We start from the raw sequence: 110529 nt of genomic DNA on the forward strand, positions 1-110529 counted from the left end.
ACCGAGTCCCAGAAAGTGATCGGCTCCGTGAGCAGCAGGTCGAGCAGGAGCTGGGGGTCACGTTGCTGGGTGGCGTCCGCGATGTAGAGCCCACCGCCGCAGCCCAGGAGGCCGAAGATGTCGAAGACCGACAGGTCGAAACCGAGCGAGGTGACGCACAGAGCCACGTCGTCGGGACCGAAGCCGAAGGTGCGATAGCACCAGTTGAGCAGGTTGTGGACGGGGCGATGGGTGACCACGACGCCCTTGGGCTTTCCGGTGCTGCCGGAGGTGAAGACGACGTACGCGGTGTTGTCCGGCCCGGCGACCGGCTCCGGGTTGCCCGAGGCGACGGGCAACGGCGGCTCCTGCTCACCGGCCACCTCGACGAGTTCGACACCGGCCGGGAGAGCCAGGGGCTCGGTGTCCGCGGTGGACAACACGAGGTGGGCCCCAGTGTCGATGAGCATGCCGGCCACGCGCTCGGCCGGCAACGACGGTTCCAGGGGCAGGTAGGCCCCGCCCGCCTTGAGCACGCCGAACACGGCGGCGACCATGATCGGACCGCGCCGGATGCCGACACCGACCACGGTCTCCGGGCCGACGCCGCGCTCCTTGAGGTCCCAGGCGATCCGGTTCGCCCGCTCGTTCAGCTCTGCGTAGGTCATGGTTCCGCCGGCCCAGCGCAGTGCGATCGCGTCCGGCCGCAGGTCGGCCTGCTCCTCGAACAGCAGATGAAGCGGGCCGGGGCACGGGAAGTCGCGGGCCGTGTCGTTCCACTCGACGAGGATCTTGTGGCGTTCCTCGGCGTCGAGCGGGCGGCCCGCGGCCTCACCCGGTACGGCCTTGGCACCGTGCTCGCGCTCGGCGACGGCCGGCACGTCGACGGCGCCGACGGTGATCCCGGGGTCGGCGACCACCTGCTCCACCACGCGCACGAACCGCGCCGCGATCCGCTCCACCGTCGAGTGGTCGAAGAGGTCGGTGGCGTACTCGATCTCCCCCATCACCGAGCCGTCGGACTCGTCCGGCGCCAGGTTGAAGAACAGGTCGAACTTCGCGGTTCCGGTCGGGATGGGCTCCATCGACACCGTCAGACCGGGCATCTCCAGCTCCGGAGGCTGGTTGTTCTGCCACGCCAGCACCACCTGGAACAGCGGGTGGTGCGCGGCCGACCGTTCCGGCCGCAGCAGCTCCAGCAGTCTCTCGAACGGGACGTCCTGGTTCTCGTACGCCGCGAGCGCCTTCTGCCGTACCTGTTCCAGCACCCGCTCGAACGACGACTCCGCGGACAACCGGACCCGCAGCACCCACGAGTTGACGAAGAACCCCACCAGATCGTTGAGCGCCTCGTCGGTGCGGCCCGCGATCGGCGATCCGACCGTCAGGTCGTCGCCGCTGCCCATCCGGTGCAGCAACACGGTCAGCGCGGCCTGGAACACCATCGACACGGTCGCGCCGTTGGCGCGGGCCATCGCCTCGACCCGCGTCCGCGTCTCGGTCGACAGGCTGATCTCCACCGATCCGCCCCGGTGGCTCGCCACCTCGGGCCGGGGCCGGTCCAGCGGCAGCGGCAGCGGCTTCGACACCCCGGCGAGTTCCTCGCGCCAGTACGCCGCCTGGACCGACAGGAGGCTCGCCGGGTCTGCCGGCTCCCCCAGTTCCTCCCGCTGCCACAACGTGTAGTCCGCGTACTGCACCGGCAGTTCCGTCCATTCCGGCTCACGGCCGGCCACCCGCGCGCGGTACGCCACGGACACGTCCCGCGCCAGCGGTGCCAACGACGCGCCGTCACCGGCAATGTGATGGATCACCAGCACCAGCAGGAACTCGTCGTCGCCGCTCTGGACGAGGCTCCCCCGCAGCGGTACATCGGCCGACAGGTCGAACCAGCCGCTCGTGACCGAGGAGATCACACCGGGCACCCGGTCGGGAGACACCCGCCCCCAGTCCTTCCAGGGCAGCTCGACCTCGGCCGGGTCGAGGATGCGCTGGAACGGCTCGCCGTCCAGTTCGCCGAAGACCGTCCGAAGGACCTCGTGGCGGACCATCACGTCCTGGAACGCGGCGCGTAACGCGGCCGTGTCGAGCGCTCCGTGGAACCGCAGGAGCAGCGGAATGTTGTACGTCGAGGAAGGACCCTCGAAGCGGGTGATGAACCAGATGCGGCGCTGCGCGTACGACAGGGGAATCATTTCCTCGTTCACCTTTCGATCACTCTGCGCAACTGCAAACGCGGTGTTCAGATCAACGGGGCACTCATCGGACCCAATCGTTAGGCCGACTCGAGGGATTGGCCACCGAGGTGAAAGAAGTCGGTCAGAGACTGCACTGCGGAGCCGGGAGGCCTGACCAGAGCTCCACACCCGGTGACGGAGCGGCCGTGGCCCAGGGGAGTGAAATTCTCTGTCCCTCGGACGAAGCGCGCTGGCGCTGCATCACTTACCGCGCCCATTTCGCCGAGTGTGCTGTGCAGGACGATCCCCAGGAACCGGAGGCACAGGTGCGCTCACTACCTTCCCGCAGCCGTTGGGTCACCCGAAGCGCGCTGGCCATAGCGGCGGCGCTCGGCCTGCTGTCCGCGACCGCGGCGCACGGAGCGGAGAACCGGTCGGCCGCCCGGCCCAGGACTCCGGTCCAGGCGTACGGCAAGGTCCGCGTCTGCGGCACGCACCTGTGCTCCGCGTCCGGCAAGCCGGTCCAGCTGCGCGGCATGAGTTCGCACGGTACGCAGTGGTTCGCCCACTGCCTGACCGACCGCGCTCTGGACGTGCTGGCGCACGACTGGAAGGCGAGCGTCCTGCGTGTCGCGACGTACGCGCGCCAGGGCGGTTACGAGGCGGATCCGAAGAGGTTCACCGACCTGGTGAACCGGTTGATCGACCGGGCGAGCGCCCGTGGCATGTACGTCATCGTCGACTGGCACATGCTCAACCCGGGTGATCCGTACGCGGACCTCGAGAATGCGAAGAAGTTCTTCAAGGACATCGCGCAGCGGAACAAGAAGCGGCCCAATGTGATCTACGAGCTTGCCAACGAGCCCCATAGTGTGGGCTGGCCGACCATCAAGAGCTACGCGGAAAAGCTCATTCCCGTGATCCGCTCCCAGGACCCCGCCAGCGTGATCCTCGTTCCGACGCCCGGCTGGGCCACGTTCAGCGCGTCCGAGGGTTCCGACGAGCGATCGGTCGTCAATGACCCCGTGGCCGCGAAGAACATCATGTACACCTTTCACTTCTACGCGCGAGTAGCGGCGGAGGGGTACATGGAAATCCTGCACCGCGCCTCGTCCAAGGTCCCGGTTTTCGTCACCGAGTGGGGTATCGCGTCGTGGACGGGATACGGCAGCGACCACGTCATGGCGCAGAAGTGGGTCGACCAGATGGCGAAGGACAAGATCGGTTGGACGAACTGGAGCCTCTCCGACAACGATCGGGAACACTCGGTCTTCAAGCAGGGCACCTGTAAAGCCGGTACCTTCTCCCGCGCCGGCTCCCTCACGCCGAACGGTGCCTGGATCCGGGAACGGATCAGAGGCTGAGGCCGCCGTACCCGACCGGATGACGACGAGAGGTCCTCGGAGCCCGGATCCGGGCTCCGAGGACCTCTTCGTGCCACCCGCTCCCCCGAGACTCTCGTTTCACACTCCCCTGACACTTTTCGCGGGCTCCATCAGCTTCCTCGGCGCGATGACGGGCACACGCGCCTCGGTGGTGGTCCGCGGCGGGACGAGGACGCGGCCGACGATCAGGGCGTAGAACAGGCCGGAGGCCAGCACCATGCAGAAGTCCAGGGGGTACAGGGTGACGGTTCGCCAGATGGCGGCGCACAGCCACACCACAGCCGTGCCGCCGTTCCAGACCCAGACACCGATCCAGAAACGCCGGTTCGTGGACCGGCCCGCGGCCGCCGAGCCGGTGGGCCGCCAGGACTGGCGCCTGCCGCGCACGATGTCCCAGATGGCGAACAGGTGCGCCCAGCCGTACAACAGGCGCACGGCCCAGGCTTCGAGCCGGTAGCGACACCGGTGCCAGCACGGGAAGAGCAGCACCGTGTAGACGACGCTGGGCAGGACCAGCAGCGCGTTCTCGGCCTTGAGCTTCTCGGGCATGGCCACGAGCAGGACGATCGGGATCAACGGCGCCACGAAGGTGAACAGTGCCGTGTGGAGGTAGTAGAAGAAGCCGGAGACATAGCAGAGCCGGGTGGTGAGTCGGAGCTTCGTGTCCCAGAACTTCCTGCTTCCCAGCAGGCTCATGGAGCCGGCACACCAACGGTACTGCTGGTGGTAGAACGCGCTCACGTTGTCCGGGCAGTTGCCGGTGGCCAGGGGGATCGGCACATAGCGCAGGCCCCAGCCGAGGCGACGCAGGTCGAAGCCCGTGTGCACGTCCTCCGAGTGCTCGATCAGCGTGGTACCGCCGTTGGCCTCGAGGGCCTTGCGCCGGTACACGGCGCAGCTCCCCACGCAGATGGCGCCGCCATGCCGCTGACGGGACACCTGGACCACCCGGTAGAACAGCTCCTGGACGGAACCCGCACCGCGCTCGATCCACGTCTGCCGGCCGAGTACGCGGAAGTACTGCGGTGACTGGACGATGCCGACCTCCGGGTCGTGCTCCATGTAGGGCAGCAGTTCCTCCAGAAGGTCCGCCCGGGGGGCGAAGTCGGCGTCGAGGATGAGGATGTACTCCTCGTGGGAGATGCCCAGCCCGTAGTGCAGGTTGCCGGCCTTCTTGAACCAGCCCCGGTTGGGCCGGCTCCCGTAGACGAAGCCGAACCTCTCGGCCAGGGCGGCGAGTTCCGGGTTCGCGGAGTCGTCGAGTACGTACGCGGTGGCCTTGCCGGGGTAGCGGTCGGCGAGCCGGCGCACGTGTGTCCAGGTGTTCTCCAGGACCTCTGTGGGCTCGCCGCACACGGGCAGGAAGACCGCGACCGTGGGGTGCGTCTTCGGTCGCCAGTCCTGGACAAGTCGGCGGTGGGCCTTCAGATCGAAGTCGGCGGTGAAGGCGTTCACCCGCATCGAGGTGACGTAGTACAGGACGGTGAAGCCCAGGCACGGCAGCAGGACGATCAGCCAGAGCGAGGCGTGGAGCAGTCTGAACTGGCTGTAGACGAGACAGCTCATGCTGATGAGCGAGGCGGTCGTGAGCACCCAGAGGTGACGCCTGACGTAGGAGTACTTCTCCTTGTCGTCCGGGGGCTCCGGGAGTACGTGGTTGCCGGTCTGCCCGGACCGAGGAGCTGTCTGCCGGGCGACCGTCGGTGGGATCTGTGTCGCGATGATCTCAGGTGAATTGAGACTCATGCGATTGTCCTTGAAGTCTTGGTCACGTCCTTGCTGTAGCCAGCCCGGGCACGAGGATCGCGTTCGGATGGGCCGATTGCTGCACGAGTCGCTCGAAGGAAGGATGCGGTGCAGCCGCGCACCCGCCAAAGGGGCGCAGGGGCTGCCCGCCCCTTCGACCCGGACTGCTTCTCAACAGGCCTTTTGCGTTCCCTGGCAGCAGTCGAGGGGTCAGGCTGTGACCTCCGGCGCCGTCTCGACGGCCGCACATCCGCGGGCCGGGACAGCACCGATCGGGCTACCGAAGGGCGGTCGGCCACCGGCTTGCGCTGCGAAGCATGCCGAATGCTGCTACGCGGTGGACGCTCGGTCTCTCCCACCGCACGGCTCAGCGCTCGTGCACCGCATCTGCGTCGAACACGGTGAGGTCCACCTCGACCTGGTGAGGTCGTGCGGGTCGAGGTCCGGCGGCGGGCGGTCCAGGACGCAGAGGCCGACGACCTTGCCCGGCTCGACGGTGTCCTTCCGGTCGTCGGCGAAATCCTGCCAGGCCGCGTCGACCGGGGAGGCGCGTAGCGCTTCGGCCAGGGGCACGCACTGCTCGGGGCCGCTCGGCCGGCCGCCGGCCTTCGGCAACCTGAGCGCGTACGCCGAACTCGCCACGGCCGGCGACCTGCAGGCCCGCGTCAGCGTGCTGCTGCCCGCGCCGATGGGCGGCTGCGCGAGAGCCTGGCCGAGTCGTTGATGCCGGGCAGCACGGTCCGGCCGCGCAGGTCGACGACCTGGGCGCCGGGGCCGGCGAGGGCGCGCATCACCGCGTCGCCGCCGACCACCGTGAAGTCATGGTCGGCGGTGATGACCTGACCACCGGTCAGGATCAGGCCGGGAGCTCCGCCACGTGTCCCAGCGGTCGTGGCCCTCATCGTCTTCAACGCCCTCATCGCCCCATCGTGACGCGGAGCAGCTCGAAGTCCTCGACGGCCAGCGGAACCAGGCCGAAGCGCAGCCCGTACCCCCAGTTCGGCCGCTGGGTCAGGACCAGGTCGGCGGCGACGGTGCGCAGGTCGGCGGCGTGCACGTCCTCGAAGTCCACAGCCCGACGCCATGGCCGCACAGTCCCTCTGGCACCCATGTTCATGACCTCGTCGGCGAGATAGGGCTCGTCGTCGGCGATGACTCCCAGTGCCGTGAAGGCGCGCAGCCCGGCCGTGTCGCCCATGCGCTCGGTGGGCGAGTAGAAGACGAAACCGTCGCCCCGGCGCATCCGGGCGAGATTGCGGCGATCGCCGTGGTTGAGCTGGATCCAGCCGTGCCTGCTCGCACGCCGGGCGTGCTCGGCGGACACCACGCCGAGCCAGGCCCGCTCCGGCGAGCCGGGCGCCTTGCGCGTGGGGTCTTCGATTCCGGTGGGAAAGAGGGTCGGGTGGCTGTTCATGGGCCCTCCTGGAGCCGTGGGACTGCCGTTCGGAGGAGCCCAGTCTCAGGGCAATACCTGACATGTAGCGTCATGTATTAGGGGCGGCGTCGGTGGCGTCATGTATTGCGCGTCCGCCGGCGAGCGCGCGGCCGGCGAGTACGACGGTTTCGTCGGTCACAGCGCTTGCAGCGCTGCTCGGGCGGCGTGGTGGCCGCACATCCCGTGCGCCCCGGGGCCCGGCGGGGTCGCCGCTGAGCAGAGGTAGTGACCGGGGAGCCCGGTGGCGTACGGATCGAGGCCGAGGCGGGGGCCGAAGACGAGTTGGGGGATGTTCTTCGCGCCGGTGAGGATGTCGCCGCCGACGTAGTTCGGGTTGTGGGCGGGGAACGCGGAGGTGGGGCGGGTGCTCATGCCGATCACGCGGTCCCGGAACCCGGGGGCGAACCGCTCGATCTGGCCAATGATCGCCTCGGTGGCGTCGCCGTCGTAGCCGTGCGGCACATGCGCGTAGCTCCAGACCGGGTGCACGTCGCCGACGGAGCGCTGCGGGTCGGCCAGGTACTGCTGGCCCACCAGGACGAACGGCCGCTCGGGCATCCGTCCGGCAGTGATCTCCCGTTCCGTGAAGGCCACTTCGGAGAACGGGCCGCCGACGTGCACCGTGCCCGCCCGGCGCGCCGGCAGCGCGGACCAGGGCACACCGCCCTCGACCGCGAAGTCCACCTTGAAGGCGCCCGGGCCGTGCCGGAACCGCCGGTAGGCGCGGGCGACGCGCGGCGGCAGCCGGTCGCCGAGGATGTCGGCCACCGCCCCGGGGGCGAGATCGAACATGGTCACGTCGGCGGACGGAAGGTCCGTGTCCGACCGGACCCGCACCCCGGTCTCGATCTTGCCGCCGAGATCGGCGAGCAGGGCCGCGAGGGCGTCGGTGATGGCGCGGGAGCCGCCCGCCGCGACCGCCCAGCCGTGCCGGTGTCCGGCGGTCAGGATGCCGAGGCCGATGCTGGAACTCATCGGGTGGTGCAGTGGCTGGAAGGCGTGGGCCGCCACTCCGCCGAACAGTGCCCGGGCCTCCTCCGTGGCGAACGTGCGTGCCAGTGCCGCGGCGGGGAGCAGGGCCGGGAGCCCGAACCGGGCGAGCCGGACCGGGTGGCGCGGCACCCGGAGCAGCGGACCCATGACGTCCTCCGCCAGGATGTCGAACGCGGCGGCGGGTCCGTCGAACAACCGCCGCCACCGCGCCCCGTCCCGGCCCAGCGCGGCCGCGGTGTCGCTGACGGAGCTGTACAGGACGCCGACCGATCCGCCGTCGAGCGGATGCGCGCAGTCGACGTCCGGCAGCCGCCACTGCAGGCCGTACCGGCCCAGGTCCAGCTCGCGCAGGAACGGCGACCCGACCGCCATGGGATGCACCGCGGAGCAGTGGTCGTGCAGCAGTCCGGGCAGGATGGCCTCGCCGCTGCGGGTGCCTCCGCCGATCTCGTCGGCGGCCTCCAGGACGGTGACCCGCAGCCCGTGCCGGGCCAGGGTGACGGCGGCGGCCAGCCCGTTCGGCCCGGCCCCCACCACGATCGCCTCACTCATGAGCCGCCGCCGGTGCGGCAGTCGCCGACGCGCAGTGCCGGCGTACGGGGCCGGCCGGCTCGTCCTCGGCCGGCCGGGGCCGGCGGGCCACCATGTCGGCGCCGGTCGCACAGCCCTCCTCGAGCGGCCCTGTGGCCGCGTCCACACGACGGCAGGGCCGGCACTTCCGCCGCATCGGCTGGGACTCGAGAACGATCACACGCAGCTCGCCCGGTTCGTAGTGGCAGCGCTCCTGGACCGCGCGCAGCAGCTGCTCTCGTGCAGATGGCCGCCGCCGAAGTTCCGTCCGAGGACGGCGCCGGCCACGGTCTCCCCGTCGCGGACATCGTAGGCGTCCGCGCCGTCGAGGACACGGGGCAGCAGACCGTCGAGGGTGCGACACCGCCGAACCCGTGCTGCACAAGGCGTCGGCCCGGAGGCCGCGCGGAGCCGGTGCGCACGCGTCGGTCAGGCGCCGACGTAGGCCGCGAGGTGTTCGCCGGTGAGGGTGGAGCGGGCTGCCACGAGGTCGGCGGGGGTGCCCTCGAAGACGATCCGCCCGCCGTCGTGACCGGCACCGGGGCCGAGGTCGATGATCCAGTCGGCGTGCGCCATGACCGCCTGGTGGTGCTCGATCACGATGACCGACTTACCGGAGTCGACCAGTCGGTCCAGCAGGCCGAGCAACTGCTCGACGTCGGCGAGGTGGAGGCCGGTGGTCGGCTCGTCGAGGACGTAGACACCGCCCTTCTCGGCCATGTGGGTGGCCAGCTTGAGCCGCTGCCGCTCGCCGCCGGAGAGGGTCGTCAGCGGCTGGCCGAGGGTGAGGTAGCCGAGGCCGACGTCGGCGAGCCGGTCGAGGATGCGGTGCGCCGCCGGCGTACGGGCCTCACCGGCCGCGAAGAACTCGCCGGCCTCGGTCACCGACATCGCCAGCACCTCGCTGATGTCCCGGTCGCCGAGGCGGTATTCGAGCACCGATGCGTCGAACCGCCTGCCCTCGCACTCCTCGCAGGTGGTGGCGATGCCGGCCATGATCGCCAGGTCGGTGTAGATGACGCCGGCGCCGTTGCAGGTGGGGCAGGCGCCCTCGGAGTTGGCGCTGAACAGGGCCGGCTTCACGCCGTTGGCCTTGGCGAACGCCTTGCGGATCGGGTCGAGCAGTCCGGTGTACGTCGCCGGGTTGCTGCGCCGTGAGCCGCGGATCGCGCCCTGGTCGACCGACACGACACCCTCGGCGGCGGGGATCGACCCGTGCACGAGCGAGCTCTTGCCGGAGCCGGCGACGCCGGTGATCACCGTCAGCACCCCGAGCGGAACGTCGACGTCTACGTCCTGCAGGTTGTTCGCCCGCGCGCCGCGGATCTGCAGCATGCCGGTGGGCCTGCGCACCGTGTCCTTGACGGCGGCCCGGTCGTCGAAGTGGCGGCCGGTGACGGTGCCGCCGGCCCGCAGCCCCTCGACGGTGCCCTCGAAGCAGACGGTGCCGCCCGCCGTGCCGGCGCCGGGGCCGAGGTCGACGACGTGGTCGGCGATCGCGATCACCTCGGGCTTGTGCTCCACGACGAGCACGGTGTTGCCCTTGTCCCGCAGGCTCAGCAGCAGGTCGTTCATCCGCTGGATGTCATGGGGGTGCAGGCCCGTCGTGGGCTCGTCGAAGACGTAGGTGACATCGGTGAGCGAGGAGCCGAGGTGGCGGATCATCCTGACACGCTGGGCCTCGCCGCCCGACAGCGTCCCCGACGGCCGGTCCAGGGAGAGGTAGCCGAGGCCGATCCCGACGAACGAGTCGAGGGTCTCCCCCAGCGCCGTCAGCAGCGGCTTGACCGACGGTTCGTCGAGACCGCGGACCCATGCGGCCAGGTCGCTGATCTGCATCGTGCAGGCGTCGGCGATGCTGATCCCCTCGATCTTCGAGGACCGGGCCCCCTCGCTGAGCCGGGTGCCGTCGCAGTCGGGGCAGGTGGTGAACGTCATCGCCCGCTCGACGAAGGCGCGGACGTGCGGCTGCAGCGCGTCGATGTCCTTGGCCAGCATCGACTTCTGGATCTTGGGGATCAGACCCTCGTACGTCAGGTTGATGCCCTCGACCTTGATCTTGGTGGGCTCCTTGTGCAGGAGGTCGTGCAGTTCCTTCTTGGTGAACCTGCGGATCGGCTTGTCCGGATCGAAGAAGCCGCAGCCCTTGAAGATGCGGCCGTACCAGCCGTCCATGCTGTAGCCGGGGATCGTCAGCGCACCCTCGCTGAGCGACTTGCTGTCGTCGTACAGCTGGGTCAGGTCGATGTCCGTGACCGTGCCCCGGCCCTCGCAGCGCGGGCACATGCCGCCGGTGATGCTGAAGCTGCGCCGCTCCTTGACGGTCTTGCCGCCGCGCTCGACCGTGACCGCGCCCGCGCCGCTGATCGAGGGGATGTTGAAGGAGAACGCCCGGGACGAACCGATGTGCGGTTGCCCGAGCCGGCTGAAGAGGATGCGCAGCATCGCGTTGGCGTCGGTGGCGGTGCCGACCGTGGAACGGGGGTCGGAGCCCATCCGCCGCTGGTCGACGATGATCGCGGTCGTCAGCCCTTCCAGCACGTCGACGTCGGGACGCGCCAGCGTGGGCATGAAGCCCTGCACGAAGGTGCTGTAGGTCTCGTTGATCAGCCGCTGCGACTCAGCGGCGATCGTGTCGAACACCAGGGAGCTCTTGCCCGAGCCGGAGACACCGGTGAAGACGGTCAGCCGGCGCTTGGGGATCTCGACGGTGACGTCCTTGAGGTTGTTCTCACGTGCGCCGTGCACGCGGATCAGTTCGTGGCTGTCGGCAGCGTGCGGCGCAGGCGACTGCGTGTCCGTCCTCTTGGTCATGCTTCTCGTCACTCCATCCCTCGGGCGGGCCCGCCTTCACGGTCTCCACCGGTGCCGCCTGGCCGGATCCGACCGGCTTCGAGGGTAACGTCCGATTTTCCTACGTCGGACGACACCCGTGGCGGCCACGGTAGCCGCGGCTCCGCGAGGGGCGCTTCTCCATTCCTGACCGGTCCGGTGACGGCCGCGAGGCGGGCCTCGGCGAGGGATCAGGCCGCGAACGCGTCGACGCCCGTCAGCTCCGCCGACAGTGCCCACAGGCGGGCCGCCTGCTCCGGGTCCGTCGCCCAGGCCTTCACGCCCAGGCGCTCGCCCTCGGGGGCGGGCTCGGCGATGTCGCAGTCCTCGAGGTAGACCCCGCCGAGGCCCTCCAGCTGGGGCGAGGTCGCCGCCCACACCTGGGTGGCCGCACCCTGCTGCGGGGACTTGAAGCCCTCGGGGTTGAGTGCGTTGCCCTGCTCGTCGATCCAGCCCCGCTCCACCATCTCCTCCTTGGGCAGGTGCCGCTGGAGCGGGGTGAGGATGCCGCCGGGGTGGAGCGCGAAGGCACGCACCCCTTTCTCCCTGCCGAGCCTGTCGAGGTGGACGGCGAACAGGACGTTCGCGGTCTTGGCCTGGCCGTAGGCCTCCCACTTGTCGTAGCCCTGCTGCCAGTGGACGTCGTCCCAGCGGATGCCGGAGAAGTGGTGGCCGCGGGAGGAGACGGAGACCACGCGGGCGCCGCCGGGTTCGATCGCCGGCCAGAGGCGGTTGACCAGGGCGTAGTGACCGAGGTGGTTGGTGGCGAACTGCGCCTCCCAGCCGGGTCCGACCCGGGTCTCCGGGCAGGCCATGATCCCGGCGTTGTTGATCATGAAGTCGATGGTGCGTCCGGAGGCGAGGAACCGCTCGGCGAAGGCCCGCACGCTCTCCAGGTCACCCAGATCGAGCTGGTCCACCTCGACCCTGTCCAGACCCGCGAGCGCCTCCCGCGCACTGTCCGGACGCCGCGCCGGCACGACGACCTCGGCTCCCGCCCTGGTCAGCGCGCGGGTGGTCTCCAGCCCAAGCCCCGAGTAGCCACCGGTGACGATCGCGAGCTTTCCGCCGAGGTCGATGCCGTCGAGAACGTCGTCGGCCGTACTGTCGGCCCCGAAACCCGAACCGATCTTGTGCTGTGCAGTGATCATGTCTGAAACGCTACGAATTAGAGCACACTCGAAGTCAAGCCGAACCAGACCGATCAGCGGATCGCCACGACCACATAGCTGTCGCCGTACTGCCAGACAGGCCCCGCATGACCGAAGCCCGCCTGCCGCGACGCCCACGCCCACGCCCGTGGCGGCCGGCCGCCTCAGCAGGGCGCTGGACCGGTTGGCCTTGTGGGCGAAGAAGACCTGGCCGGAGAGGTGGTGCCGGCGGTACACCGATCGGAGCTGCTCCAGATTCGCGGCCGTCCGGTCGGGAACGACCGCGTGCGGCGGCGACCCGAGCGCGTCCACGAGGGTGTGCAGCAGCTCGCCGGACTCCGCCGGCGAGCGCAGCCGCGGTTCCAGCCGCGGACGGAGAAACAGGGGGCCTCTTCACCCATCCGATCGGTTTACGCCCCGTACCTCCTCTAGTGGGAGCAAGTCGGCAGGTTTTCGCCGGAGCCCGGTCCTGGGAGCCCCCCACGGGCGGGGGCCGCCCCGGGCCGCCGGTAGACGTACGGCGGTGGCTCCACCCTGCCGCCGTCGGCCAGCTCGCGGACGAGGTGGTGGTCCGGCGACAGGGCGCACGCCGGGTCGGTGCGGGCAGCGTCGCCGGTGAGCGCGAACGCCTGGCAGCGGCAGCCGCCGAAGTCCTCCCCCTGGCGGGGACAGCCGCTGCAGGGGCCCGTCATCCACTCGGTGCCGCGGTAGCGGTTGAAGGCCGGGGACTGCTCCCAGATCCAGGCGAGCGCGTGGTCACGGACGTTGGGCGGCTGCAGGTCGGGCAGGGAGGCGGCCGCCGGGCAGGGCAGGACGGTTCCGTCGGGTGCGACGGTGAGCGAGACCGCTCCCCAGCCGCCCATGCAGGGCTTGGCGACGCCGTCGAAGTAGTCGGGCACGACCCAGACCAGGTCGACGCGGCCGGCGAGCCGCTCCCGCCAGTGTTCGACGGACTCCCGGGCGCGGGCGAGCTGGTCGCGGGTGGGCAGCAGCGCGGTGCGGTTGAGCAGACCCCAGCCGTAGAACTGCGTGTTGGCGAGCTCGATGCGGTCGACGCCCCAGTCCACGCCCAGCTCGACGAGGGCATCGAGGGCGTCGAGGTTGTCGCGGTGCAGGACGAGGTTGAGACCGAGCGGGAGCCCGGCCCGGCGGACGAGGGCCGCGGCCTGTTCCTTCGCGGCGAAGGAGGACCGGCGGCCGGCGATCCGGTCGTTGGCCCGCGGGTCGGCATGCTGGACGGAGAGCTGGACACTGCGCAGCCCGGCCGTGGTGAGCGCGGCCAGCCGGGCCTCGTCCAGGCCGGTGCCGCTCGTCACCAACTGGGTGTAGACACCGGCGGACTCAGCGGCGGCGACGATCTGCTCCAGGTCGGGGCGCAGCAGGGGCTCGCCTCCGGACAGGTGCGTGTGTACGACGCCCAGCCCGGCGGCCTGACGGAGCACGTCCGCCCACTCCCCGCCGCTCAGCTCGCTCGAACGGCGGGCGAGTTCCAGCGGGTTGGAGCAGTACGGGCAGTGCAGCGGGCAGGCGTGGGTGAGTTCGGCGAGCAGAGCCCAGGGGCGTGCGGGGTTCGTGGGACCGGTCACTTGAGCCAGCCCTCCTGTCGCAGACGGTCGAGGAAGGAGGGGACGGTGCCGGCCACCGGGGCGCCGGGGAACCGCTCGGCCAGCTCGTCGACGATCCCGGGCACCGTGCGGGTGCCGTCGCACAGGCCGACGACCATGCCGGCGTGTCCCTCCAGGACGACCACGCGTTCCGGCAGGACCAGCAGGTCCGCGCCGCGCACGGTGTCGTGGCGCAGCATCAGAGAAGGGGCGAGGGCGGGGCACCAGGTGTTCTCGGACTCCGGGATCACTTCGGCTCCCGTCGGTCGTCCTGCCCGTGCCGGTCGATCTGGTCGAGGCCGCCCGCCGGCTCGTCGTGCCCGGCGTTCTCGGGCCGCCCCGCGTGCTGCACGGCGTCGAGCAGGGACCACAGCACGTCGCACTTGAAGGAGAGCGCGGCCAGCGCCTTCTCCTGGTCCGTGCGGGTGCGGGCCCACTGGAGTACGAGGTCGAGCGCCTCGGTACTGTCGCGCCGGCCCTGGTCGACGCGCGTGCGGAAGTAGCCGAGTCCTTCCGACGCGATCCAGGGATAGTGGCGCTCGAACGCCTCGATGCGCCGGCGCATGAGGTCGGGGGCGGTCAGCTCGGTGAGCGAGGCGGCGACGGCCTCCAGGGTCGAGCGGAGGCGGCAGAAGTTGACGTAGCCGTCCACCGCCAGCCGTACGCCGGGCAGCACGGCCTCGCCCGACAGCAGGGTCCGGCGGTCCAGGCCGGCCGCCTCGCCGAGCCGCAGCCAGCGCTCGATACCGCCCTCGCCCTCGCTGCGCCCGTCATGGTCCTCGATCCGCCTCAGCCACATGCGCCGCAGCCGCGACGAGTCCAGCTTGGCGGTGATCAGGGCGTCCTTGACGGGGATGTGGCGCTGGTAGTGGAAGCGGTTGGCAATCCAGGAGCGCACCTCGGCCTGGGTCAGGTCGCCTTGGTGCATGCGGATGTTGAAGGGGTGGCGGTCGTGGTAGCGCGCCTCACCCACCTCGCGGAGGCGGGCCTCGAACTCGGCGGGGCTCCAGGGTTCCGTCAGCGGGGCAAGTGTCGTGGTCACAGCTCGATCACCATTCCGTCGTCGGCCACCTCGATGCCCAGCCGGGCGAGCTGCTTGTGCTGCGGCGCGGCGGGGTCGACGAGGGGGTTCGTGTTGTTGAGGTGCGTGTAGAGACAGCGGGCGGACAGCGTGGCGAGGATGCCGGCGGTGCCGTCCGGTCCGTCGACGGGCAGGTGGCCCATGCCCGTCGCGGTGCGGGCGGAGATGCCGGTACGGCGGGGCTCCTCGTCGTCCCAGAAGGTGCCGTCGACGATGACGCAGTCGGCCTCGGCGGCGGCGCGGTGCAGCGCGTCGGACCAGGTCGCCACGGCGGGGGCGTAGAGGGCGGACCTGCCGGTGGCCGGGTCGTACAGGCGCAGTGCGACGACCCAGGCGTCGTGCCCGGGGGCGTCGGCGGCGTATCTGGGGCGCTTGTCCGAGACGGGTACGGCGCTGATCCGTACGCCGGATGCGGGCGGGCCCGCGGCGTCGGCGCGCAGCGGCTGCGCGCCCCGGGGCTCCAGTTCCCGCCAGGCCAGGGTGGTGTAGGGGGCGAGCACCTCGCCGAGGTGCAGACGGTCCTCGAGTGCCCGGCGGACCGGGGCGGTTGCGAGGAGCTCCAGTCCGTCCGCCTCGCGCAACCGCCAGATGCCCAGCGTGTGATCGAGTTCGGCGTCGGTGAGGACCACTCCGGCGATCGGTGTCTGCCGGGGTCCGGGCCCGGGGTGCAGGACCGGGTGGGCCTCGATCTGGTCTCCGATGTCGGGCGTGGCGTTGACGAGGTACCAGCGGCCCTCGTCGGCCCGGACGGCCAGCGAGGCGTGCCTGCGGCGCCGCACACAGTGGGCGCGTGCCCCGGAGCACCCGGGGCACGCGCAGTTCCACTGGGGGATGCCGCCGCCGGCGGCGGTGCCGAGTACCTGCAGCAGCATGCCGGCGGTTAGCGGACGTTGAGCGAGTAGGCGGTGACCTCGAGCGCGGTGTCGACGATCGTGTACCCGGGGGCCTGCCACTCGGTCCGGCCGGCTTCCTCGGCGGTGGTCCCGGTCGGCTGTTCGATGTGCTCGATGGCTTCGTTCATGGTGCGTGCCTTCCTTTCGGCAGAGGTGAGTTCGCCCCCTTGTTCAGGAGGGGGTCGTCACTTGATGGTCACTTTGAGGAGGAGGTCCTTCGCGGTGCCGCGGTCACTCGTGCCCAGCCAGAGCTGGTCGGCGCCGGGTACCTTGGCCAGGGCCCGCAACCGGCCGTAGGCGCCGTTGTAGTAGGCCGTCGCCGGCTTGACGCCTTCGCCGGTGGGGTCAATCGGGAGCCGCCACAGCCTCTGGCCGCTGAGCGTCGTGACGTAGATGACGTTCTTGACGATCGCGATCTGGGCGGGCACGCCACCCTGGTTCGGCTTCCAGACCATCTTGGGGTTCTTCATCCCCGCGACGGAGCAGTTGCCCTCGCACTTGGGCCAGCCGTAGTTTCCGCCCGGCTTGACGAGGTTGAGTTCGTCCCAGGCGTCCTGGCCGATCTCGGTCTCCCACAAGCGGCCTTTGCCGTCCCAGGCCAGGCCCTGCGGGTTGCGGTGGCCGTAGCTGTAGACGCGGGTTCCGAACGGGTTTCCGGGAGCGGCGGCACCGGTCTTGGTGATCCGCAGGATCTTTCCGTTGAGCGAGTTCCTGTCCTGGGCCAGCTTCGACTGCTGCGCGTCGCCGGTGGTGACGTAGAGGTAGCCGTCCGGACCGAAAGCGATCTTTCCGCCGTTGTGCTGCGTGTCCCTGACGATTCCGCTGAGAACAGGGGTGTAGCCGCTCAGCGAAGTCCCGTTGAAGTTCATCCGGACCACGCGGTTGTCGACGGACGTGGTCTCCATGAAGAACACGGCCTTGTCCGTGGTCCCGTTCCAGGTGGGTGACACGGCGACACCCAGCAGGCCGCCCTTGTCCTGGGTCGCCTGGCTCCACACCGCGTTCGGGACCGTGCCGACCTTCTTCTTGGACCCGTTCAGGGCGACCTTCCAGACCACGCCGGTGTCGCGTTCGGTCACCAGCGCGGCCCCCCCGCCCCGCAGGAACGAGATCCCCCAGGGGGTCGTCAACCTGTCCGAGAGCGTACTGATGCCGGACGGTGCGCCCTCACGGTGCGCGCCGGATCCGCTGTCCTGCGCACGAGGGACGGACGGCGGTCCCGCGGCGGTCGCGGTCGACTGGCCCACGCCGACGGCCACCACGGCGGCGACAGCGGTGATCGCGGCCAGGCCCGGGCGGACCCGATGCAGCGCCGAATGCGCCAAGCGTGACATCCACATGCCTTTCCTGTCGTGGGGCGCGACCAGGTGATTGCCCACGGAAAACGGCGCGCCCGACTGCGATACACGGGGTGGTGCTCATTACTGCGCCGCAGCGTGGTGAACCCGGTGAAATGGGCGGGACCGAAGCGTGGCAATGACTCCTTTCTGGAGTATTAGGCGCCCATGGATTCTCTGGCCACCCGGATCCCCCCATCCTGCTGAAGGGCCGTAAAGTCCCTCCCACGAGTGACCCGCCGTCATGGCAGGTGGCGGGGCGGCGCGGCCGCCGCGGGACGGATCTACCGTTTGGCCGCGCATCCCGTCCGGTCGCTGTCGGACGGGGTCGGCGAGTCCGGGGGCGGAGGAGTGGTCGCGGGGCTCGGCTCGGGCGTCGCGGTGGGCGTCGGTCTCGGGGACGAAGCCGGAGAAGGGGCCGGGGTCGGGCCGATGCACGGAGGCACGGTGGTGGGGGATCCCGGCCGGGGCGAGTCGCCGGCGTCGGGCTTGTCGACGCAGTCGACGAAGCGCACGAAGCGGGGCCGTTCGGTGCCGTCGGCCGGGACCGCGAAGTCACCGGCCGCGTGGCTGCGGAGCAGGCACATGTCGTAGCGGGCGAGCGGCGGGAGAGTGTCCTGCGCGGCGGTGGTCCGATACTCGTGGCGGCCCACCAACTGGCAGGAGTCGTAACGGATCAGTGGTCCCCGCGGACCCACCGCGTAGCGGTGCGGGCGGACTTCGGCGGAGAAGTCCCGGTAGGCGAAGGCGGTGTCGTCGCAGTCGCTGAAGTGGACCGTTCCGCCGTTCCACACGCAGTCGATGACCAGCACGTCGGGATTGCGCACCTCGAAGCGGATGTCCTCGGCGTGGAACCGCTGCACCGAGTCATGGTGCACGTTGACGGGAAAGCGGAAGAACGTGCTGGTGGTGCCGTAGTCCGGGGTACTCTCCGGGCGTTTGCCGGTGATGATGTACGAGCCGCCCCGGCAGGTGATCGAGCCGCCGTAGGGGAACTCCAGGAAGTTGCCCCAGTCGTATTCGACCTTCATGTCGGTGAACCAGTAGTTGAGGAACTGGTCCTGGTCGTTCGGATGGTCTTTCGCGCGCCCCGAGAGCCCCGAATACAGAAAAGCCCGGCGATAGCTGCCGCCGACCCGGCACGCCTCCCACCGCATCTCCGAGTTGGTGTCCGTGCCGTCCAGGGCGAGCCCGTACTCCCATTCCCCCATCCATTCGCACTCGGAGAACCGGTAGTCCTGCGCCTGTCCGGTCGAGTACGACCTGAAGAAGGAGGCGCCGGGCGTGTCCGAGCGGAACTGCATGCGTTCGAAGGAGAGATTCGACCAGACGTCCTCGTTGCGGCAGAGATAGGAGCCCGGGCCGGTGTCCGGGCGGAAGACGAGGGTCGTCATGCGCTTGCCCGCTCCGGCGAAGCGCAGGCCGCTCGCGGGCCGCGGCGGAGCGACGCCGTCCAGCAACGCGTTCGGACGGGTGATGAGGAAGTCACCGGCGGGGATCTCGATCACCACGCGGCCGACACCCTGGGAGACGTGCGCGGCGGCGAAGGAGTAGGCGGCCTCGAACGCCGCGCTGTCGTCGGTCCGCCCGTCGCCCACCGCGCCGAGGTCGGCCACGTTGACCACGGTTTCCGCCCTGGTTCTCCCTCCCGAACCGGCGGCGGACGCACTGTGGGTGGACAGAGCCGTCGCGGCCAGCACCGACGCTCCGCCACGCAGGAGATGCCGACGGCTCACACGGGACACTCCGCCGCCCGATTCTGTCATAATTGCCTCCTTCCAGTGATTTTCTCGACAAGGTGGGAAATGACCGAGTTCGCCGAAGTGCTCAGGCAGTTGTCGTCGGCACAGAAGCCCGCGAAGGGGGCGTCGGTCTACAGCCTGTTCGTCAACCGTCCCGCCGGCCGGTTACTGGCCGCGGTGGCCTACCGAGTCGGGGCGACGCCCAATCAGCTCACCGTGCTCGGCTCCCTGTTCACGTTTCCGGCCCTGGCCACCGTGGCCCTGCTGCCGCCCGGCCGGGTGATGTCGGTCTGCGTCGGAGCGGCCATGACCCTGGGGTTCGCCCTGGACGCGGCGGACGGTCAACTCGCGCGCGGTCAGCGCTCGGGGAGTCCGTCCGGCGAGTGGCTGGACCATGTGCTGGACTGCGTCAAGCTCGTCAGCCTGCACCTCGTGGTGCTGGTGTCGTTCTACCGGTTCTTCGCGCTGCCCAGCCCGGTCCTCCTGCTGGCGCCGATGATCTTCCAGCTCGCTTCCGTGGTGATCTTCTTCGCCGGGGTTCTGACGGAGAAGCTCAAGCGGCGGACGACGGCCGATGCGCCGACGGGGTCGAGCCCGGCGCTGTGGTCCGTTCTGCTTCTGCCGGTCGACTACGGCGTGACCTGTCTCAGCTTCCTATTCCTGGGGAGTCAGCACATCTTCCTTTCGCTGTACTGCACCCTGCTGCTGGCCCATGTCCTGTTCATGGCCGCCTTCCTGGTCAAATGGTTTCGCGAGCTGCGCTGAGGGGATCTCCGGCGACCCCTGCAGGGAGAGCAGTTCCAGGGCACCGCGCAGCAGGGTGCTGGAGATGTGCATGGTGTAGGGGAAGTAGAGGACTTCGACGCCCACCTGCGCGAAGTGCCGCTCGAGCGCCTGCCACTTGGGCGTTCCCCGCCAGTCGTCGCCCTTGAAGACGACGTGGAAGCCGATCTGCTTCCATCGCTCCACCTTGTCGTCCTCCCACTCGACGACGGCCTCGTCGACGTGGCGCAGGCTGCGGACGATGTCCAGGCGTTCGGCGAGCGGGATGACCGGCGGCCTGCCCTTCATGCGCCCGGCCAGGTCGTCTGAGGTGACGCCCACGACGAGGCGGTCGCAGTGGCGACGCGCCTCGCGCAGGATGTTGAGGTGCCCGATGTGGAACAGGTCCCAGACGCCGGGCGCGTATCCGATGCGTGTCACGTCCACGGGTCACCCGCTCCCTTGTCGGTGACCTTCGCGGGCACGGCCACGTTCAGGGAGGGGGACTTCCGCGAGGTGTTCATCCCGTCCGTCACCTCGATCCGGTACCGGTGACGCGTACCGGCTGGCACGGAGTCGGTGTATCTCAGCCACGGGCGGTGCCAGTAGGTCGACGACGACGTCTGCCGGGAGACGAGTCGCCCGTCCCGGTAGAGGCGGTAGGTCAGCGCCGCGGTGGTCCGGTCCCAGGATGTCTGCCAGCGGAGGGTGACCTTTCCAGGGCTCGCGGCGGAGACCGAGAGGGCGGGAACTACCGGCGCGACGGTGCCGGGGCCGGACCCGAAGCGGGTGAGGCTCTGCTGGGGCCGGTCGTTGACCCGGGTGAACTCGCCTCCCACCCATAGGATTCCGCGCGCGACGGCCAGGGCTCGGGGCCCCACCCCCTCCACCCCCTTCCCCACGCCTTCGTCGGTGTCGGGGAACCAGTGCAGGATCCTGCGGTTCTCCGGCGACTGGGCCAGCAGGTGTTGCCGGTCCTGCCGCTCGGGGAAGCCGCCGGGCGTATAGGTGCAGTCGTGCGCGTGCGAGGCGCTGTAGAGCACTCCCTCGTAGGGCAGGACAGCCTGGGTCGCGCCCAGGCATGTGTCCTTCCACACCATGGCGTCGTTGCTGATCCGCCCCGCGATGCGGCCGTCGAAGACGCCTTCGCCGCTGCCTTCGGCGGCCACGTAGAAGCGGGTGCCGTCGTACGCGATCGACTTCACCACCGAGTCGGGCGGCAGCCAGGACGGATAGGTGTGCGTCAGCTCGCCGGTGGTGGGGTTCAGAGCGGCCAACGAGTGGGCCGACCGGCCGTCGACCCGCTCGAACTCGCCTCCGACGTAGAGCTTTTCGTGTGCGGGTACGACCGACAGGGCGCGCACCGGAGCATCGATGTCCGCCTCGAACGGCAGCAGGGTGCCCTTGGGGGTGAAGGCGGCGACGTGGTTCCTGGTCCGGCCGTCGACCCGCTCGAAGTCACCGCCGAGATACACCGTTCGGTTCGTGGTGTCGATCGCCCGTACGGTCGAGGACACCGCCGGCCGGAAGTCCTTGCGCAGGGTGCAGCCCGCCGTGTTCAGGGCCACGGCGCTCGCCACACCGGTGGACCCGACGTGACTGAAGGAGCCGCCCACGTACAGCACCCGGCCGTCGGGCGAGGCCTTGAGAGCACGTACGGTGCCCTCGCCGCCGGTGAACGACGGCGCGCACGGCAGCAGCTCGCCGGTCACGGCGTCGAACGCGGCGAAGTTGCGGCGCGAGACCTCCTTGGTGCCGGGTGCGGCGCCCGGCGGCCGCACCGAGGTGAAGGTTCCCCCGACGTATACGACACCGCGCGCGGAGGCCAGTGACCAGACGATGCCGTCCGTCTGCCAGGTGGCCAGCGGATCGGCGCTGAACGACGGCTTGGGCGCCGTGTCGGCGGCCATGGCGAAGGAGGCGTTGAGCAGGGCGGCGGAGCAGCAGACAGTGGCGGCGACAGCCTTCGTGGCCACCTTCGTCGGGAGCTTTCTCAGGCGCAAGGGACACCCCGGATAGCAGTGCTGTGGGCGGCACGCGGGGAATGAGGCAGGACTTCGCGAGCCCCCGACCGTGCGATCCCGCCTGGGCTCATGCGGCGCGACGGCGCAGCACTCCGACTAGCTCGCTCACTCCCAGCGACCTTCGATACCACCACAAAGTAGTACCGAATACACACAATCCAAAGGTCATCCCGACGGCGAGTCCTGACGGGGTGTCACCACCCAGCATGCGGGCGGCCGCCAGCACAACCGAGACGACCAGGGCGACACCGGCTGCGGCGGTGTAGCCGCGGTCGACGGTCGTGAAGCCGAGACGCAGGCGGATGAGCAGGGCCGCCGAGAGGTTCTCCACGATGATGGCCGCACCCCAGGACACGGCGGCTCCGAGGACACCCCACACCGGCACGGCGAGGACGCCGACCGCCAGTTGCACCGAGAACGCCAGGGCGGTGACGGCCAGATGCCAGGAACTCTTGCCCGCCATGAGGAGCACGGTCTGGGCGTTGCCGACCGCGACGTTGATCAACGAGGCCACGCACAGCACGACCAGGGCAGGCGCCCCGCTGACGAACTCCGGGCCGAAGACCGAGAGGACGGTCCGGGGGAAGCCGGCGACGAGGACGAACAGCGGCCAGGAGAAGAGCACGATCCAGCAGGTCGAGACGTGGTGCAGGTGGCGCGCCTCGCAGACCTGGTCGACGGAGAGCAGTCGGCTGATCTCGGGTGCCACGGCGAGCCGGACGGCGAGTTGGAGAAGGGTGCCCGCGGTGACGACGCGGCCGATGGCGGTGTAGACGCCGGCCTCCGTGCTGGTGGCGAGGGCGGACAGCAGGATGACACCGACCCAGACCGCGCTGATGTCGAAGATCGAGGAGACCGCGCGGGGTGCCGAGAAGCTCCAGAAGGCGTGCCAGGGTGCGGCCCCGCACCCCGCCGGGCGCGCCGTACCGTGTACGGCGCGGCATCGGCGCAGGGCCAGCCAGGCGGCCACGGTGCCGGCCAGTGCGGGCAGCAGCCAGGCCGCGGCCAGGGACAGGATCCCGGGCGCGTAGTACGCCACCGGGACGGCGATCAGCACGCGCAGTACGGGTTTGCCGACCTGCTCCACGCCGACGAACGGCACGACCGTGCCGTGGCCCTGCGTGGCGCCCAGCAGGACCAGTCCGATGGTGGCGGCGGGCAGGAACACCGCGAAGAGCCGGACCAGGGTGACCGCGTCGGCCGGCTGCAGGTGAGGCAGGAACGTGGTGGCCACGGCGGGGAACAGCAGCAGGGGCAGGGCGGCCGCGGTGCTGGCCACGGCCGCCGGCACGACGGCCACACGCAGCAGAGCGCCCACCGAGCGGCCGCCGTTGACGGCGAGGTCGCGCGAGACGAAGCGGACCAGCGCGGTGTCGGCGCCCAACTTGCAGGTGTTGCTGAGGATGGTGAACAGGGCCACGCCCGTGAAGACCGCTCCCGCCCCACGCGCGCCGGCGGCGCGGGTGATCAGGCCGACGAGGAGAAAGGCGAAGACGGCGTTGGCCACGGAACCCGCCACGCCCCACCAGCCGCCCCGAGCGGCGGCGGCCACCCCGCTCGGGGCTGTGGCCCCGGCAGGGGTGGGAGCGGTCGTTCCGGGGGCGGTCACCCGCGGGAAACCGTGAGCGTGTCGTCCTTCGTGGAAAGTTCCACGATCGGGATGGCGGGCTCCACCACGGCACGGCGCCCGGGGCGACGGCGCAGGGCGCCGCGAAGGCGTCCGTGCGGACGGCCGGCGTCGAGCACGGCGCCGAGGAGGTTCCCGCCCGAGCAGCCGATCAGTTCGTACACCCGCTTGAGCTCGTCCCGCCGAGTCGTGTCGAGGCCGGTGACCAGGAGGACGCCGTCGACCCGCTGGGCGACCGCGAGCGCGTCGGCGTGCTCCAGGAGCGGCCGGGTGACGACGACCGCGGTACCGGAATCGGCACCGGGCAGTACCCGGTGGACCGCGACGGACCCGCCCGCCTGGACCTGCGAGCCGGTGGCCCCGCTGGAGCGGCAGACGAACCGCCCGGCGGTTCCGGCGTCGACGACGAGGCTCCCCTCGGGCAGGGCCTCCTCCTCGGTCGTGCGGGCGTCGTCCGGTACGAGCGGCAGTCGGGTCGCGAGGCCGGGCGTGTCGGGGTCGGCGTCCACCAGCAGCACCTCGTCGCCGCACTCGGCGAGGGCCGCGGCCAGGTTCACGGCGACTTCCCCGGTGGCGGCACCGCGTCGGGGTGCCACGACGAGCAGGCGGCCGGCGCCGGACGGGAGCCCGGTCCGGCGCAGTCGGTAGGCCAGGGCGCGGTAGGCCTCCGTGCGGTCACCGCCGGTGCGGCCGACCGTCAGCAGGGCCTCGTCCCTACGGCGCTCGGCGGGCAGCATGCCGAGGACCGGAGCCCGCAGCGCGGCCCGGACGTCGTCGGCCGAGCGGACCCGGGAGTCGAGGGCGGAGCGCAGCCAGGCCAGCAGGACGCCGAGGGCGAGACCGCTCGCCAGTCCGAGCACGAGCAGGATCGACAGGCCGGGCCCCGAGGGCTTGGTGGGGGCCTCGCCGCTGCGGACGATGTCTCCCCCGGTGGTGTCACGGGAGTTGATGTCGGAGACCCGCTTGTGCAGGGTGGCGATCTCGCTCTGTGCGGCGGAGTCCGTGGACTCGCCGTCCTCGGTCTTCTGCTTGGCCGCCTGCTTGGTCACCGCGACGATCTGCTGCTCCACTCCCCGGGTGGCCCGCTGTACGGCGGCGTCGTTACGGCCCTTGCGGTCGGCCAGGTAGGCATCGGCGAAGGCGTTGGCGCCGCGCGCCGCACGCCTGGGGCTGTTGGCCGTGAACTCGAAGCGGAGCACCTGGGACTTGGCCGGGTTGGTGACCCGCAGCCGGTCCTGGAGCGCGCCCGCATGGCTCACGGGCTGTCCCAGGGCGTGCGCCGCGCGGATGGCGACCGCGGCGCTGGCGGCGATCTGCTGCTCGGTGCTCATGCTGACCTGGTTGTCCGCGGCCACGGCGACCGTGCCGAAGGGGTCGGTGGTGGAGCGGACGAGGACTTCGCTGGTGGAGGTGTAGGTGTGGGCGCGGGCCAGCGCCAGGGCCGCTCCGCCGATCAGTCCCAGGACGATCCCCAATGCGATCACGGCGCGGTGGCGCAGGAGTCGGCGCAGTTGGTCGCGTAGCTGGTCCGGCTCGTCGTACCGGTCGTCGAAGGGGAAGGGGCCGGTCACGAGTGCCCTCCTGTTCCGGGGATCGATGCGTGAAGGGTGGGTGCGGTCGACATCGCCGCTGAGCGGAATCGGCATGCCCGGGCCGTGGGGGTGGTGATGAGCAGCGGAATGGTCATCAGCAGCATCAGCGGGCCCACGATGCCGAGCAGGCTGCCGCGCAGGAAGACCATCTGGTAGAAGGCGAAGGCCGGGACCAGCAGTGCCGCGAGGGTCCCCGGCCGGTCGCGGAGGCGGTGCCGTGCGTCGTCCATCCGGCGGCCGGCCGCGCCGAGCACGAAGAACACGATGGCCACCGCGGGCGGGCCGGCCCACAGATAGCTCTCGATCCACAACGGCGCGGAGAGATTGAGGAAGTCGTAGCCCGCGTACCGGGCCAGGGTGATTCCGGTGTCCTCGGGTTTGTCCGGCCACATCGAGCGCGGGACCAGGAACAGCGGGGGGCCCAGCGCGCTCTGGGGCGAGAACCCCTTTTCCCGCGCGTAGTCGATGCCGGTCTGCACCTGCTGGAAGGCGTCGTAGTCGCCGTTGGTGGTGAACTGCTCGGCGAGGGAGACGACGGCGATCTGTTCCCGGTCGCTGTAGCGGAAGTAGTCGCTGTAGGGGAAGACGAGCAGCACGGCCGTCATGAGGGTGGCCGCGACGGCGCGGAAGGCACGGGGCCGGCCCAGGCGGGGCACGGTGAACAGCAGGGTCAGCAGCACCGTACCGGCCCAGAACCTCGGTTTGCTGACAGGGTTGTTGACGACGACGTTCAGGGCCAGGAGCAGCGGCAGCAGCAGCCGGCGGACACCGCGCAGCAGCCGGTCGCCGCCGGGCAGCCGGGGTACGTGCAGCAGACCCAGCAGGGCCCAGAACGCGGGTACCGACAGTGCCCAGTTACGCAGGGCCATCACGAAGGCGTCCTGCGCGTTGTCCATGGCGCCGGCTTCGCGCAGGGCCTGACGGCTCGTGAAGTAGGCCGCAAGGCCGCCTGGTTGCGCAGGGATCAGCAGCACCGCGAGGACGAGGGCGAGGGCACAGAGCGCGATGAGGCGCCAGGGCGCGAGGCGGCGGGAGAGCAGCCGTTCCACCGCTCCGGGTGAGGTGACATCCGGACGGGCCGCGCGCGAGCGCTCCCGGCGGGCGGCGAAGGCCGTTCCCGCGGTGTGGGCGAGGAGCCCGAGTTCGATGACGGCCACGGCCGCGAGGGCGGTGCCTTCACCGGCCCGGTAGGCCCACGGGTACGTGTCGGTGGCGAGCATGGCCAGGGGCGCCAGGCCGAGCCAGATGTAGGCGAAGACCCAGAAGCCGAGGGCGACGAGGCGCACCGTGGTCGCGGTGAGCACGCGGGTGAGCGTCACACCGGTGTGCATCACGACGACGGCCTGCAGGGCGAGAGCCGCCGACAGATGCGAGCCGTACGACTGGAGGATCAGACTCGGCAGCAGGACGATCAGCGCCACGGTCCAGAGCGAGACCGCAGCCACGCCGCGGACGCCGGCGTCCCGCGTCCCGACCTCTGCGCCACTCGGACATTTCAACTGAACCTTCATCAACAGCTTTATAGCTCCCATTTCTTTCGATTCCGCACAGGCGCGCGCGAATCCGCAGTTCCACAAAGCCCTGCGCGAGCCCAGTCATCGAGTGACGAGGGCATTCGGGGCGGCGTGCCATTTACCCCAAATCGTGACAAATGTGTATTGCTTATCGCAGCAGATTCCCGGACAGAGGAGTTGCCGATGAGCAAGCAGGTGGACGTCGTCGTTGCCGGTGGCGGGGGATTCATCGGCGGCCATCTAGTGGGCGCCCTGCTGCACCAGGGGCTGACCGTCCGTTCCATCGACATCAAGCCCCGGCAGGAGTGGTACCAGGTCCACGACGGCGCGGAGAACGTGATCAGCGACCTGTCGCTCCTGGAGAACGCGCACGCGGGCGTCCGGGGCGCGCGGCAGGTGTACATGCTCGCCGCGGACATGGGCGGCATGGGCTTCATCGAGAACAACAAGGCCGCCTGCATGATGTCGGTCCTGACCAGCACGCACATGCTGAAGGCCGCGCACGAGCACGGCGTGGAACGGTACTTCTACTCGTCCTCCGCCTGCGTCTACGCCGCCGGCAAGCAGACCGACCCGAACGTCACCGCGCTGCGGGAGGAGGACGCCTATCCGGCGCAGCCGGAGGACGGCTACGGCTGGGAGAAGCTCTTCTCCGAGCGCATGTGCCGCCACTTCACGGAGGACTACGGGTTCATCTCGCGCGTCGCCCGCTACCACAACGTGTACGGCCCGCACGGCACATGGGACGGCGGCCGCGAGAAGGCCCCGGCCGCGGTCTGCCGGAAGATCGCCGAGGCGGTCCTCTCCGGGGAGCACCACATCGAGATCTGGGGCGACGGTCTGCAGACACGTTCCTTCATGTACATCGACGACTGCCTGCACGGCACCCAGATGATCATGAACGGGGGCAGTGACGTACCGGTCAACCTCGGCTCCTCGGAGCTGGTGACCATCAACCAACTCGTCGACATCGTCGAGGAGATCGCGGGCATCCGCTGCGAGCGCAGCTACCGTCTCGACGCTCCGCAGGGCGTGCGCGGCCGCAATTCCGACAACACCTTGATCCGCGAGATCCACGGCTGGGAACCGTCGATCTCCCTGGCCGACGGTCTGGAGAAGACCTACGCCTGGGTCTACGACCAGGTCAAGCGCTCCCAGCAGTGAGCCCCGACCACGTGCGAGGGCACGAAGAGCCGATGAGGATCCTCGTCCACGACTACAGCGGCCACCCGTTCCAGGCCCAGCTGAGCCGGGAGTTGGCGCGCCGTGGCCATGATGTCGTCCACTCGACGTGTACGGCCTACGTCTCCGGCAAGGGCAACCTGGCCGGCGGCTCCCCCGGCCTCCGCTTCGTCACCATCGGGGACACCACCCGACTGAGGAAGGAGGCCTACTTCCACCGGCTGCACCAGGAGACCCGGCTGGGCCTCGAACTTGCCCGGCAGGTACGGCGCGAGAAGCCCGACGTGGTGCTGCTGTCCAACCTGCCGATCCCGGTGCTGGTCGTGACCGCGGCCGTCCTGGGAAGGCTGCGCATCCCCTGGGTGCTGTGGCATCAGGATGTGACCGCGGTCGCGTTGAAGAGCTTCGCCGCAGCGCAGGTCGCGAAGTCGATGGGCCTCGCCGCCAAGGTCTTCGGAGCGAGCGAGAAGTGGTCGGCTCGCCAGGCCTCTGCCGTCGTCGTGATCGCCGACTCCTTCGTACGGGTCCACGAACGGTGGGGCACCGCCGACAAGGTCACCGTCATCCCCAACTGGGCGCCGTTGGACGAGATCGTCCCGGTGGCACGGACCAACGCCTGGTCGACGGAGCACCGTCTCGACGACGTGCGGACGGTGCTGTACTCCGGCACGCTGGGCCTGAAACACAACCCGGTGCTGCTGGTGCAGCTGGCCGAGCGGCTGCGGGACGGGGGTGATCCGGTACGGCTCGTCGTCGTCAACGACGGCCCTGCCGTACCCCTCCTCAGGAAGGCCGCCGCGGCCCGCGGGGTCGAACTGACCCTGCTGCCCTTCCAGCCCTACGAGCGACTGCCCGAGGTGCTGGGCACGGGCGACGTCCTCGTGGTCCTCCTGGGTCCGGACGCGGGGCAGTTCTCGGTCCCGTCCAAGACCCTGTCGTATCTCTGTGCCGGGCGACCCGTGCTCGGCCTGATGCCCGCCGACAACCTCGCCGCGCAACTGCTCCATCAGGCCGGGTCGGCGGTCCTGCCGCCGGAGGAGTCCGCGCTGGACGGTGCGGCCTCCTGGGTCCGGAGGGTCCTGGCCGACCCGGCCCGCGCCGAACGGCTGGGCAAGGAGAGCCGGGCCCTGGCCGAGCGCGAGTTCGCCCTGGAGGACTGCGCCTCCCGCTTCGAGGACATCCTCCGGAGGGTGAGCGCCGCCTCGGCCCGCTGAGCCGGCCGTGTGAGTACACGTGCCGAATGCCACGGACCGCGCCGCTGTCCATCCGCGGCGCGGTCCGTGGCGGCGATCGGAGGGCCCGCAATCGGACGGCCGACGATCAGACGGACCGTAACCAGACGGCCGGCGATCAGACGGCCGACGGTCAGATGGCCGACGATCAGACGATCCGCGATCACACGGACCGTCACCGGACGGCCGGCGATCACACGGCCGACGGTCAGATGGCCGACGATCACACGGACCGTCACCAGACGGCCGACGATCACACGGTCCGCGATCAGACGGCCGACGATCACACGGCCGACGATCAGACGGCCGACGATCAGACGGACCGCGATCAGACGGCCGACGATCAGACAGCCGGCCTCGAAGCGGCCGGCTCCGCCTCGCGACGAGTGTGGTCGGCCCGATCCGAACCGCCTTCGCTCCCGCGGTAGTTCTCCTCCAGCCGGTCCACCACGGCGCCGATGGAGTACACGTCCTCGACCACGCGCCGGCCGGCCGCCGCCAGTTCGGCACAGAGCTCCGGGTCGCCGAGCAGCCGGCGGACCGCGTCCGCCATGGCCTCGGGGCTGCCGTCGGTGACGACCGCGGCACCCCGGCGGGCCAGCTCGTCGGCGATGCCGCAGGTGTCGGTGAGGACGACGGGCGTGCCGACGGCCATCGCCTCGATGACGGTCATGCCGAACGGCTCGTTCACGCTGGCCAGCACATGGACGGCCGCCGTCCGGTAGGCCTCGCGGGCGTCGGCGGGATCGAGCGCCCCGCCGTAGCGGACCACGTCCGTCAGCCCGTCGGCGATGAGCCGACGGACGGCGGGCAGCGATCCGTCGTCCGGGCCGTACAGCGTGAACCGGGCCTCGGGCAGCTCCTCGTGGACCAGCGCGGCCATCTCCACGAAGGCCTCCGGGCGCTTGCGCGGATGCAGCCGGGCCAGGAACAGCACATGAGGGTCGCGCCGCCGGGGACCCGGTTCGGGCGGGCCCGGCCGGATGCCGTTGGGCAGGATCCGCAGCGGCGGCCCGTCCGGCCCGAGCACCTCCGCCACCAGCCGGCGCTCCTGCTCGGTCAGGACGAAACAGGTGCGCGTCCGACGCAGCAGCGGAAGGTACAGCCGGTCGAACAGCCGGACGGGGAGCGCGGTGCGCGGCTCGACCATGCCGTGGGTCTGCGCCACGCACGGGATGCGGCGCAGGGCGGCGACGGCGAGCGCGGCCAGGGAGACCAGATCGCGCCCCGCGTGTACGTGCACGACGTCGGCGTCGCCCATGGCCCGCCACAGGTCGCGTACGAGCAGGGGATGCAGCAGGCCGATGAAGCCCTGCCCCGGCAGCAGCGTACGGGCCGGACGGGAGCGGAGCCGGACGGGGCCGATGCGGTCCGGTCCCCGGCCGCTGCCCCGCCACAGCGAGATCAGCGTGACGTCGTGTCCGCGTGCGACCAGCTCCTCCGCCTGGGCGAGGGCCACGCTCGGCGGACCGCCGAAGGCACCGTCGTCGCTGACGAGCGTGACCACGTGGAGCAGTCTCATGCGCAGACCCCGTTCGTCGTCAGGACCGCGCCGGCCGCGAGGTCCCGGTGGGCCACGACACCCGCGCCCACCACGCCGCCCCGGCCGACGGTGACACCACGCAGGACCACGGCACGGGCCGCGACCCAGCTGCCCGGCTCCAGCCGGATCGGGCCGTTGTCGAACTCGAAGGTGGCGGAACGGCGGCGATGGCTGCCCGTGCACAGCAGTGCGCTCTGGGAGACGCAGCAGTCGCTGCCGATCGTGACCGGTTCCAGGTTGAGGATCCAGGCGCCCTCGCCGATCCACACGTCGTCGCCGATCTCCAGCTTCCACGGCCAGTGCACCCGCACTCCGTGCCGGATCAGCACCCGCTCTCCGACCCGGGCCCCGAAGGCGCGCAGCAGCACGGGCCGCCAGCGGGCCGGGAACCACCACTTGACGAAGAACAGATGGAGGGCGGCGAACCATGCGGCCTGGACGAGCAGAGGCCGCCCCTTGTCGTATCCGGCACCGGTGAAGCCGCGCAGGGATCGCGCGACGACGGTCTGCGCCATGAGCAGTGTCCCTTCCCGAGGACTCAGGCCATGGTCGCGATCTTTCCTGCCGCGGGAGCCGCGTCATCCGCGATCACGGCGTGTTGGCGGCAGGCCTGCCCGGATGGCGGATCAGTAGGCGCCCTGGCCGTTCAGCACGGCGCGTACGGTGCGGGCCAGCACGTTCATGTCCACGGCAAGGGACCAGTTGTCGACGTAGCGCAGGTCGAGGGCGACCGTCTCGTGCCAGGACAGGTCCGACCGTCCGCTCACCTGCCACAGCCCCGTCAGACCCGGCTTGACGCTGAGCCGGCGCATCTCGACCGGGTTGTACTTGACGACTTCCTCGGGCACCGGAGGGCGCGGGCCGACCAGAGACATGTGGCCGAGGAGGACGTTGAACAGCTGGGGCAGCTCGTCCAGGGAGTAGCGGCGCAGGACGCGTCCCAGGGGCGTGATCCGGGGGTCACGGCGCATCTTGAACATGTGGCCGTCGTTCTCGTTCGCCGCCTCCAGCTCGCTCTTGAGCCGGTCCGCGTCGGCCACCATCGTGCGGAACTTCCACATGGGGAACGGCGTGTTGTTCCGGCCCACCCGCGTCTGGCGGTAGAAGGCCGGTCCGGGTGAGCCGAGCCGGACGGCCAGGACCAGCAGGAGCAGCAGCGGCGCGAGCACGACGATCAGCAGCAGGGCGCCCACGCGGTCCACGACGGACTTGAGCAGCGTCGGAGTGCCCCGGCGCAGCGGCGGCACGATGTGCAGCATGGTGAGTCCGGCCGCGGAGGTGATCCGGACCCGTCGGCGGGTGACGTCGACGATGCCGGGGAGCACGGCGAGCGCACATCCCCGGTCGTGCAGCGCCCAGGACAGCCGGCGCAGCCGCTCGCCCGACATGTGCGGGCCCGGCACCACGAAGACCAGGTCGGCCGAGAGCCTGTCGGCCGCCCCGAGCACCACCTCGGCGTCCTGCTCCGGGGTCTCGGGCGCCGCGCAGGGCAGCCGCAGGTCCACGGGGACGCCGGAGAGCACCTCGTCCTCCCCGACCGGACAGGTCCCGACGATCACGTATTCGTGGTCGGTGCGCTGGGCGAGCTGTTCGACCACCGCGTCGACCGTCGGGCCCTCGCCGATCACCAGGACGTGGCGCAGTGCGCGGCCCCTGCGGCGGGCGGCCCGCAGATGACGGTGAATCACCTTCTGGCAGGCCGCGGTGAGGACGAGTGCGGGGATCAGTGCCGTGAAGGCCCCGGCAGGCACGCTGCCCAGTCCGCACAGCACACGCAGCGTCGCCAGGGCGCCGACCAGCACCAGCCAGTCCCTGACGACGGTCCGCAGGCAGCCCCCGTCACCCCAGGCAGCGAGCGTGTAGCGCTTGCCGGCCACTCTGATCAGCGGCCACAGCACGGCGGCTACGGCCGCCAGCCGCAGCGGGTGGGGCTCGCGGACCTCCACGATCGCGGCCGCGACGGGCAGCGCCGCGCCGGCCAGATCCACGCAGACCGACAAGGGCCCGTACCAGCGCGCCTGGGTGCCCTCCGGTTGGACGGGCCGACGCGGCATGGGAATCGGCACCTGTCGGGATGCCGCGATTCTGAACGGCCGCATGCCTCTCCTTCGAGGGCCCGATCTCGGACAACGGGCGCGGTCGCATGGTCCGATCGGAGGGGATGACCACACCTTGATGTGATCTTTATACCAAGTGATAGGTGCTCATGTCGGAATTAGCGGATTTAGCGCATAAATGATCTCTTAGTGACATAGTGCCGCCATGGACTTCACGACTGTCGGCATCCGGCGCGGCATCCGTACCCGCCGTGCGGCCCTCGCCCTGGCCGGTGCCGTCGGCTTCGCGGGTGCCGCCGTCCTCGTCGTCCTGCCCGACGGGGAGCACCGCGCGCCGTACCGCGCCGGACACCCCGCCCCGGGCGCCTCCCCCGGCTCCCCCGGAGAGGTCCCGTCCCCCGGTGCCCGCGGTCTCGGCGACCCGCTCGCGCCGCTCGACGGCAACGGCGGCTACACGGTCCGCCGCTACACCCTCGACTTCGACTGGCGCGCGCCCCGCACGCCCTTCGCCGCGACCACCACCGTCCGCGCCACCGCCACCCAGGCCCTGTCCCGCTTCGACCTCGACTTCGCGGGCAACACGCTGCACGCGGTCACCGTCGACGGCGCACCGGCGAAGGCCGTGCGCGACGGCGACGAGCTGGTCGTCACCCCGGCGAAGCCGATCGCCCGCGGCGGTGCGTTCACCGTCCGGGTCGCCTACACCGCCGACCCGACGCAGCGGCGCCACCGTGACGACGCGATCCAGGACTACGGCTGGGTCCCCACGGCCGACGGCACCCTGCTGTCGCTCCAGCCCGACGGCGCCAGGATGGTCTTCCCGGCCGACGACCACCCCAGCGTGCGGGCACCGTTCACCTTCCGGATCACCACCCCGCTGGGGCTGACCGCGGTGGCCAACGGCCGGCTCGTCGGGCACGTACGGCAACCCGACGGACGGATCCGGTGGACCTACGACTCCGAGGAACCGGTCGCGGCCCAGCTGGTCCAGATGGCCGTCGGGAGGTTCTCCGTCGTGGACGGCGAGGGGCCGCGCGGGCTGCCCGTCCGGGACGTGGTCCCCGAGGACCTGGTCGCGGACACCGAGGCGTACCGCGCTCTCACCCCCGGACATCTGGCCTGGCTCGAACAGCGGCTCGGCCCCTATCCCTTCCGCCGCTACGGCGTGCTGGTCGGGGACACCGACCTGGCGGTGGCCCTGGAGACCCAGTCGCTGTCCGTCGTGCCGAGCGCCGATCTGTCGGGGGATCAGGTCGGCGCCGAGCGCAACCTCGTGCACGAGCTCGCCCACCACTGGACCGGCGACAGCGTCGCGATCCGGCGGTGGTCCGACCTGTGGCTGAGCGAGGGACACGCCCGTTTCTACGAGCTGCTCTACTCCGACACCCACGGCGGCATCGACCTGGAGGGCATGATGCGCGTCGCCTACGAACAGCACGACCAGTGGCGGCACGACGACGGCGCACCCGCCGAGCCGACCGCGTCCACCCTGTTCCGGCAGATGCGCTACGACGGCTCGGCGCTGGTGCTCTACGCGCTGCGGGAGAAGGTGGGCGAGGACACCTTCGACCGGATCGAACGCTCCTGGGTGACGACGTACCGGGGCCGGGCCGCCGGCACCGCGGACTTCGTCAGGCTCGCGTCCCGCGTGGCCGGCGAGGATCTGACGCTCTTTCTGACGCCTTGGCTGTACGGGCCGCACACCCCGCCCATGCCGGGACACCCCGACTGGCAGGTGGACCCGGTCGAGGACTGAGCCCGCCACCGGGCGGGCAGGGTGCCGCCGACCGGGTGGCCTGTGCCCGACGGCTGGTCCACGCCGGTGACGCTCGGCGCGACGCGGCGCGCGAGGCACGGAAACGTACAAGGGGTGACGCGAAGGGCAACCCCCTTTGCCCTGAAGGGCAGTCCGCTGTGCCCTGGTCGCATCTGTCCCTGGCCACCCCGCTGAACCTCGTCGGAGGCACCTTCATGAAAAAACGCGTCGCCCCCCGCGTCTCCAGTGCCGTACGCGGGCACCGGCGGATCATCTGCGTGACCGCTTCGGCGGCGCTCCTGGTGCCGTTGCTGATCGACCGCTCGGGGGATGTCACTCCGTCCGACCAACGTCTGCAGGACGAGTACAAGGCCGCCGCGAACGAGTACCACGTCCCCCGCAGCGTGCTCATGGGCGTGTCCTACCTGCAGTCGAGGTGGGACTCACACCAGGGCGCGCCGAGCGTCGTCGGCGGTTACGGTCCGATGCACCTGGTGGACGCGCCCCAGCCCCAGCAGACGCCGCAGCCCAAGAAGGGACAGGCGCGCGCGGGGTCGGCGGGGCCGTCCGTCCCGGGCATGCCGAACCGAGCGGCGGACCTGCGACGGGCCGCACGTCTGACCGGGCTTCCGGCCGAAGAGCTGCGGACGGACGACGCGGCCAACGTGCGCGGCGGCGCGGCCCTCCTCGCGGCGACCCAGCGACAGCTCGGCAAGCCGCTCAGCCTCAATCCGGCGGACTGGTGGGAGACCGTGGCCGCCTTCCCGGGCGCCGCCGACCGGGCCTCGGCGGAGACCTATGCCGATGACGTCTTCGACGTGATCCGCCGGGGCGCGCACCGCATCACCGACGAGGGGCAGCGCGTCACCCTCGTGGCGAGCCCCCGTGTCCGCCCGCACCGCCCCGCCACCACGGGCGCGCCGCACCCCAAGGAGGTCGACTGCCCGCCGGAGCTGTCCTGCTCCTGGCTCAGCGCGCCGTACGTCGAGATCGACGACGACGAGTACGGCAACCATCAGCTGGCCGACCGGCCCAAGGACCAGCGGATCGACTACATCGTCATCCACGACACCGAGGCGCCGCTGGCGTCGATGCTGCAGACGATCCAGGATCCGGAGGAGGCGTCGTGGCACTACTCCATCCGCTCCCGGGACGGCCACATCACCCAGCACGTCAAGATCAAGGACGCGGCCTGGCACTCCGGCAGCCAGTTCGTGAACGCCCGCTCGATCGGGGTCGAGCACGAGGGATTCCTGCGGCATCCCGACGCCTGGTACACGGAGACGATGTACCGGTCCTCGGCCCGGCTGGTGAAGTACCTGGCGAAGAAGTACGGAGTTCCGCTCGACCGGCAGCACATCTTCGGCCATGACAACGTGCCGGCCCCGACCGCGGACTCGATCCCGGACATGCATGACGACCCGGGCCCCTTCTGGGACTGGCGGCACTACTTCGACCTGCTGGGCGCGCCGCTGAAGGCGACGGCCGGGTCGGACAGCGATGTCGTGATGATCCTGCCGGACTACCCCACCTACAGTCCGCGGTTCACCGGCTGCACCAAGAGCGGTGTGAAGTGTGCGCCGCACGGCTCGAGCGCGGTCCGCCTGCACACCGATCCGGACGACAACGCTCCGCTGATCCAGGATCCGGGCCGACACCCCGACGGCCAGGACTCCACCGTGGACGTCAACGACCTGGGGTCGCGGGTCTCCACGGGCCAGACCTTCGCGGTGGCCGACCGTAGCGGCGACTGGACGGCGATCTGGTTCCAGGGGCACAAGGCCTGGTTCAGGAACCCGAAGGACCACCCGACGGCGGTCGGTGCGAGCGGCCGGATGGTGACCCCGAAGGAAGGCCTGAAGGAGATCGAGGCGTTCGGCCGCGCCCTGCCGGAGGAGGACGCCTATCCGGAGGGGACGGACGAACAGCCCGAGGAGTCACCGCTCCCGTACACCATCCGCGCGGGCCAGCGGTACGTGACGCAGTCCCGCGTCCTCGGTTCCTACCTGGAGAAACCTTCCTCCGACGACTCCCCGTCCCCGGTGGTGCAGGGCCAGGAGGAGTACTACGAGATCCAGCTCGGCCACCGGCTCGCCTATGTCCGGGCGAGTGACGTCGACGTGATCAAGTCGGCGGCCGTGGCGGCGGGCCCGCCCGGACATGCGGCGCCCGTTCCCCAGCGCTGACCCGAAGGGTGCCCGGGCCGTCGGCTACAGGTCGGCGGCCCGGTGCGTGGGCCGGCCCGCCAGCACCGTCAGGACGACCGGCAGGTCGGCCAGCTCGGTGTCGGGGACCTCCAGCGGGTTCTCGGCCAGCACCGTCAGGTCGGCACGCCGGCCGACCGCGAGCCGGCCGGCGAGATGCTCCTCCCCGGCGGCCCAGGCCGCGTTGACGGTGCTGCCCTGCAGCGCCTGCAGCGCGGTGAGGGCCTGGTCGGGCCCGTGCGGAGGCAGGGAGAGGTCGGCGGGGCGGCGGTGCCGGGCGCCGGCCATGACCTGCAGCGGCGGGTACGGCGCGATGGGCCAGTCGGACCGAGGACGACCCGGGCTCCGGCCGCCCACAGATGGCGGCAGCGGAACGCGCGCCCGGCGCGCTCCTCGCCGAGCCGGCGCGACCAGTTGTCCGTGTGGTCGGCCCGGGTGAACTCGCAGCAGTGGGTGGGCTGCATGGATGCGGCCACGCCGAGCCGTGCAAACGCCGTACGGTGTCGTCGGGCACCGTCTCGATGTGCTCGACCCGGTGCCGCACCGGGGCCGGGCTCTCCGCATGGGCCTTCTCGACCGAGTCGAGCACGTGCCGCACCGCCGCGTCGCCGATCGCGTGGGTGGCGGTGGACACACCGGCCCGGTGGAGGGCCGCGATCACCTGGGTGTAGCGCTGCGGGTCGGGCCAGTGGGCGTGGGCCGACCCGCCGTGGCAGTCGGGGACCTCGAGCCGGGCGGTGCTGTTGTCCACGGTGCCGTCCATGAACAGCTTCACGGCCGGCGACCTGCCACAGCGCGCCCCCTGTGCCCTGCAACCGGACGAGTTCGACGACGGCGTCGTCGTCGGCCTCCGGCCGGCACCAGGGGGCGACCCGCAGCCACAGGGACAGTGCACCCTCGGCCTCCAGAGCGGCGTGGACGGACAGGCTCTCCCCGTTGGCGTCCATGGCGTGGCCACCGGTGAGGCCCGCCGCCGCCATGGCGCCCAGGACCTCCGCGGTGCGGGCCCGTACCTCGGCCTCCGTGGGCCGCGGCGCGACGGCCTTGCGTTCTGGCTGCTCACCGGCCTGCTCGCGGTCTCCGGCCCGGCCGCGGGCGCGCCCAGCGAGGTCGTCACCCGCGCGATGTACGGCATCCGCGGGAACCGTGGCTGTCTACGCCACCGACATCCTGCTGCGCCGCAACCGCTACGACGGCCTCGCCCTCGCCGACGAGACCCCCGGCAGCCCCTTCTGGTACACCGGCGGGGTAAACCGGTCCGGCGCGCCGGCCCTCGCGGCGGGCGTCGCCGCCTCCGCCGCGTGCGTCGACACCGTGCACCGGGCCGGTGGCGGCCGCCCTGGGCGGCATCGATCTCGCCCTGCCCGTGGGCCTGTTCGTGGCTTCCGGGGTGTACGCGGTGTCGATGCGTGCCGTCCGCGGGCAGGCGTGAGCAGTCGGGCGGCGGTGCCTCAGACCTCGCCGAGGAAACCCGGATCGGCCGGGCCCAGCTGCCGGGCGAAGTCCGCCGCCACACCCAGGACTTCGCGCATCGCCACGGCTCGCCGGGTCGTGACCGCGAGGTCGTCGTGGGCCTCCTTGGACCACAGGAACGGGTAGACGGTGATGCCCTGCGAGAGGTCCAGGGCGGCGGCCTCCTCGCGCCAGCCCGGCCGGCGGAGCCCGTCGTAGAACGTCTCCAGGCGGCCGGACAGCAGCCACCACACCCAGGTGGAGTGGCCCATGTCCAGGGCCTCCCACTCCAGGGTGTCGGGAGCGAAGTACGTCATCTGCCCGGGACCGCCGGGGCGGCCCGCTCCGGCCGGGTCGTGGCCGTTGAGTGCGAACACCCCGCCGAGCACGTCGTGCCCGACGACCAGACCCGAGGCGGGGTGCCAGACGGGATCGAACTCCTCCGGGAAGCCGTTGACCCGCCCCAGACTGGGCAGACCGCCGGTCGCCGCCGAGCCGCCGCCGTACACCCGCAGCCACCCGTCGTCCAGGACGAGCCCGCCGCAGTTCAGCGCGAGCGCGCCGAGCGTGGAGCGCGCGGTGACCTGCATCTGCAGCAGGCACCGGCGGCCTTCGCCGGGGTCGCCCGGCAGCACACGGACCGGCACGGCACTGGCCGCGAGCAGCTCCTGGAGTTCCGGCCAGGCCGGATCGTCCACCTGGGCCAGTTCGTCGATCTCGCGCATCCGAGGATCATGGCACGCGCGCCGCGCCGGGCCCCGGCCGCCCCCGGTCAGCCCCGCGCACTGTTTCTCCGGCGCTTCCGGTTCGGCCGGTGCGGGCGCTGGAGAGTGTCCAACTCGCCTACGGCCGCCCGGATGTGCGGCGGGTCCTGCGGATCCTTCGTACCGGCGCACCACCACGACGGCCGGCCGGCCACCTTGCGTACGTGCATCCCCAGGTCGTGCACGGAGCAGACCGGCCACGCCTGCCACAGGAGCTCCGAGACAGTCTCCTGGGCGGCCTCGGCAACGGCCTCCAGGGCGTCGGCGGCGGTGTCCGGGTCGGCCCAGAGGGGGTTCCCGTGCGACTCGCCGTTGGCGAGGGCGACGTAGACCTGGTCCGGTTCGCCCTCCTCCCAGGGCACCACGAAGAGGCACAGGGGCCGTTGCTCCGGCAGGGTCACCGCCAGGTCGCGGTTGACCGCTGCCAGGGCCTCGTCCCAGAGGGGGTGTTCGCCGACCGGCACGGGGCGCGGTTCGGGCCGGTCGAAGGGCGAGTGGTAGCGCATGAGAGCATCCTCTCCCAGGCACCCTCCCACCCGTCATCTCCTTGTCTCTAGGATGCCCTTGCTGCAGGTCGAGGCTCGGGAGTGTGCGTGAACGTCTCCCCCGCGACGGGCGCGGCCGCTGTCGACGCCCTGATCGATGACGTCGTCCGCTCGGTCGGCCGGCTCGCGCAGACGATGGACGGCCTGACCGACGCCGAGTACCGGGCGCCCTCCGGACTCGCCCCGTGGACCCGGGGTCAGGTGCTCGCGCACATCGCGGGCGGCGCGGACGCCTACGTGTGGCTGCTGCGGCTGGCGCGTACGGGCTCTGCGCCGGGGCCCCGGCAGGATGCGGCAGCCCTGGCCGAGACGGCCGAACGGACCGCCGCCCTGCCCGCCGACGCGCTGGCCGACCGGACGCGGCGGGCCCTGGACCTGGTCGTGGCGGAGGCCCGGGAGATGCCCGTGGCCAAGTGGGACACCCTGGTGGCGGCGCTCGCGGGCTGGCGGCACCCCGCCTGGTACACCCTGCTGCGGTGTCAGCGGGAAGTGGAGCACCACCATGTCGACCTCGGCCTGGGGTACGGCACCGCCGACTGACCGACGTCGTACGTGTCCTGGGCGCTCGACGAGACCCTCGCCGCTCTGCAGACCCAGGGACCTCCCCTCTCCCGCGTCGAGGCGGTCGACCTGGGCCGCCGCTGGCCCCTGTCTCCCGAGGGCCCCTCGGTCGCCGGGCCCGGGCACCTCCTGCTCGGGTGGCTCAGCGGGCGGACTCCGGCCACCGGCCTGGTCTGCGACGGTCCGGCCGAGACCCTGCCCCCTCCCCCGAGGTGGCCGCAGCCTCCGACGCCCGGGTGGGGCCGCACCGACGACCTCCTCGGCCACGGCTGACCCACGGTCCCGTCCAAGGACGCCTGCTGGACGCACGGCTGACGAGCCGTGAGACTGGGGCACCTCCGACGCCCCGGCTCTCCAGGACGGTGACCATGGAAGTGGAAGTTCCCCGCGTCGAACTCACCCCGCAGGCCGCCGAGATGGTGCGCAGGCTGCGGGCCGAGCACGGTCCGCTGATGTTCCACCAGTCCGGCGGCTGCTGCGACGGCAGCGCGCCCATGTGCTACCCGGACGGCGAGTTCCGGACCGGCGGCTCCGACGTGCTGCTGGCGGAACTGGCGGTGGAGGGCGTCGAGGAGCCCGTGACCTTCTGGATGTCGAGGAGCCAGTACGAGGTGTGGAGCCACACCCGGCTGATCGTCGACGTGGTACCCGGACGGGGGAGCGGATTCTCGCTGGAGGCACCCGAGGGGGTGCGTTTTCTCACCCGTTCTCGCGTAGTCGACGCCTAGCTCCCCCGCGCGCCATCGCCTTCTGCTGCACTTCCCTTGAGTTCTGGGACAGTTGACGAGACATCAGGGGGCGCGGTGGCGCACGATCGGCGGCAGACGACGGCAGGCAGATCGGTTCTCACGGTTCTCACGGCGTTCGGCGTACTGGCCGGCGCGGCCCTGGCGGGGGCGGCACCGGCCGGTGCCGTACCGCTGGGCAGGCGGGTCGCACCGGGTGTCACCTACCGGCAGTTCGACATCGAGGAGACGGCGGGCAAGGCACACGCCCACCTGCTCACCATCGATCTGAACAATCCTCATGTCCGACTGGACCTGTTGCACCCCGGGTCGGTGGCGGCCCGCGCGACCGTCTCGAAGCTGGCCGACTCGGCCGGCGCGGTCGCCGGGGTCAACGGCGACTTCTTCAACATCAGCGAGACCCAGCACCCGGGCGTGGAGGCGACGGGCGCGACCGTGGGACCGGCGATCGCGGGCGGGCAGGTGCTCAAGGCGGCGGTCCCGAAGGGCCAGCGGTTCGGGCCCGCGCTGCCGCCCGGGACGACCACGACGGACGTCCTCGGCGTGGGCACCGACGGACGGGCCCGGCTGGATCGCCTCACCCTCAGCGGCTCTGTCGGCACGCCGGACGGGCAGTTCCCGCTCAAGGGCCTCAACCAGTACGCGCTGCCGCAGAACTCCGTCGGCGCCTTCACCTCACGGTGGGGCAGCGTCTCCCGGGAGCGTGCCACCTGTGGCACGGACACCGACCGGGCCGGGGCGTGCAGCGAGGACACCTACGAGGTGAAGGTGCGCGACGGTGAGGTGGTCTCCGCCTCCGACGCCCCGGGCAGCGGCTCGATCCCCGCGGACACCACGGTCCTGGTGGGCCGCGAGGAGGGCGCGCAGCAGCTGCGCAAGCTGTCGGTGGGCGACGAGGTGACCGTCACGCACGACCTGGTGGCGGCCACGGCCAAGGTCCCGTACAGGTTCGCGATCGGCGGCTACCCGGTTCTGCGTGACGGCAGGCCGCTGTCCGGTCTGGACGACGGCACCTCCGCCGTGCGCACCGTCGTGGGCTTGGCGGACGACGGGCACAGGATGCTGCTGCTCGCGCTGGACGGGGCCGCGGCCTACCGGACGGGCATGACCATCGCCGAAGAGGCCGACCTCATGCACGAGCTGGGCGCGTCCGACGCGTTCAACCTCGACGGCGGCGGCTCGACCGAGATGGTCACCCGGGACACGGGCGCGAGCAGCGTGACGGTCCGCAGCCACCCGAGCGGCGGCGCCGAGCGCCCGGTCCCGAACGGCATCGGGGTCTTCTCGTCCTGACCGCGACGGCGCCCAGGGCCTGTCGTCACATCCCCGTCGCCGCGGGGCGGGCAGGTATGTGACGACAGACCCTAGGGCCGCAGGCTGCTCACCAGGTCGGCGGTCGCGGTGAGCCCACTGTGGATCGTGGGCGCCATGCTGGTGCTGGCCAGGTAGAAGCCGAGCAGCATGCAGACCAGGCCGTGCGAGATCTTCAGGGCGCCGTTGCGCATGAAGATCACGACGATGATCAGGAGCAGCAGCACCACAGAGATGGAAACGGCCATCGGGAACCTCCTCCGCCACGCCCCATGAGCGGCGTTCGGCCGCAAGTGTGGCGTAGCGGGGGGTTCGTCCGGGCGGCTGACATGTCCTCCGATCGTGTGGTCTTACCCGGACGGGTGTGCGTCCAGGAAGGCCTCCAGGCCGGCGAGGTCGTCGGTGTTCAGCAAGTCGACGCCGCCGGCGAGCAGTTCCGTCCACAGGGCGTCCCGGGCCGCACCCGCCGTGTCCGGGGTCGCCCAGAACCTGATCTGCTGCCCGCGCGCATGGGCGGCACCGGTGATGCCGCGCAGCTTCTGCCGCTCGGCGTCCGAAAACGGGCCGTCGCCCAACCAGGTGAAGTTCAGCGTCCAGTTGTCGCTGATCAGCGGGATGAAGGAGGCGGGGACCGCGCTGCCGAGGTCGGTGAGCCGGCCGTCGTAGAAGGCGCGGCGCTCGGTCTGTGCCTCCATGGGGATACGGGCCGCGCGGTCGCCGGAGATGACGGCGGTGACCGGACCGGGCTGGACGCGGCCGTGCACGTAGCGGGTGAACAGCTGCGGATAGCGCCGAAGATGGCGGTCGAGTTCGGCGTACGTCGAGGAGCCCTCGGTCTTGATGTCGATGAGCAGCTGCAGCGGCTGCCGCCAACCCCGGTACACGGAGCCGTGGCCGGCCTTGGCGCGAGCGGCGAGCGGGTCGAGGTAGAGGGACTCGAGGGTGCGGGTCGGGTCCAGCTCGGAGCTGTCGTGACCGATGAGCAGCTGGTCGCCGACGAGGAAGATGTCGGCCTCGACACTGCCGAAGCGGTGGTCGAGGGCGTCGAACAGGGGCCGCGGGTGCTCGTAGTCGTTGTGGGCGTGCGCGTGCCACAGCGGGCGCGGGCCGCGGTGGCCGCCGCCCGCCCGGGCCTGGCCGGCGGGCAGGGCGACCGCGCCCGCGAGGGCTGCGCCGAGGGTGGTGAGGGCTCTGCGGCGGGTGGTGAGGGCCATGCGCTGCCTCCCTTGAGGGGCCGGACGGGACCGGAGAGAGTATGCGTGCGCTCTCCACCCGAATAGCCCTGTCCTGCCGGGAGTTGGCCGGACTGCTGCCCTCTGTTCACTTGGTGACGGGTGCGCGCACGAAGAAGCCCGCCCCAGGTGGGGCGGGCTTCACACGCCGTGCGTCAGGGCGCCCGCAGGTCGACCAGTTCGGCCAGGGCCTCCCGGTGGGCACCCGCGGTGCCGTAGGCGATCGAGTCGGCCTTGGCTCGCTTCAGGTACAGGTGGATCGGGTGCTCCCAGGTCATGCCGATGCCGGCGTGGAGCTGCAGCGCCTCCTCGGCGGCGTGGACGGCGACGGGCGCCGCGTACGCCTGGGCGACGGCGACCGTGAGGTCGGTGTCCTCGCCGGAGGCGAGCGCGTCGGCGGCGGCGCGGGCGGCGGCCCGGAGGTTGACGACCTCCAGCCACAGCTGGGCGAGCCGGTGCTTGATCGCCTGGAAGCCGCCGAGCGGCCGGTTGAACTGCTTGCGCTCCTTCAGGTACTGGACCGTCTCGGTCAACGCCCAGTCGGCGACGCCGAGTTGCTCGGAGGCGAGCAGTCCGGCGGCGCTGCGCAGGGCCCGTCGTACGGCGGGTTCCGCGTCGCCGATCCGGCGGGCGGGCGCGCCGTCGAGGGTGACGGTGGCGAGCGGGCGGGTCAGGTCCAGGGAGGGCTGCGGGGTGACGGTCACCGCGTCGGCGGCGACCGCGTACAGCCCGCCGTCGTCGGCCGGGACGAGCAGGACGTCCGCGGCGGCCGCGTCCGCGATGCCCGTCAGCTCCCCGTGCAGAGTGCCGTTCTCCAGCCGTACGGCCTTGAAGGCGGCGCCCGGGGCCGAGTGCAGCCCGACCGCGAGGGCGCCGATGGTGCGCCCGGAGGCCAGGCGGCCCAGCAGCTCCTCGTCCCCGCAGGCCAGCAGGGCCTCGGTGGCCACGACCGCGCTGGTGAGGTACGGGACGGGCGCCACCGCCCGGCCCAGCTCCTCCAGGACGACGGCGACTTCACGGTGGGTGGCGCCCTGACCGCCCTGCGCCTCGGGCACGAGCAGCCCGGCGAGCCCCATGCCGTCGGCGAGGGACTTCCACAGGGCGAGGTCGTGCGGGGTGTCCGACTCGGTGCGGGCGATCACTCCGGCCGCGTCGCAGTGGTCCGTGAGCAGGTCGCGGACCGCGGCCCGCAGCGCCTCTTCCTCCTCGGAGTAGAGCAGATCGGGCTGTGCGCTCATCGGGCCAGGTCCTTCCATGCGACGTCCTTGTCGGTGCGCGGCTCGGCGGGCAGGCCCAGGACGCGCTCGGCGACGATGTTCAGCAGGACCTCGCTGGTCCCGCCCTCGATGCTGTTGCCCTTGGAGCGCAGGTAGCGGTAGCCGGCGTCGCGGCCGACGAAGTCCACCAGTTCGGGGCGCCTCATCGTCCAGTCGTCGTAGAGGAGCCCCTCCTCACCCCGGAGTTCGACCTCCAGGCCGCTGATCTCCTGGTTGAGGCGGGCGAAGGCGAGCTTCATGCCGGCGCCCTCGGGGCCGGGCTGGCCCGCGACGAGCTGCTGGCGCAGCCGCTCGGCGGTGAACCGGGCGACCTCTGAGTCGACCCAGAGCTTCAGCAGCCTCTGGTGGAGGTCGTGGGTGCGCAGTTCGGGGCGTTCCCGCCAGGTCCGGGAGACCGGGCCGATCATGCCGCCCTCACGGGGCAGTCGCATGCCGCCGATGGCGACGCGTTCGTTGTTGAGCGTGGTCTGGGCGACCCGCCAGCCGTCGCCGACCTCGCCGAGGCGGCGGGAGTCGGGGATACGGACGTCGGTGAGGAAGACCTCGTTGAACTCCGCCTCACCCGTGATCTGCCGCAGCGGACGGACGTCGACGCCGGGGTCGGTCATGTCGCAGATGAAGTACGTGATGCCGGCGTGCTTGGGCACGTTCGGGTCGGTGCGGGCGATGAGGATGGCCCAGCGGGAGTTGTGCGCGCCGGACGTCCACACCTTCTGCCCGTTGACCACCCACTCGTCGCCCTCCCGCACGGCCCGGGTGCCGAGCGCGGCGAGGTCGGAGCCGGCGCCGGGCTCGCTGAACAGCTGGCACCACACCTCCTCGCCGATCCACAGCGGTCGCAGATAGCGCTGCTTCTGCTCCTCGGTGCCGTACTTGAGGATCGTCGGGGCGGCCATGCCGAGCCCGATGCCGTTGCGGCGCGAGTCGTTGTCGGGAGCGCCGGCCGCCTCCAGCTCGGCGTCCACGACGACCTGCAGGGAGCGAGGGACACCGAGTCCGCCGAGGCCCGCGGGGTAGTGCACCCAGGCCAGCCCCGCGTCGAAGCGGGCCTTGAGGAAGTCGAGGCGGTCGGTGGCGGCGGGCGGATGCGCGGCCAGCAACTCCCGTGTGCGGCGGCGCAGTTCTTCGGCGTCGGTCATGCGGCGGCTCCCTTGTCCAGGACCACGGCCACCCGGCCGGTGGTCACCCCGTCGGCGACCCGCTGCACGGCCGCGGCGGCGTCGGCGAGCGGTACCCGCTCGCTCACCAGCGGCTTGATCGCGCCCCGTGCGGCCAGCTCGGTGAGCTGCTCGTGGCAGTGCAGGACCAGCTTCGGGTTCTTGGTGTTGTACAGGCCCCAGTGGAGGCCGAGGATCGAGTAGTTCTTCACCAGGGCGTGGTTGAGCGCGGGGCTCGGGATGGTGCCGCTGGCGAAGCCGACCACGACGATCCGGCCCTCGAAGGCGACGACCTTGGCCGACTGGGCGTAGGCCGCTCCGCCGACGGGGTCGTAGATCACGTCGGCGCCCCGGCCACCGGTGGCCTCCTTCACGGCGGCGACCACGTCCTCGGTGCGGCGGTCGACGACCACGTCACAGCCCAGCTCACGGGCGACGGCGGCCTTGTCGGCGCCGCCGACCACGCCGATCACGGTGGCCCCGGCCGCCTTGCCGAGCTGCACGGCCGCGCTGCCGACCCCGCCGGCGGCGGCGTGCACTAGGAGGGTCTCCCCCGCTTCCAGGTGGGCGCGGCGGTGCAGGCCGAACCAGCCCGTCTGGTATCCGATGTGCAGCGCGGCGGCCTCGGCGTCGTCCAGGGACTCGGGCGCGGGCAGCAGGGCACGGGCGTCGGCGAGCGCGTACTCGGCGAAGCCGCCGTACGGCAGCGCGGGGTTGGCGATCACCCGGCGGCCGTCCTCGGTCTCGGCGCAGATCTCCACACCGGGCGTGAAGGGCATCGGCGGCCGTACCTGGTACTGCCCCCGGCACATCAGGGCGTCCGGGAAGTTGATGTTGGCGGCGCGCACGCGCAGCAGCACCTGCCCGTCGCCGGGCGTGGGCCGCTCCACCTCCGCCAGGCGCATCACCTCGCTCGGCTCGCCGTTCTCGTGCACTTGCCATGCCTGCATGCGGGGCCTCCACGGGACTGCTTCGTCTGACCGGGTCCGACCGCATACTAAGCGGTCGCTTGCCGTTCGGGAAACAGTCGGGTCCGTCACTTACGAGTCGGCCGCGCCCGTACGTGCATCCGCTCCCCCTGCGGCCCGAACAGGCTGAGGAATTCCACCGGCCCTTCCCCCGTCGACCCGAACCAGTGCGGCACCCGCGTGTCGAACTCCGCCGCCTCCCCCGCCGACAGCACCACGTCGTGTTCGCCGAGCACCAGCCGGAGCCTGCCCGAGAGCACGTACAGCCACTCGTAGCCCTCGTGGGTGCGCGGCTCCGGCTCCTGCCTGCGCCGGGGTTCGCGGACCTTGAAGGCCTGGAGGCCGCCGGGCTGGCGGGTCAGCGGCCAGAAGGTGCGGCCGTGGCGTTCGAGGGGCTTCGCCCGCACCCGGGGGTCGCCGACCGGCGGGGCGCCGACCAGCTCGTCCAGCGGTACCTGGTGGGCCTGGGCGATGGGCAGCAGCAGCTCCAGGCTGGGTTTGCGCAGGCCGGACTCCAGCCGGGACAGGGTGCTGACGGAGATGCCGGTCGCCTCGGACAGCGCCGCCAGGGTCACCTCCCGCTCCTTGCGGATCCGCCGCAGCCTCGGTCCCACGCCCGCCAGCACGCCGTCGGTGCTCTCGGTGTTCTCGGTGCTCATGCCCGTATTGCAGATTCGGCAAAGAAGTTTGTCAACGCGGCAGCATGTGGACGACCGTCGGGCGCGGAGGTGGTCACCATGACCGAGACATATGAAGTGGTGGTGGTCGGGGGCGGCGCGGCCGGCCTGTCCGCCGCGCTGGTGCTGGGCCGGGCCCGGCGGCGCACCCTGGTGGTCGACGCGGGCGAGCCGCGCAACGCGCCGTCCGCGCACCTGCAGGGCTATCTGTCCCGGGACGGCATGTCGCCCGCCGAGTTCCTGGCCGTAGGGCGCGAGGAGATCGCGCGGTACGGCGTGGAACTGGTCCGGGACCGGGTCGTGGACGCGACCAGGGACGAGGACTTCACCGTGGTGCTCGCGAGCGGCCGGACCGTACTGGCGCGGCAGCTGGTCGTCGCCACCGGCCTGAAGGACGAGCTGCCGCCGGTCCCGGGGATCGCCGAGCGGTTCGGCCGGGACGTGATCCACTGCCCCTACTGCCACGGCTGGGAGGCCCGCGACCGGGCGACCGGCGTGCTCGCGAGCAGCCCGATGAGCGTGCACCAGGCGCTGATGGTGACGCAGTGGTCGAAGGACGTGCGGTTCTTCCTGCACGAGGTGCGGGAGACGGAGCTGACGGACGAGGACCGGCGCAGGCTGGCCGCCGCCGGGGTCACCGTCGTAGCCGGTGCGGTCGCGGAGGTGCTCGCCGGGGAGGACCGGCTCACCGGCGTCCGGCTCACGGACGGCACGGTCCACGACCGCGAGGTGCTGTACGTGGCGCCACGTGCCGTTCCGCAGAACGACCTGCTCGTACGGCTGGGCGCGGAGCTGCGCGAGACGCCGTTCGGCAGCTTCCCGGTGATCGACGAGCGCGGCCTGACGACCGTGCCGGGCCTGTGGGCGGCGGGCAACGTCGGCGGCTTCGCCGAGCAGGTGGTGAACGCGGCGAGCCGTGGCTACCGGGCCGGGGCGGCGATCAACGGCGAGCTGCTCTTCGCCGACCTCGACGCGGCCGTACGGGTGTAGACCCGGCACCCGCGGTGCAACCATGACTGCATGCTGCTGTCCCGGATAGCCGAGGTGTCCCGGGAGGTCGCCGCGACGGCCGCCCGGTCCCGTAAGACCGCGCTGCTCGCGGAGCTGTTCCGGGATGCGGAGGCGGACGACGTGCCGATCGTCATCCCCTACCTGGCCGGACGGCTCCCCCAGGGGCGGCTCGGTGTCGGCTGGAAGGTGTTGAGCCGCCCGGTCCCGCCGGCCGCCGAGCCCTCGCTGACCGTGCGGGAGGCCGACGCCCGGCTCAGCGAGCTGGGCAAGGTGTCCGGGGCCGGATCCCAGACGGAGCGGGCCCGGATCGTCGGCGAGCTGATGGGCGCGGCCACCGAGGCGGAGCAGCACTTCCTGCGCGGCCTGCTCACCGGCGAGGTCCGGCAGGGCGCGCTGGACGCGGTCGCCGTGGAGGGTCTGGCCCGGGCGACCGGCGCGGATCCGGCGGACGTCCGGCGGGCGGTGATGCTCGCCGGATCCCTGCAGACGGTGGCGCAGGCCCTGCTCGCACAGGGGCCCGGGGCGCTGGACCGGTTCCGGCTCACGGTCGGCCGCCCGGTGCTGCCGATGCTGGCGCAGAGCGCCTCCTCGGTGGCCGAGGCGGTCCAGAAGCTGGGCTCGTGCGCGGTGGAGGAGAAGCTGGACGGCATCCGGGTCCAGGTCCACCGGGAGGGCAGCGCGGTACGGATCCACACCCGGACGCTCGACGACATCACCGACCGGCTGCCCGAAGTGACCCGAGCGGCCCTGGGGTTGGCGAGCGACCGGTTCATCCTCGACGGCGAGGTGATCTCCTTCGGCGCGGACGGCCGGCCCCGCTCCTTCCAGGAGACCGCCGGCCGGGTGGGCTCCCGGACCGACGTGGCGAAGGCCGCCGCTCAGGTGCCCGTCTGCCCCGTCTTCTTCGACGTGCTGCTGGTCGGCGGGCAGGACGTGCTCGACCTCCCGTTCTCGGAACGGCACGCACTTCTGGCCGAGCTGGTGCCCGCGCCGCTGCGGGTCCGCCGGACCGTGGCGTCGGGACCGCAGCACGTTCCCGAGGCGGAACGCTTCCTCGCCGACTCCCTCGCCCGCGGCCACGAGGGTGTCGTGGTCAAGGCGCTGGACGCCCCCTACAGCGCGGGCCGGCGCGGTGCGTCCTGGCTGAAGGTCAAGCCCGTGCACACGCTCGACCTGGTCGTCCTGGCCGCCGAGTGGGGCCACGGCCGCCGCACCGGCAAGCTCTCCAACCTCCACCTCGGCGCCCGCAACCCGGACGGCACCTTCGCGATGCTCGGCAAGACCTTCAAGGGCATGACCGACGCGATGCTCGCCTGGCAGACCGAGCGGCTGCGGGAGCTGGCCGTCGGGGACGACGGCTGGGTGGTCACCGTACGCCCGGAACTCGTCGTGGAGATCGCCTACGACGGCCTGCAGCGCTCCTCCCGCTACCCGGCCGGCGTCACCCTGCGCTTCGCCCGCGTGGTCCGCTACCGCGAGGACAAGAGGGCCGAGCAGGCCGATACGGTGGAGGCCCTGCTGGCGGCTCACCCGGAGGTCAAGCCGTGACGGTGCGGACGACGAAGCGCAGCGCGGGCCTGCTGCTGTTCCGGCACACCGACGACGGGCTGGAGGTGTTGCTCGGCCATATGGGCGGTCCCTTCTTCGCGAAGAACGACGCGGGAGCGTGGACCGTGCCCAAGGGCGAGTACGAACCCGACGAGCCCGCCTGGGAGGCGGCCCGGCGCGAGTTCCGGGAGGAGCTGGGGCTGGCGCCGCCCGACGGGCAGGCCGTACCGCTGGGCGAGGTCGCGCAGGCCAACGGCAAGATCGTGACCGTGTGGGCGATCGAGGCCGACCTGGACCCGGGGGCGATCGACCCCGGCACCTTCACCATGGAGTGGCCGCCGAGGTCCGGGCGGACGCAGGAGTTCCCGGAGCTGGACCGGGTGGCGTGGTTCGGTCTGGACCGGGCCCGGGCGCTGATCATCACGGCTCAGGCCGCGTTTCTCGACCGCCTGGCGGAGCACTCGGACCGACCGTGAGCCGTAGGGGCTGGAGCGCCCCGGAGGGCGGACAATCAATACAGCTCCCTACGCGTTGCGGTCGGCACCGCCGCGCGCGAAGGTCGAAGCAAGCCCGCTCCCAGGGAGGTCAGCCATGCCCATCGCGACGGTGAACCCGGCGAACGGCGAGACGCTCAAGACGTACGAGCCCATGGGTGAGGAGGAGCTGGAACGCCGGCTCCAGCTCGCCGAGGCGACGTTCCGCACGTACCGGACGACCACGTTCGCCGAACGCGCCCGACTGCTGAACAAGGCCGCCGACCTGCTGGACGAGGACCAGCAGGAGATCGGCCGGGTCATGACCACCGAGATGGGCAAGCCGGTCAAGCAGGCCCGCGCGGAGGCCGCGAAGTGCGCCAAGGCGATGCGCTGGTACGCCGAACGCGCCGAGGGACTGCTCACCGACGAGGAACCGGCCGAGGCGGACGTGCGGGACTCCGGCGCCTCGCGGGTCCGGGTCCGCTACCGGCCGCTCGGGCCCGTCCTCGCGGTGATGCCGTGGAACTTCCCCCTGTGGCAGGTGATCCGCTTCGCCGCGCCCGCGCTGATGGCGGGCAACGTGGGCCTGCTCAAGCACGCCTCGAACGTCCCTCAGACGGCCTTGTACCTGGAGGACCTGTTCCACCGGGCGGGCTTCAAGGAGGGCTGCTTCCAGACGCTGCTGGTCGGCGCGGGAGCGGTCGACGGCATCCTGCGCGACGAGCGGGTGAAGGCCGCGACGCTCACCGGCAGCGAGCCGGCCGGGCGGGCCGTCGCGGCCACCTCCGGCGAGATGATCAAGAAGACGGTGCTGGAGCTGGGCGGCAGCGACCCGTTCGTCGTCATGCCCTCCGCCGACCTCGACCGGGCGGCCCAGGTCGCCGTGACCGCGCGGGTGCAGAACAACGGTCAGTCCTGCATCGCGGCCAAGCGGTTCATCGTGCACACCGACGCGTACGACGCCTTCGCCGAGAAGTTCGTCGCGGGCATGAAGGCACTCAAGATCGGTGACCCGCTGGAGGAGGACACCGAGGTCGGGCCGCTCTCCAGCGAGCAGGGGCGGGCCGACCTGGAGGAGCTGGTCGACGACGCGAAGCGCAGCGGCGCCCAGGTGCTGTGCGGCGGGGAACGCCCCAACTGGCCGGGCTGGTACTACCCGCCGACCGTCCTGGCGGGCATCACCCGGGAGATGCGCATCCACCGTGAGGAGGCGTTCGGGCCGGTCGCCACGCTGTACCGGGCCGGCGACCTGGACGAGGCGATCCTGATCGCGAACGACTCCTTCTTCGGGCTGAGTTCGAACGTGTGGACGCGTGACGAGAACGAGGTGGAGCGGTTCGCGCGGGATCTGGAGGCGGGTGGCGTGTACGTCAACGGGATGACCGCCTCCCATCCGGCGTTCCCGTTCGGCGGTGTGAAGCGGTCCGGGTACGGGCGTGAGCTGTCCGGGCACGGAATCCGGGAGTTCTGCAACATCACCACGGTTTGGCAGGGTGCGTGAGGACTGCGCGGCTACCATCCCGTTTGTGAACCGCGAAGTGACTCTGCCTCTGATCGTCGACGACCGCGGTGCCCTGCAGGTGGCTGCGGCCGACGTGAGTAAGTTGTTGCGGACCGTGGGCGGGCGGTGGCTGCATCTTGTCGAGGCCGGGGATCAGGGGCTCGACGAGGATACGGTCGCCGCCTTGACCATTGAGCTGGCGAAGCTTGCGGATCGTATCGACGTGGCTTGTATCGCGCACAGCAGCGGGGCGCCGTAGCTAGGGCGTTTGCCTCAGCGAGTTCCAGAACATCGCCTCGTAGGACTGGAGCAGGCTTCCGTAGGTGTGGGCCAGGCCGGTGTTCAGGTGGCCGGAGTCCAGTGCCGCCTCCACCGCCGCCGTCGCCTGTGCGTCCAGGCCGGGGGACGGTTCCGCGAAGAGGTCGAAGAAGGCGCAGGCCTCGTCGGAGAAGCCGTAGTGGTGGCGCAGGCCTTCGGCGATGCGGGCGCAATAGCCGCCCCACGCCGAGAAGTTGGCGGTGAGCGCCAGGATCGCGTCGGCCGGTGAGGCATTGAGGGCGAGCCAGGAGACGTAGGCGGGGTAGGCCTGGCAGCCGGGGCGGGGAGCGTACGTGTGCCTTTGCTCCTCGGTCACGCCGGATGCCGCCGCGAACGCGGTCAGATGCTCCCCCGCCAACGCCTCGCCCTCGGCGAGCGAGGTGAAGAAGGCGGCCGCGGTGCGGGTGTCGGCCGCGCGCTCGGCCAGGTGTACGAAGGCGCGGTGGTCCGCGGCGATCACCCACCGCTGTTCCAGGGCCAGAGCTGCGAGGGTCTCGCGGCTCGCCTCACCCACGGCGATCAGCGGGACGAGGGGGTTGGTCCGCGGGTCCGGGGCGAGTTGGGCGGTCGTGGTGGCCAGTAGTTCTGGGGCTTTGGGCGCCATCGGGTCCTCCGAGGGGTCGTACGGGCTTCAGGTCCGATCCCTACCCCTTGTCCCCGATTCGGAGTAGTCCGACGAGAGATCGTCGCCCCCTCGGGTGAACCTGGGTGGACCACCTTCTGACCGGCGGGCGCGGGTCCGCCGGACGGCGAAAGCAGGGACGGCTCATGGCGACTTTGTGCAGACCCTCGGTGTCCGTACCCGAACACGTGATCACGATGGAGGAGACGCTGGAGCTGGCACGTACGCACCACGCGGACCACCCCCAGCTCCCGCTGGCCCTCCGGCTGATCGAGAACACGGGCGTCCGCACCCGGCACATCGTGCAGCCCATCGAGGAGACCCTGAAACACCCCGGGTTCGAGGAACGCAACAAGCTCTACGAGGCCGAGGCGAAGGCCCGTGTCCCCGCGGTGATCCAGCGCGCGCTCGACGAAGCGGAGGTCCTGACCTCCGACATCGATGTCATCATCTACGTGTCGTGCACGGGCTTCATGATGCCCTCGCTGACCGCGTGGCTGATCAACGAGATGGACTTCCCGTCCAACACCCGCCAGCTCCCCATAGCCCAGTTGGGCTGTGCAGCCGGTGGCGCGGCCATCAACCGGGCCCACGACTTCTGCTCGGCCTACCCGGAGGGCAACGCGCTCATCGTGGCCTGCGAGTTCTGCTCGCTGTGCTACCAGCCCACCGACCTCGGCGTCGGCTCGCTGCTGTCCAACGGCCTGTTCGGCGACGGCATCGCCGCGGCCGTGGTGCGCGGTCGGGGCGGCACGGGCGTCCATCTGGAGCGCAACGGCTCGTACCTGATCCCCAAGACCGAGGACTGGATCGCGTACGACGTCCGCGCCACCGGCTTCCACTTCCTGCTGGACAAGCGGGTGCCGACCACCATGGAGCCGCTCGCCCCGGCGCTCCAGGACCTCGCGGGCACGCACGGCTGGGACGCCGCCGACCTGGACTTCTACATCATCCACGCGGGCGGTCCCCGAATACTCGACGACCTCAGCAAGTTCCTGCAGGTCGAGCCGCACGCGTTCCGGTTCAGCCGAGCCACGCTCACCGAGTACGGCAACATCGCCAGCGCCGTCGTCCTGGACGCGCTGCGCCGGCTGTTCGACGAGGGAGGTGCCGAGCACCGGGCGCGTGGGCTGCTCGCCGGGTTCGGTCCCGGCATCACCGCTGAGATGACCGTGGGCCGCTGGGTCCAGGACAGCGGGATGACACGATGAGCGAAGAGACCCTCACCGAGACCCTGCCCCCGATCCGGCACTGGCCGGCGGTCGATCTGACCGGGACGGACTTCGACCCGGTGCTGACCGACCTGATGCGCGAGGGCCCGGTCACTCGCATCCAGCTGGCCAACGGCGAGGGCTGGGCGTGGCTGGTCACCCGGTACGACGACGTGCGCATGGTGACCAACGACCCCCGCTTCAGCCGCGCGGCGGTCATGGGCAGGCAGGTGACCCGGCTCGCCCCGCACTACATCCCGGACCAGGGCGCGGTCGGCGTCCTGGACCCGCCGGAGCACACGCTGCTGCGCCGCTCGGTCGCCGCCGCGTTCACCGCGAAGGGTGTGGAGCGGATCCGCGAGCAGGCGCGCGGCATGCTGGACGAGTTGGTCGACGAACTCCTCCAGGACGGCCCGCCCGCCGACCTGACGGCGACGATCCTCGTCCCCTTCCCGATCGCGGTGATCTGCGAGCTGATGGGCGTCCCGGCGGGCGACCGGCGCGACATGCACATCTGGACCCAGATGATCCTGTCCTCCTCGCACGGGAAGGAGGCCAGCGAGAAGGCCAAGCGCGAGATGAGCGCCTACTTCTCCGACCTCATCGGGCTGCGCGAGGGCAGCACGGCCGAGGACGTCACCTCGCTGCTCGGTGCCGCCGTGGGCCGGGGCGAGATCACCCTGGAGGAGGCCGTCGGCCTCACCGTCCTCCTCCAGATCGGAGGCGAGGCGGTCACCAACAACAGCGGGCAGATGTTCTACCTGCTGCTGACCCGCCCCGAGCTGTTCGAACGGCTGCGCTCCGATCCGGGGATCCGCCCGAGGGCGATCGACGAACTGCTGCGCTTCATCCCTCACCGCAACGCCGTCGGCCTCTCCCGGATCGCCCTGGAGGACGTGGCGATCAGGGGCGTACGCATCCGCGCGGGCGACGCGGTCTACGTCTCCTACCTGGCCGCCAACCGCGACCCGGACGTCTTCACCGATCCGGAGGCCATCGACTTCTCCCGCAGCCCCAACCCGCACCTGGCGTTCGGCTTCGGCCCGCACTACTGCCCCGGCGGCATGCTGGCGCGGCTGGAGTCGGAGCTCCTGGTGGACGCGCTGCTGGACCGGGTGCCGGGCCTGAGGCTCGCCGTACCGCCCGGACAGGTGCCTTTCAGGAAGGGCGCGTTGATCCGCGGGCCCGAGGCCCTGCCCGTGACGTGGTGAGCGGCCGATGACGACGACCGAAGGGCTGGCGGTACCCGATGGTCCCGCGGCCCGAGGAGTGCAGGCCCAGGCGGACGTGCCGGTCCAGGAGGCGACGCAGGTCGAGGGCCTGCTCGTGCCTCCGGGCCACGGCCGCGTCGTCGCGACGTCCGCCCAGCGCGTGACGTTCAAGGTCACCGGCACTCATTCGCGGACGGCCTCCACCTTCGAGGTGGAGGTCCCGCCGGGCTTCGACGTCGGTGCCCATGTGCACACGCGCAGCGAGGAGTTGTTCTACGTCCTCGACGGCGAACTGGACGTGCTCGCCTTCGAGCCGCGTGTCCGCACCCCCGACAACTGGCAGAAGTGGGAGTCGAGTTCGGGCAGCCGCGTGGTACGCGCAACCCCGGGCACGGTGATCGTCGTACCCCCCGGCTGCCCACACGCCTTCGCCAACCCGACGGACACGCCGGCGAAGATGTTCTTCCAGGCGTCCCCGCCCCCCGATCACGAGCGCTACTTCGAGGAGCTGCTGGAGATCCTGGGGAACGGAGGGCCGCCGGACCACGAGGCGATCGAGGAACTCCGGAGGCGGTACGACATCGAGCAACTCACGCCCCTGAGACACAGGTGAGCGTCCCCACCCGAAGGGGCGCGGGGAACTGCGCGACCCGTCACGGACGGACCTGCGGACCGGGTCGCGCAGAACCCCCGCGACGCTACCGGATCGGCATCCCCGACAAGGTCCGCGCGATCACCAGCCGCTGAATCTCGCTCGTGCCCTCGAAGATCGTGTAGATCGCGCTGTCCCGGTGCATCCGCTCCACCGGGTACTCCCTGGTGTACCCGTTGCCGCCCAGAATCTGGATCGCCTGCGCGGTCACCTTCTTCGCGGTCTCACTGGCGAACAGTTTCGACATCGACCCCTCGGCCGCGGTGAACGGCTTGCCGTTGACCGCCATCCAGGAGGCACGCCACACGAGCAGCCGCGCGGCGTCGATCTGCGTGCGCATGTCCGCGAGCTGGAAGGCGACACCCTGGTTGTCGATGATCGGCCGCCCGAACTGCTCACGGGTCGTCGCGTAGTCGAGAGCCACCTCGTACGCGGCCCGCGCGGTGCCCACCGCCATCGCCCCGACGGCCGGGCGGGACGCCTCGAACGTGGCCATCGCCGCGTTCTTCAACCGCTCACCGCCGGAGGCCTTCGCCCGCTCCCGGGCCCGGGCGAGCCGCTCGTCCAGCTTCTCCTTGCCGCCGAGCAGGCAGGAGCCGGGAACACGGACGTTCTCCAGGACGACCTCGGCGGTGTGCGAGGCGCGGATGCCGTGCTTCTTGAACTTCTGCCCCTGGGACAGCCCCGGCGTACCCGGCGGGACGATGAAGGAGGCGTGGCCCTTGGAGCCCAGCTCCGGGTCGACGACCGCGACGACGACGTGGACGTTGGCGATGCCGCCGTTGGTCGCCCAGGTCTTCGTGCCGTTGATCACCCACTCGTCCTTGGCCTCGTCGTACACGGCACGCGTGCGCATGGAGGCGACGTCGGAGCCGGCGTCGGGCTCGGAGGAGCAGAAGGCGGCGACCTTGACGTCGTTCGCGTCGCCGTACATCTGGGGGATCCAGGTACCGATCTGCTCCTCGGTTCCGTTGGCGAGAACGCCCACGGCGGCAAGGCCGGTGCCCACAATGGAGAGGGCGATGCCCGCGTCGCCCCAGAACAGCTCCTCCATGGCCATCGGAATACCGAGGCCGGTGGGGTCGAAGTACTGCTGCGCGTAGAAGTCGAGGGAGTAGATGCCGACCTTCGCGGCCTCCTGGATGACCGGCCAGGGAGTCTCCTCACGCTCGTCCCATTCGGCGGCCGCGGGGCGGATGACGTCGGCGGCGAAACCGTGCAGCCAGTCCCGGACCTCCTTCTGTTCGTCGTTGAGCTCCATGGTGAACTCGGCCATGTCCCCTCCAGCGGCGGCGCATACGGTGTTACTAGCGGTAACCCGAGTGTGTTACCGGCGGGTAGGAAAAGTCAACTCCCGATGACGCGTCGGCATCCCGTTCGATGTCAGGGGCGTGGACAGTGCTAGTTTGCGCAGGCGTCACCGAATCAGCACGGGTGGGGAGAGCACATGGACACCACGCAGCGGACCGATCAGCAACGGTCCGCCGACCGCCGACGGCGCGAGCTGCTGGAGGCGGCGGACCGAGTCGTTCTGCGTGACGGTCCGCAGGCCTCGATGAACGCCATCGCCGCGGAGGCCGGAATCACCAAGCCGATCCTCTACCGCCACTTCGGCGACAAGGGCGGACTCTACGCGGCCTTGGCCAAGCGGCACACGGACGCCCTGCTCGACTCGCTGCGGGCGGCACTCGACGCCCCGGCCGAGCGGCGGGAACGCGTCGAGTCCACGCTGGACACCTACCTCGCGGCGATCGAGGCACGACCTCAGGTGTATCGGTTCCTCATGCATCCGGCGGAGGGAAGCCAGGGGGGCGAACCGGGCTTCGACGTCGGCAAGCATTCGGCTCCACTGCTTCGACGGATGGGTGAGGAGCTGGCTCAGGTCATCGAGGAGCGGCTGGATCTCGGACCCGGGAGTCAGCAGCTCGCCCGGGTCTGGGGGCATGGGATCGTCGGGATGATGCATGCGGCCGGGGACTGGTGGCTCGGGGAGCGGCCGTGCTCCCGGGCCGAGTTGGTGAGGTCTCTCGCCGATCTGCTGTGGGGGCGCCTCGCGGCGGCCGGTGACAAGATGGGCGGCCCGGGGTTCTGACCACCGCCTCGCGCCTGCGGGTGCGTCGGGGCCTGTCGCGCAGTTCCCCGCGCCCCTTCAGGCGGGAGCACCGTCCCGGTGCCACGAAGATCGCGAGATTTGTCTCATCAGTCTGCGGCGGCGCCAACCCTTGAGGTGGTCGGCGTACACCGTGCCCTCCAAGTGGTCCGACTCGTGCTGCAGGCACCTGGCGAAGAAACCCGTGCCGTGCACGGTGATCGGCTCACCCGTCATCGTGAAGCCCTCGACGACCGCGTGGTCGTAGCGTTCCGTGCCCGCTTCCAGGCCCGGCAGGGACAGACAGCCCTCCGGGCCGCGGATCACCACGCCGTCCGCCTCCACCAGGCGCGGGTTCACGACATATCCGAGATGTCGGACGTCATCGTCGTCGGGGCAGTCGTAGACGAACACCCGCAGCGGCACGCCGATCTGGTTCGCGGCCAGGCCCACCCCCTGGGCCGCGTACATGGTCGCGAACAAGTCCTCCACGAGCTCGGCCAGTTCGGGGCCGAAGTCCGTGACGTCCCGGCAGGGCGCGTGCAGAACGGGGTCGTGGAGCAGGGAAAGAGGCCGGACGCGCCCGTGGGCGCCCGGGATCGAGCCGTGTCGCATGGCGGCAAGGGTACGGTTCGTTCAGTTCATGCCCGCAGCCAGGCATGGGCCGGGATTCGGGTGTGCGAATGGATCTCGATAGGCTGAGGCCCACACCACGTAGCCGGATGGCCCCAGGCGCGGCGCGTACGCAAGGAGGATCGAGAACTGATGGCAGGCAACTCGGACCCGCTCACGCCGCGGGCCAAGCTGGCCGTGACCGCGGGCAAGGCGGTCGCGGCGGCGTCCCGCGCCGCGGGACGCGGCAGCGGATCGGTGATCGGTGGCCGGGTCGCACTCAAACTCGACCCCGACCTCCTCGCCCGGCTCGCCCAGAACCTGGACGTCGTCCTGGTCTCGGCGACCAACGGCAAGACCACGACGACGCGGCTGATCGCGGAGGCCCTGCGGGCCGCGGGCGAGGTCGTCTCGAACGCGCTCGGCGCGAACATGCCGGCCGGCATCACCTCGGCGCTGGCCGGGGGCTCGGACGCCAAGTTCGCCGTCATCGAGGTCGACGAGAAGTACCTGGCCGGCGTCGCCCGGGACACCGACCCGAAGTGCATCGCGCTGCTCAACCTCTCGCGCGACCAGCTGGACCGCGCGGCCGAGACCCGGATGCTCGCCGAGAACTGGCGCGAGGGCCTCGCCGGGACCAAGGCCGTCGTCGTCGCCAACTGCGACGACCCGCTGGTGGTCTGGGCCGCCTCCTCGTCCCCGAATGTGATCTGGGTCGCAGCCGGGCAGATGTGGAAGGACGACGCCTGGTCCTGCCCGTCCTGCGGTGGCGTGATGCAGCGCCCCGGCGACGACTGGTACTGCGGCGAGTGCGGCTTCCGCCGGCCGACGCCCACCTGGGCGCTTTCCGGGGACCATGTGCTGGATCCGCACGGGTCCGCCTGGCCGATCCACCTGCAGCTGCCGGGTCGCGCCAACAAGGCGAACGCGGCCAGCTCCGCGGCCGTCGCCGCCGTCTTCGGGGTGCCGCCGCAGGTCGCCCTGGAGCGCATGTACCAGGTGCAGGCCGTCGCGGGACGCTACGACGTCGTCCAGTTCGAGGGCCGCGACCTGCGGCTGCTGCTGGCGAAGAACCCGGCCGGCTGGCTGGAGACGTTCTCCCTGATCGACCCGCCGCCGACCCCGGTGATCCTGTCCGTGAACGCCCGCGGCGCCGACGGCACCGACACCTCCTGGCTGTGGGACGTCGACTACACGCGGCTGACCGGCCACCCGATCTTCGTCATCGGCGACCGGAAGCTGGACCTCGCCGTCCGCCTGGAGGTCGCCAACCAGCACTTCCAGGTCTGCGAGAACCTCGACCAGGCCGTGCAGATGTGCCCGCCGGGCCGGATCGAGGTCATCGCGAACTACACCGCGTTCCAGGACCTGCGCCGCCGCGTCGGCAACTGATCTTCGAAGGGCGATCACCTCATGAGCGACAACCAACTGCGGCTGGTGTGGATCTACCCCGACCTGCTGAGCACCTACGGCGACCAGGGCAACGCCCTCGTCGTGGAGCGGCGGGCCCGGCAGCGCGGCCTGGACGTGGCCCGGCTGGACGTACGCAGCGACCAGCCGATCCCGACCTCCGGTGACATCTACCTGATCGGCGGCGGCGAGGACCGGCCGCAGCGGCTTGCGGCCGAGCGGCTGCGCCGCGACGGTCATCTGCACCGCGCGGTGGAGAACGGCGCGATCGTCTTCTCCGTGTGCGCCGGCTACCAGATCCTCGGCCACGAGTTCATCAACGACCTCGGCCAGCGCGAGCCGGGCCTCGGCCTGCTGGACGTGGTCTCGGTGCGCGGCGAGGGCGAGCGGTGCGTCGGCGACGTCCTCGGGGACATCGACCCGCAGCTCGGCCTCCCCGAGCTGACCGGATTCGAGAACCACCAGGGCGTCACCCACCTCGGGGCCACGGCCCGCCCCTTCGCCCGGGTGAAGATCGGCAAGGGCAACGGCACCGGGGACGGCACCGAGGGCGCGTACAACGGGACGGTCTTCGGTACGTACATGCACGGCCCCGTGCTGGCCCGTAACCCGCTGATCGCCGACCTGCTGCTGAAGCTGGCGCTCGACGTCAACGCGCTGCCGCCGATCGACGACCGGTGGTACGACGCGCTCCGCAACGAGCGCATCGCGGCTGCGCAGCAGCCTGCGTGAACACAGCTGCGCAGCAGCCTGCGTAAGCGTCGTTTCAGCGCCGTCTCAGCGGTTTCCGGCAGGCTCTCAGCGGGCCCGCTTGACAGGCCGTCCGCTCACATGTGCGGGCGCGTCCAGCAGGCGGACGCCCGCTACGGAGCCACCCCCTCCCGCCGGTAGGGTGGCCGGGAATCCGCCGGACGACGTGGTCCGGTTTTCCGGCCCACGTTGAGAAGGTATTTCGGGCTATGCGCATTGGTGTCCTCACGTCCGGCGGCGACTGCCCCGGCCTGAACGCCGTCATTCGGTCCGTCGTGCACCGTGCCGTCGCCGACCACGGCGACGAGGTCATCGGTTTCCGGGACGGCTGGAAAGGCCTCCTGGAATGCGACTACATGAAGCTCGACCTCGACGCCGTGGGCGGCATCCTGGCCCGCGGCGGCACCATCCTCGGCTCGTCCCGGGTCCAGCCCTCGCATCTGCGGGACGGCGTGGAGCGGGCCAAGGGCCATGTCGAGGAACTGGGCCTCGACGCGATCATCCCGATCGGCGGCGAGGGCACGCTGAAGGCGGCCCGGCTGATGTCGGACAACGGCCTGCCCGTCGTCGGCGTCCCGAAGACCATCGACAACGACATCGCCGTCACGGACGTCACCTTCGGCTTCGACACGGCGGTCGGTGTCGCCACCGAGGCCCTGGACCGGCTGAAGACCACCGCCGAGTCCCACCAGCGCGTGCTGGTGGTTGAGGTCATGGGCCGGCACACCGGCTGGATCGCGCTGCACTCCGGTATGGCGGCCGGCGCCCACGCCATCGTCGTGCCGGAACGCCCCTTCGACATCGAGGAGTTGGCCGCGCGCGTCGGCGAGCGGTTCGAGGCGGGCAAGCGGTTCGCGATCGTGGTCGCCGCGGAGGGCGCCAAGCCGCTGCCCGGCTCCATGGAGTTCGACGAGGGCGGCAAGGACATCTACGGCCACGAGCGCTTCGCGGGGATCGCCCGGCAGCTCTCGATCGAGCTGGAGCAGCGGCTCGGCAAGGAGGCGCGGCCGGTGATCCTGGGGCATGTGCAGCGGGGCGGAACGCCCACCGCGTACGACCGGGTGCTGGCCACGCGGTTCGGCTGGCACGCGGTGGAGGCCGTGCACCGCGGGGAGTTCGGCATGATGACCGCGCTGCGCGGCACCGACATCGTCATGGTGTCGCTCGCCGAGGCCGTGGAGACGCTGAAGACGGTTCCCACCGAGCGGTACGACGAGGCGGAGTGCGTCCTGTAGTTCAGCCGAGGACAACCCGCCCCCGGTCACAGCCGTGACCGGGGGCGGTTCTACTCTTGGGGGCGGACAGACGCGTACAACCCCCACGAATCAGGAGCCGCCGGATGGATCACAGCGGGCACGGCATGATGATGGACCTGCCGCCGTTCACGCTGGGGCGGGGTCTCCAGTGGTCGGCGGATCCCTTCTTCCTCGTCGCCTGTCTGGCCGGGCTGGCCCTGTACGGCTGGGGCGTCGTGCGGCTGCGGCGGCGTGGGGACGCGTGGCCCGTGGCCCGGACCGTGTCGTACGTGGTCGGTGTGCTGACCATCGCGCTGGTGATGTGCACCGAGCTGAACGACTACGGCATGGTCATGTTTAGCGTGCACATGGTGCAGCACATGGTGATCAGCATGCTGTCGCCGATCCTGATCCTGCTGGGCGCGCCGGTCACGCTGGCGCTGCGCGCGCTGCCGGTGGCCGGCAAGGGCCGCAAGGGGCCGCGTGAGCTCCTGCTGGCGCTGCTGCACAGCCGGTACATGCGGATCATCACCCACCCGGCCTTCACGATCCCGATGTTCATCGCGAGCCTGTACGCGCTGTACTTCACCCCGCTGTTCGACTTCCTGATGGGGTCGAGGGCCGGGCACATCGGGATGATGGTGCACTTCCTCGCCGTGGGTGTGGTCTTCTTCTGGCCGATCATCGGCGTGGACCCGGGGCCCCGCCGGCCGGGTCACCTGATGCGGATGCTGGAGCTGTTCGCGGGCATGCCGTTCCACGCCTTCTTCGGCATCGCGCTGATGATGGCGTCGGAGCCGATGGTCGAGACGTTCAAGCACCCGTCCGCCTCGCTCGGCATCGACGCGCTCTCCGACCAGAACGCGGCCGGCGGCATCGCCTGGGCGTTCAGTGAGATCCCGTCCGTGCTGGTGCTGATCGCGCTGCTGTTCCAGTGGTACGGCTCCGAGCAGCGGCAGGCCAGGCGCAAGGACCGGGCCGCCGACCGGGACGGCGACAAGGAGCTGGAGGCGTACAACGCCTATCTGGCCTCGCTCAACGCGCGCGAGAGCTGAGTCCGCGGTAGCGAGAGCCGACGCCGCGGTATGCCGTTCGGGCGGTGTTCGGGGCACCATGGTCGAGGACGGACCATGAGGAGGGTGTCGCGATGCCCGGTTCCACGAACGGTTCCACCAAGGCGATGGGGGCGATGACCGTCGGCGGGCTCGTCGTCGTGACGGCCTACACGGTCGCGCTCGGCGGCAACGGCTGGCTGTGGTTCGGATGGGTGGTGCTCATGCTGCTGACGCTCGCCATGGCCGTCACCCAGTCGTAGGACGCTCGACGCGGGCGTGGCTGATTACAGTGCCCGCATGAACAGCAGGACTGCCTCCTTCGACGACCTCGACCGGAAGATCATCACCGCACTGATGGCGAACGCCAGGACCAGCTTCGCCGAGATCGGCGCGGCGATCGGGCTGTCGTCCACCGCGGTCAAACGGCGCGTGGACCGACTGCGGGAGACCGGTGTGGTCACCGGGTTCACGGCGACCGTGAAGCCCTCCGCGCTCGGCTGGCGCACGGAGGCGTACGTCGAGGTGTACTGCGAGGGCGCGGCCCCGCCACGGCGCCTGGCGGAGGTGGTGCGCAACCACCCGGAGATCACGGCGGCCATGACGGTGACCGGCGGCGCGGACGCGCTGCTGCACGTGCGGGCGCGGGACGTGGAGCACTTCGAGGAGGTGCTGGAACGGATCCGTGCCGAACCGTTCATCCGGAAGACGATCAGTGTGATGGTGCTGTCCCACCTCCTCCCGGAAAGCCCGGAAGCGGGCGCGACCCACGCCGCACCCGAGTGATCGCGACGTAAACCCCGAAGCGCGCAGTTCTCGTGCGTTCTCCCTGGTGAGAACGCAGCGATGCTGCGCATGCACGCAGCTTTCGTTTCTTGTCGTCCGCCTCCGTCCCTTCCTACCGTTGTGTCAACCCTCAGTGACGCACAGGAAAGCGGAGGAAACCCTCTGTGCCCGAAAGCCGTGTGCCGCGCCCTCGGCGCTTCCTTGTCTGCGAACCCAGACATTTCGCCGTGCAGTACGCGATCAATCCCTGGATGCATCCCGACACGCCCGTCGACGTGGATCTGGCCCAGGAGCAGTGGCAGGCGCTGATCCGCACCTACCGCTCCCACGGCCACACCGTCGAGGCGGTCGACCCGGTCCCGGGCCTGCCCGACATGGTGTTCGCCGCCAACGCGGCGTTCGTGGTCGGCGGCCGGGTCTTCGGCTCCCTGTTCCACGCGCAGGAGCGGCGCCCCGAGTCGGTCCACTACGACACATGGTTCAAGTCGGCCGGCTACGACGTCTACCGGCCCGAGGCGGTGACCGAGGGCGAGGGTGACCTGGTGTGGACGGGCCGGTACGTGCTGGCCGGCACCGGGTTCCGCACCACCCGTGAGGCCCACCGCGAGGCGCAGGAGTTCCTGGGCCACCCGGTGATCGGCCTGACCCTGGTGGACCCGTACTTCTACCACCTGGACACGGCGCTGTTCGTCCTCGACGGCGGCCACGATGAAAACATCGTCTACTACCCGGAGGCCTTCTCGCCGGGTAGTCGGGAGGTGCTCAAGCGTCTGTACCCGGACGCGGTGCTCGCCACCCGCGACGACGCGATGGCGTTCGGCCTGAACTCCGTGTCCGACGGCCGGCACGTCTTCATCGCCCCCAAGGCCGAGGCGCTGGCCGAGCGCCTCACCGATCACGGTTACGTCCCCGTCCCCGTCGACCTGTCGGAGTTCCACAAGGCCGGCGGCGGCATCAAGTGCTGCACCCAGGAGATCCGCTGATGACCGCACCCGCGCACGAGCGCACGTCCGACGACCTGATCAAGGCGGAGGAGCCGGTCCTCGCGCACAACTACCACCCCCTGCCCGTGGTCGTCGCCCGGGCCGAGGGCACCTGGGTGGAGGACGTCGAGGGCCGCCGCTACCTCGACATGCTGGCCGGCTACTCGGCCCTCAACTTCGGCCACCGGCACCCGGCACTGATCGAGGCCGCGCACCGCCAGCTCGACCGGCTGACCCTCACCTCCCGCGCCTTCCACAACGACCGGCTCGCCGAGTTCGCCGAGCGGCTCGCGGAGCTGACCGGTCTGGACATGGTGCTGCCGATGAACACCGGCGCGGAGGCGGTGGAGAGCGGCATCAAGGTGGCCCGCAAGTGGGCGTACGACGTGAAGGGCGTCCCCGCCGACCAGGCCACGATCGTCGTCGCGGCGGAGAACTTCCACGGCCGTACGACGACGATCGTCAGCTTCTCCACGGACGAGACGGCCCGCGCCGGCTTCGGCCCCTTCACGCCCGGCTTCCGGATCGTGCCGTACAACGACCTGGCCGCGCTGGAGGAGGCGGTCGACGAGACGACGGCGGCGGTGCTGCTCGAGCCCATCCAGGGCGAGGCGGGGGTCGTCATCCCGGACGACGGCTACCTGGCCGGCGTGCGTGAGCTGACGCGCCGCAAGGGCTGCCTGTTCATCGCGGACGAGATCCAGTCCGGCCTCGGCCGCACCGGCCGTACCCTCGCCGTCGAGCACGAGGACGTCGTTCCGGACGTGCTGCTCCTCGGCAAGGCGCTGGGCGGCGGCATCGTGCCGGTGTCGGCGGTGGTGGCCCGGCGCGAGGTACTGGGTGTGCTGCACCCGGGCGAGCACGGCTCCACGTTCGGCGGCAACCCGCTGGCGGCGGCCGTCGGCACGGCGGTGGTCGAGCTGCTGGAGTCCGGCGAGTTCCAGCGCCGGGCGGCCGACCTGGGGCAGATCCTGCACAGCGGCCTCGCCGAGCTGGTCGGCCGGGGCGTGACCGGCTTCCGCGCGCGCGGGCTGTGGGCGGGCGTGGACGTGGACCCGGCCATCGGCACCGGCCGTGAGATCAGCGAGCGCCTCATGCGGGAGGGTGTCCTGGTCAAGGACACGCACGGCTCCACGATCCGGCTGGCGCCTCCGCTGACCATCACGGCCGAGGAGCTGCGCTCGGCGCTGGGCTCGCTGGAGAAGGTGCTCGGCGCGGCCGGCCGATGACGGGGGCGGGGGGCCGGCCGCGTACCGCCGGCCCCCCGCCCACTCGGTCAGCCCCGGTTCCTGCTCCCGCCCTTGCCGAGGAGCTGCTTCATCTCCTCGATCTCCGCGTTCTGGGCGCCGACGATGTCGTCGGCCATGCCCTTGGCGGGGCTGTACCGGCCCTTGCCCTTCTCCGTGGTGGCCATCTCGACGGCGCCCTTGTGGTGCTCGACCATCAGGGACAGGAACTTCGTGTCGAAGTCCTTGCCGGTGGCCTTCTCGAGGGCGGCCATGTCGTCGTCGCTCATCATCCCGGACATGCCGGCGTGACCGGAGTGGTCCATGCCGGCCATCGGCACCTGCTCGCCCCAGGCCTTCAGCCAGCCGGTCATGGTGCGGATCTCCGGATCCTGCGCCTTCTCGATGCGGGCGGCGAGGTCCTTCACCCGGGCCGAGGAGGCCCGGCCGTCGGCGAGCCGTGCCATCTCCAGGGCCTGCTGGTGGTGCGGGATCATGCCCTGCGCGAAGGCGACGTCCTGGGCGTTGTGGGCCGTGGCGGTGGCGGAAGCGCTCGTGCTCGCCGAGGCGCCGTGGCCCGCGTGGTCGCCGCCGTCACCGCCACAGGCGGCGAGGACGACGGAGGCGACGCCGGTCACCGCGACGAGGGCGGCACGGCGCGTCAGGGTACGGGTGGTCATACGGGAACTCCTGCTGTTCGAAAGATGTCTTCGGGCGAGCGTGGGAGGACGACCGCGGCACATGCGGTCGTCGCGGCCTCTAGATCCGCAGGAGTTGGAGTTCCGCCAGGGAGAGTGGTGCACGGGCCCCGTCCGGCGCCGTGACCGCGCACGAGCGCAGGTCGGTCGTCGGTGCGGGGGCGGTCACGGGGTCGGGTGCGAGCGCGGGCAGCTGCGGACCGCCGTTCACGGCACCGGACGCGCAGGTGGGATCGGCGTGGTGCATCCGATGGCCGCCGCAGTGCCCGTCGTCCTCGGGACAGCCGCCCTGGGTGACGACCGCGGCATTCGTGTGCGCGGCTCGGGCATGCTCCCCGTGCCCCGTGCCGCCGCCGGGAGCGAGGGCGTGCATGCCCAGCAGCCCGGCCAGCACCGCCAGCACGAACAGCGCACGCAGCCGCCGCAGGGGCGGTTGTCGGGTGTGCTGTCCGGTGCTGTGCATCGGGGACATCGTACGGGTCGCGGTCGGTGAACGAGCCGGGGGTCCCGCCCTGCGAGCGCGCGGGCATGGTCCGTCAGGTCCCGGACGGCGCAGAGCCCTTGACGCGGGTTCAGCCAATCGATATGTACATGCCATCCCCTTGGTATGGACCAATTCTGTGCAGCCTCGAGCGTCGACCCGGCGCCCAACCCCCACCAGTGGAGGCAGCGATGCGAAGACCATCGGCACTCGTCGCCCTGTTCCTCGGCGCACTGCTCCTGCTCCTCACCCCACCACCCGCACTCGCCGCGGGCTCGGCCACGGCGTCCTTCGCCAAGACCTCGACCTGGGACGGCGGTTACCAGGGCGCCTACACCATCACCAACGGCGGCAGTACGACCGTGTCCGCCTGGACCGTCGAGTTCGACCTGCCCTCCGGCACCACGGTCGGCTCGTACTGGGACGCGCTGCTCACCCAGAGCGGCAGTCACTACACCTTCAAGAACCGTGAGTACAACGGTTCGTTGGCGCCGGGGGCGAGCACCACCTTCGGGTGGGTGTCGAGCGGCACCGGCACACCGGCCGGCTGCCGGCTCAACGGCGCGCCCTGCACGGGTGGTTCGGGCAGCGGCGACACGACCCCGCCCGGCGTGCCCGGCGGGGTGACCGTGGGCTCCCCGTCCAGCTCGTCGCTGACCGTGGGATGGACGGCCGCCACGGACGACTCCGGATCCGTCGCGGGCTACGACATCTCACGCGACGGCGGCACACCCGTCACGGTGACCGGAACCTCGTACACCGCCACCGGGCTGCAGGCGAACACGAGTTACTCGTTCCGCGTGCGGGCCCGGGACGCCGCGGGCAACGTCTCCGCCTACAGCGCGGCGGTCAGCGCTACGACCACCTCCGGGGGCACCCAGCCGGGTGGCGGCGTGCACACCGCTCCGTACATCGACATGGGTGCGTGGCCCACCCCGAGCATGCCCGACATGGCCTCCGCGAGCGGGCTCAAGAGCTACACGATGGCGTTCGTCACCGCCTCCGGTTGCAAGGCCATGTGGTTCAACGCCTATGACCCGCGCAACGGCTGGGCCAAGGACCAGATCGACGCGATCCGGGCGAACGGCGGTGACGTGAAGGTCTCCTTCGGCGGCGCGTCCGGCATCGAACTGGCCCAGGCCTGCGACTCGGTGGACTCCCTCTACACCGAGTACAACGCGGTCGTGAACGCGTACGACCTGACCTATGTCGACTTCGACATCGAGGGTGCGGCCGTCGCCGACCCGGCCTCGATCAGCCGCCGTTCCCAGGCCCTGGCCCGTCTCCAGCAGGCCCACCCCGGGCTGCGGATCTCCCTCACGCTCCCCGTGCTCCCGGAGGGCCTGACCTCGGACGGCCTGAACGTGGTCAAGGCGGCGCGGGACGCCGGGGTGGACCTCGACCTCGTGAACATCATGGCCATGGACTACTACCGGAGCGTCGACTACGGCGACGCCGCCCTCCAGGCCGCGCAGGCCACCTTCACCCAGCTGCGGTCGCTCTACCCGAGCAGGTCCGACGCCCAGCTCTGGGCGATGATCGGCGTGACTCCGATGCTCGGCCAGAACGACGACGGCCACATCTACGACCAGAGCGACGCCCGCCAGCTGGTCTCCTTCGCGCAGGGCAAGCACCTCGGGGAGCTGGCCTTCTGGGAGGCGACCCGGGACCGCAACGCCTGCACCGGGGCCCTGTACCAGTGCACGAACGTCCCGCAGTCCCCCTACGAGTTCGCGAAGATCTTCGCGGCGTACACGGGCTGACGTGCCCTCGGTACCGCCTACGGCCGCTCGCCCGCGCCATGACCCGGTGGACCGGGCGAGCCGGCCGGACCGGGGTGGGGCCGCGCGTGGCCGTACCAGTCGTGCACCACGGCACTGCCGACCAGCAGGTCCTGGACGGAGGCCCGGCGGCTGCTGGCCGGGATCCACAGCACTCCGAGTGGGAAGAGGAGGTACAGGACGGCCCGCAGCGCGGCGGGCACGAGGGTGAGGCGGGCGCCGGACCGGCCGGTCACCCGCAGGCCCATTATCTGGTCACCGACGGTGCGTCCGACCGTGCACCAGCTGCCCGCGAGATAGACGGCCGCGAGCGCGGAGCCGAATCCCGTGGCGCCCCAAAGGCCGAGCTGCGGCGCCGAGAACGGGGGCCCCACCAGCAGATACCGCAGCGCCGCGGAACCGAACTGAAGGACCGCGACCGCGCCGAGCACGACGAGGACGTCCACGACGGCGGCCACGGTACGCGTGACGATCCCGGCCGGCAGTCCCTGGACGGCCGCCGGACCGGGCGCACGGGCCATCGAGGTCACGGCGCCTCCGGTCCCTCGCCTCCCCCTCCGGGCCGCGGCTCACCGGCCGATGGCCTCGGAGGGGATCCGGCGCGATGCAGCAGCCGGTCGGTGATCCGGTCCACGAACCGGTCGGCACGGGCGTTCTGCTCACGGAACGCGTCCAGCGTCTCCGCCGTCATGCTGCCCCCGGTGTCCCGGACGATCCGCCCGACGTCCAGCTCCTCCAGCACCTGCTCGGTGTACGTCGCCAAATCCACCCGGGCGAGCACCGCGTCGAGGTCGATGCGCCGGGCCACCCGGTCGACGTCCAGCCGCTCCGCCACCGCGTCCACGTCGATCCGGTCGACGGCGGCGTCGAGATCGATCCGGGACAGCAGGGCGTCGACGTCGACACGGGCCAGCACGGCGTCCAGGTCCACGCGGGCGAGGACCGCGTCGAGGTCGACCCGGGCCAGCAGGGCGTCGAGGTCGACGCGCCGGGCCACGCGGTCCACGTCGAGGCGGTCGGCCACGGCGTCGAGGTCCAGCTCGTCCACGACGGCCGCTGTCACCGCCCGGACGAGCGCCCGCGCCAGGTCCCCCGCCTGGTTCCGCGACCGCTCCCGTTCCGCCGCTCCCCGCGCGCTCCAGTAGGCGATGCGGCCCTCAGCCGCACCCCGCACGGCCGACGGCACGAGCAGCCGGGTCGCGGCGCGGGCCCAGCGCCCGGCCCGGTCGGCCGTGCCCACGACCCTGGACAGCGAGCGCCGCTCCACCTCCAGCGCGAATCCGAGCAGGGCGTCGCCCAGGGGCGCCGGCGCACCCACCGGACGCGGAGCTCCGGGACCAGCCGCGGACACGGCCTGCGACGCCAGATCGGCCAGCCCCAGGACCAGCCGCGTCACCCCGTGGGGCACGGGCCCCACGAGGCCGTCGTCGCCGCTCCGACCCGTCGGCGCGGAGGCGGGCGAGTCGCCCGCGGACCTGCTCATGCCGGTATCGGACCATCCCGGGCCGCGGCCCGCCCTCACCCACCAGGGGTGACCTGCCCCGACCGGCCGGACGGCACGTTCACGCCACCCGGATCACGGTCACCGACGTCCGGACAGCCTCACCCGCGTCGGGTGAGCAAGAGGCGCCGGGCGGCCGCCTACGGTGATAGAGCCCAGACGGCAGACCCCGGAAGGCGGACCCCCATGCCCACCACATCAGACGCCCCCGTCCTCGACACGCTGGCCGCCATGACGATCGACTCGATAGAACGCTGCGGCATGGACGAGCGCACCCTCATCCTGACCCGCATCGCCGCGCTCGTGGCCATGGACGCACCGGCGCTCTCCTACCTCGCCCACGTCGACCCGGCGGTCAAGGCCCAACTGACCGTGGAGCAGCTGCAGGACGTCCTCGTGGCGATCGCCCCCGTCGTCGGCACGGCGCGCGTGATGTCGGCCGCGACCCACATCGCCCAGGCCTTCGGGGTGGCCATCGGCCTGGCCGAGGCAGAGGCCCAGTCCATCGCCGAGGCCGGGGCCCGAAGCCGGGAGAGCTCCTGAACCAGGCGACAACGGCTCGTCCCTGACGAGCCGTTGTCTCCAGCATGCCGGATCCACTCGTGCGGCATGCTCCTGGTCCCTCACGCACTCCGGCAAGAGTCTCACGCGATGTCGGGCATCCCGGATGCCCAGTCGTCCAGAACCCTGGAGGGGTCCAGCGCGACGGGCAGCTCGGTCAGGCCGCGGAACGCGGGGAAGGGCACGGTCAGCCACTTGGCCTCGTCGGCCGGAATGGCCAGGGAGAGCATGGGGAAGCGGCGGAAGAGCGAGGCCAGGGCGATCTGCATCTCCATCCTGGCCAGCGGTGCGCCGAGGCAGTAGTGCGGGCCCGTACCGAATCCCAGGTGGTTGCTCTGCACGCCCGACCGGGCGATGTCGAAGGCGTCGGGGCTCTCGAACGCGGCGGCGTCCCGGTTGGCCGAGGTGACCGCGATCTGCACCAGCGAGCCCTTGGGAATGAGCGTCCCCGCGATGGTGATGTCCTCGAGCGCGTGGCGGAAGGTCGCGTTCTCGACCGAGCCCTCGAAGCGGATGATCTCCTCGATGGCGTTCGGCAGGAGTTCGGGCGAGTCGATCACCTGCTTGAGCTGCTCGGGATGCGTGAGCAGGGTGTAGACGGCATTGCCGATGAGGTAGGCGGTCGTCTTGTGGCCGGCGAACAGCAGCACCCACAGCGTGGACAGCAACTCGCCGTCCGTCAGCGACTCCTGCTCGTCGCTCGTCTGGATGAGCACGCTCAGCAGGTCGTCCTCGGGGGCCTTCCGCTTACGGGCGATCAGGACCTCGAAGTACTCCCGGAGCGCGGTCTCCGCCTCGGCCAGCCGGTCCTTGTCCTTCTTGCTGAAACCGGTCCGCGCCACGACGCTGCACCACTGCTGGACCTCCTGCCTCTCCTCCTCGGGGACGCCGATCAGCTCGCAGATCACCTGAAGGGGCAGCGGGAAGGCGAAGGCCGACAGCAGATCGACGGACTGCAGGGTGGAGCACTTGTCGAGCAGCGCGTCGGTGATCTCCTGGATCCGCGGGCGCAGGGCCTCGATACGGCGAGGGACGAAGGCACGGCTGACGATCCGGCGCAGCCGCGTGTGCTTCGGCGGGTCGGCGAACAGCATGTTGTCGTCCAGGGCGATGGAGGAGTCGCCGAAGATGGAACGGTAGGCATCGATGGCCGCGTACATGTCCTTGCTGATCCGCGGGTCGGCCAGGGCTGCCTTCGCGTCCTCGAACCGCGTGATGAGGTACGAGTCCACACCGTGCGGCGGGGTGAGACGGCACACGGGCGCGTTCTCACGCAGATGCTGATAGAGAGGGTGCGGGTTGGACCGGTATTCGGGGCAGCCGCGGGATGCCGCGTCCACTGCCCGGGCTGTCTCGTCCGCGGTCTCCTGCTCTTGCATCTGAGTCATCGACGGCCCTTCTTCTCTTCCCGCAGTGGCACGAGTCGGCTGAATGCTGGAACGCAGGAATGCATTGACGCCACCCGTAACGGGAAAACGCGATTCACCCTGACGCTGACCGACCTCTTCGGCACGGTGCGGTCGCGGAGACGACGAATGCGCCGTCCGAGGGAAGGACCGATTGCCGACCCTGGGGCCGTATGACAGGTTCGAACCCAGGGCCGCCATGAGTTCGAATTGCTGCCCGAACTACCGCTGGGTCACTGGAGGAGGACGGGCCGTGGACAGGCGCGACGAAGAATTGGTGCCGGTATTGATCGTGGGCGGTTCGCTTGTCGGACTGTCCGCGTCGGTGTTTCTGGGAAGACTGGGCGTCAGCCATATGGTCGCCGAACGCCGGGCCGCCACTTCCGAACACCCCCGGGGCCGGGGGAACAACATGCGGACCATGGAGTTGTTCCGCACCGCCGGCGTGGAACCGGACATCAGAAAGGCCGCGGCCAACCTGTCCGGCAATCACGGCATCATGCAGACGGACAAACTGTCGGGTGGTCAGAGCAGATGGCTCTCGGCCCGGCTCACCGGCGGGAAGCCCCCCGAGAAGGACGTGTGCTCCACCCTGCGGTGCGCGTGCAGCCAGAACGACCTGGAGCCGGTCCTGCTGGACCACGCCCGTCGACTGGGCGGGGACGTGCGCTTCGGTACGGAGCTGGTCTCCTTCACCGAGGACCGGGACGGCGTGACGTGCGAACTGCGCGAACGGGAGAGCGGTCGGACGTACACGATGCGCACGGCCTACCTCCTGGCGGCCGACGGGCCGCGCAGCCCCGTGCGCGAGCGCCTGGGCATCGGACAGAGCGGAGGGGGCGACCTGTTCCACAACGTCAGCGTCACCTTCCGCAGCAAGCTCCTGCGCGAAGTGGTGGGCGATCAGCGGTTCCTCGTCTGCTACCTGAACGGGACCGAGGGCGACGGGGTCCTGCTGCCCGTCGACAACGAGGAGAAGTGGGTCTTCCACATCCCGTGGTTCCCCGAGCGCGGCCAGACGCTCGAGCACTTCACCGACACGCGCATCGCGGACCACGTCAGGGCCGCTGCCGGCGTACGGGACCTGGACGTCGAGGTCACCGGGCGCGCCCCGTGGCACGCGGCGGACCGGGTCGCCGACCGCTACCGGCAGGGACGCGTCTTCCTCATCGGTGACTCGGCCCACGAGATGCCCCCCACCGGCGCGTTCGGATCCAACACAGGCATCCAGGACGCTCACAACCTGGCCTGGAAGATCACCGCGGTGCTGCACGGCTGGGCGGGAGAGGGCCTGCTGGACACCTACGAGAACGAACGGCGCCCGGTCGCCCTGGCCACGATCGCCCGGGCCATCGAGCAAGCGGCACGCGAGGAGCACCCCGGCTACGCCGCCGCACAGGGACCGGGCCAGAGCACGGACCTGATGACCGTGTCCCTCGGCTACCGCTACCTCTCCACGGCCGTGTCCGGCGCGGACACCGAAGCGCCGACCATCCCGGAGACACTCCGCCTGCAGGCGGACCCCGGTACCCGGGCCCCGCACATGACCGTCGTGCACAACGGGGACACCAAGTCGACCGTCGATCTGTACGAGCGGAGTTTCGTCCTGCTCTCCGGTCTTTCGGACGGGCCGTGGCCGTCGGCCGCCCAGGCCGCAGCGGCCAAGCTCGGCGTCCCCCTGGTGTCCTACCGCATCGGCGCCGGGCCGGACTTCGACCTCGACACCACGGCCGCCCACGGCACCGATGGCGGTGGCGCGGACTGGGCCGCCGTCCACGGCGTCACCCCTCAGGGCGCGGTGCTCGTCCGCCCCGACGGAATCGTCGCCTGGCGCTCCGCAGGCCTGCCCGCGGACCCCGCACCCGAGCTGACGCACGTCCTCGAAGGCCTCCTCAGCCGCTGATCCCGCTCTTCGACGCCCCCGGACCCTTCCACCGTAGGGAGCCCCTTCCATGCCGACCGACCTGCAAGCTCCGGGCGACATAGGCCACCGCACCGCACTGAGCGACGACGACGCCCGACACGAACGAATAGACGTCCACCACCACTACACCGCCCCCGAATGGGTGCGGTGGGCCGAGAAGAACGGGATTGCGGACCGTGACAGCCTGCCGCCGTGGACCCGGTGGGACGAAACCGCCGCCCTGGACCTGATGGATCGGACCGGCACGCACACCAGTGTCCTCACCGTCGCCATGCTGGGACGCTTCAAGGAGGCTGCGGCACGCAAGGAGAGCACGCGTGTCGCCCTCGACGCCGCCGGCGCCCTGGCCACCAGGCACTCCGGCCGCTTCGCCTTCTTCACGCCCGTCTTCCTCGACGACGCCGAACTCTCCCGCTGGTCCGTCTCCCACGGAATGGACCAGCTCGGGGCCGTAGGCGTCAGCGCGCGCACCAGCACGGGCAACACGTACCTGGGCGACCCCGCACTCGACCCGATCATGGCGGAACTGGACGAACGCGCCGCCGTGATCAGCACGCACCCCATGCAGGTGAACACCTCCGGCGCCCCCCAGGGCGTACCGCCGTTCGTGTGCGACTTCCTCATGGACACCACCCGCGCCGCCCTGAGTCTGATCATGAACGGCACTCTGGACCGCTTCCCGCGGCTCACCTTCATCCTCCCGCACGGCGGCGGGTACCTCCCCTACATCGCGAGCCGGGTCGAGGTCTTCGGCCGCCAGCTCGTCCCCGCCGTCGACCCCGGCCGCGTCCGCGACTACCTGCACCGCTTCTACTACGACACGGCCGCGCCCATGTCCCCGTCGGCCACGCCCACTCTGCTGGCCGCCGCGGGTTCCTCCCGGATCCTCTACGGAAGCGACTGGCCACCCACCCCCACACGGGTGGTCACCGAAGTGACCACCCCCGCTCTGGACGGGGATCCCGCCCTCGGCGAGCGGGAACGCGGCCGCATCAACCGCGGGAACGCCCTGCGTCTGCTGCCCGCACTCGCTCCTGCCTGAGCCCGCCCGGGACCGTCACGCGGGCCACCTTCACCAGCCGGTGCAACGGCAGTGTCCCTTCGCAGCGCTCGCGGGGAGCGACGCGAAGGGACACTGCTCGGTTCAAGGAGCCCGCACGGCCGACGGGCCGGCTCAGCTCAGCACAGTCCGGCCGGGACCGAGACCCGGCAGAAGTTGCCGCGGAAGAGGTTGCTGCCCTTCGAGGCGTTCTGATTGACCAGGTCGGCCGGGGCGTTGCCGATGAACCAGTTCTCGTCGACGCGGTTCTTGTCGTTGCCCACGCCGACCATGCTCTTGAACAGCACGACCCCGCCCGACAGCGGCGACCGGCCGCTGTTGCCCGCGACCATGTTGTGCGTCAGCAGAACGCTCTCCGCACCGGACAGTACGATCCCGGAGCCCTGCACGAACGGCAGCCGGGCCGTCTTGGCGCAGTACTTGTTGTTGCGCAGCACATAGTTCTCGCTGACGGTGAGCGCGCCGGCCCGGGGCTTGTTCTCGTCTCCGATCACGATCATCCCGGTGCAGTTCCCGGTCAGGTAGTTCCGCTGGACCTTGAGGTTTCGCAGGCGCAGGACCGTCAGGCCGTTCCGGTTGCCCTCCAGGGTGTTGCCCTGCACGACCAGGCCCCGGCTGTCCGTGGCCCCCTTCTCCGACATCGTCGTGTTGGCGAGGTACAGGCCGGCGTCACCGTTGTTGCGGGCGACGTTGTTCTTGAACACACCGCGCGTGGAGTGCTCCTGCGAGATGCCCCACTTGCCGTTCTTCTCGGCTCTCACCCGCTGCACGGTCAGGCGGTCGGTGGCCAAGGACCACAGACCCACGCTGGAGAAGCCCGTCACCTTCAGGTCGGAGACGGTCACGTCCGTGACGGGCTTGTTCCTGAGCCCGACCACACAGATGCCCTTGCCGCCCTCAACACAGCCGACCGCTGCCTTGGGGCTGGGGACGGCCTTCTTCACGGGAGGCACGATCACCGTGCGCGGACCGACGCCGCGGAGGGTCAGTCCGGAGGTTTTGACCGTGACACTCTCGTGGTAGGTGCCGGCCTGCACCAAGACCGTGTCACCGGCGTGGGCGGCGTCCACCGCCTTCTGGATCGACTCACCCGGGCGCACCGTCATGGTCCGCGCGGCCGGGAGGGAGACCGCCGAGGCCGGGAAAGCAGCCGGGCCCGCACCGAGAAGTACGGCGACGAACGCGGCGTACCGAACATGGTTCCGTTTCATGTCCGGAACGTAGGACCGAATCGGCGGATGCCCGCGCGACACTCGCTCGCATACCTCCCAACGGGCGTAAAGGTTCACATCACCGGACGCGTACGGACGACGTCGGAGTAGCTGCGGTGGCAACCCCATCGGGCCATACCTAGGCTCGCTAGCGGAAACGAGCCCGCGGGAAGGAAAGAGAATGCCGCAAGTCGACGAAGAAGAGATCCGCGTTGGTGCGATCGATACGGTGACTCAGCCTCGAACACTCACGAGTGTTCTGCGTTCCGCGGTGAAGCAGACCAACCTGCTCCCGGTTTTCCTGGTCCTCACGGCCATGATGGTGGCACTGTGGCTCATGGGAATGCCCTTCCTGCAGGCCTTGACCATTTCGACCGCGCTGAAGATTTCGATGGTTCTTTTCGCAGCGCGTCGGCTGCCTTGCGCCTCGAAGGGCTGACGCACGGCGTTCATCTCTGTTCTGGTGGCTGAGGACCGCCCGGCCTCAGGCCCCGCGGCCCGCCTTCTCGCCGGCCCCGCTCTCCCCCACGCCCCGCCGTAGCGTCGCCGCGAGGTCGTCGCGGCCCGGATGCGCCCGGCGCTCCCGCAGATCGGCCACGGCCAGGACCAGGGCGACGAGGATGATGGCCATGGCGGTGAGCAGCCCGAGCTGAAGGGCCGTCGTGGCACGGCCGTGGTTGGAGAGGTGCGCGAAATACACGGCGCCGACCACGGCGATACCCACGGCCGAGCCGATGCGCTGGCCGGTCTGCATCACCCCGCCGGCCGCACCGGCCCGTCGTACCGGCACGAGCACAAGGGTGAGGGTCGTGTTGGGCGAGACCGTGAGACCGGACCCGATCCCGCCGATGACCAGCGGCAGCGCCATGGCCCAGCCCACGCCTTCGCCGGGCACCAGCTGAACGGCCGACACGACGCCGAGCAGCCCGAGAGCCACCGCACTCAGGCCGATGACGACCAGGCTGCGGCCGTAACGCGTCACCAGCCGTCCCCCGAAGGCCGCGCCGACCGCCGAGGCGACCGCGAACGGCAGGATCGTCACACCGGCGGCAAGGGCGCTGTATCCGACGGAGTTCTGCAGGAACAGGGACAGGACGAAGAAGATGGTGGTGAGCCCCCCGAAGAACGTGAGGCTGATCAGGGTGCCGAGCGTGAAGGAGCGCAGGGAGAAGAGCCCGAGGTCGACCAGCGGCGCCTTGCCCCGACTGCCCTGGATCCTTTCCCACATCCAGAAAGCCCCCAGCAGCAGTGCGCCCACCGGGAGCAGTACCCACTTCGCCCGCCCCTGCCACTGCTGTTCCTGGACCAGGGGAAGCAGCACCGCGAGCACGCCCGTGCCGAGCAGCAGTACGCCCATCGGATCGAACTTCTCCCGTTTGTCGCTCGGCACCGGGAGGCGGGGCAGCAGCCGGTGCCCCGCGATGAGGGCGGCCACCCCGATGGGCACATTGACGAAGAACACCCAGCGCCAGCCGTCGTCCGTGCCGAACGCCTGGATCAGCAGTCCGCCCGCGAGCGGGCCCACCGCGGTGGACACGGCGACGACGCTGCCGTGGAAACCGAAAGCCCGAGCCCGCTCGGCGCCCTGGAACATCTGCTGGATCAACCCCGAGGTCTGCGGTGCCACCACACCGGCGGCCGCACCCTGGACCAGCCGGAACACCACCAACCAGGTGGGGCCGGCAGCGAGACCGCATCCCACCGACGCGGCCGTGAACACGCCGAGGCCGAACAACAGCGCCTGGCGGCGCCCACGCAGGTCACCCAGTCGTCCCGCCGGCGCCAGCGCGAGCCCGAACGCGAGGGCGTACCCGGACACCACCCAGGACTGGGTGGCTTCGGAGGCACCGAGCCCGCGCTCCATGGAAGGCAGAGCCACGTTCACGATCGAGACGTCGAGCAGCGAGATGAAGCCCGCGGTCAGACAGACCCCGAGCGCTTTCCACCGCCGGTCGTCGAGAGCGGGCCGGGCCGTTTCTGTGGTCATGTGATCACGCTATGCAGGCGGGGCCGGTCGCACCAGCGGAGAGTGGGAGTCGCGATACCGCTCCCAGACCCTGGACCACACCTGACTATCTGTCAGTGGGCTCGGTAAAGTGTCAGCATGAGACCGGCTGAACGCAGCTGCAGATAACCACGGACGCGCATGAGCAAAGTGAGGGACGAACCGTGTTCTACTACCTGCTCAAGTACGTCCTGCTGGGCCCCCTGCTGAGACTGGTCTTCCGCCCCCGGATCGAGGGGCTGGAGAACGTGCCGGCGTCGGGGCCGGCGATCGTCGCGGGAAACCATCTGTCCTTCTCCGACCACTTCCTGATGCCGGCGATACTGAAGCGGCGCATCACCTTCCTCGCCAAGGCGGAGTACTTCACCGGGCCCGGCATCAAGGGCCGCCTCACCGCGTTCTTCTTCCGCAGCGCCGGTCAGATCCCGGTGGACCGCTCCGGCAAGGACGCGGGACAGGCCGCGATCCGCGAGGGACTCGGAGTGCTGAGCAAGGGCGAGCTGCTGGGCATCTACCCGGAGGGCACCCGCTCGCACGACGGCCGGCTGTACAAGGGCAAGGTCGGGGTCGCGGTCATGGCGCTGAAGGCGGGGGTGCCGGTGGTGCCCTGTGCGATGATCGGCACCTTCGAGGCGCAGCCGCCCGGCAAGGTCATTCCGAACATCCACCCCGTGGTCATCCGTTTCGGCAAGCCGCTCGACTTCTCCCGCTACGCCGGTATGGAGCACGAGAAGGCCATCCTGCGGGCCGTGACCGACGAGATCATGTACGCCATCCTCTCGTTGTCCGAGCAGGAGTACGTCGACCAGTACGCGGCCGTCGTCAAGGCGGAGCAGACGGCCGAGAAGAAGGAGCGCAAGTTCCCGCGGGCGCCGCTCGGCTGATCTGCCGTCGGCAGAACGACTCCGCCACCAGCGTGCCGCGTGCCTAGGCTCGCCCCATGAAACGGGCTGTGGTGATCGGGGCGAGCGGACAGATCGGCCGTCCGGCGGTGGCGGCACTGGAACGGGACGGCTGGGACGTGACGGCCGCCTCGCGGGGCGGTGGCCGGGACGAGTCGTGGGGCACGGGGGTGCGGGCGGTCCGGCTGGACCGTTCCGACGACGGGGCGCTCGCGGCGGTAGTGGGCGACGGCTGCGATCTGGTGGTCGACATGGTCGCGTACGACGCCGGGCACGCACGGCAGCTGACCGACCTCGCGGGCCGGATCGGCTCAGCGGTCGTGATCTCCAGCGTGTCCGTGTACGAGGACGGCAAGGGGCGGGGCTTCGACACCCTGGACGAGCCCGACGGCTTCCCGGCGTACCCGGTGCCGATCGCGGAGACGCAGCCGACCGTGGCGCCGGGCGAGGCGACCTACAGCACCCGCAAGGCGGCCCTGGAGCGTGAACTGCTCGCGAAGAGCGCGGAGTTGCCGACGACCGTGCTGCGGGCGGGCGCGGTGCACGGGCCGTTCAGTCCGCTCCCCCGTGAGCTGTACTTCGTGAAGCGGCACCTGGACGGGCGGGGCAGGCGGGTGCTCGCGTACGGCGGGGAGAGCCGGTTCCATCCGGCGAGCGCCCGGAACATCGCCGAACTGGTCCGGCTGGCCGCGGCCCGCCCCGGGTCCCGGGTGCTCAACGCCGTTGATCCGCAGGCGCCGACGGTGGCCGGGATCGGGGCGGCGATCGACGCGGTCATGGGCGCGGAGCCGGAGACCACGCTCGTGGCCGGTCCGCCGCCCGCCGGATCCGTGGGCGGCACTCCCTGGTCGGTGCCGTTGCCGGTCGTCCTCGACATGTCCGCCGCCGAGCGGGAGTTGGGCTACCGTCCGGTGGTGTCGTACGAGGAGAGCCTGCCGGAGACGGTGGAGTGGCTGCGCAAACGGCTCGCCGAGGGAGACTGGCGGGAGTGTTTTCCGCTGCTGGCCCGGGCCTATCCCGACCTCTTCGACTACGCGACCGAGGACGCCTGGCCGGCGGGGACATGACGAAGGGGCGGCCGGAGAGCCCGGCCGCCCCTCGTCGCCGTACCGGAGGGGTTACGGCTTGGGCGTCGCGTGCGGCGCGCAGGTCACGTCGGCGGTGTCCAGCTTGCCGTCGATCAGGTAGCTGTCGACCCGCTCGTTGATGCAGGGGTTGACCAGGCTGGTCACACCGTGGGAGCCCGCGCCCTCCTCGGTGATCAGGCGGGAGCCCTTGAAGCGCTTGTGCAGTTCGACGGCGCCCGGGTACGGGGTCGCCGCGTCACGCGTGGACTGCACGATCATCACCGGCGGCAGGCCACGGTGCGTCTTGACGTCCACCGGGGTCAGCTGCTTGGTCGGCCAGGTGGCGCAGGGCAGGTTCATCCAGGCGTTGGCCCAGGTCATGAACGGGTAGTCCTTGTTGAGCCGGGTGTTGTCCCGGTCCCACTTGCGCCAGCTGGTGGGCCACTTGGCGTCGGCGCACTCGACGGCGGTGTAGACGGCGTTGCCGTTCTCGGCGCTGATGTTGCCGGCCGTGTCCGACAGGTCGGGGGCGGCCGCGTCGACGAGCGCCTGGGTGTCACCGGCGACGTACTTGCTGAACACCGAGGCGACCGGCACCCACGAGGAGTCGTAGTACGGGGCGCTCTGGAAGAAGGAGATCAGCTCGGCCGGGCCGACGACTCCGCCGATGGGGTTCTTCTTGGCGGTGGCGCGCAGCTCGAGCCACTTGGCCTGGACGGCGGCGCGGGTGGTGCCGAGGTGGAAGGCGGCGTCGTTCGCGGCGACCCAGTCCTCCCAGTCCTTCCAGCGGCCCTCGAAGGCGATGTCCTGGTTCAGGTTGGCCTCGTACCAGATGTTCTCGCGCGACGGGTCGACCACGCTGTCCACGACCATGCGGCGCAGGTGGCCCGGGAAGAGGGTGCCGTACACGGCGCCGAGGTAGGTGCCGTAGGAGACGCCGAGGTAGTTGAGCTTCTTCTCGCCCAGCGCGGCGCGGATGACGTCCAGGTCGCGGGCGGTGTTCGGCGTGGTCATGTGGGGCAGCATGGCGCCGCTGCGCTCGGCGCAGCCCTGCGCGTACTCGCGGGCCAGCTTGCGCTGCGCAGTCTTGTCGGCCTCGGTGTCCGGGACCGGGTCGGCCTTGGGCGCCTTGACGAACTCCTGCGGGTCGACGCAGGAGATGGGCGCCGAGTGGCCGACGCCGCGCGGGTCGAAGCCCACGAAGTCATAGGCCTTCGCGACGTTCGCCCAGATGGCGTTCTTGGTGACGACCCGGCGCGGGAAGCGCAGACCGGAGCCGCCGGGACCGCCCGGGTTGTAGACGAGGGCACCCTGGCGCTCCTCGGCGGTCCCCGTGTTGCCGATGCGGTCGACGGCGAGCTTGATCTGCTTGCCGTACGGCTTGGCGTAGTCGAGCGGCACGGAGACCCAGCCGCACTGGATGGGCTTCTCCAGGCCCCAGTCGGCAGGGCAGTCCTGCCAGTCGATGCCGGCCTTGGCGGCGCGGGCGGCGGCGATCTGGGCGCCCCTGGCCTCGCGGTCCTGTCCGTGGCGGCTGTCGGCGCTGGCCGCGGGAGCCGACACCGCGCCGGCCATCAGGGTCGCGGTGACGAGTGCTCCGGCCGAACCGAACGCCAGCAGGCGGCTCTTCGGTCTGTTCTCCCTCAAGTGGGCCCCTCCCCCAACAGAGTTATAAGAGTGGTCAGGCGGGGATCCTCTCCGCTGTGAGCCGTCTGAGAACAGGGGTCGCAGACGTTTCTTTACCAATCCGATAAACGGACGATCACGTCCCGCTGAGCGGAACGTGCGCCATTTCAGGCCAGCAGGGCCAGCGCCTCGTCCAGCAGCCGCCGCAGCCCGAGAGCGTCGGGGGCCACGGCGCTGACGAGTACGGCGGGTCCCGCCAGCGGTACCAGCGCGGCGGACTCCCCCAGCATCCGCGCCGCAACCGGCTGTGCGGCGAACTCGGGTCTTACGACGACCAGTTGACCCACCGAGCGGTGTCCGGCAAGCACGGCGGGCCCGTCCCAGCCGCCCGGCGCGCCGGGCCCGCAGGACAGCTCCTGGTCCAGCACGGTCCGGCCCGCGACACGCACCGTGAGCCGGCTGTTGAGCCGCCCCGGTGCCTCTGCGACCCGGCCGAGCACCTGCTCCTCGCGCAGCACGAGCCGTGCCCCGGCGGCGAGTTCGGCCCGCGTGGTGACGTACAGGTCGCTGCCGCCGGCCGAGATCAGCTGCTCGGGCAGCCAGCGCAGTTCGCCGTCGTCGGCCACGTCCAGCCGCACGTCGTAGCGGGCCTCGCCCTTGCCCTGACCCGGGAGCGCGATGGTGGCGGCGGCCGAGCCGACGTACAGCCGGGCGCCCTCCTCCACTCGCGCCTCCAGCGAGAAGCGGTCCCCGCCGAGCGGGCCGCTCATCGCGCCGACGACCATCACCCGCGCCTCGCCGCCGCTCGCCCGGGTGCGGCGCAGCGCCAGCGGGCCCTCGCCGTCCAGCACGGGCAGCGCCGTACCGCCGCGTCCGTCGGCGCGGGCGACGATCCGGGCGTTCGCCCGGACGCCGCTCGCCGTCATGCCGCCCACGCGGCGAGCCGCTCCCGGACCCACGCGGCCACGTCCGCGACGCCGGCCTGCTCGCGCAACGACTGGAAGACGACCGGAAGTTCGGCCCGCTGCGCCTTGGCGTCGGCGGCCATCCGGGCCAGGTCGGAGCCGACGTACGGCGCAAGGTCGGTCTTGTTGACGACGAGCAGGTCGGCGGTGGTGACGCCGGGCCCGCCCTTGCGCGGGATGTCGTCACCGCCCGCCACGTCGATCACGAAGATCTGCGCGTCCACGAGCCCCTTGGAGAAGGTGGCGGTGAGGTTGTCCCCGCCGGACTCGACGAGGATCAGGTCCAGCGGCCCGACCTCGTCCTCCAGATCCTCCACGGCCTCGAGGTTGGCGGAGATGTCGTCGCGGATCGCGGTGTGCGGGCAGGCCCCGGTCTCCACGGCCGTGATCCGCTCGGGCGGCAGCACGGCCTCCCGGAGCAGGAACTCGGCGTCCTCGCGGGTGTAGATGTCATTGGTGACGACGGCCAGGGACAGCTGGTCGCGCAGCGCCCGGCACAGCGCGGCGACGGTCGCGGTCTTCCCGGAGCCGACGGGTCCGCCGAGCCCGATGCGCAGCGCGCGGCGGGAGCCGTCGGGGCGACGCGCGTCCGCGCTGATGGCGGCGGGGCCGTGGTGGGTGTGGTCGAGGTGCATAAGGCGGCTCCATTTCAGCCAAGTCCGGCAACAATCAGCCCGTCCGGCGTTCGAGGACGAGGCCGTTCAGGCCGATGAGGGGTCCAGGGGGCGGGGCCCCTGGCGGGGTCGAAGGGACGGAGCCCCTGGGGGATGGGACGGGTAGGGGCGGCGGGGCGCTGCATCCATCAGTGGCTCCGCCGCGGGCTCTACGACGCGAACAGCCGTACCGGCCAGGCCGCGTGCCACTCTGCGCCGATCTCCAGCAAGGGCCCCGACGCCGCGGGCAAGGCATCGACACCCTCGTCGACCACCCTGCGCGCCGCCTCCACCGCCGAATCCGCGACGCGATCCAGCTCCGGAGCCAACCGGGCCAGAACTCCCGTCGCGTCGAACGGGTCGAGGCTCAGCAGACGGACCGTGGCCGTCGCCGGCCCGCTCACAGCCTCGTACGCCGCGCAGTACGCGGCGTCCATGGGGCCGAGGCCGGCCGCTCTCGCCGCGACTCCGAGCACGACCGGCTGATGGGCCCCCTTGGGGAACTCACCTGCCAGCGCGTCGAGTTCGGCCGACGGCCAGCTCGCGCGCGCGGCTCGCATCAGCTGCCTGCCGAGCCTGCGCGCGGCGGCCCGCAGCGCCGGCGAGGGGGTGCGGGCGTCCGCGGCCGCGTCCAGCTCCCGGGGCTCGACACCCAGGACGGCGGCGGCCGCCAGGGCGCCTGCGACCAGGCCTGCGGTGTGCAGCCGCCCTCGGCAGAAGTCCTCCAGGCTCGCCGCGGAGGTGATCCGTCCCGCCTTGACGGCGGCCTCCGCCCCACCGGAGTGCGCGTGCCCTCCGGCGGGGAAGCGGCCGTCGGCCAGGACGAGCAGTGCTGCCCTGGACATCAGAAGAGGAAGTAGCGCTGGGCCATGGGCAGTTCGACGGCCGGAGCCGCCTCGACCAGCTCGCCGTCGATGTGCACGGCGAAGCTGTCGGGGTCGATCCGCACCTTGGGACGTGCGTCGTTCTCCCGCATGTCCGCCTTGGTCACCCCGCGCGTCGAGTCGATGGCGACGAAGCGCTTGCCCAGCTGCAGCCGCCCCGGCAGGCCGTCCTCGATGGCCGCCGGGGCCACGAAGTTGAACGAGTTGGCGGCCGGCGCCCGTCCGATCGCCCCGTACATCGGCCGGGGCAGGATCGGCTGCGGCGTCGGGATGGAGGCGTTGGCGTCACCCATCTGTGCGTACGCGATCTGGCCGCCCTTGATGACGAGGTGCGGCTTGACCCCGAAGAACGCGGGCTCCCACAGCACCAGGTCGGCGAGCTTGCCGGTCTCGACGGAGCCGATCTCGCGGGCCAGGCCCTGGGCGAGCGCCGGGTTGATCGTGTACTTGGCGACGTAGCGGCGTACCCGCCGGTTGTCCGCCCGCCCGTCGCCGGGCAGCGCGCCCCGCCGCCGCTTCATGACGTGCGCGGTCTGCCAGGTGCGCAGGACGACCTCGCCGACCCGGCCCATGGCCTGGGAGTCGGAGGAGATGATCGAAATCGCGCCGAGGTCGTGGAGTATGTCCTCCGCGCCGATGGTGGACGGCCGGATCCGGGACTCGGCGAAGGCCAGGTCCTCCGGGACCGCCGGGTTCAGGTGGTGGCACACCATCAGCATGTCGAGGTGTTCCTCGGCGGTGTTGACGGTGAACGGCCGGGTCGGGTTGGTCGAGCTGGGCAGCACGTGCGGCTCGGAGACCACGGTCATGATGTCCGGCGCGTGCCCGCCGCCGGCGCCCTCGGTGTGGTAGGCGTGGATGCCCCGGCCGGCGATCGCGGCGAGGGTGTCGCCGACGAAACCGGCCTCGTTGAGGGTGTCGGTGTGGATGGCGACCTGGATGCCGGTGCGCTCGGCGACGGTCAGGGCCGCGTCGATGACGGCCGGGGTGGACCCCCAGTCCTCGTGCAGCTTGAGGCCCAGGGCGCCGCCGCGGATCTGGGAGAGCATCGCCTCGTGCGAGACGGTGTTGCCCTTGCCGAGGAAGCCGATGTTGAGCGGGTACTGCTCCATCGCCTCCAGCATCCGGGCCAGGTGCCAGGGGCCGGGCGTCACGGTGGTCGCCTTGGAACCCTCGGCCGGTCCGGTGCCGCCGCCGACCAGGGTGGTGATGCCGGAGGCGAGGGCCTCGTCGACGATCTGCGGGCAGATGAAGTGGACGTGCGCGTCGATGGCGCCGGCCGTGAGGATCCGTCCGTTGCCGGCGATGACCTCGGTCTCGGGACCGATCACCAGGTCGGGGTGCACACCGTCCATGGTGTCGGGGTTGCCCGCCTTGCCGATGCCGGTGATCCGGCCGTCGCGGATGCCGACGTCGGCCTTGACGATCCCCCAGTGGTCGACGATGACGACACCGGTGATGACGGTGTCGGGGGTGCCTTCCGCGCGCGTGGCACGCGACTGGCCCATGGACTCGCGGATGACCTTGCCACCGCCGAAGACCGCCTCGTCGCCGGCGAGCCCGGGACCGCCGCAACGGTCCTCCTCGATCTCGATCAGCAGGTCGGTGTCGGCGAGCCGGATGCGGTCGCCGGTGGTGGGGCCGAACAGGTCGGCGTAGGCGGCGCGGGAGATCTCAGGCATCGAGGGCGCCTCCGGTCTCGCCGCGCAGTCCGGGCACGATCCGGGCGCCGGTGAGGGGCACGAGTTCGACGGCGACGGGGATGCCGGGCTCGAAGCGTACGGCGGTGCCGGCGGCGACGTTCAGCCGCTTGCCGTGGGCGGCGGTCCGGTCGAACTCCAGGCCGGGGTTGGCCTCGGCGAAGTGGTAGTGGGAGCCGACCTGGACGGGCCGGTCGGCGGCGTTGAGCACGGTCAGCCGGGTGACCTCGCGGCCCTCGTTGCAAACGACGGGGCCGTCCGCGAAAAGCACCTCTCCGGGAATCATCGCGGCCCCCTCAGACGATCGGCTCGTGGACGGTGACGAGCTTGGTGCCGTCCGGGAAGGTGGCCTCGACCTGCACGTCGTGGATCATCTCGGGGACGCCGTCCATGACGTCTTCCCTGGTGAGGAGCTTGCGGCCGGAGGACATCAGCTCGGCGACGGTACGGCCGTCACGCGCGCCCTCGAGGATGTGCGACGTGATGAGGGCGACCGTTTCCGGGTGGTTGAGCCTGAGCCCACGGGCCCTGCGCTTCTCGGCCACGTCGGCCGCCACATGGATCAGCAGCCTCTCTTGCTCGTGCGGGGTCAGTTGCACGTCCCACCTCACAGTCCTTGCTCCGGACCGTGCGGGGTCCGGTTGCCGCAGCCACCATGACGGGATAGGTGTAACACACAGACAAATTCGCCCGAACATGATCAACGCGGGCAGAAAAACCCCTGGTGGCGTGGATCGGCAGGCTAGTTCGCCGGAGTTTCAGCGACGTTAACCAGACCTTGATCAACACATGACTGCACGATGAGCCCGCACATACCCGGCTACGAGATGCCGGGCCCCCGATGCTCGGCCGCGATCCCGAAGCGCTGCCGCTCCCGGGCCGCGGACTCGACCTCACGGACGCGGGACACCGAGGTGACCACCGACTGGTCCTCGGCCGGCGCGTCGAGGGCGTCGAGCCGCTCCAGGTCCGCGGCCGAGACCAGCGCGACCAACGGCTTGCCGTGCCGCGTCACGACGACGCGCTCACCGCCGTACACCACCCGGTTGATCAGGTCGGCGAGCTCAGCCCTGGCTTGCGTCACCGGAATCTCGTAGGCCATGCCCCCATTCTAACGTCACGTACGTCCTGTACATTTTTTACAGAAGCGAGGCCACCGCAGGCCCTGTCGCGAGGAAGGGGTATGCCCATGACCCGACCGTCCGCCCGTCACGTCCTGCCCGAGTTCACCGAGCGCACGAGCACGGGCCACCGCACGCTCGATCCGTACTCGAAGCTGTTCGAGAACCGCGTCGTCCTCCTCGGGACGCCGCTCGACGACACGGCGGCGACCGATGTGATCACGCAGTTCATGCACCTCGAACACGCGGCCCCGGACCGGGACATCACGCTGTACCTCAACTGCCCGGGCGGCTCGTTCAGCGCGATGACGGCGGTCTACGACACGATGCGCTACGTCACCTGCGACGTGGAGACGTACTGCCTGGGCCAGGCCGCCTCGGCCGCAGCGATACTGCTCGCGGCCGGGACTACGGGAAAGCGGTTCGCACTGCCGAACGCGCGCATGGTGCTCGAACAGCCCGCGCTGCCCGAACCGGCCCAGGGACAGCCGAGCGACCTCGTCATCCAGGCCGAGGAGTTGGTCCGGACGCGCACGCTCATGGAGGAGATGCTGGTCCTGCACACCGGACGCACCCCGGAACAGGTCCACCAGGACCTGGAGCGGGAGCTGGTGCTGGACGCGCCGGGCGCACTGGCGTACGGCCTGGTGGACGGCGTCGTCCCGAGCCGCAGGGACACCCCCGGCGCACAGCACGCGCGGTGAGCCGGCCGATGCTGCCACCGGAGCTTCCACCGCTGCCCGCCCTGACCCGCGCCGAGGGCGAGTTGATCGACCGTTACCTGGAGGCGGTCGACCTGCTGGGCCGGATCAACCCGGCGCAGTCCGGGGACACCTACCGCGGGCTGCGCGCGGCGCAGGCCCTGGTGCGCAAGGCGTCCGAGCTGCGCGACGCGCTCGCCCTCATGCATCAGCGCGGCGAGACGGAGCTGCATGGGGACACGCTGGCACGGGCCTTGAGGGTGCTCGACGGCGAGCGCCGCACCGCTCGCGTCGTGCTCCCGCCGGACTGCGTGGGCTGATCCGGACGCCCGTCCGGCCCGACGGGACCCTCGTGTCGACGGACCCGTCGGAGCCGGACTCGAAACGGCCCGAACGATGTACCCCCGGCCGGCGTATCTTCGGAACTTTTTCCGGGTCTCCCGGCTTGCGCAGTACGCCGGTTCAAGGTCGGCGAGAAAGCGCTTCGTCCCAGGTCCGGGGCTACGCGCGGGATTTGACGATGCCTCGAACGTAGCAGCGTCCACCCGAACGGGTGAGTGGTGAGTAACGCCACAAATCCCCGATTCCATTGGGATTTTCCGACTCCTGTGAGTGAAGATCCCTGTCTGACGACAAGCCCCCGCCACCGCGGCGGGGCGATCCGGGCGGACGCCGAGTCCTGCCGCCGCCCTGGATGACCGGTCGACAGGAGTGGATCGGCAGGAGTGGAGGACCCAGGCAAGACGGGTCGCCGGAACGGACGTTCGTCGCACAGACGGGCGCCCGCACCGAGCAGCCCTTGGGGTGAAGCCGCGACAACGCGGCCGGGCAACTTCGCCAGCCCGAATCCGACAGGTCATCCTTCACAGGCGGCTGACGAAGGGTTGCGCATGACTGCGCTCAATCGTGTCCCGTCGCTCATGGCCCGGGCCGGTACGGCCTCGGCTCTCACGCTCGCCGCCGTGGGCGGCTCGATCGTGGTCCCGGGCCTCGCCACCGACGCCTCGGCCGCCAGCACGGCGGCGAAGGCACTCCAGGTCGCGGCCTCCAAGAAGGGTGCCCCGTACGCATGGGGGGCCACCGGGCCGCGTCGCTTCGACTGCTCGGGGCTGACCCTCTACTCGTTCAAGAAGGCGGGCAAGAAGCTGCCGCGCACGGCCGCCCAGCAGTACAACAAGACGCACCACATCTCGGCCAGTAACCGCAAGGCCGGCGACCTGGTGTTCTTCCACTCGGGTTCCAGCGTCTACCACGTCGGCATCTACGCCGGGAAGGGCAAGATCTGGCACGCGCCGAAGACCGGGGCCGTGGTGCGGCTGGAGAAGATCTGGAGCAGGAGCGTCTGGTACGGCCGGGTCAGCTGACCCGGGCTCAGGGCAGGAGCGGCTCCAGGAGCAGGGCCGCTCCGAGCACCGTGAGCGCCGCCCCGGTGCCCGTCTGCAGTATGCGGGCGGCCCGGGGCCGGCGCAGCCACCTGCCGAGGCGGTCCACCAGCAGGGCCACCGCCTGGAACCAGGCCAGCGCCAGCGTGCAGACGATCAGCGCGAGCAGCAGCGTCCTGGGCAGCGCGGAGTCGCCGGACGGCACGAACTGGGGCAGCAGGCTGAGGAAGGTCAGCGAGGCCTTCGGGTTGAGGACGTTGGTGACGAAGCCCTGCCGCAGCGGGTGCGCGGCCGACGGTGCCGCCTCGACGGAGGCGACGGCGGGCCGCCGCAGCGACCACAGCGTCCGCACGCCGAGCTGCATCACATAGGCGCCGCCCAGCAGCTGCAGCGCGCGGAAGAGCGCGGGTACGGCGACCAGCACGGCCGCGACTCCGGCCACCGCCAGCGTGGTGTGCACCAGGAGGCCGCCCGCGATGCCGAGCCCGCAGACCGCGCCGGCGCGGCGGGAGACCAGGGCGTTGCGTACGACCACCGTGAAGTCGGCGCCCGGCATGGCGACGAGGCCGGCGGCGATTCCGGTGAAGGCGATGAGCTGTGCGTCCATACGGCCAGCGTGCACGGATGGAGCCTTCAGCAGGTATTTCGAATGAGCAGGGTCAGCCTTAAGCACTGCTTTAGGCTGGTCCCATGTACGACCCCACGCGGCTGGCCGCGCTGGTTGCCGTGGCGGAGGCGGGCTCCATCACACGGGCCGCCGACCGGCTCGGCTACACGCCGCCCGCGCTCTCCCAGCAGCTGGCCAAGCTGGAGCGGGAGGCGGGCACGGCGCTGCTCGTGCGGCATCACCGCGGGGCCCGGCTGACCGAGGCGGGCGAGGTGCTGGTGGCGCGGGCCCGGAGGGTGCTGGACGAGCTGGAGAAGGCCCGGCACGAACTGGCCCGGCTGACCGGCCTGTCGGGCGGGGTGCTGCGGCTCGGCACCTTCCCGACCGCGGGCGTCCATCTGCTGCCGCCGGCACTGAGCGCGTTCCGCCGGGCACACCCGGACGTCGAGCTGTCGGTCGCCGACTACGACCCGCCGGCCGGGGTCGCTGCGGTGGCGGCCGGTGAGGTGGATCTGGCGCTGACCCACGCCTACCACCCGGGCGACGCCCCTCCGGCGCCTGCCTCGGTCGGCCTGGAGCCGGTCCTGGTGGAGGAGCTGGTGCTGGTGACAGCGCCGGGTCATGCGCTGAGCAGCGCCTCGTCGCGGCTGCCGCTGGAGCAGCTGGCCGGACAGCCGCTGATCAGCATGGCCCCGCACCATCCGGCCCGGCGGGAGGTGGAGGCCCTGCTCGCCGAGGCGGGCGCCACTCCTGCGCTGCTGGTGCCGACCCCCGGGTACGCCGTGGTGTGCGCGCTGGTCAGCGCGGGGCTCGGGGTGGCCGTCGTACCGGAGATGGTGGCGCGGACCGCGGTGACTCCGGTCGGGGTGCGGCCGCTGGAGGCGGGACGGCTGCGCCGTACGATCTCGGTCGCCTTCCGGCCCGACGAGGTCGCTCCGGCGGCGGAGGCGTTCCGGGCCCTGCTGCACGGGGCGTTCGGCCGCGCACGGCAGACGCCGGTGCGTGAGTGGCCGTCCGGGTGAACCGTCGCCCGGCCGAGTGGGGTTGGCCGCCTGCTCGTCGAAGCGGTTCAGCAGGGGCGGACGGGGACCGGCTAGAGCTCCGGCTGTCCTGCCGTGACCGGCTCGGCCGGGATGGTCCAGGGGAGTTCGATGCAGACCGTCTTGCCGCCCTCGCGGGTGGGGCGGACTCGGACCTTGCCGCCGCACTCGGCGGTGAGCCAGCGGATGATGACCATGCCGCGCCCGTTGTCCTGCTGGACGGCGGCGGGCAGTCTCTTCGGAAAGCGCGGATGACTGTCCGTGACGCCGATGCGCAGATGTTCGTCACGGTCCAGCGCGATGTCGACCGTGAAGGTGGGTGACTGTCCGAAGGTGTGCTGTACGGCATTGGTGGCCAGCTCGGAGACGATGAGCCGCACGGTGTCGGCCGCTTCGGTGTCCGACGGCAGGCCCCACTCCTCGAGGGTTCCCACCACGTAGGAGCGGGCCGCGGAGACCGAGGCGGGATCGCTCGGCAGAGTGACGGATGCTTCCAGATGGTCTGCCATGGCGACGTCGTCCCTTTCCCACGGGACCGCAGTCCGACGAGGAGCGGATGGTTCGAGTACGGTCCCGGAATGGTGCTTGTTCGCCAGACTGCCATCACCGGGCCGGTCAGGGGAGCGATCCACCAGGATATGCATATATCTGTCGCTCAAAGCGGTGAACTCTGCGACGCGAGACCGTATTTGGGCGGCTCGGAAGGAGTAAGGAGTGACCCATGCAGAACGGTCCCGCGGTGCGGCGTCGCAAACTGGGCGCCGAACTGCGTGCACTGCGCACCGGGGCGGGACTCACCAGCGGTGAGGCGGCCCGTCTCGTGGGTTGGCACCAGTCGAAGGTGAGCCGCATCGAAACCGGCGCCAGCGGGGTGAAACCGGCCGACGTGCGGTTACTCCTCGACGCCTACGGGGAACGGGACGGCCAACTGCGTGAGCTGCTGCTGATGTTGGCGGGGTCGGAGGAGGCGGGCGGCCGCAGCCGCTGGTGGCACGCCTACCGCGGCATCCTACCGCCCACCTACCGCGATTTCATCAGCCTGGAGTCACAGGCGACCGGGATGCGCACCCTGGAGACCACGGTGGTTCCCGGCCTTCTGCAGACGCCCGAATACGCTCACGCGGTCACCCGGGCGGCCCTGGACGGGGTGGACGAGGAGCGGCTGGACGCACTGGTGGAGGTGCGGCTGGCCAGGCAGGACGTGCTGCGCTCCGATCCACCGCTGGAGCTGAGCGCCGTACTGGACGAGGCGGTACTCAGGCGCGAGATCGGCGGGCCGGAGGTCATGGCGCGGCAGCTGGCCCGGCTGGTCGAGTGCGCCCGCCTGCCCCAAGTGCGCCTCCAGGTGCTCCCGTTCGCCGCCGGTGCGCATGTCGGCCTCACGGGTCCTTTCGTTATTTTCTCATTTCAGAGCACTTCTGATCTGGATGTGGTTGTTCTCGACCAGTTGACGAGTAGCCTCTACCTGGAACGGAAAGAAGACCTCAGGGCTTACCTGGAGGCCTTCAACAACCTCCAGATCCACGCCCTTTCACCCGAGGACTCGTTGGATTACATCGCCGGGATAGGCGACGGCGCGTAAGGAGGCACCATGTCAGCACTGCCTCAGAACGTCCCTGCCAGTACCGATCTGCACGACGTGCGCTGGCTGCGCAGCAGCTACAGCACGGGAGCCAACAACTGCGTGGAGACGGCCCGGCCGCGCTCCGGCCACTGGGCCGGGCTGCTCGCCGTGCGCGACTCCAAGAAGCCGGCCGGACCCGCGCTGCTCTTCTCCCCCGGGAGCTGGGCGGGCTTCGTGACCGCGCTCCGATGATCCCGTTCCCACTCGACCCGACCGACTCCTACTGATCAGATCCGATCACTTTCGTGCGATGCCCGGCCGTGTCACGCCGACTCATGGTCGCGTCTCGCCGATCACACGTACAGCGCGTTCGATCTCGGCCCCGGAGAGGTCCGCGCGGGCGGTCAGCCTCAGCCGTGAGATGCCGTCGGGCACGGAAGGAGGACGGAAGCAGCCCACGGCCAGGCCTGCCGTACGGCAGTCGGCCGCCCAGCGCACGGCCTGCTCCGGGGACGGAGCCCGCACCGAGACCACCGCGGCGTCCGGACGCACCGCTTCCAGACCCGCGGCGGTCAGGCGTGCGTGCAGTTCGGCGGCGACCGCACGGGCCCGGTCCGCCCGCGCCGGTTCGCGCCGCAGCAGCCGCAGCGCCGCCAACGCCGCCCCCGCGGCCGCGGGGGCCAGACCCGTGTCGAAGATGAACGTCCGGGCCGCGTTGACCAGATGGTCGATCACCCGGGCCGGACCCAGCACCACCCCGCCCTGGCTGCCCAGCGACTTGGACAGCGTGGCCGTGACGACCACGTCCGCCGCGCCCGCGAGACCGGCCGCGTGCGGGGCGCCCCGGCCACCGTCGCCCAGCACACCGAGACCGTGGGCGTCGTCCACGACCAGCCCCGCGCCGTGCTCCCGGCACGCCTCGGCCAGCGCCGCCAGCGGGGCCGCGTCCCCGTCGACGGAGAACACGGTGTCGGAGACGACGATCGCCTCTCCCCCGTGCGTGCCCAGCGCCTTGTCCACGGCCTCCGGGTCGGCGTGCCCGACCACCTGCGTGGTGCCCCGGGCGAGCCGGCAGCCGTCGATGAGCGAGGCGTGGTTGCCCGCGTCGGACAGGATCAGGGAGCCGTGCGGGCCGAGCGCGGTGACCGCGGCCAGGTTCGCGGCATAACCGGATGAAAACACGAGAGCCGCCTCGAACCCGCAGAAGTCGGCCAGTTCGCGCTCCAGCTCGGTGTGCAGCTCGGTGGTGCCGGTGACCAGCCGGGAGCCGGTGGAGCCGCCGCCCCAGGTCCGGGCGGCCCGGGCCGCCCCTTCGACGACCTCGGGGTGGTGGGCGAGGCCCAGATAGTCGTTGCTCGCCAGGTCCAGCAGCGGCGAGTCGGCGGGGCGCGGGCGCAGGGTCCGTACGAGTCCGGCGCGGCGGCGCGCCTCGGCCTGCTCGTCGATCCAGCCGAACGCCATGGGTCCTCCGGGGCTTTTGTAGGTAGCGGACAGACCCTAGCGGCACGGCCGACCACCCAGGGTGTGGCAATACCCACACGGTGATCCGCCTTCGTTGTGCAAACTCTCCTTGGCCCGAAGCGGTCCCGTAGGACAGGATCGGGCCTCATGGACCTGCTGAACACGCTGGTGGACAAGGGGCTGCGGCGCGAGCTGCCGACCCGTGAGGAAGCACTCGCCGTGCTCGCCACCTCCGACGACGACCTGCTCGATGTGGTGGCCGCGGCCGGCAAGGTGCGCCGGCACTGGTTCGGCCGGCGCGTGAAACTCAACTACCTGGTCAACCTGAAGTCCGGGCTGTGCCCGGAGGACTGCTCCTACTGCTCCCAGCGACTCGGCTCCAAGGCCGACATCCTCAAGTACACCTGGCTCAAGCCCGACCAGGCCACCCAGGCCGCCGCGGCGGGCCTGGCCGGAGGCGCCAAGCGCGTCTGCCTGGTGGCCAGCGGCCGCGGCCCGACGGACCGGGACGTGGACCGGGTCTCCGAGACCATCAAGGCCATCAAGGGCCAGAACGAGGACGTCGAGGTGTGCGCCTGCCTCGGCCTGCTCTCCGACGGCCAGGCCGAACGACTGCGCGAGGCGGGCGCGGACGCCTACAACCACAACCTGAACACCTCCGAGGCCACGTACGGGGACATCACCACCACCCACACGTACGCCGACCGGGTGGACACGGTGCAGAAGGCGCACGCCGCCGGACTGTCCGCCTGCTCGGGTCTCATCGCCGGTATGGGCGAGACCGACGAGGACCTGGTGGACGTGGTCCTGTCGCTGCGCGAGCTGGACCCCGACTCCGTTCCGGTGAACTTCCTCATCCCGATGGAGGGCACCCCGCTCTCCGCGGAGTGGAACCTCACCCCGCAGCGCTGCCTGCGCATCCTCGCGATGGTCCGCTTCGTCTGCCCCGACGTCGAGGTGCGCATCGCGGGCGGCCGCGAGGTCCACCTGCGCACGATGCAGCCGCTCGCGCTGAACCTGGCCAACTCCATCTTCCTCGGCGACTACCTGACCAGCGAGGGTCAGGCCGGCAGGGCCGACCTGGAGATGATCGCGGACGCCGGGTTCGAGGTGGAGGGCGCCGGCGAGGTGACGCTGCCGGAGCACCGGGCGACGGTCGCCGGGGGCGGCTGCGGGTCGCACGCCGACGCGGGCTGCGGGTCGCACGGCGAGGCCGGGTGCGGATCCGTCTGCGGTTCGCACGAAGGAGCGGACGTGTGCGGTACGGCGTCCGTGCCGGCCACGAACGAGCCGCGCACCGACCTGGTCGCCGTCCGCCGCCGGGGTGCCGGAACGGACCTCGCGCCCAATGCCTGACCCGTCCGGCCTGAGCGTGGCCGAGCTGCTGGAGCTGGACCGCCGGCACGTATGGCATCCGTACGGTCCGATGCCCGGGCGTGTCGATCCGCTCGTCGTGGAGTCGGCGAGCGGGGTCCGGCTGCGGCGGGCGGACGGCACGGGCGAGCTCGTCGACGGCATGTCCTCGTGGTGGTCGGCGATCCACGGCTACAACCACCCGGTCCTCAACGAGGCGGTGCGCGAGCAGCTGGGGCGGATGAGCCATGTGATGTTCGGCGGGCTCACGCACGAGCCCGCGGTACGGCTGGCGAAGCTCCTTGTCGACATGTCACCGGACGGCCTGGAGCATGTGTTCCTGGCCGACTCCGGGTCGGTGTCGGTCGAGGTCGCCGTGAAGATGTGCCTGCAGTACTGGCGCTCGCTCGGCCGCCCCGGCAAGCAGCGGCTGCTGACCTGGCGGGGCGGCTACCACGGCGACACCTGGCAGCCGATGTCGGTGTGCGACCCCGAGGGCGGGATGCACGAGCTGTGGACCGGCGTGCTCCAGCGCCAGGTGTTCGTGGGCCCGCCTCCGGCCGAGTACGAGGAGTCGTACGCGCAGGAGTTGCGCACGGCGATCGAGCGGCACGCCGACGAGCTGGCCGCGGTGATCGTGGAGCCGGTGGTGCAGGGTGCGGGTGGGATGCGGTTCCACTCCCCCGCGTATCTGCGGGTGCTGCGCGAGGCGTGCGACGCGCACGACGTGCTGCTGGTGTTCGACGAGATCGCCACCGGGTTCGGCCGCACGGGTGCGCTGTTCGCGGCGGAGCACGCGGGTGTCACCCCGGATGTGATGTGCGTGGGCAAGGCGCTGACCGGCGGCTATCTGACGATGGCGGCGACGCTGTGCACCGCCCGGGTCGCGGACGGCATCTCGCAGGGTGAGGTGCCGGTGCTCGCCCACGGGCCGACCTTCATGGGCAATCCGCTGGCGGCGGCCGTGGCCTGTGCCTCCATCGAGCTGCTGCTCGGGCAGGACTGGCGGTCTGCGGTCGGGCGGATCGAGGCGGGCCTGCGCGCGGGTCTCGCTCCGGCCGCCGACCTGCCCGGCGTCAAGGACGTCCGCGTCCTCGGCGCCATCGGGGTGGTCCAGCTGGACCACGAGGTGGACATGGCCGCGGCCACCCGGGCCGCGGTGCGGGAGGGCGTGTGGCTGCGCCCGTTCCGCGACCTGATCTACACGATGCCGCCGTACGTCACGGACGACGCGGACGTGGCACGGATCGCGCGCGGTGTGTGCGCCGCGGCGCGGGAGGGATGAGATGCCGGTACTGGTGATCACGGGCACGGGTACGGAGGTCGGCAAGACGGTCACGACCGCGGCCGTCGCCGCCGCGGCGCTCGCGACCGGGCAGTCGGTGGCCGTGCTGAAGGCCGCGCAGACGGGAGTACGGCCGGACGAGCGCGGCGACGCGGACGAGGTCACCCGGCTCGCCGGGCCCGTCACGGCCGCCGAACTCGCGCGGTACCCCGAGCCGTTGGCTCCGGGTACCGCGGCCCGGCGCGCCGGGATGGCCCCGGTGCATCCGTACGAGGTGGCCGAGGCCGCGGCCAAGCTCGCCACCGAGCACGATCTGGTGCTGGTCGAGGGGGCGGGCGGGCTGCTCGTACGGTTCGACGCGGCGGGCGGGACGCTGGCGGACGCCGCCCGGCTGCTGAACGCGCCGGTGCTGGTCGTGGCCTCCGCCGGGCTCGGCACACTGAACACCACGGAACTGACGGCCCGTGAACTGAGCTCGCGCGAGCTGGAGCTGGCCGGCGTGGTGATCGGCAGCTGGCCCGACGCCCCCGACCTCGCCTGCCGTTGCAACGTCATGGACCTGCCCGAGGTGGCCGCCGCCCCGCTGCTCGGCGCACTGCCCGCAGGGGCTGGGGCACTCCCGCCCGCCGACTTCCGCACGGCGGCACCGCGGTGGCTGGCCCCGCGCCTGTACGGGACGTGGGACGCGGAGGCGTTCCGGATCCGGGAGGCGCCCTAGGCGTGTCCGGTGGATCGGGCCGGAGTCGCGAGGCCCGGGACGCTCGAAACCGCTCGAGCGGGGCGCCCCGACGGCCACGCCCAGTCGTACGGATGAGACGCCGTCGGCTGGAGCAGGCCCGATCCGCCGGACAGCTCCTAGTCGATACCCGTGGAGCCGTCGAGGAGGCGTACCAGTTCGATCCGTGAGCGGATGCCCAGGCGGGCGAAGACTCCGCGCAGGTGGTGGTCGATGGTGCGGGGACTGAGGGCGAGCCGGTCGGCGATCTCGCGGTTGGTGGCGCCCTCCGCGGCCATGCGGGCCACGGTCAGCTGCTGGGCGGTGAGCAGGGCGGCCGGGTCGGTCGCAGCGGGTGCGGACGCCGGGGTGCCGAGGGCGCGGAGTTCGGCCCGGGCCTGGGCCGCGCAGTGCGGTGCGCCGAAGGAGTCGAAGGCCTCCAGGGCGCTGTGCAGCCGGTCGCGGGCCTCGGCGCGGCGGCGCAGTCTGCGCAGGGCGCTCGCGCACAGCAGCTCGGTGCGGGCGCGTTCGAGGTCGCGGGTGCCCCGGGCGTGCAGGTCGAGGGCGGTCCGGTAGTGCTCCACCGCCTCGGTGCCGGGTACGAGCAGGGCCCGGCAGCGGGCGCTGAGGGCGAGGTCGTCGGGGCTGCCCACGGCCCTGGCCCAGCGGTCGTAGTCGGCATGGGCGGCACGGGCCACCCGGGTGTCGCCGGTGCGGACGGCGGCCTCCACGTAGTGCGGGGTGGCCAGGTGCCGGATGGCGCGGTGGCCGTGCCCTGGGCCGGATCCGGCGAGGGCGCGCAGCCTGGCCGCCGCTGCGGGGAAACGGCCGGTGGTGAGGTCGAGGAAGGCCAGCGCCCATTGGGCGAGCGCGGCGGGCAGGCCGAGACCACGGGCGAGGGCGTGCGAACGTGCGGCCGCCGCATGCGCACGGCAGCCTTCCTCCTCCCCGGTGACCGCCGCGAACATGGCGAGGGCGGCTCGCAGATGACAGGCCCCGTTGTCCTGCCCGGTGGCGTACGCCTGCCGCAGGCCCTCCCGCGCGGCCGCCTCGGCGGCACGGGTACGTCCGGTCCAGAAGTCGGCGTACACACGGAACTCCAGGGCCTGGGCCTCGATCACGGGTGTGCCTCCGGCCCGGGCCGCGGCGGCGGCACGCAAAGTGGCGGTCGCGGCACGGGGGTGATCACCGAGCATGAGGGCGGCGATTCCGGCGTGGAGGAGGAGGGCGGGGGTGCTTCCGACGGCAGGCTCGGCGTCGAGCCCACTGCGCCCCGCCGTTTCCCGGAGCAGGGCGCCGGCGGTCTCGTAGTCGCCCTCGGCCGCTGCCGTGAGGCCGGGCAGGATGCCGGGAGCTGGGAGGGCCAGGCGGTGGGCGAGGGTGCTGGCTTCGTTGAGCCGTCTCAAGTCGCCCGTGTAGACGGCGGCTTCGGCTGCCAGGGTCAGTGACTCGGCGGATTCGGCGGGGCGTTTGCCGGCGGCTGCCGCCGCGAGCAGGGTGTCGAAGGCTTCCGCCGCGTTGCCCGCCCGCAGGGCGAGGACGCCGTCGAGGGCGGGGGTGTCGGTGCGGGAGGCGAGGTGGTGGGCCCGGTCGGGCCGGCCCGCGTGCCAGGCGTCGGTGGCCGCGCCGGCCAGGAGGCGGGCCTGTTCGCGCGGGTCGGGGCAGAGAGCGGCGGCGCGTTCGGCGAGGGCCCCGGCCAGGGCCGGCTGACCGGTCACGCGGGCGCGGTCCGCGGAGGTCCGCAGTTCGGCCGCGAGCCGTCTGCTGGGGCCCAGCGCGCCCGCCGCCCGGTGCCAGGACCGCCGGACGCTCTCGCTGCCGCCGCCGAGCACCCGGGCGAGCAGCCGGTGGGCCTCGCGCCGATCGGCCGGGGAGGCGGCCTCGTAGGCGGCGATCCTCGTCCAGGCGTCGCGGAACACGACGCCTCCGGCCGTGCCCTGGGCAACCCCCGCCGCCTCGGCGGCTTCCGTCGGGCGGGTGTCCAGGCGGGCCGCCGCCACCGCGCGCAGATAGGCGTGGGCGGCCACCGGATGCTGGTCGGCGGCGGCGAGGAGGAGCAGGCGCCTGGTGTCGTCCGGCAGGGCGCGGATCTCCCGGCGCAGCGTGCGCAGCAACTGTGGTGCCAGGAGGGCGGGTTCGACGGGCAGTGGGTCCAGGCCGGCCCGCTGACGTGGGGTCAGGCGCGGTACGGCCTCGGCGGCGGCGCGCGGATCGTCGTACACGAGGCGCAGGAGCCGGGCGTGGACGGCCTCGGAGAGCGGCGGTGGCGAAGTGCGGTGCTGGGGCGGGGGGTTGACCGGAGTCGCCACACGATCGACGTTACTGGCGGGTTAGTTGATTAGTAAAGACTGGCGACTTCACCGATGCGGCGCGCGTAGACCCGTCCCGACACTCCTGGCATCCCCACCCGTTTCAGGAGGCATCATGCAGCGCCACAAGCGTCGCATCGCCACAGCACTGTCGGCGACGACCGCATCGCTCCTTCTGGCACTCCCCCTCACCGCCGCCCCCGCGCACGCGGCGAGCCACGATCCGATCGTGTTCGTGCACGGCATCAGCAGCTCGGCGAGCAGCTGGGACGACTGGGTCGCGGACTTCGAGGCCGACGGCTACAGCTCCTCGGAGCTGTTCGCCTGGTCGTACGACTGGGCGCAGTCCAACGCCACCACCGCCCAGCAGTTGGCCACCGAGGTCAAGAGCGTGCTGGCGCAGACCGGCGCCTCGAAGGTCGACATCGTCGTCCACTCCATGGGCGCGCTGGGCGGCCGCTACTACCTGAAGAACCTCGGCGGGACGTCGTACGTCGACCACTTCGTGTCGGTGGCCGGGGTGAACCACGGCACCTCCGTCGCCTCCCTGTGCGGGTGGCTTTACACCTCGTGCAAGGAGATGCAGACCGGCAGCGCGTTCCTGACCGCGCTGAACTCCGGTGACGAGACGCCGGGCAGCGTGGCGTACGCCGCCTACTGGTCGGACTGCGACGAGGCGATCAACCCCGACACCTCGGCGGAGCTGAGCGGGGCGACCAACGTCGACGTCGGCTGTGTCTCGCACACCGACATGAACAACGACCACGGCGTCTACGAACAGGTGCACGACTTCCTCTCGTGAGCCGTGACGCGTTCGGCGGGGGTGCGACGGGGGCGTACGGGGGACAATCTCCGTAGGCCCGTCGTCCGGGAGGTTGCCATGCGGCTGTCGTCGGCCGGTTCCGGCAAGGTGGCGCAGAGTCCCGTCCACCACCCGCTGTTCGCCCGTTACTACGCCCGGTTCAGTGTGGCCGCGGAGTCCCGGCTCGGGATGGCCGGGGTGCGCGAGCGGCTGCTCGCGGGGCTGTCCGGGCGGGTGATCGAGATCGGCGCGGGCAACGGGCTGAACTTCGCGCACTACCCGGCGGCGGTCGCGGAGGTCGTGGCCATCGAACCGGAGCCGCTGCTGAGACAGTTGGCGCTGCAGTCCGCGCGGCACGCCCAGGTGCCGGTCGACGTGGTGCCCGGGGCGGCGGAGGCGCTGCCCGTCAAGAGCGAGGCCTTCGACGCGGTCGTGCTGTCGCTGGTGCTGTGCAGCGTGCGGGACGTGCCCCGGGCGCTGGCCGAGGCACGGCGGGTGCTCAGGCCCGGCGGCGAGGTGCGGTTCTTCGAGCACGGCCGGGGCGGCGGCCGGATGATGACGCTGACCCAGCGCACCCTGGACCGCGGGCTGTGGCCGGCGCTGAACGGCGGCTGCCACCTGTCCCGGGAGCCGGTGGCCGCGCTGCGCGAGGCCGGGTTCGAACTCGGACCGCTGCGGCGGATGCTGGTGCCGGAGAAGGGTCCGAAGCTGCCCGCCTCGTACTGCGTGCTGGGGACCGCCTGGCGGCCCGACGAGCCGGACCGGCGCCGGTGAGCCGGACCGGCTCCGATCACAGGCTCCAGCGGCGCAGTTCCCGGGCGATGTCGTCGATGCTCGCCTCGCCGTTCTTGACCAGGCGTGCGAGGTCACGGACCTGCTCGGGTGTGGTGACGACCTTCAGGCCGCCGGCCACCAGATAGGCGTAGGCGACGGCCGAGGCGAACAGCGCGTTGGAGCGCTCCAGCGCGGGCACGTGGATGAGCAGCTGGAGCAGGGCCGCGGCGCGGGCGTACGGGGTGTCGTAGACGGGCACGCCGAATATCTCGGCCCGGTGCCGGGCGACGGCGGCGACCAGCGCGCCCCAGTCGGTGACCTGCGGATCCCCGGGCGTCCTCTGTTCGGCGAGCATGAGCAGCCAGGCGAGGTCGATGCTGAGATCGTCCAAGGGATCAGCTGCGACCCGCGCCGGAGCCGGTACCGCGCGTCTCGGTGAACTCCTCGGCGAACACGGACTCGTACTGCTTCATGAAGTCGGCCGCGGCGTCCACGAAGGCGCGGCCGGCCTCTCCGGCATCCTGCCTGACCAGCTCTTCGATGTAGCGGTTGACGCTCATGCCGCGGGCCAGGGCGCGCTCGCGGGCCGCGCGGGCGGTGACCTCGTCCACGCGCACGTTCAGCTGGGTCTTCGCCATGCTTCGACGCTAGCGCCGAGGTGCTAGCAACGGCAAGAGGCGCCGGACGGAAGGTGCCCCTTACACGGGCTCCGAGTCCTCGGCCCCAGGGGGGATTCCGGCTGTGCGACGGGTCACACTAGGCTCGGCCCCGACCAGGAGTCGGGACGTCCAGGCGACCGGGAGGCGGTCTTGTCCACACCTGCTGCGGAGTACGCGCCGGGCCGGGCACCGGACGGCGGGATCGCCGCCCGCGCCCGCGGGCTGACCAAGGCGTACGGCTCGGGCGAGACGGCCGTGCTCGCCCTGGACTCGGTCGACGTGGACATCGCACGCGGCCGGTTCACCGCCGTGATGGGCCCCTCGGGTTCGGGGAAGTCCACGCTGATGCACTGCCTGGCCGGACTGGACGACGCGTCGGCCGGTCAGGTCTGGATCGGCGACACGGAGATCACCGGCCTGAAGGACCGCGAGCTGACCCGGCTGCGCCGGGACCGGATCGGGTTCATGTTCCAGTCGTTCAACCTCATCCCGACACTGAACGCGGCCGAGAACATCACGCTGCCCATGAACATCGCGGGCCGGAAACCGGACGAGAAGTGGCTGGACCAGGTCATCGACGCCCTCGGGCTGCGCGGACGGCTGACCCATCGCCCGGCGCAGCTCTCGGGCGGTCAGCAGCAACGGGTCGCCTGCGCACGGGCGCTGGCCTCCCGGCCCGAGCTGATCTTCGCCGACGAGCCGACCGGCAACCTGGACTCGCGGGCGGGGCTGGAGGTGCTCGGCTTCCTGCGCAGCGCCGTGGACGACCTGGGGCAGACCGTCGTGATGGTCACCCACGACCCGGGCGCCGCCGCCCACTCCGACCTCGTGCTCTTCCTCGCCGACGGACGGATCGTGGACCGGATGGAGCGGCCGACCGCGGATGCCGTACTGGAGCGGATGAAGGCGTTCGACGTGGTGCGCGGACGGCTCGGCGACGACAGCACCGCCCTGGAGGACTGACCCGGTGCTCAAGGCGACGTTGAGGAGCTTCCTCGCACACAAGGGCCGGCTGGCGCTGTCCGCGCTGGCGGTCGTCCTGTCCGTGGCGTTCGTCGCGGGCAGCCTGATCTTCTCCGACACCGTCACCCGGACCTTCGACCGGCTGTTCGCCTCGACCTCCGCCGATGTGACGGTCGAGCCGAAGCAGGACCTGAAGTCCCCGGTGCCCAGCGGCGCGGTGCAGACCGTGCCCGCGGCCCTGAAGGAGCAGGTGGCGAAGGTCGACGGGGTGGCGGCGGCGCACGCGGACGTGTCGGTGCAGAACGTGGTGGTGGTCGACAGCGACAACAAGTCGGTCGGCCCGACCACCGGTGCCCCGACGATCGCCACCTCCTGGTACGTCACCCACCGCAGCCCGGTGAAGCTGACCTCCGGTCATGCGCCGAACGGTGCGGGCGAGGCGCTGCTGGACGCGGACACCGCCGACAAGAAGCACGTACGGATCGGCGACACGCTGACCGTCCAGGCGCAGCCGGGCACCTTCCGGGTCCGGGTCGTCGGCATCGCCACGTTCACCACCACCAACCCGGGCGCGGCCCTGGTCTTCCTGGACCCCGCGGTGGCCGCCCGCGAACTGCTCGGCTCCGCCGACCGGGCCACCAGCATCTCGGTGGACGCGGCCAAGGGCGTGAGCGACCCGGAGCTCAAGCGCCGTGTCGGCGAGGCCGTCGGCACCGGCACCTACGACCTGAAGACCGCCGACGAGCAGGCCAAGTCGGCCGCGGCCGACCTCGGCGGATTCCTGGACGTCATCAAGTACGTGATGCTGGGATTCGCCGGCATCGCCGTGCTCGTGGGCATCTTCCTGATCGTCAACACCTTCTCCATGCTGATCGCCCAGCGCACCCGTGAACTGGGCCTGCTGCGGGCCCTGGGCGCCGACCGGCGGCAAGTGCGGCGATCGGTGCTCACCGAGGCGGTGCTGCTCGGTGTGGTCGGCTCCACGCTGGGGCTCGCGGCCGGGATCGGCCTGGCGTTCGGGCTGATCCGGCTGATGAGCGCGTTCGGGATGAACCTGAAGGCCACGGAGATGGTGATCGGCTGGGCAACGCCTGTCGCGGCGTACGTCGTCGGCGTCGGCGTCACCTTCGTCGCCGCGTATCTGCCCGCGCGGCGCGCCGCGGCCGTCTCGCCGATGGCGGCCCTCGCGGACGCAGAAGTCGCCGGCGTGGGCAAACCGCTGAAGGTGCGGGCGATCGTCGGATCCGTGGTCGGGGCGGCCGGCGCGGCCGCGCTGGCCGGGTGCGCGACGGCCACGAAGACCGCCTCGGCGGCCTCCCTGCTGGGCCTCGGCGTGGTGCTGACGCTGATCGCGACCGTCATCGCGGGACCGCTGCTGGTACGCCCGGTGATCCGGGTCCTGGGCGGGGCCTTCCCCGCGCTGTTCGGCTCGGTCGGCCGGATGAGCCAGCGCAACGCCCTGCGCAATCCGCGCCGTACCGGCGCCACCGCGGCCGCGCTGATGGTGGGCCTCGCGCTGGTCGGCGGGATGTCGGTGGCGAGCGCCTCCATGTCCGCGTCGTTCGACCGGCAGATCGACAAGACGCTGGGCGCCGACTTCACCGTCCAGAACACCAACTTCCTGCCGTTCACCAAGGAGATCACCGACAAGGTCCGCGGCACCGAGGGCGTACGGCTCGTCGTACGGCAGCGGTTCGCACCGGTGGCCGTACGCCTGCCCGACGGCAAACGGGTGGAGACGACCGCCGCCGGTTACGACGCCCAGGTGGACGAGGTCGCGCATGTCACCTACGCGGCCGGGAACAGCGCGGCGGCCCTCGCGGACGGCGGCCTCGGCATGGACGTCACCTTCGCCAGGAACCACCACGTGCGGCTGGGCAGCACGCTTCCCGTCGAGTTCCCCGGCGGCCGCACCACCGAGATGACGGTGGGCGCCCTCACCGACCAGGGCGGCAGCGGTGGATTCGGCATGCAGGGCGGGCTGTTCTTCGGCATCGCCACCGTGCAGAAGTACGTGCCCGGCGGCCAGGACGCCGCGCTCTACGTCGCCAAGGCCGCCGGCACCGGCGCGGACCAGCTGCGCTCCCGGCTGGAGCGGACGCTGAAGCCCTACCCGCAGGTCCAGGTGCGCGACCAGGCCGACTACAAGAAACTCGTCCACGACCAGATCGCCGTGCTGCTCTACCTCGTGTACGCGCTGCTCGGACTGGCGATCGTCATCGCCGTGCTCGGCGTGGTCAACACCCTCGCCCTGTCGGTGGTGGAGCGCACCCGGGAGATCGGGCTGCTGCGCGCGATCGGTCTCGGCCGGCGGCAGCTCAGGCGGATGATCCGGCTGGAGTCGGTGGTGATCGCCGTGTTCGGCGCGGTCCTCGGGCTGGGGCTCGGGCTGGTGTGGGGCGTGTGCACGCAGCAGGTGCTGGCCCTGCAGGGCATGAGCGCGCTCGCGATCCCCTGGGGCACGATCGTCGGGGTGGTGATCGGCTCGGCCGTGGTGGGCATCGTGGCGGCCCTGCTGCCCGCGCTGCGGGCGTCCCGGATGAACGTGCTGGCGGCGATCGCACACGAGTGACGGCATCTTCGTTCCGCGAGGCGCCTGCTCCTGCGTGACAGGGCCTGCTGCTGAGCGACGGAGCCTGCCCCCGAGCGTGTCGCGGGACGTGGTGGAATCACCGGGAAAGACTCAAGTCACCTGCCGTTGAGGAGAGTTCATGCCGCGTGCGTTCCGTTTCGGGGTCAGCCTGCTCACGCCGTCGCCCGCCGCCGAGTGGCGGTCCAGGTGCCGCCGCGCCGAGGAGCTGGGGTACGACGTGATCCTGGTCCCCGACCACCTCGGGATGGTCGCGCCGTTCCCCGCGCTGGTCGCGGCCGCCGAGGCGACCGTGCGACCCCGGCTCGGCACGTTCGTGCTGAACGCGGGTCTCTGGAATCCCACCCTGCTGGCCCGCGAGGTCGCGACCACGGACGCGCTGACCGGCGGCCGGCTCGAACTCGGCCTGGGGACCGGCTACGTCCAGTCCGAGCACGAGGCGGCCGGGCTGCCGTACGGCTCCCCGCGCGAGCGGGTGGACCACCTGCGGCGCACGGTCGAGGAGCTGGACCGGCTGCTCGGTGCCGCGGATCTCGGAGGGACCCCCGTGCCCCGCCCGGCCGGGAGCCGGGTGCCGCTGCTGCTCGGCGGCAACGGCGAGCGGGTGCTGCGGCTGGCCGCGGAGCACGCGGACGTCGTCGGCTTCACCGGGGCACGGCTGGTGCCGGGCACCACGACGGGGAAGCTGCAGCCCGTCGACGCGGAGGCGGTGGACGAGCGGGTGGCTCGCTACCGGGAACTGGCGGCGGGCCGGGCGGAACCAGCCGAGCTGAACCTGTTGCTCCAGCTGGTGGCCGTCACCGACGACCCGGAGCCCGTGCTCAAGCCGCTGCTGGAGCGGCAGCCCGGGCTGACCCTGGACCGCGCGCTGGCGCTGCCCGTCGTGCTGGCCGGCCCGCTGGAGGAGGTCGTGGCGCGGGTGCGGGCGCAGCGGGAGCGGTTCGGGTTCTCGTACCTGACCGTCCTGGAGCCGTACATGGAGGCGTTCGCTCCGGTGATCGCCCGGCTGCGGGAGGAGTCCGCATGATGGAATTCCCCGGGCGGGCGCAGCCCGGTGTGCTGGGCTGCGCCCATGATCGAATTGCGCACACGTTCCGCCCGGCCCGCCGACCTGGACGCAGTCCTCACCTTCTGGAAGGCGGCCGCCGAGGGCACCAGCATCAGCGACGACCGCGAGGGGGTGGAGCGGCTGCTCGCCCGCGATCCCGAGTCGCTGATCCTCGCGGTGGAGGTCCCCCCGCTCGGGCGAAGCCGAGAGCGGGGGAGGGAGGGCGAGCTGGTCGGCACGGTGATCGCGGGCTTCGACGGCTGGCGCTGCCATCTGTACCGGCTCGCGGTGCATCCGGAGCGGCGGCGCCAGGGCATCGGCTCGGCGCTGCTGGCCGCCGCGGAGGAGCGTTTCGTACAGCTCGGCGGGCGGCGCGGGGACGCGATGGTGCTGGTCCGCAACGAGACCGCGCACCACGCCTGGCGGGCGGCCGGGTACGCGCCGCAGGAGCAGTGGCGGCGCTGGACGAAGCCGCTCGCCGACTAGATGACTTTGCCCATCCTTTACTATTGGGGGAGTACTCGGCCCTCGATGAAAGGTTGTGAGCGTCCGCCGATGGGCGATCCTCCCGGTCCGCGACACCGCGCGTTCCGCCCCGCCCTGCCCGATCATGGGACTGGGGTGACCCGATGACCGAAGTGCTGCTCCTTCTGGTGGCGATCCTGCTCTCGCTCGCCTGCGGCGCCTTCGTGGCCGCCGAGTTCTCGCTGACCACGGTCGAGCGAGGCGAGCTGGAGCGGGCCGTCGAGCGCGGCGAGCGCGGCGCGGCCGGCGCCCTGAAAGCCGTACGGAACCTGACCTTCCAACTCTCCGGCGCGCAGCTCGGCATCACGGTCACCAACCTGGTGGTCGGCATGCTCGCCGAACCGTCGATCGCCAAGCTGCTCGCCGGGCCGTTCGAGGCGATGGGGGTCTCGTCCACGACGGCGAGTACGGCCGCACTGCTGCTGGGCACGGCCCTGTCGACGGTGTTCCTGATGGTCGTCGGCGAGCTGGTGCCGAAGAACTGGGCGATCTCCTCGCCGCTGGCCGTGGCCAAGCGGGTGGGCAACCCGCAGCGCTGGTTCAGCGCCGCCTTCCGCCCCTTCATCACGCACCTCAACAACACGGCCAACCGTGCGGTGCGCCGGATCGGTATCGAGCCCGCCGAGGAGCTGGCCTCCGCGCGCGGACCCCAGGAGCTGGCGGCCCTCGCCCGGCACTCCGCCAAGGCGGGCGCGCTGGAGGCGGACACCGCCGAACTGTTCGTCCGGACGCTGAACCTGGCCGACCTCACCGCGGAGAACGTGATGACCCCGCGCGTCCAGGTCGTCGCCCTCGACACCCTTGCGACCTGCGAGGACGTCGCGAACGCGACCCGGGCGACGGGCCTGTCCCGGTTCCCGGTCTACCGCGGCAGTCTCGACTCGGTCGTCGGTGTCGCCCACATCAAGGACGTCCTGGCCCTGCCCGCCGAGGAGCGGCACCGCCGCTCGGTCACCCAGGTGGTGCGCGAGCCCCTGCTGGTGCCCGAGTCCCTCACCGTCGACCGGCTGCTGGACCGGCTCTCCGGCAAGCGCACCATGGCCGTCGTCATCGACGAGTACGGCGGCACGGCCGGCGTGGCGACGCTGGAGGACATCGTCGAGGAGGTCGTCGGCGAGGTACGGGACGAACACGACCCGCACGAGACGCCCGACCTCGCTCCCGCCGGCGCCGACGAGAAGGGCCGGGCCCTGTACTCCGCGGACGGCGCCGCCCGCACCGACCAGCTCGCACGCGTGGGCCTGCGCGTCCCCGAGGGGCCGTACGAGACCCTGGCCGGTCTGGTCGCCACCGAGCTGGGCCGCATACCCGAGGTCGGGGACAGCGTCGAGGTGGCCGGCTGGCGGCTGGACGTGGTGGACGCCTCGGGGCGCCGGTCGGCCCGCGTGCTGCTGCACGCGCCGCTGGACGACGCCAAGGACACCGAGCGGAGCGACGGGAAGACGGAGGGGGCGCGATGACCGCCGTACAGCTGCTGATCGGTCTGACGACGCTGGTCGTCAACGCCTTCTTCGTGGGTGCCGAGTTCGCGCTGATCTCCGTGCGCCGCTCCCAGATCGAACCGCTCGCCCAGGAGGGCGACCGGCGCGCGAAGAGCGTGCTGTGGGGTCTGGAGCACGTCTCCGCGCTGCTGGCCGCCGCCCAGCTGGGCATCACGCTGTGCACGCTGGTCCTGGGCGTGGTCGCCGAGCCGGCCATCGCGCATTTGCTGGAGCCGGTGTTCCACGCGGTCGGTGTGTCCAAGAGCGCGGGCCACGCCGTGTCCTTCGTGATCGCGCTGACCCTGGCCACGTATCTGCACATGCTGCTGGGCGAGATGGTGCCCAAGAACATCGCGCTGGCCGAGCCCGTGCGCAGCGCGCTGCTGCTCGGCCCGCCCCTGGTCGCACTGTCCCGGGCGCTGCGCCCGGTGATCTTCGCGATCAACGCCTTCGCCAACGGACTGCTGAAGCTGCTCAGGGTGGAGGCCAAGGGCGAGGTCGCGGCGACCTTCACGGACACCCAACTCGCCGAGATCGTCAAGGACGCCAGCGCGGCGGGGCTGATCGACGACCGGGCGCAGGAGCGGCTGCACGACGCCCTGGAGCTGGGCAGACGCCCGGTGCGGGACGTGGTCGTGCCCCTGGAGCGGGTGGTGTACGCGCGCGTGGGTGTCACGGCGGAGCAGCTGGAGCGACTGTCGGCCGATTCGGGCTTCTCCCGGTTCCCCGTGGTCGACGAGGGCCGCCGGATCGTCGGGTATCTGCACGTCAAGGACGCGCTGGACGCCCTGCCTCGGGACACCCCGTTCCGGCTGCGCGACATGCGGCCCATCGCACGGGTGCGCGAGAGCACCCCGCTGGACGACGTCCTCACCGCGATGCGGGGAAGCCGTACGCACGTCGCCGGCGTGCTCGGCGACGACGGGCGGCTGGCCGGCCTGGTGACCATGGAGGACGTGCTGCGGGAGCTGTTCGCGCAGCCCGCGTGAGGGGCGGCGTACCGGATCGCCCGGGGTGACCGACCGCTGGGTATGGAGCCGGGATACCATCGCTGTCGCCATGCAGACGAATCCCATACCTCCCACGTACTCCAGCCTGGTCGCGGTCGGCGACTCCTTCACGGAGGGCATGTCGGACCTGCTGCCCGACGGCTCCTACCGGGGCTGGGCCGACCTGCTCGCCACGCGGATGGCCGCCCGGACCCCCGGGTTCCGGTACGCCAACCTCGCGGTGCGCGGCAAGCTCATCGGGCAGATCGTGGACGAGCAGGTCGAGGTGGCGGCCGCGATGAACCCCGACGTGATCACGCTCGTCGGCGGGCTCAACGACACGCTGCGGCCCAAGTGCGACATGGGCCGGGTACGGGGCCTGCTGACGGAGGCCGTCGAGCGGCTGGCCCCGAGCTGCCGGCAGCTCGTGCTGATGCGCAGCCCCGGCCGGCAGGGCCCGGTGCTGGAGCGTTTCCGGCCGCGCATGGAGGAGCTGTTCGTCTGCGTCGACGAGCTGGCCGAGCGGCACGGCGCCCTGGTGGTCGACCTGTACGGGGCGCCGTCGCTGGCCGACCCGCGGCTGTGGGACGTGGACCGGCTGCATCTGACGGCCGAGGGGCACCGCCGGGTCGCGGAGGCGGTGTGGCAGACGCTCGGCTACGCGCCCGAGGACACCGAGTGGCGCACGCCGATGCCGACCACCGAGCCGCCCGGGTGGGTCACGCGGCGGGCCGCGGACGCCCGGTTCGCCAAGCAGCACCTGCTGCCGTGGATCGGCCGCCGACTGACCGGCCGCTCCTCCGGCGACGGCCGCCCGGCGAAGCGGCCGGAGCTGCTGCCGTACGAGGGGCCGGCGTAGCGTCCCTGCCATGACCACCCGGGTGATCAACCTCAGGGGCCGGCTCCACGCGTTCGGCCCCCGGCTGGAGCGCGC

Annotated in this window: 108 protein-coding genes, 4 pseudogenes and 1 riboswitch (1 of these 113 only partly in view); of the genes and pseudogenes, 55 read left to right on the forward strand and 57 right to left on the reverse strand. The window is 71.3% G+C overall.

Features of this window, described 5'->3' with window-relative positions:
• A partial coding sequence (locus tag ACIF83_RS30550) for a condensation domain-containing protein (RefSeq protein ID WP_399731705.1) occupies positions 1-2174 on the reverse strand: 2174 nt, incomplete at its 3' end.
• Positions 2175-2272: 98 nt separating this feature from the next.
• Between ACIF83_RS30550 and ACIF83_RS30555 the strand changes: the two genes are divergently transcribed.
• A complete protein-coding gene (locus ACIF83_RS30555; protein WP_399731708.1) occupies positions 2273-3520 on the forward strand; it encodes a glycoside hydrolase family 5 protein in 1248 nt (415 codons plus the stop codon).
• Between the two features lie 99 nt (positions 3521-3619).
• Here ACIF83_RS30555 and ACIF83_RS30560 read toward each other — a convergent pair whose 3' ends face one another.
• The 15 genes and pseudogenes from ACIF83_RS30560 to ACIF83_RS30630 form a co-directional block, all read right to left on the reverse strand.
• On the reverse strand, positions 3620-5287 hold the full coding sequence (locus ACIF83_RS30560; RefSeq protein ID WP_399731711.1) for a glycosyltransferase family 2 protein: 1668 nt from the start codon (positions 5285-5287) through the stop codon (positions 3620-3622).
• A 330-nt stretch (positions 5288-5617) separates the two neighbouring features.
• The gene (locus ACIF83_RS30565) at positions 5618-5929 is read right to left on the reverse strand and encodes a hypothetical protein (RefSeq protein ID WP_399731713.1); all 312 of its coding nucleotides are present in this window, start codon (positions 5927-5929) and stop codon (positions 5618-5620) included.
• A gap of 23 nt (positions 5930-5952) precedes the next feature.
• Positions 5953-6207, reverse strand: coding sequence for a hypothetical protein (locus ACIF83_RS30570; RefSeq protein WP_399731716.1), 255 nt, complete (start codon positions 6205-6207; stop codon positions 5953-5955).
• The gene (locus ACIF83_RS30575; protein ID WP_399731719.1) at positions 6204-6701 is read right to left on the reverse strand and encodes an EVE domain-containing protein; all 498 of its coding nucleotides are present in this window, start codon (positions 6699-6701) and stop codon (positions 6204-6206) included. Before ACIF83_RS30575 ends, ACIF83_RS30570 begins: the two co-directional genes overlap by 4 nt.
• A 156-nt stretch (positions 6702-6857) precedes the next feature.
• The gene (locus ACIF83_RS30580; RefSeq protein ID WP_399731722.1) at positions 6858-8267 is read right to left on the reverse strand and encodes a phytoene desaturase family protein; all 1410 of its coding nucleotides are present in this window, start codon (positions 8265-8267) and stop codon (positions 6858-6860) included.
• A pseudogene (locus ACIF83_RS30585) lies at positions 8260-8639 on the reverse strand (DUF3556 domain-containing protein); the annotation flags it as partial. The pseudogene ACIF83_RS30585 and the gene ACIF83_RS30580, both read right to left, overlap by 8 nt.
• 75 nt (positions 8640-8714) lie before the next feature.
• Positions 8715-11099 carry an ATP-binding cassette domain-containing protein gene (locus ACIF83_RS30590; protein ID WP_399731725.1) on the reverse strand — a complete coding sequence of 795 codons (2385 nt, stop codon included), beginning with the start codon at positions 11097-11099 and terminating at the stop codon, positions 8715-8717.
• 209 nt (positions 11100-11308) lie between these two features.
• Positions 11309-12268 (reverse strand): SDR family NAD(P)-dependent oxidoreductase, encoded by a 960-nt coding sequence (locus ACIF83_RS30595; protein ID WP_393484272.1) that lies wholly within the window; start codon positions 12266-12268, stop codon positions 11309-11311.
• Between the two features lie 428 nt (positions 12269-12696).
• Complete coding sequence (gene pqqE, locus ACIF83_RS30600; RefSeq protein WP_399731728.1) at positions 12697-13854, reverse strand: pyrroloquinoline quinone biosynthesis protein PqqE; 1158 nt, start codon at positions 13852-13854, stop codon at positions 12697-12699.
• Positions 13851-14123, reverse strand: coding sequence for a pyrroloquinoline quinone biosynthesis peptide chaperone PqqD (gene pqqD, locus ACIF83_RS30605; RefSeq protein WP_393484278.1), 273 nt, complete (start codon positions 14121-14123; stop codon positions 13851-13853). The genes pqqE and pqqD overlap by 4 nt, the downstream gene beginning before the upstream one ends.
• The gene (gene pqqC / locus ACIF83_RS30610) at positions 14120-14914 is read right to left on the reverse strand and encodes a pyrroloquinoline-quinone synthase PqqC (protein ID WP_398139592.1); all 795 of its coding nucleotides are present in this window, start codon (positions 14912-14914) and stop codon (positions 14120-14122) included. The genes pqqD and pqqC overlap by 4 nt, the downstream gene beginning before the upstream one ends.
• Complete coding sequence (pqqB, locus tag ACIF83_RS30615) at positions 14911-15825, reverse strand: pyrroloquinoline quinone biosynthesis protein PqqB (RefSeq protein ID WP_393484284.1); 915 nt, start codon at positions 15823-15825, stop codon at positions 14911-14913. The genes pqqC and pqqB overlap by 4 nt, the downstream gene beginning before the upstream one ends.
• 8 nt (positions 15826-15833) lie before the next feature.
• On the reverse strand, positions 15834-15974 hold the full coding sequence (pqqA, locus tag ACIF83_RS30620) for a pyrroloquinoline quinone precursor peptide PqqA (protein WP_393484287.1): 141 nt from the start codon (positions 15972-15974) through the stop codon (positions 15834-15836).
• Positions 15975-16031: 57 nt separating this feature from the next.
• Positions 16032-17180 carry a PQQ-dependent sugar dehydrogenase gene (locus tag ACIF83_RS30625; RefSeq protein ID WP_399731733.1) on the reverse strand — a complete coding sequence of 383 codons (1149 nt, stop codon included), beginning with the start codon at positions 17178-17180 and terminating at the stop codon, positions 16032-16034.
• Positions 17181-17467: 287 nt separating this feature from the next.
• Complete coding sequence (locus ACIF83_RS30630; protein ID WP_399731736.1) at positions 17468-18949, reverse strand: glycosyl hydrolase family 28-related protein; 1482 nt, start codon at positions 18947-18949, stop codon at positions 17468-17470.
• Positions 18950-18988: 39 nt separating this feature from the next.
• Between ACIF83_RS30630 and ACIF83_RS30635 the strand changes: the two genes are divergently transcribed.
• Positions 18989-19690, forward strand: coding sequence for a CDP-alcohol phosphatidyltransferase family protein (locus ACIF83_RS30635; RefSeq protein ID WP_393484296.1), 702 nt, complete (start codon positions 18989-18991; stop codon positions 19688-19690).
• Between the two features lie 27 nt (positions 19691-19717).
• Here ACIF83_RS30635 and ACIF83_RS30640 read toward each other — a convergent pair.
• From ACIF83_RS30640 to ACIF83_RS30660, 5 genes and pseudogenes are all read right to left on the reverse strand, one after another.
• Positions 19718-20134, reverse strand: a pseudogene (locus ACIF83_RS30640) (adenylyltransferase/cytidyltransferase family protein); the annotation flags it as partial.
• Complete coding sequence (locus ACIF83_RS30645) at positions 20125-21663, reverse strand: fibronectin type III domain-containing protein (RefSeq protein ID WP_393484298.1); 1539 nt, start codon at positions 21661-21663, stop codon at positions 20125-20127. The pseudogene ACIF83_RS30640 and the gene ACIF83_RS30645, both read right to left, overlap by 10 nt.
• A 115-nt stretch (positions 21664-21778) precedes the next feature.
• On the reverse strand, positions 21779-23320 hold the full coding sequence (locus ACIF83_RS30650; RefSeq protein WP_399731739.1) for a lipopolysaccharide biosynthesis protein: 1542 nt from the start codon (positions 23318-23320) through the stop codon (positions 21779-21781).
• Positions 23317-24909: a hypothetical protein gene (locus ACIF83_RS30655; protein ID WP_393484304.1), complete on the reverse strand. Its 1593-nt coding sequence runs from the start codon at positions 24907-24909 to the stop codon at positions 23317-23319. The genes ACIF83_RS30650 and ACIF83_RS30655 overlap by 4 nt, the downstream gene beginning before the upstream one ends.
• Entirely contained in the window at positions 24906-26375 is a 1470-nt protein-coding gene (locus ACIF83_RS30660; RefSeq protein WP_399731742.1) for a hypothetical protein, read from the reverse strand. The genes ACIF83_RS30655 and ACIF83_RS30660 overlap by 4 nt, the downstream gene beginning before the upstream one ends.
• 252 nt (positions 26376-26627) lie before the next feature.
• On the opposite strand from ACIF83_RS30660, the gene ACIF83_RS30665 reads away from it, so the two are divergent.
• Genes ACIF83_RS30665 through ACIF83_RS30675 form a run of 3 tightly spaced genes read left to right on the forward strand, consistent with a single transcriptional unit; the run spans position 26628 to position 29286 of the window.
• Entirely contained in the window at positions 26628-27608 is a 981-nt protein-coding gene (locus tag ACIF83_RS30665) for an NAD-dependent epimerase/dehydratase family protein (protein ID WP_393484310.1), read from the forward strand.
• 32 nt (positions 27609-27640) lie between these two features.
• Positions 27641-28840: a glycosyltransferase family 4 protein gene (locus tag ACIF83_RS30670; protein WP_399731745.1), complete on the forward strand. Its 1200-nt coding sequence runs from the start codon at positions 27641-27643 to the stop codon at positions 28838-28840.
• 26 nt (positions 28841-28866) lie between these two features.
• Positions 28867-29286 carry a hypothetical protein gene (locus ACIF83_RS30675; protein WP_399731748.1) on the forward strand — a complete coding sequence of 140 codons (420 nt, stop codon included), beginning with the start codon at positions 28867-28869 and terminating at the stop codon, positions 29284-29286.
• On the opposite strand, the gene ACIF83_RS30680 is transcribed toward ACIF83_RS30675, so the two are convergent.
• The 3 genes from ACIF83_RS30680 to ACIF83_RS30690 all read right to left on the reverse strand — a co-directional run bounded on the left by ACIF83_RS30680 (position 29202) and on the right by ACIF83_RS30690 (position 32455).
• Positions 29202-30380 (reverse strand): glycosyltransferase, encoded by a 1179-nt coding sequence (locus tag ACIF83_RS30680; RefSeq protein WP_398139600.1) that lies wholly within the window; start codon positions 30378-30380, stop codon positions 29202-29204. The two genes, ACIF83_RS30675 and ACIF83_RS30680, sit on opposite strands and share 85 nt — an antisense overlap.
• Positions 30377-30916, reverse strand: a complete 540-nt coding sequence (locus tag ACIF83_RS30685) for a putative colanic acid biosynthesis acetyltransferase (RefSeq protein WP_393484319.1) — start codon at positions 30914-30916, stop codon at positions 30377-30379. Before ACIF83_RS30685 ends, ACIF83_RS30680 begins: the two co-directional genes overlap by 4 nt.
• Positions 30917-31027: 111 nt before the next feature.
• Entirely contained in the window at positions 31028-32455 is a 1428-nt protein-coding gene (locus tag ACIF83_RS30690; RefSeq protein WP_393484322.1) for a sugar transferase, read from the reverse strand.
• Positions 32456-32663: 208 nt separating this feature from the next.
• On the opposite strand from ACIF83_RS30690, the gene ACIF83_RS30695 reads away from it, so the two are divergent.
• Positions 32664-34214: a M1 family metallopeptidase gene (locus tag ACIF83_RS30695; protein ID WP_399731752.1), complete on the forward strand. Its 1551-nt coding sequence runs from the start codon at positions 32664-32666 to the stop codon at positions 34212-34214.
• Positions 34215-34429: 215 nt separating this feature from the next.
• Positions 34430-36400: an N-acetylmuramoyl-L-alanine amidase gene (locus tag ACIF83_RS30700; RefSeq protein WP_399731755.1), complete on the forward strand. Its 1971-nt coding sequence runs from the start codon at positions 34430-34432 to the stop codon at positions 36398-36400.
• A 24-nt stretch (positions 36401-36424) separates the two neighbouring features.
• Here ACIF83_RS30700 and ACIF83_RS30705 read toward each other — a convergent pair.
• Positions 36425-37458, reverse strand: a pseudogene (locus ACIF83_RS30705) (amidohydrolase); the annotation flags it as partial.
• Positions 37459-37561: 103 nt separating this feature from the next.
• Here ACIF83_RS30705 and ACIF83_RS30710 point away from each other — a divergent pair.
• Positions 37562-37850, forward strand: a pseudogene (locus tag ACIF83_RS30710) (nitrate reductase); the annotation flags it as partial.
• Between the two features lie 19 nt (positions 37851-37869).
• Here ACIF83_RS30710 and ACIF83_RS30715 read toward each other — a convergent pair.
• Both ACIF83_RS30715 and ACIF83_RS30720 read right to left on the reverse strand, forming a co-directional pair.
• Positions 37870-38595, reverse strand: a complete 726-nt coding sequence (locus tag ACIF83_RS30715) for a DUF2625 family protein (RefSeq protein ID WP_399731758.1) — start codon at positions 38593-38595, stop codon at positions 37870-37872.
• A gap of 47 nt (positions 38596-38642) precedes the next feature.
• Complete coding sequence (locus ACIF83_RS30720; RefSeq protein ID WP_399731761.1) at positions 38643-39140, reverse strand: hypothetical protein; 498 nt, start codon at positions 39138-39140, stop codon at positions 38643-38645.
• Between the two features lie 87 nt (positions 39141-39227).
• Here ACIF83_RS30720 and ACIF83_RS30725 point away from each other — a divergent pair, with 87 nt between their 5' ends.
• From ACIF83_RS30725 to ACIF83_RS30740, 4 genes are all read left to right on the forward strand, one after another.
• Complete coding sequence (locus tag ACIF83_RS30725; protein ID WP_399731763.1) at positions 39228-39719, forward strand: maleylpyruvate isomerase N-terminal domain-containing protein; 492 nt, start codon at positions 39228-39230, stop codon at positions 39717-39719.
• 12 nt (positions 39720-39731) lie between these two features.
• On the forward strand, positions 39732-40013 hold the full coding sequence (locus ACIF83_RS30730) for a hypothetical protein (protein WP_399731766.1): 282 nt from the start codon (positions 39732-39734) through the stop codon (positions 40011-40013).
• 95 nt (positions 40014-40108) lie between these two features.
• Positions 40109-40468: a DUF779 domain-containing protein gene (locus ACIF83_RS30735; RefSeq protein ID WP_393484334.1), complete on the forward strand. Its 360-nt coding sequence runs from the start codon at positions 40109-40111 to the stop codon at positions 40466-40468.
• A 75-nt stretch (positions 40469-40543) separates the two neighbouring features.
• Positions 40544-41779, forward strand: a complete 1236-nt coding sequence (locus ACIF83_RS30740) for a phosphodiester glycosidase family protein (protein WP_393484335.1) — start codon at positions 40544-40546, stop codon at positions 41777-41779.
• Positions 41780-41850: 71 nt separating this feature from the next.
• Here ACIF83_RS30740 and ACIF83_RS30745 read toward each other — a convergent pair whose 3' ends face one another.
• The 6 genes from ACIF83_RS30745 to ACIF83_RS30770 form a co-directional block, all read right to left on the reverse strand.
• On the reverse strand, positions 41851-42045 hold the full coding sequence (locus ACIF83_RS30745) for a hypothetical protein (RefSeq protein WP_386580637.1): 195 nt from the start codon (positions 42043-42045) through the stop codon (positions 41851-41853).
• A gap of 102 nt (positions 42046-42147) precedes the next feature.
• On the reverse strand, positions 42148-43011 hold the full coding sequence (locus tag ACIF83_RS30750; protein ID WP_399731771.1) for a phosphatidylinositol-specific phospholipase C/glycerophosphodiester phosphodiesterase family protein: 864 nt from the start codon (positions 43009-43011) through the stop codon (positions 42148-42150).
• A gap of 173 nt (positions 43012-43184) precedes the next feature.
• The gene (locus ACIF83_RS30755) at positions 43185-44267 is read right to left on the reverse strand and encodes an acyl-CoA dehydrogenase family protein (RefSeq protein WP_399731774.1); all 1083 of its coding nucleotides are present in this window, start codon (positions 44265-44267) and stop codon (positions 43185-43187) included.
• Positions 44264-45445, reverse strand: a complete 1182-nt coding sequence (locus tag ACIF83_RS30760; RefSeq protein WP_393484341.1) for an acyl-CoA dehydrogenase family protein — start codon at positions 45443-45445, stop codon at positions 44264-44266. The genes ACIF83_RS30755 and ACIF83_RS30760 overlap by 4 nt, the downstream gene beginning before the upstream one ends.
• The gene (locus tag ACIF83_RS30765) at positions 45442-46413 is read right to left on the reverse strand and encodes an NADPH:quinone oxidoreductase family protein (RefSeq protein ID WP_398139606.1); all 972 of its coding nucleotides are present in this window, start codon (positions 46411-46413) and stop codon (positions 45442-45444) included. The genes ACIF83_RS30760 and ACIF83_RS30765 overlap by 4 nt, the downstream gene beginning before the upstream one ends.
• A gap of 86 nt (positions 46414-46499) precedes the next feature.
• Positions 46500-47090, reverse strand: coding sequence for a helix-turn-helix domain-containing protein (locus tag ACIF83_RS30770; protein ID WP_393484344.1), 591 nt, complete (start codon positions 47088-47090; stop codon positions 46500-46502).
• A 78-nt stretch (positions 47091-47168) separates the two neighbouring features.
• Between ACIF83_RS30770 and ACIF83_RS30775 the strand changes: the two genes are divergently transcribed.
• From ACIF83_RS30775 to ACIF83_RS30795, 5 genes are all read left to right on the forward strand, one after another.
• Entirely contained in the window at positions 47169-48098 is a 930-nt protein-coding gene (locus tag ACIF83_RS30775; RefSeq protein ID WP_399731779.1) for an NAD(P)/FAD-dependent oxidoreductase, read from the forward strand.
• A gap of 30 nt (positions 48099-48128) precedes the next feature.
• Positions 48129-49667, forward strand: a complete 1539-nt coding sequence (locus ACIF83_RS30780; RefSeq protein ID WP_398139608.1) for an ATP-dependent DNA ligase — start codon at positions 48129-48131, stop codon at positions 49665-49667.
• Positions 49664-50143, forward strand: a complete 480-nt coding sequence (locus ACIF83_RS30785) for an NUDIX domain-containing protein (RefSeq protein ID WP_399731782.1) — start codon at positions 49664-49666, stop codon at positions 50141-50143. The genes ACIF83_RS30780 and ACIF83_RS30785 overlap by 4 nt, the downstream gene beginning before the upstream one ends.
• 115 nt (positions 50144-50258) lie before the next feature.
• Entirely contained in the window at positions 50259-51644 is a 1386-nt protein-coding gene (locus ACIF83_RS30790; RefSeq protein WP_393484352.1) for an NADP-dependent succinic semialdehyde dehydrogenase, read from the forward strand.
• A gap of 25 nt (positions 51645-51669) precedes the next feature.
• Positions 51670-51903, forward strand: a complete 234-nt coding sequence (locus ACIF83_RS30795) for a DUF6213 family protein (protein WP_393484354.1) — start codon at positions 51670-51672, stop codon at positions 51901-51903.
• Here the strand turns inward: ACIF83_RS30795 and ACIF83_RS30800 are convergent, their stop codons facing one another.
• Positions 51904-52566, reverse strand: coding sequence for a transcriptional regulator (locus ACIF83_RS30800; RefSeq protein WP_399731785.1), 663 nt, complete (start codon positions 52564-52566; stop codon positions 51904-51906).
• A 164-nt stretch (positions 52567-52730) separates the two neighbouring features.
• Here ACIF83_RS30800 and ACIF83_RS30805 point away from each other — a divergent pair, with 164 nt between their 5' ends.
• The 3 genes from ACIF83_RS30805 to ACIF83_RS30815 all read left to right on the forward strand — a co-directional run bounded on the left by ACIF83_RS30805 (position 52731) and on the right by ACIF83_RS30815 (position 55619).
• Entirely contained in the window at positions 52731-53795 is a 1065-nt protein-coding gene (locus ACIF83_RS30805) for a type III polyketide synthase (RefSeq protein WP_393484358.1), read from the forward strand.
• The gene (locus tag ACIF83_RS30810) at positions 53792-55006 is read left to right on the forward strand and encodes a cytochrome P450 (RefSeq protein ID WP_399731789.1); all 1215 of its coding nucleotides are present in this window, start codon (positions 53792-53794) and stop codon (positions 55004-55006) included. Before ACIF83_RS30805 ends, ACIF83_RS30810 begins: the two co-directional genes overlap by 4 nt.
• 115 nt (positions 55007-55121) lie before the next feature.
• Positions 55122-55619: a cupin domain-containing protein gene (locus ACIF83_RS30815; RefSeq protein WP_261386771.1), complete on the forward strand. Its 498-nt coding sequence runs from the start codon at positions 55122-55124 to the stop codon at positions 55617-55619.
• Positions 55620-55704: 85 nt separating this feature from the next.
• Here ACIF83_RS30815 and ACIF83_RS30820 read toward each other — a convergent pair whose 3' ends face one another.
• Complete coding sequence (locus tag ACIF83_RS30820) at positions 55705-56934, reverse strand: acyl-CoA dehydrogenase family protein (RefSeq protein WP_393484362.1); 1230 nt, start codon at positions 56932-56934, stop codon at positions 55705-55707.
• Between the two features lie 171 nt (positions 56935-57105).
• On the opposite strand from ACIF83_RS30820, the gene ACIF83_RS30825 reads away from it, so the two are divergent.
• Positions 57106-57750, forward strand: coding sequence for a TetR family transcriptional regulator (locus tag ACIF83_RS30825; RefSeq protein WP_389185982.1), 645 nt, complete (start codon positions 57106-57108; stop codon positions 57748-57750).
• 57 nt (positions 57751-57807) lie between these two features.
• Here the strand turns inward: ACIF83_RS30825 and def are convergent, their stop codons facing one another.
• Positions 57808-58362: a peptide deformylase gene (gene def / locus ACIF83_RS30830; protein WP_399731794.1), complete on the reverse strand. Its 555-nt coding sequence runs from the start codon at positions 58360-58362 to the stop codon at positions 57808-57810.
• Between the two features lie 150 nt (positions 58363-58512).
• Here def and ACIF83_RS30835 point away from each other — a divergent pair, with 150 nt between their 5' ends.
• From ACIF83_RS30835 to rocD, 8 genes are all read left to right on the forward strand, one after another.
• The gene (locus tag ACIF83_RS30835; RefSeq protein WP_399731797.1) at positions 58513-59751 is read left to right on the forward strand and encodes a MurT ligase domain-containing protein; all 1239 of its coding nucleotides are present in this window, start codon (positions 58513-58515) and stop codon (positions 59749-59751) included.
• Positions 59752-59772: 21 nt separating this feature from the next.
• Positions 59773-60501: a type 1 glutamine amidotransferase gene (locus ACIF83_RS30840; protein WP_393484368.1), complete on the forward strand. Its 729-nt coding sequence runs from the start codon at positions 59773-59775 to the stop codon at positions 60499-60501.
• 227 nt (positions 60502-60728) lie between these two features.
• Positions 60729-61754: a 6-phosphofructokinase gene (locus ACIF83_RS30845; RefSeq protein WP_393484370.1), complete on the forward strand. Its 1026-nt coding sequence runs from the start codon at positions 60729-60731 to the stop codon at positions 61752-61754.
• Positions 61755-61858: 104 nt separating this feature from the next.
• Complete coding sequence (locus ACIF83_RS30850) at positions 61859-62809, forward strand: cytochrome c oxidase assembly protein (protein ID WP_393484372.1); 951 nt, start codon at positions 61859-61861, stop codon at positions 62807-62809.
• A 92-nt stretch (positions 62810-62901) separates the two neighbouring features.
• On the forward strand, positions 62902-63069 hold the full coding sequence (locus ACIF83_RS30855; RefSeq protein ID WP_399731802.1) for a hypothetical protein: 168 nt from the start codon (positions 62902-62904) through the stop codon (positions 63067-63069).
• Between the two features lie 37 nt (positions 63070-63106).
• On the forward strand, positions 63107-63592 hold the full coding sequence (locus ACIF83_RS30860) for an Lrp/AsnC family transcriptional regulator (protein ID WP_393484376.1): 486 nt from the start codon (positions 63107-63109) through the stop codon (positions 63590-63592).
• Between the two features lie 164 nt (positions 63593-63756).
• A complete protein-coding gene (gene ddaH / locus ACIF83_RS30865; protein WP_393484378.1) occupies positions 63757-64575 on the forward strand; it encodes a dimethylargininase in 819 nt (272 codons plus the stop codon).
• Positions 64575-65804, forward strand: coding sequence for an ornithine--oxo-acid transaminase (rocD, locus tag ACIF83_RS30870; RefSeq protein ID WP_393484380.1), 1230 nt, complete (start codon positions 64575-64577; stop codon positions 65802-65804). Before ddaH ends, rocD begins: the two co-directional genes overlap by 1 nt.
• A gap of 47 nt (positions 65805-65851) precedes the next feature.
• Here the strand turns inward: rocD and ACIF83_RS30875 are convergent, their stop codons facing one another.
• Positions 65852-66481: a DUF305 domain-containing protein gene (locus tag ACIF83_RS30875; RefSeq protein ID WP_399731811.1), complete on the reverse strand. Its 630-nt coding sequence runs from the start codon at positions 66479-66481 to the stop codon at positions 65852-65854.
• A 79-nt stretch (positions 66482-66560) separates the two neighbouring features.
• Positions 66561-66962: a DUF6153 family protein gene (locus ACIF83_RS30880; protein ID WP_399731814.1), complete on the reverse strand. Its 402-nt coding sequence runs from the start codon at positions 66960-66962 to the stop codon at positions 66561-66563.
• Positions 66963-67171: 209 nt separating this feature from the next.
• On the opposite strand from ACIF83_RS30880, the gene ACIF83_RS30885 reads away from it, so the two are divergent.
• Positions 67172-68743 (forward strand): cellulose binding domain-containing protein, encoded by a 1572-nt coding sequence (locus tag ACIF83_RS30885; RefSeq protein WP_399731816.1) that lies wholly within the window; start codon positions 67172-67174, stop codon positions 68741-68743.
• 17 nt (positions 68744-68760) lie between these two features.
• Here the strand turns inward: ACIF83_RS30885 and ACIF83_RS30890 are convergent, their stop codons facing one another.
• Both ACIF83_RS30890 and ACIF83_RS30895 read right to left on the reverse strand, forming a co-directional pair.
• The gene (locus ACIF83_RS30890) at positions 68761-69282 is read right to left on the reverse strand and encodes an RDD family protein (RefSeq protein ID WP_399732095.1); all 522 of its coding nucleotides are present in this window, start codon (positions 69280-69282) and stop codon (positions 68761-68763) included.
• Positions 69283-69287: 5 nt separating this feature from the next.
• The gene (locus ACIF83_RS30895) at positions 69288-70244 is read right to left on the reverse strand and encodes a hypothetical protein (protein WP_399731818.1); all 957 of its coding nucleotides are present in this window, start codon (positions 70242-70244) and stop codon (positions 69288-69290) included.
• A gap of 204 nt (positions 70245-70448) precedes the next feature.
• On the opposite strand from ACIF83_RS30895, the gene ACIF83_RS30900 reads away from it, so the two are divergent.
• A complete protein-coding gene (locus tag ACIF83_RS30900) occupies positions 70449-70805 on the forward strand; it encodes a carboxymuconolactone decarboxylase (RefSeq protein ID WP_393484388.1) in 357 nt (118 codons plus the stop codon).
• 101 nt (positions 70806-70906) lie between these two features.
• Here ACIF83_RS30900 and ACIF83_RS30905 read toward each other — a convergent pair whose 3' ends face one another.
• The gene (locus ACIF83_RS30905) at positions 70907-72211 is read right to left on the reverse strand and encodes a cytochrome P450 (RefSeq protein ID WP_399731821.1); all 1305 of its coding nucleotides are present in this window, start codon (positions 72209-72211) and stop codon (positions 70907-70909) included.
• Between the two features lie 217 nt (positions 72212-72428).
• On the opposite strand from ACIF83_RS30905, the gene ACIF83_RS30910 reads away from it, so the two are divergent.
• On the forward strand, positions 72429-74132 hold the full coding sequence (locus ACIF83_RS30910; protein WP_399731824.1) for an FAD-dependent oxidoreductase: 1704 nt from the start codon (positions 72429-72431) through the stop codon (positions 74130-74132).
• Positions 74133-74181: 49 nt separating this feature from the next.
• Positions 74182-75195 carry an amidohydrolase family protein gene (locus ACIF83_RS30915; protein ID WP_399731827.1) on the forward strand — a complete coding sequence of 338 codons (1014 nt, stop codon included), beginning with the start codon at positions 74182-74184 and terminating at the stop codon, positions 75193-75195.
• Positions 75196-75332: 137 nt separating this feature from the next.
• On the opposite strand, the gene ACIF83_RS30920 is transcribed toward ACIF83_RS30915, so the two are convergent.
• Positions 75333-76424: a nitrous oxide reductase family maturation protein NosD gene (locus ACIF83_RS30920; protein ID WP_393484392.1), complete on the reverse strand. Its 1092-nt coding sequence runs from the start codon at positions 76422-76424 to the stop codon at positions 75333-75335.
• 181 nt (positions 76425-76605) lie between these two features.
• On the opposite strand from ACIF83_RS30920, the gene ACIF83_RS30925 reads away from it, so the two are divergent.
• Complete coding sequence (locus ACIF83_RS30925; RefSeq protein WP_393484394.1) at positions 76606-76863, forward strand: hypothetical protein; 258 nt, start codon at positions 76606-76608, stop codon at positions 76861-76863.
• Between the two features lie 45 nt (positions 76864-76908).
• Here ACIF83_RS30925 and ACIF83_RS30930 read toward each other — a convergent pair whose 3' ends face one another.
• Positions 76909-78411, reverse strand: a complete 1503-nt coding sequence (locus ACIF83_RS30930) for an MFS transporter (protein ID WP_399731831.1) — start codon at positions 78409-78411, stop codon at positions 76909-76911.
• Positions 78412-78593: 182 nt separating this feature from the next.
• Here ACIF83_RS30930 and ACIF83_RS30935 point away from each other — a divergent pair, with 182 nt between their 5' ends.
• Positions 78594-79313 (forward strand): lysophospholipid acyltransferase family protein, encoded by a 720-nt coding sequence (locus ACIF83_RS30935; RefSeq protein ID WP_393484398.1) that lies wholly within the window; start codon positions 78594-78596, stop codon positions 79311-79313.
• 68 nt (positions 79314-79381) lie between these two features.
• Positions 79382-80398 (forward strand): NAD-dependent epimerase/dehydratase family protein, encoded by a 1017-nt coding sequence (locus ACIF83_RS30940; protein WP_398139717.1) that lies wholly within the window; start codon positions 79382-79384, stop codon positions 80396-80398.
• 51 nt (positions 80399-80449) lie between these two features.
• Here the strand turns inward: ACIF83_RS30940 and ACIF83_RS30945 are convergent, their stop codons facing one another.
• The 8 genes from ACIF83_RS30945 to ACIF83_RS30980 form a co-directional block, all read right to left on the reverse strand.
• On the reverse strand, positions 80450-82045 hold the full coding sequence (locus ACIF83_RS30945; RefSeq protein WP_393484400.1) for an alpha/beta hydrolase: 1596 nt from the start codon (positions 82043-82045) through the stop codon (positions 80450-80452).
• 146 nt (positions 82046-82191) lie between these two features.
• Positions 82192-82950: an urease accessory protein UreD gene (locus ACIF83_RS30950; protein WP_399732098.1), complete on the reverse strand. Its 759-nt coding sequence runs from the start codon at positions 82948-82950 to the stop codon at positions 82192-82194.
• Entirely contained in the window at positions 82947-83624 is a 678-nt protein-coding gene (gene ureG / locus ACIF83_RS30955; RefSeq protein ID WP_398139620.1) for an urease accessory protein UreG, read from the reverse strand. The genes ACIF83_RS30950 and ureG overlap by 4 nt, the downstream gene beginning before the upstream one ends.
• A gap of 188 nt (positions 83625-83812) precedes the next feature.
• Positions 83813-84487: an urease accessory protein UreF gene (locus ACIF83_RS30960; protein ID WP_398139621.1), complete on the reverse strand. Its 675-nt coding sequence runs from the start codon at positions 84485-84487 to the stop codon at positions 83813-83815.
• Positions 84487-86208, reverse strand: a complete 1722-nt coding sequence (locus ACIF83_RS30965; RefSeq protein WP_399731836.1) for an urease subunit alpha — start codon at positions 86206-86208, stop codon at positions 84487-84489. The genes ACIF83_RS30960 and ACIF83_RS30965 overlap by 1 nt, the downstream gene beginning before the upstream one ends.
• On the reverse strand, positions 86201-86512 hold the full coding sequence (locus tag ACIF83_RS30970; protein WP_386580558.1) for an urease subunit beta: 312 nt from the start codon (positions 86510-86512) through the stop codon (positions 86201-86203). Before ACIF83_RS30970 ends, ACIF83_RS30965 begins: the two co-directional genes overlap by 8 nt.
• A 10-nt stretch (positions 86513-86522) precedes the next feature.
• Positions 86523-86825 (reverse strand): urease subunit gamma, encoded by a 303-nt coding sequence (locus ACIF83_RS30975; protein ID WP_393484408.1) that lies wholly within the window; start codon positions 86823-86825, stop codon positions 86523-86525.
• Between the two features lie 221 nt (positions 86826-87046).
• Complete coding sequence (locus ACIF83_RS30980; protein WP_399731840.1) at positions 87047-87328, reverse strand: type II toxin-antitoxin system Phd/YefM family antitoxin; 282 nt, start codon at positions 87326-87328, stop codon at positions 87047-87049.
• Between the two features lie 87 nt (positions 87329-87415).
• Here ACIF83_RS30980 and ACIF83_RS30985 point away from each other — a divergent pair, with 87 nt between their 5' ends.
• The 3 genes from ACIF83_RS30985 (at position 87416) to ACIF83_RS30995 (ending at position 89412) form a co-directional block, all read left to right on the forward strand.
• A complete protein-coding gene (locus ACIF83_RS30985) occupies positions 87416-88051 on the forward strand; it encodes an ATP-dependent Clp protease proteolytic subunit (protein ID WP_399731843.1) in 636 nt (211 codons plus the stop codon).
• A gap of 8 nt (positions 88052-88059) precedes the next feature.
• Complete coding sequence (locus tag ACIF83_RS30990) at positions 88060-88368, forward strand: hypothetical protein (protein WP_399732101.1); 309 nt, start codon at positions 88060-88062, stop codon at positions 88366-88368.
• A gap of 350 nt (positions 88369-88718) precedes the next feature.
• A riboswitch (cyclic di-AMP (ydaO/yuaA leader) is annotated at positions 88719-88935 on the forward strand.
• A gap of 3 nt (positions 88936-88938) precedes the next feature.
• The gene (locus tag ACIF83_RS30995; RefSeq protein ID WP_393484415.1) at positions 88939-89412 is read left to right on the forward strand and encodes a C40 family peptidase; all 474 of its coding nucleotides are present in this window, start codon (positions 88939-88941) and stop codon (positions 89410-89412) included.
• Between the two features lie 7 nt (positions 89413-89419).
• Here the strand turns inward: ACIF83_RS30995 and ACIF83_RS31000 are convergent, their stop codons facing one another.
• On the reverse strand, positions 89420-90037 hold the full coding sequence (locus ACIF83_RS31000; protein ID WP_393484417.1) for a LysE family translocator: 618 nt from the start codon (positions 90035-90037) through the stop codon (positions 89420-89422).
• Between the two features lie 83 nt (positions 90038-90120).
• Here ACIF83_RS31000 and ACIF83_RS31005 point away from each other — a divergent pair, with 83 nt between their 5' ends.
• Positions 90121-91059: a LysR family transcriptional regulator gene (locus ACIF83_RS31005; RefSeq protein WP_399731848.1), complete on the forward strand. Its 939-nt coding sequence runs from the start codon at positions 90121-90123 to the stop codon at positions 91057-91059.
• Positions 91060-91130: 71 nt separating this feature from the next.
• On the opposite strand, the gene ACIF83_RS31010 is transcribed toward ACIF83_RS31005, so the two are convergent.
• Positions 91131-91586 carry an ATP-binding protein gene (locus ACIF83_RS31010; protein ID WP_393484420.1) on the reverse strand — a complete coding sequence of 152 codons (456 nt, stop codon included), beginning with the start codon at positions 91584-91586 and terminating at the stop codon, positions 91131-91133.
• A 212-nt stretch (positions 91587-91798) separates the two neighbouring features.
• On the opposite strand from ACIF83_RS31010, the gene ACIF83_RS31015 reads away from it, so the two are divergent.
• On the forward strand, positions 91799-92659 hold the full coding sequence (locus tag ACIF83_RS31015) for a helix-turn-helix domain-containing protein (protein ID WP_393484422.1): 861 nt from the start codon (positions 91799-91801) through the stop codon (positions 92657-92659).
• A 9-nt stretch (positions 92660-92668) separates the two neighbouring features.
• The gene (locus ACIF83_RS31020) at positions 92669-92893 is read left to right on the forward strand and encodes a DUF397 domain-containing protein (protein ID WP_393484424.1); all 225 of its coding nucleotides are present in this window, start codon (positions 92669-92671) and stop codon (positions 92891-92893) included.
• A gap of 81 nt (positions 92894-92974) precedes the next feature.
• On the opposite strand, the gene ACIF83_RS31025 is transcribed toward ACIF83_RS31020, so the two are convergent.
• Positions 92975-94102: an 8-amino-7-oxononanoate synthase gene (locus ACIF83_RS31025; RefSeq protein ID WP_399731851.1), complete on the reverse strand. Its 1128-nt coding sequence runs from the start codon at positions 94100-94102 to the stop codon at positions 92975-92977.
• Between the two features lie 147 nt (positions 94103-94249).
• On the opposite strand from ACIF83_RS31025, the gene bioB reads away from it, so the two are divergent.
• From bioB to bioD, 3 genes are read left to right on the forward strand one after another with little or no spacing between them, the layout of a single operon-like run.
• Positions 94250-95458: a biotin synthase BioB gene (gene bioB / locus ACIF83_RS31030; RefSeq protein WP_393484427.1), complete on the forward strand. Its 1209-nt coding sequence runs from the start codon at positions 94250-94252 to the stop codon at positions 95456-95458.
• On the forward strand, positions 95451-96740 hold the full coding sequence (locus ACIF83_RS31035; RefSeq protein WP_398139629.1) for an adenosylmethionine--8-amino-7-oxononanoate transaminase: 1290 nt from the start codon (positions 95451-95453) through the stop codon (positions 96738-96740). The genes bioB and ACIF83_RS31035 overlap by 8 nt, the downstream gene beginning before the upstream one ends.
• Before the next feature lies 1 nt (position 96741).
• Positions 96742-97458 carry a dethiobiotin synthase gene (gene bioD, locus ACIF83_RS31040; RefSeq protein ID WP_393484431.1) on the forward strand — a complete coding sequence of 239 codons (717 nt, stop codon included), beginning with the start codon at positions 96742-96744 and terminating at the stop codon, positions 97456-97458.
• Positions 97459-97595: 137 nt separating this feature from the next.
• On the opposite strand, the gene ACIF83_RS31045 is transcribed toward bioD, so the two are convergent.
• A complete protein-coding gene (locus tag ACIF83_RS31045) occupies positions 97596-99764 on the reverse strand; it encodes a LuxR C-terminal-related transcriptional regulator (RefSeq protein ID WP_399731856.1) in 2169 nt (722 codons plus the stop codon).
• 115 nt (positions 99765-99879) lie between these two features.
• On the opposite strand from ACIF83_RS31045, the gene ACIF83_RS31050 reads away from it, so the two are divergent.
• Positions 99880-100566 carry an esterase/lipase family protein gene (locus ACIF83_RS31050; RefSeq protein ID WP_398139631.1) on the forward strand — a complete coding sequence of 229 codons (687 nt, stop codon included), beginning with the start codon at positions 99880-99882 and terminating at the stop codon, positions 100564-100566.
• 78 nt (positions 100567-100644) lie between these two features.
• Positions 100645-101340, forward strand: coding sequence for a class I SAM-dependent methyltransferase (locus ACIF83_RS31055; protein ID WP_399731859.1), 696 nt, complete (start codon positions 100645-100647; stop codon positions 101338-101340).
• Positions 101341-101356: 16 nt separating this feature from the next.
• Here the strand turns inward: ACIF83_RS31055 and ACIF83_RS31060 are convergent, their stop codons facing one another.
• Both ACIF83_RS31060 and ACIF83_RS31065 read right to left on the reverse strand, forming a co-directional pair.
• On the reverse strand, positions 101357-101731 hold the full coding sequence (locus ACIF83_RS31060) for a fic family toxin-antitoxin system, toxin component (protein WP_393482258.1): 375 nt from the start codon (positions 101729-101731) through the stop codon (positions 101357-101359).
• A gap of 4 nt (positions 101732-101735) precedes the next feature.
• Complete coding sequence (locus ACIF83_RS31065; RefSeq protein WP_393482261.1) at positions 101736-101978, reverse strand: toxin-antitoxin system HicB family antitoxin; 243 nt, start codon at positions 101976-101978, stop codon at positions 101736-101738.
• 171 nt (positions 101979-102149) lie between these two features.
• On the opposite strand from ACIF83_RS31065, the gene ACIF83_RS31070 reads away from it, so the two are divergent.
• From ACIF83_RS31070 to ACIF83_RS31105, 8 genes are all read left to right on the forward strand, one after another.
• Positions 102150-102962, forward strand: a complete 813-nt coding sequence (locus ACIF83_RS31070; RefSeq protein ID WP_393482264.1) for an ABC transporter ATP-binding protein — start codon at positions 102150-102152, stop codon at positions 102960-102962.
• Positions 102963-102966: 4 nt separating this feature from the next.
• Positions 102967-105534: an ABC transporter permease gene (locus ACIF83_RS31075; protein ID WP_399731863.1), complete on the forward strand. Its 2568-nt coding sequence runs from the start codon at positions 102967-102969 to the stop codon at positions 105532-105534.
• A gap of 139 nt (positions 105535-105673) precedes the next feature.
• Entirely contained in the window at positions 105674-106579 is a 906-nt protein-coding gene (locus tag ACIF83_RS31080; protein WP_393482270.1) for an LLM class F420-dependent oxidoreductase, read from the forward strand.
• A gap of 45 nt (positions 106580-106624) precedes the next feature.
• A complete protein-coding gene (locus tag ACIF83_RS31085) occupies positions 106625-107086 on the forward strand; it encodes a GNAT family N-acetyltransferase (protein ID WP_398139634.1) in 462 nt (153 codons plus the stop codon).
• Positions 107087-107229: 143 nt separating this feature from the next.
• The gene (locus ACIF83_RS31090; RefSeq protein ID WP_393482276.1) at positions 107230-108585 is read left to right on the forward strand and encodes a hemolysin family protein; all 1356 of its coding nucleotides are present in this window, start codon (positions 107230-107232) and stop codon (positions 108583-108585) included.
• Entirely contained in the window at positions 108582-109595 is a 1014-nt protein-coding gene (locus ACIF83_RS31095) for a hemolysin family protein (protein ID WP_398139636.1), read from the forward strand. Before ACIF83_RS31090 ends, ACIF83_RS31095 begins: the two co-directional genes overlap by 4 nt.
• A 70-nt stretch (positions 109596-109665) precedes the next feature.
• On the forward strand, positions 109666-110454 hold the full coding sequence (locus ACIF83_RS31100; protein ID WP_399731868.1) for an SGNH/GDSL hydrolase family protein: 789 nt from the start codon (positions 109666-109668) through the stop codon (positions 110452-110454).
• Between the two features lie 10 nt (positions 110455-110464).
• Positions 110465-110529 carry the 5' portion of a DUF4326 domain-containing protein gene (locus tag ACIF83_RS31105; RefSeq protein WP_399731871.1) on the forward strand. Its footprint extends 292 nt past the window's final position, so the window shows 65 of its 357 coding nt (coding positions 1-65); its start codon is at positions 110465-110467; its stop codon lies beyond the right edge, outside the window.

This window comes from Streptomyces sp. NPDC085866, from assembly GCF_044541035.1.
Classification (GTDB): domain Bacteria; phylum Actinomycetota; class Actinomycetes; order Streptomycetales; family Streptomycetaceae; genus Streptomyces.

What these genes read in the sequence shown, in the direction of transcription:
- ACIF83_RS30770 (WP_393484344.1), bottom strand. Translation starts at nt 47,090, where the DNA reads ATGAGCACCGAGAACACCGAGAGCACCGACGGCGTGCTGGCGGGCGTG.
- ACIF83_RS30635 (WP_393484296.1), top strand. Translation starts at nt 18,989, where the DNA reads ATGACCGAGTTCGCCGAAGTGCTCAGGCAGTTGTCGTCGGCACAGAAG.
- ACIF83_RS30670 (WP_399731745.1), top strand. Translation starts at nt 27,641, where the DNA reads ATGAGGATCCTCGTCCACGACTACAGCGGCCACCCGTTCCAGGCCCAG.
- ACIF83_RS30750 (WP_399731771.1), bottom strand. Translation starts at nt 43,011, where the DNA reads ATGGCCCTCACCACCCGCCGCAGAGCCCTCACCACCCTCGGCGCAGCC.
- ACIF83_RS30880 (WP_399731814.1), bottom strand. Translation starts at nt 66,962, where the DNA reads ATGCACAGCACCGGACAGCACACCCGACAACCGCCCCTGCGGCGGCTG.
- ACIF83_RS30630 (WP_399731736.1), bottom strand. Translation starts at nt 18,949, where the DNA reads ATGACAGAATCGGGCGGCGGAGTGTCCCGTGTGAGCCGTCGGCATCTC.
- ACIF83_RS30775 (WP_399731779.1), top strand. Translation starts at nt 47,169, where the DNA reads ATGACCGAGACATATGAAGTGGTGGTGGTCGGGGGCGGCGCGGCCGGC.
- bioD (WP_393484431.1), top strand. Translation starts at nt 96,742, where the DNA reads ATGCCGGTACTGGTGATCACGGGCACGGGTACGGAGGTCGGCAAGACG.
- ACIF83_RS30580 (WP_399731722.1), bottom strand. Translation starts at nt 8,267, where the DNA reads ATGAGTGAGGCGATCGTGGTGGGGGCCGGGCCGAACGGGCTGGCCGCC.
- rocD (WP_393484380.1), top strand. Translation starts at nt 64,575, where the DNA reads ATGACCGCACCCGCGCACGAGCGCACGTCCGACGACCTGATCAAGGCG.
- ACIF83_RS30685 (WP_393484319.1), bottom strand. Translation starts at nt 30,916, where the DNA reads ATGGCGCAGACCGTCGTCGCGCGATCCCTGCGCGGCTTCACCGGTGCC.
- ureG (WP_398139620.1), bottom strand. Translation starts at nt 83,624, where the DNA reads ATGCACCTCGACCACACCCACCACGGCCCCGCCGCCATCAGCGCGGAC.
- ACIF83_RS30895 (WP_399731818.1), bottom strand. Translation starts at nt 70,244, where the DNA reads ATGAGCAGGTCCGCGGGCGACTCGCCCGCCTCCGCGCCGACGGGTCGG.
- ACIF83_RS31065 (WP_393482261.1), bottom strand. Translation starts at nt 101,978, where the DNA reads ATGGCGAAGACCCAGCTGAACGTGCGCGTGGACGAGGTCACCGCCCGC.
- ACIF83_RS30695 (WP_399731752.1), top strand. Translation starts at nt 32,664, where the DNA reads ATGGACTTCACGACTGTCGGCATCCGGCGCGGCATCCGTACCCGCCGT.
- ACIF83_RS30920 (WP_393484392.1), bottom strand. Translation starts at nt 76,424, where the DNA reads ATGAAACGGAACCATGTTCGGTACGCCGCGTTCGTCGCCGTACTTCTC.
- ACIF83_RS30950 (WP_399732098.1), bottom strand. Translation starts at nt 82,950, where the DNA reads ATGACGGCGAGCGGCGTCCGGGCGAACGCCCGGATCGTCGCCCGCGCC.
- ACIF83_RS30810 (WP_399731789.1), top strand. Translation starts at nt 53,792, where the DNA reads ATGAGCGAAGAGACCCTCACCGAGACCCTGCCCCCGATCCGGCACTGG.
- ACIF83_RS30820 (WP_393484362.1), bottom strand. Translation starts at nt 56,934, where the DNA reads ATGGCCGAGTTCACCATGGAGCTCAACGACGAACAGAAGGAGGTCCGG.
- ACIF83_RS30805 (WP_393484358.1), top strand. Translation starts at nt 52,731, where the DNA reads ATGGCGACTTTGTGCAGACCCTCGGTGTCCGTACCCGAACACGTGATC.
- ACIF83_RS30825 (WP_389185982.1), top strand. Translation starts at nt 57,106, where the DNA reads ATGGACACCACGCAGCGGACCGATCAGCAACGGTCCGCCGACCGCCGA.
- ACIF83_RS30765 (WP_398139606.1), bottom strand. Translation starts at nt 46,413, where the DNA reads ATGCAGGCATGGCAAGTGCACGAGAACGGCGAGCCGAGCGAGGTGATG.
- ACIF83_RS30835 (WP_399731797.1), top strand. Translation starts at nt 58,513, where the DNA reads ATGGCAGGCAACTCGGACCCGCTCACGCCGCGGGCCAAGCTGGCCGTG.
- ACIF83_RS30570 (WP_399731716.1), bottom strand. Translation starts at nt 6,207, where the DNA reads ATGAGGGCGTTGAAGACGATGAGGGCCACGACCGCTGGGACACGTGGC.
- ACIF83_RS30990 (WP_399732101.1), top strand. Translation starts at nt 88,060, where the DNA reads ATGCTGCCACCGGAGCTTCCACCGCTGCCCGCCCTGACCCGCGCCGAG.
- ACIF83_RS30850 (WP_393484372.1), top strand. Translation starts at nt 61,859, where the DNA reads ATGGATCACAGCGGGCACGGCATGATGATGGACCTGCCGCCGTTCACG.
- ACIF83_RS30665 (WP_393484310.1), top strand. Translation starts at nt 26,628, where the DNA reads ATGAGCAAGCAGGTGGACGTCGTCGTTGCCGGTGGCGGGGGATTCATC.
- ACIF83_RS30575 (WP_399731719.1), bottom strand. Translation starts at nt 6,701, where the DNA reads ATGAACAGCCACCCGACCCTCTTTCCCACCGGAATCGAAGACCCCACG.
- ACIF83_RS30755 (WP_399731774.1), bottom strand. Translation starts at nt 44,267, where the DNA reads ATGAGCGCACAGCCCGATCTGCTCTACTCCGAGGAGGAAGAGGCGCTG.
- ACIF83_RS30675 (WP_399731748.1), top strand. Translation starts at nt 28,867, where the DNA reads ATGCCACGGACCGCGCCGCTGTCCATCCGCGGCGCGGTCCGTGGCGGC.
- ACIF83_RS30840 (WP_393484368.1), top strand. Translation starts at nt 59,773, where the DNA reads ATGAGCGACAACCAACTGCGGCTGGTGTGGATCTACCCCGACCTGCTG.
- ACIF83_RS31090 (WP_393482276.1), top strand. Translation starts at nt 107,230, where the DNA reads ATGACCGAAGTGCTGCTCCTTCTGGTGGCGATCCTGCTCTCGCTCGCC.
- ACIF83_RS30720 (WP_399731761.1), bottom strand. Translation starts at nt 39,140, where the DNA reads ATGCGCTACCACTCGCCCTTCGACCGGCCCGAACCGCGCCCCGTGCCG.
- ACIF83_RS30590 (WP_399731725.1), bottom strand. Translation starts at nt 11,099, where the DNA reads ATGACCAAGAGGACGGACACGCAGTCGCCTGCGCCGCACGCTGCCGAC.
- ACIF83_RS30965 (WP_399731836.1), bottom strand. Translation starts at nt 86,208, where the DNA reads ATGCCTGAGATCTCCCGCGCCGCCTACGCCGACCTGTTCGGCCCCACC.
- ACIF83_RS30925 (WP_393484394.1), top strand. Translation starts at nt 76,606, where the DNA reads ATGCCGCAAGTCGACGAAGAAGAGATCCGCGTTGGTGCGATCGATACG.
- ACIF83_RS30980 (WP_399731840.1), bottom strand. Translation starts at nt 87,328, where the DNA reads ATGGCCTACGAGATTCCGGTGACGCAAGCCAGGGCTGAGCTCGCCGAC.
- ACIF83_RS30735 (WP_393484334.1), top strand. Translation starts at nt 40,109, where the DNA reads ATGGAAGTGGAAGTTCCCCGCGTCGAACTCACCCCGCAGGCCGCCGAG.
- ACIF83_RS30900 (WP_393484388.1), top strand. Translation starts at nt 70,449, where the DNA reads ATGCCCACCACATCAGACGCCCCCGTCCTCGACACGCTGGCCGCCATG.
- ACIF83_RS30930 (WP_399731831.1), bottom strand. Translation starts at nt 78,411, where the DNA reads ATGACCACAGAAACGGCCCGGCCCGCTCTCGACGACCGGCGGTGGAAA.
- ACIF83_RS30560 (WP_399731711.1), bottom strand. Translation starts at nt 5,287, where the DNA reads ATGAGTCTCAATTCACCTGAGATCATCGCGACACAGATCCCACCGACG.
- ACIF83_RS30890 (WP_399732095.1), bottom strand. Translation starts at nt 69,282, where the DNA reads ATGGCCCGTGCGCCCGGTCCGGCGGCCGTCCAGGGACTGCCGGCCGGG.
- ACIF83_RS31095 (WP_398139636.1), top strand. Translation starts at nt 108,582, where the DNA reads ATGACCGCCGTACAGCTGCTGATCGGTCTGACGACGCTGGTCGTCAAC.
- ACIF83_RS31080 (WP_393482270.1), top strand. Translation starts at nt 105,674, where the DNA reads ATGCCGCGTGCGTTCCGTTTCGGGGTCAGCCTGCTCACGCCGTCGCCC.
- ACIF83_RS30760 (WP_393484341.1), bottom strand. Translation starts at nt 45,445, where the DNA reads ATGACCGACGCCGAAGAACTGCGCCGCCGCACACGGGAGTTGCTGGCC.
- ACIF83_RS31055 (WP_399731859.1), top strand. Translation starts at nt 100,645, where the DNA reads ATGCGGCTGTCGTCGGCCGGTTCCGGCAAGGTGGCGCAGAGTCCCGTC.
- ACIF83_RS31050 (WP_398139631.1), top strand. Translation starts at nt 99,880, where the DNA reads ATGCAGCGCCACAAGCGTCGCATCGCCACAGCACTGTCGGCGACGACC.
- ACIF83_RS30700 (WP_399731755.1), top strand. Translation starts at nt 34,430, where the DNA reads ATGAAAAAACGCGTCGCCCCCCGCGTCTCCAGTGCCGTACGCGGGCAC.
- pqqA (WP_393484287.1), bottom strand. Translation starts at nt 15,974, where the DNA reads ATGAACGAAGCCATCGAGCACATCGAACAGCCGACCGGGACCACCGCC.
- ACIF83_RS30845 (WP_393484370.1), top strand. Translation starts at nt 60,729, where the DNA reads ATGCGCATTGGTGTCCTCACGTCCGGCGGCGACTGCCCCGGCCTGAAC.
- ACIF83_RS31100 (WP_399731868.1), top strand. Translation starts at nt 109,666, where the DNA reads ATGCAGACGAATCCCATACCTCCCACGTACTCCAGCCTGGTCGCGGTC.
- pqqB (WP_393484284.1), bottom strand. Translation starts at nt 15,825, where the DNA reads ATGCTGCTGCAGGTACTCGGCACCGCCGCCGGCGGCGGCATCCCCCAG.
- ACIF83_RS31035 (WP_398139629.1), top strand. Translation starts at nt 95,451, where the DNA reads ATGCCTGACCCGTCCGGCCTGAGCGTGGCCGAGCTGCTGGAGCTGGAC.
- ACIF83_RS30910 (WP_399731824.1), top strand. Translation starts at nt 72,429, where the DNA reads ATGAGTTCGAATTGCTGCCCGAACTACCGCTGGGTCACTGGAGGAGGA.
- def (WP_399731794.1), bottom strand. Translation starts at nt 58,362, where the DNA reads ATGCGACACGGCTCGATCCCGGGCGCCCACGGGCGCGTCCGGCCTCTT.
- ACIF83_RS30800 (WP_399731785.1), bottom strand. Translation starts at nt 52,566, where the DNA reads ATGGCGCCCAAAGCCCCAGAACTACTGGCCACCACGACCGCCCAACTC.
- ACIF83_RS30690 (WP_393484322.1), bottom strand. Translation starts at nt 32,455, where the DNA reads ATGCCGCGTCGGCCCGTCCAACCGGAGGGCACCCAGGCGCGCTGGTAC.
- ACIF83_RS30960 (WP_398139621.1), bottom strand. Translation starts at nt 84,487, where the DNA reads ATGTCCAGGGCAGCACTGCTCGTCCTGGCCGACGGCCGCTTCCCCGCC.
- ACIF83_RS31000 (WP_393484417.1), bottom strand. Translation starts at nt 90,037, where the DNA reads ATGGACGCACAGCTCATCGCCTTCACCGGAATCGCCGCCGGCCTCGTC.
- ACIF83_RS31015 (WP_393484422.1), top strand. Translation starts at nt 91,799, where the DNA reads ATGCAGAACGGTCCCGCGGTGCGGCGTCGCAAACTGGGCGCCGAACTG.
- ACIF83_RS30780 (WP_398139608.1), top strand. Translation starts at nt 48,129, where the DNA reads ATGCTGCTGTCCCGGATAGCCGAGGTGTCCCGGGAGGTCGCCGCGACG.
- ACIF83_RS30625 (WP_399731733.1), bottom strand. Translation starts at nt 17,180, where the DNA reads ATGTCACGCTTGGCGCATTCGGCGCTGCATCGGGTCCGCCCGGGCCTG.
- ACIF83_RS31005 (WP_399731848.1), top strand. Translation starts at nt 90,121, where the DNA reads ATGTACGACCCCACGCGGCTGGCCGCGCTGGTTGCCGTGGCGGAGGCG.
- ACIF83_RS30905 (WP_399731821.1), bottom strand. Translation starts at nt 72,211, where the DNA reads ATGACTCAGATGCAAGAGCAGGAGACCGCGGACGAGACAGCCCGGGCA.
- ACIF83_RS30680 (WP_398139600.1), bottom strand. Translation starts at nt 30,380, where the DNA reads ATGAGACTGCTCCACGTGGTCACGCTCGTCAGCGACGACGGTGCCTTC.
- ACIF83_RS31085 (WP_398139634.1), top strand. Translation starts at nt 106,625, where the DNA reads ATGATCGAATTGCGCACACGTTCCGCCCGGCCCGCCGACCTGGACGCA.
- ACIF83_RS31020 (WP_393484424.1), top strand. Translation starts at nt 92,669, where the DNA reads ATGTCAGCACTGCCTCAGAACGTCCCTGCCAGTACCGATCTGCACGAC.
- ACIF83_RS30970 (WP_386580558.1), bottom strand. Translation starts at nt 86,512, where the DNA reads ATGATTCCCGGAGAGGTGCTTTTCGCGGACGGCCCCGTCGTTTGCAAC.
- ACIF83_RS30595 (WP_393484272.1), bottom strand. Translation starts at nt 12,268, where the DNA reads ATGATCACTGCACAGCACAAGATCGGTTCGGGTTTCGGGGCCGACAGT.
- ACIF83_RS30995 (WP_393484415.1), top strand. Translation starts at nt 88,939, where the DNA reads ATGACTGCGCTCAATCGTGTCCCGTCGCTCATGGCCCGGGCCGGTACG.
- ACIF83_RS31010 (WP_393484420.1), bottom strand. Translation starts at nt 91,586, where the DNA reads ATGGCAGACCATCTGGAAGCATCCGTCACTCTGCCGAGCGATCCCGCC.
- ACIF83_RS30855 (WP_399731802.1), top strand. Translation starts at nt 62,902, where the DNA reads ATGCCCGGTTCCACGAACGGTTCCACCAAGGCGATGGGGGCGATGACC.
- ACIF83_RS30915 (WP_399731827.1), top strand. Translation starts at nt 74,182, where the DNA reads ATGCCGACCGACCTGCAAGCTCCGGGCGACATAGGCCACCGCACCGCA.
- ACIF83_RS30745 (WP_386580637.1), bottom strand. Translation starts at nt 42,045, where the DNA reads ATGGCCGTTTCCATCTCTGTGGTGCTGCTGCTCCTGATCATCGTCGTG.
- ACIF83_RS30985 (WP_399731843.1), top strand. Translation starts at nt 87,416, where the DNA reads ATGACCCGACCGTCCGCCCGTCACGTCCTGCCCGAGTTCACCGAGCGC.
- ACIF83_RS30885 (WP_399731816.1), top strand. Translation starts at nt 67,172, where the DNA reads ATGCGAAGACCATCGGCACTCGTCGCCCTGTTCCTCGGCGCACTGCTC.
- ACIF83_RS30790 (WP_393484352.1), top strand. Translation starts at nt 50,259, where the DNA reads ATGCCCATCGCGACGGTGAACCCGGCGAACGGCGAGACGCTCAAGACG.
- ACIF83_RS30875 (WP_399731811.1), bottom strand. Translation starts at nt 66,481, where the DNA reads ATGACCACCCGTACCCTGACGCGCCGTGCCGCCCTCGTCGCGGTGACC.
- bioB (WP_393484427.1), top strand. Translation starts at nt 94,250, where the DNA reads ATGGACCTGCTGAACACGCTGGTGGACAAGGGGCTGCGGCGCGAGCTG.
- ACIF83_RS31025 (WP_399731851.1), bottom strand. Translation starts at nt 94,102, where the DNA reads ATGGCGTTCGGCTGGATCGACGAGCAGGCCGAGGCGCGCCGCCGCGCC.
- ACIF83_RS30860 (WP_393484376.1), top strand. Translation starts at nt 63,107, where the DNA reads ATGAACAGCAGGACTGCCTCCTTCGACGACCTCGACCGGAAGATCATC.
- ACIF83_RS30715 (WP_399731758.1), bottom strand. Translation starts at nt 38,595, where the DNA reads ATGCGCGAGATCGACGAACTGGCCCAGGTGGACGATCCGGCCTGGCCG.